Origin of the sequence: Streptomyces sp. NPDC102490 (assembly GCF_044765285.1) — a bacterium.
Taxonomy (GTDB): domain Bacteria; phylum Actinomycetota; class Actinomycetes; order Streptomycetales; family Streptomycetaceae; genus Streptomyces.
The window spans coordinates 1-115343 of record NZ_JBIWJU010000006.1; the positions used below are offsets into that span (position 1 = coordinate 1).

General features: G+C 72.5%; 95 protein-coding genes, 1 tRNA gene and 1 riboswitch (1 of these 97 running past the window's edge). Of the genes, 34 read left to right on the forward strand and 62 right to left on the reverse strand.

Features of this window, described 5'->3' with window-relative positions:
* Positions 1-366 precede the first annotated feature (366 nt).
* On the reverse strand, positions 367-1374 hold the full coding sequence (locus tag ACIRGB_RS14375; protein ID WP_403863505.1) for a stage II sporulation protein M: 1008 nt from the start codon (positions 1372-1374) through the stop codon (positions 367-369).
* A gap of 126 nt (positions 1375-1500) precedes the next feature.
* On the opposite strand from ACIRGB_RS14375, the gene ACIRGB_RS14380 reads away from it, so the two are divergent.
* Complete coding sequence (locus ACIRGB_RS14380; RefSeq protein WP_403863508.1) at positions 1501-2442, forward strand: RDD family protein; 942 nt, start codon at positions 1501-1503, stop codon at positions 2440-2442.
* A gap of 40 nt (positions 2443-2482) precedes the next feature.
* Here ACIRGB_RS14380 and ACIRGB_RS14385 read toward each other — a convergent pair whose 3' ends face one another.
* The 9 genes from ACIRGB_RS14385 to ACIRGB_RS14425 form a co-directional block, all read right to left on the reverse strand.
* Positions 2483-3097, reverse strand: coding sequence for a hypothetical protein (locus ACIRGB_RS14385; RefSeq protein ID WP_403863511.1), 615 nt, complete (start codon positions 3095-3097; stop codon positions 2483-2485).
* A 110-nt stretch (positions 3098-3207) separates the two neighbouring features.
* Entirely contained in the window at positions 3208-4665 is a 1458-nt protein-coding gene (gene ahcY / locus ACIRGB_RS14390; RefSeq protein ID WP_403863514.1) for an adenosylhomocysteinase, read from the reverse strand.
* A gap of 278 nt (positions 4666-4943) precedes the next feature.
* Entirely contained in the window at positions 4944-5924 is a 981-nt protein-coding gene (locus ACIRGB_RS14395; protein WP_403863517.1) for a cation diffusion facilitator family transporter, read from the reverse strand.
* A 187-nt stretch (positions 5925-6111) separates the two neighbouring features.
* On the reverse strand, positions 6112-7263 hold the full coding sequence (manA, locus tag ACIRGB_RS14400) for a mannose-6-phosphate isomerase, class I (protein WP_403863520.1): 1152 nt from the start codon (positions 7261-7263) through the stop codon (positions 6112-6114).
* A gap of 49 nt (positions 7264-7312) precedes the next feature.
* Positions 7313-8440 carry an SIS domain-containing protein gene (locus tag ACIRGB_RS14405; RefSeq protein ID WP_403863523.1) on the reverse strand — a complete coding sequence of 376 codons (1128 nt, stop codon included), beginning with the start codon at positions 8438-8440 and terminating at the stop codon, positions 7313-7315.
* Positions 8441-8521: 81 nt separating this feature from the next.
* Positions 8522-8692, reverse strand: a complete 171-nt coding sequence (locus ACIRGB_RS14410) for a Trm112 family protein (protein ID WP_007450268.1) — start codon at positions 8690-8692, stop codon at positions 8522-8524.
* Positions 8693-8914: 222 nt separating this feature from the next.
* On the reverse strand, positions 8915-10279 hold the full coding sequence (locus tag ACIRGB_RS14415; protein WP_403863527.1) for a phosphomannomutase/phosphoglucomutase: 1365 nt from the start codon (positions 10277-10279) through the stop codon (positions 8915-8917).
* Between the two features lie 81 nt (positions 10280-10360).
* A complete protein-coding gene (locus ACIRGB_RS14420; protein ID WP_403864843.1) occupies positions 10361-11977 on the reverse strand; it encodes an L-lactate permease in 1617 nt (538 codons plus the stop codon).
* Between the two features lie 149 nt (positions 11978-12126).
* On the reverse strand, positions 12127-12546 hold the full coding sequence (locus tag ACIRGB_RS14425; RefSeq protein WP_052843574.1) for a DUF3499 domain-containing protein: 420 nt from the start codon (positions 12544-12546) through the stop codon (positions 12127-12129).
* Between the two features lie 294 nt (positions 12547-12840).
* Between ACIRGB_RS14425 and ACIRGB_RS14430 the strand changes: the two genes are divergently transcribed.
* A complete protein-coding gene (locus tag ACIRGB_RS14430) occupies positions 12841-13293 on the forward strand; it encodes a metallopeptidase family protein (RefSeq protein ID WP_161377492.1) in 453 nt (150 codons plus the stop codon).
* Between the two features lie 28 nt (positions 13294-13321).
* Here ACIRGB_RS14430 and ACIRGB_RS14435 read toward each other — a convergent pair whose 3' ends face one another.
* The 3 genes from ACIRGB_RS14435 to ACIRGB_RS14445 form a co-directional block, all read right to left on the reverse strand.
* Positions 13322-14821 carry a DUF5719 family protein gene (locus tag ACIRGB_RS14435; RefSeq protein ID WP_403863530.1) on the reverse strand — a complete coding sequence of 500 codons (1500 nt, stop codon included), beginning with the start codon at positions 14819-14821 and terminating at the stop codon, positions 13322-13324.
* Positions 14818-18642, reverse strand: a complete 3825-nt coding sequence (locus tag ACIRGB_RS14440; protein ID WP_403863533.1) for a glycosyltransferase — start codon at positions 18640-18642, stop codon at positions 14818-14820. The genes ACIRGB_RS14435 and ACIRGB_RS14440 overlap by 4 nt, the downstream gene beginning before the upstream one ends.
* A gap of 189 nt (positions 18643-18831) precedes the next feature.
* Entirely contained in the window at positions 18832-19095 is a 264-nt protein-coding gene (locus ACIRGB_RS14445) for a WhiB family transcriptional regulator (RefSeq protein ID WP_030377564.1), read from the reverse strand.
* Positions 19096-19780: 685 nt separating this feature from the next.
* Between ACIRGB_RS14445 and ACIRGB_RS14450 the strand changes: the two genes are divergently transcribed.
* From ACIRGB_RS14450 to ACIRGB_RS14465, 4 genes are all read left to right on the forward strand, one after another.
* Complete coding sequence (locus ACIRGB_RS14450) at positions 19781-20296, forward strand: cysteine dioxygenase (protein WP_403863537.1); 516 nt, start codon at positions 19781-19783, stop codon at positions 20294-20296.
* A 44-nt stretch (positions 20297-20340) separates the two neighbouring features.
* Positions 20341-21300, forward strand: coding sequence for a 2-phospho-L-lactate transferase (cofD, locus tag ACIRGB_RS14455; RefSeq protein ID WP_403863540.1), 960 nt, complete (start codon positions 20341-20343; stop codon positions 21298-21300).
* Complete coding sequence (locus ACIRGB_RS14460) at positions 21297-22628, forward strand: coenzyme F420-0:L-glutamate ligase (RefSeq protein ID WP_403863543.1); 1332 nt, start codon at positions 21297-21299, stop codon at positions 22626-22628. The genes cofD and ACIRGB_RS14460 overlap by 4 nt, the downstream gene beginning before the upstream one ends.
* Before the next feature lie 76 nt (positions 22629-22704).
* A complete protein-coding gene (locus ACIRGB_RS14465) occupies positions 22705-23685 on the forward strand; it encodes a DNA-3-methyladenine glycosylase family protein (RefSeq protein ID WP_403863546.1) in 981 nt (326 codons plus the stop codon).
* Positions 23686-23804: 119 nt separating this feature from the next.
* Here the strand turns inward: ACIRGB_RS14465 and ACIRGB_RS14470 are convergent, their stop codons facing one another.
* Together ACIRGB_RS14470 and ACIRGB_RS14475 are read right to left on the reverse strand one after the other, a co-directional pair.
* Positions 23805-24887 (reverse strand): sugar phosphate nucleotidyltransferase, encoded by a 1083-nt coding sequence (locus tag ACIRGB_RS14470; protein WP_403863549.1) that lies wholly within the window; start codon positions 24885-24887, stop codon positions 23805-23807.
* A gap of 75 nt (positions 24888-24962) precedes the next feature.
* Positions 24963-26213: an N-acetylmuramoyl-L-alanine amidase gene (locus ACIRGB_RS14475; RefSeq protein ID WP_403864846.1), complete on the reverse strand. Its 1251-nt coding sequence runs from the start codon at positions 26211-26213 to the stop codon at positions 24963-24965.
* 139 nt (positions 26214-26352) lie between these two features.
* Between ACIRGB_RS14475 and ACIRGB_RS14480 the strand changes: the two genes are divergently transcribed.
* From ACIRGB_RS14480 to ACIRGB_RS14505, 6 genes are all read left to right on the forward strand, one after another.
* Positions 26353-27117 carry a TIGR03089 family protein gene (locus ACIRGB_RS14480; RefSeq protein WP_403863552.1) on the forward strand — a complete coding sequence of 255 codons (765 nt, stop codon included), beginning with the start codon at positions 26353-26355 and terminating at the stop codon, positions 27115-27117.
* Positions 27118-27629: 512 nt separating this feature from the next.
* Positions 27630-28820: an LCP family protein gene (locus ACIRGB_RS14485; RefSeq protein WP_403863555.1), complete on the forward strand. Its 1191-nt coding sequence runs from the start codon at positions 27630-27632 to the stop codon at positions 28818-28820.
* A gap of 266 nt (positions 28821-29086) precedes the next feature.
* Entirely contained in the window at positions 29087-30790 is a 1704-nt protein-coding gene (locus ACIRGB_RS14490) for an LCP family protein (RefSeq protein WP_403863558.1), read from the forward strand.
* Positions 30791-30957: 167 nt separating this feature from the next.
* A complete protein-coding gene (locus tag ACIRGB_RS14495; protein WP_403863561.1) occupies positions 30958-32679 on the forward strand; it encodes an LCP family protein in 1722 nt (573 codons plus the stop codon).
* Between the two features lie 217 nt (positions 32680-32896).
* A complete protein-coding gene (locus ACIRGB_RS14500) occupies positions 32897-34588 on the forward strand; it encodes an LCP family protein (RefSeq protein WP_403863564.1) in 1692 nt (563 codons plus the stop codon).
* 77 nt (positions 34589-34665) lie between these two features.
* On the forward strand, positions 34666-36309 hold the full coding sequence (locus ACIRGB_RS14505; RefSeq protein ID WP_403863567.1) for an LCP family protein: 1644 nt from the start codon (positions 34666-34668) through the stop codon (positions 36307-36309).
* A 9-nt stretch (positions 36310-36318) separates the two neighbouring features.
* Here the strand turns inward: ACIRGB_RS14505 and ACIRGB_RS14510 are convergent, their stop codons facing one another.
* The gene (locus tag ACIRGB_RS14510) at positions 36319-37374 is read right to left on the reverse strand and encodes a glycosyltransferase family 2 protein (RefSeq protein WP_403863570.1); all 1056 of its coding nucleotides are present in this window, start codon (positions 37372-37374) and stop codon (positions 36319-36321) included.
* Between the two features lie 284 nt (positions 37375-37658).
* Here ACIRGB_RS14510 and ACIRGB_RS14515 point away from each other — a divergent pair, with 284 nt between their 5' ends.
* Positions 37659-39035, forward strand: a complete 1377-nt coding sequence (locus ACIRGB_RS14515) for an LCP family protein (protein WP_403863573.1) — start codon at positions 37659-37661, stop codon at positions 39033-39035.
* A 26-nt stretch (positions 39036-39061) separates the two neighbouring features.
* On the opposite strand, the gene ACIRGB_RS14520 is transcribed toward ACIRGB_RS14515, so the two are convergent.
* Complete coding sequence (locus tag ACIRGB_RS14520; protein WP_403863576.1) at positions 39062-40333, reverse strand: LCP family protein; 1272 nt, start codon at positions 40331-40333, stop codon at positions 39062-39064.
* A gap of 120 nt (positions 40334-40453) precedes the next feature.
* On the opposite strand from ACIRGB_RS14520, the gene ACIRGB_RS14525 reads away from it, so the two are divergent.
* On the forward strand, positions 40454-41020 hold the full coding sequence (locus tag ACIRGB_RS14525) for an acyl-CoA thioesterase (protein ID WP_403863579.1): 567 nt from the start codon (positions 40454-40456) through the stop codon (positions 41018-41020).
* Between the two features lie 33 nt (positions 41021-41053).
* On the opposite strand, the gene ACIRGB_RS14530 is transcribed toward ACIRGB_RS14525, so the two are convergent.
* Positions 41054-42211 (reverse strand): acyl-CoA dehydrogenase, encoded by a 1158-nt coding sequence (locus ACIRGB_RS14530; RefSeq protein ID WP_403863581.1) that lies wholly within the window; start codon positions 42209-42211, stop codon positions 41054-41056.
* Between the two features lie 181 nt (positions 42212-42392).
* Between ACIRGB_RS14530 and ACIRGB_RS14535 the strand changes: the two genes are divergently transcribed.
* The gene (locus ACIRGB_RS14535; protein ID WP_403863584.1) at positions 42393-43736 is read left to right on the forward strand and encodes a UDP-glucose dehydrogenase family protein; all 1344 of its coding nucleotides are present in this window, start codon (positions 42393-42395) and stop codon (positions 43734-43736) included.
* Positions 43737-43854: 118 nt separating this feature from the next.
* Here ACIRGB_RS14535 and ACIRGB_RS14540 read toward each other — a convergent pair whose 3' ends face one another.
* On the reverse strand, positions 43855-44364 hold the full coding sequence (locus ACIRGB_RS14540) for a CGNR zinc finger domain-containing protein (RefSeq protein ID WP_403863587.1): 510 nt from the start codon (positions 44362-44364) through the stop codon (positions 43855-43857).
* 99 nt (positions 44365-44463) lie between these two features.
* On the opposite strand from ACIRGB_RS14540, the gene ACIRGB_RS14545 reads away from it, so the two are divergent.
* Positions 44464-44823 (forward strand): VOC family protein, encoded by a 360-nt coding sequence (locus ACIRGB_RS14545; RefSeq protein ID WP_403863590.1) that lies wholly within the window; start codon positions 44464-44466, stop codon positions 44821-44823.
* A gap of 31 nt (positions 44824-44854) precedes the next feature.
* Positions 44855-45247, forward strand: a complete 393-nt coding sequence (locus tag ACIRGB_RS14550) for a VOC family protein (RefSeq protein WP_403863593.1) — start codon at positions 44855-44857, stop codon at positions 45245-45247.
* 12 nt (positions 45248-45259) lie between these two features.
* Here the strand turns inward: ACIRGB_RS14550 and ACIRGB_RS14555 are convergent, their stop codons facing one another.
* The 4 genes from ACIRGB_RS14555 to ACIRGB_RS14570 all read right to left on the reverse strand — a co-directional run bounded on the left by ACIRGB_RS14555 (position 45260) and on the right by ACIRGB_RS14570 (position 49567).
* A complete protein-coding gene (locus ACIRGB_RS14555) occupies positions 45260-46390 on the reverse strand; it encodes a dipeptidase (protein WP_403863596.1) in 1131 nt (376 codons plus the stop codon).
* Between the two features lie 266 nt (positions 46391-46656).
* Positions 46657-47865, reverse strand: a complete 1209-nt coding sequence (locus ACIRGB_RS14560; RefSeq protein ID WP_403863598.1) for a dipeptidase — start codon at positions 47863-47865, stop codon at positions 46657-46659.
* A 23-nt stretch (positions 47866-47888) separates the two neighbouring features.
* Entirely contained in the window at positions 47889-48431 is a 543-nt protein-coding gene (gene purE / locus ACIRGB_RS14565) for a 5-(carboxyamino)imidazole ribonucleotide mutase (RefSeq protein ID WP_059302061.1), read from the reverse strand.
* A complete protein-coding gene (locus tag ACIRGB_RS14570) occupies positions 48428-49567 on the reverse strand; it encodes a 5-(carboxyamino)imidazole ribonucleotide synthase (RefSeq protein ID WP_403863601.1) in 1140 nt (379 codons plus the stop codon). Before ACIRGB_RS14570 ends, purE begins: the two co-directional genes overlap by 4 nt.
* Before the next feature lie 165 nt (positions 49568-49732).
* Here ACIRGB_RS14570 and ACIRGB_RS14575 point away from each other — a divergent pair, with 165 nt between their 5' ends.
* The gene (locus ACIRGB_RS14575; protein WP_403863604.1) at positions 49733-50305 is read left to right on the forward strand and encodes a GtrA family protein; all 573 of its coding nucleotides are present in this window, start codon (positions 49733-49735) and stop codon (positions 50303-50305) included.
* A gap of 24 nt (positions 50306-50329) precedes the next feature.
* Here the strand turns inward: ACIRGB_RS14575 and draK are convergent, their stop codons facing one another.
* Both draK and ACIRGB_RS14585 read right to left on the reverse strand, forming a co-directional pair.
* Positions 50330-51604, reverse strand: a complete 1275-nt coding sequence (gene draK, locus ACIRGB_RS14580; protein ID WP_403863607.1) for a two-component system sensor histidine kinase DraK — start codon at positions 51602-51604, stop codon at positions 50330-50332.
* Positions 51605-51638: 34 nt separating this feature from the next.
* Positions 51639-52316 carry a response regulator transcription factor gene (locus ACIRGB_RS14585; protein ID WP_030191398.1) on the reverse strand — a complete coding sequence of 226 codons (678 nt, stop codon included), beginning with the start codon at positions 52314-52316 and terminating at the stop codon, positions 51639-51641.
* Positions 52317-52866: 550 nt separating this feature from the next.
* Between ACIRGB_RS14585 and ACIRGB_RS14590 the strand changes: the two genes are divergently transcribed.
* Positions 52867-54363: an MFS transporter gene (locus tag ACIRGB_RS14590; RefSeq protein WP_403863610.1), complete on the forward strand. Its 1497-nt coding sequence runs from the start codon at positions 52867-52869 to the stop codon at positions 54361-54363.
* A 437-nt stretch (positions 54364-54800) separates the two neighbouring features.
* On the opposite strand, the gene ACIRGB_RS14595 is transcribed toward ACIRGB_RS14590, so the two are convergent.
* Positions 54801-55421, reverse strand: coding sequence for an ATP-binding protein (locus ACIRGB_RS14595; protein WP_403863613.1), 621 nt, complete (start codon positions 55419-55421; stop codon positions 54801-54803).
* 196 nt (positions 55422-55617) lie between these two features.
* Entirely contained in the window at positions 55618-56004 is a 387-nt protein-coding gene (locus ACIRGB_RS14600) for an STAS domain-containing protein (protein ID WP_403863616.1), read from the reverse strand.
* 240 nt (positions 56005-56244) lie between these two features.
* Here ACIRGB_RS14600 and ACIRGB_RS14605 point away from each other — a divergent pair, with 240 nt between their 5' ends.
* Positions 56245-57171, forward strand: coding sequence for an RNA polymerase sigma factor SigF (locus ACIRGB_RS14605; protein ID WP_403864849.1), 927 nt, complete (start codon positions 56245-56247; stop codon positions 57169-57171).
* Between the two features lie 76 nt (positions 57172-57247).
* Here ACIRGB_RS14605 and ACIRGB_RS14610 read toward each other — a convergent pair whose 3' ends face one another.
* The 8 genes from ACIRGB_RS14610 to ACIRGB_RS14645 form a co-directional block, all read right to left on the reverse strand.
* Complete coding sequence (locus ACIRGB_RS14610) at positions 57248-57571, reverse strand: hypothetical protein (RefSeq protein ID WP_403863619.1); 324 nt, start codon at positions 57569-57571, stop codon at positions 57248-57250.
* Positions 57572-57601: 30 nt separating this feature from the next.
* The gene (gene hutI, locus ACIRGB_RS14615) at positions 57602-58777 is read right to left on the reverse strand and encodes an imidazolonepropionase (RefSeq protein ID WP_403863621.1); all 1176 of its coding nucleotides are present in this window, start codon (positions 58775-58777) and stop codon (positions 57602-57604) included.
* A gap of 62 nt (positions 58778-58839) precedes the next feature.
* Positions 58840-60189, reverse strand: coding sequence for a formimidoylglutamate deiminase (locus ACIRGB_RS14620; RefSeq protein WP_403863623.1), 1350 nt, complete (start codon positions 60187-60189; stop codon positions 58840-58842).
* Positions 60186-61403 (reverse strand): allantoate amidohydrolase, encoded by a 1218-nt coding sequence (locus ACIRGB_RS14625; RefSeq protein ID WP_403863624.1) that lies wholly within the window; start codon positions 61401-61403, stop codon positions 60186-60188. The genes ACIRGB_RS14620 and ACIRGB_RS14625 overlap by 4 nt, the downstream gene beginning before the upstream one ends.
* Complete coding sequence (gene hutU / locus ACIRGB_RS14630; RefSeq protein WP_403863625.1) at positions 61400-63091, reverse strand: urocanate hydratase; 1692 nt, start codon at positions 63089-63091, stop codon at positions 61400-61402. The genes ACIRGB_RS14625 and hutU overlap by 4 nt, the downstream gene beginning before the upstream one ends.
* 239 nt (positions 63092-63330) lie before the next feature.
* A complete protein-coding gene (locus ACIRGB_RS14635; RefSeq protein WP_403863626.1) occupies positions 63331-63918 on the reverse strand; it encodes a hypothetical protein in 588 nt (195 codons plus the stop codon).
* Between the two features lie 126 nt (positions 63919-64044).
* Entirely contained in the window at positions 64045-64923 is an 879-nt protein-coding gene (locus ACIRGB_RS14640; protein WP_403863628.1) for a MurR/RpiR family transcriptional regulator, read from the reverse strand.
* A gap of 82 nt (positions 64924-65005) precedes the next feature.
* Positions 65006-65188 carry an alpha/beta fold hydrolase gene (locus ACIRGB_RS14645; RefSeq protein WP_403863630.1) on the reverse strand — a complete coding sequence of 61 codons (183 nt, stop codon included), beginning with the start codon at positions 65186-65188 and terminating at the stop codon, positions 65006-65008.
* Between the two features lie 247 nt (positions 65189-65435).
* On the opposite strand from ACIRGB_RS14645, the gene ACIRGB_RS14650 reads away from it, so the two are divergent.
* Positions 65436-65861, forward strand: a complete 426-nt coding sequence (locus ACIRGB_RS14650; RefSeq protein ID WP_403864851.1) for a hypothetical protein — start codon at positions 65436-65438, stop codon at positions 65859-65861.
* A gap of 342 nt (positions 65862-66203) precedes the next feature.
* On the opposite strand, the gene ACIRGB_RS14655 is transcribed toward ACIRGB_RS14650, so the two are convergent.
* Complete coding sequence (locus tag ACIRGB_RS14655) at positions 66204-67589, reverse strand: cystathionine beta-synthase (protein WP_403863632.1); 1386 nt, start codon at positions 67587-67589, stop codon at positions 66204-66206.
* Between the two features lie 159 nt (positions 67590-67748).
* Here ACIRGB_RS14655 and ACIRGB_RS14660 point away from each other — a divergent pair, with 159 nt between their 5' ends.
* The 3 genes from ACIRGB_RS14660 to ACIRGB_RS14670 all read left to right on the forward strand — a co-directional run bounded on the left by ACIRGB_RS14660 (position 67749) and on the right by ACIRGB_RS14670 (position 71518).
* Positions 67749-68771 (forward strand): SGNH/GDSL hydrolase family protein, encoded by a 1023-nt coding sequence (locus tag ACIRGB_RS14660; RefSeq protein ID WP_403863635.1) that lies wholly within the window; start codon positions 67749-67751, stop codon positions 68769-68771.
* Positions 68772-69192: 421 nt separating this feature from the next.
* A complete protein-coding gene (locus ACIRGB_RS14665) occupies positions 69193-70413 on the forward strand; it encodes an acetyl-CoA C-acetyltransferase (RefSeq protein WP_403863638.1) in 1221 nt (406 codons plus the stop codon).
* A 295-nt stretch (positions 70414-70708) separates the two neighbouring features.
* Positions 70709-71518 (forward strand): hypothetical protein, encoded by an 810-nt coding sequence (locus ACIRGB_RS14670; protein WP_403863640.1) that lies wholly within the window; start codon positions 70709-70711, stop codon positions 71516-71518.
* A 14-nt stretch (positions 71519-71532) separates the two neighbouring features.
* Here ACIRGB_RS14670 and ACIRGB_RS14675 read toward each other — a convergent pair whose 3' ends face one another.
* Entirely contained in the window at positions 71533-71844 is a 312-nt protein-coding gene (locus tag ACIRGB_RS14675; RefSeq protein WP_403863643.1) for a hypothetical protein, read from the reverse strand.
* 103 nt (positions 71845-71947) lie between these two features.
* On the opposite strand from ACIRGB_RS14675, the gene ACIRGB_RS14680 reads away from it, so the two are divergent.
* Positions 71948-72178: a DUF4287 domain-containing protein gene (locus ACIRGB_RS14680; protein ID WP_115742493.1), complete on the forward strand. Its 231-nt coding sequence runs from the start codon at positions 71948-71950 to the stop codon at positions 72176-72178.
* Between the two features lie 90 nt (positions 72179-72268).
* Here ACIRGB_RS14680 and ACIRGB_RS14685 read toward each other — a convergent pair whose 3' ends face one another.
* On the reverse strand, positions 72269-73192 hold the full coding sequence (locus ACIRGB_RS14685) for a Bax inhibitor-1/YccA family protein (protein WP_403863646.1): 924 nt from the start codon (positions 73190-73192) through the stop codon (positions 72269-72271).
* 169 nt (positions 73193-73361) lie between these two features.
* Positions 73362-74531, reverse strand: a complete 1170-nt coding sequence (locus ACIRGB_RS14690; protein ID WP_403863649.1) for a 4-hydroxybenzoate 3-monooxygenase — start codon at positions 74529-74531, stop codon at positions 73362-73364.
* A gap of 229 nt (positions 74532-74760) precedes the next feature.
* Here ACIRGB_RS14690 and ACIRGB_RS14695 point away from each other — a divergent pair, with 229 nt between their 5' ends.
* Positions 74761-75087 (forward strand): hypothetical protein, encoded by a 327-nt coding sequence (locus tag ACIRGB_RS14695; RefSeq protein WP_403863652.1) that lies wholly within the window; start codon positions 74761-74763, stop codon positions 75085-75087.
* A 6-nt stretch (positions 75088-75093) separates the two neighbouring features.
* Here ACIRGB_RS14695 and ACIRGB_RS14700 read toward each other — a convergent pair.
* Positions 75094-75177, reverse strand: a tRNA-Leu gene (locus tag ACIRGB_RS14700).
* A 469-nt stretch (positions 75178-75646) separates the two neighbouring features.
* Between ACIRGB_RS14700 and ACIRGB_RS14705 the strand changes: the two genes are divergently transcribed.
* Complete coding sequence (locus ACIRGB_RS14705) at positions 75647-76417, forward strand: ABC transporter ATP-binding protein (RefSeq protein ID WP_403863655.1); 771 nt, start codon at positions 75647-75649, stop codon at positions 76415-76417.
* 57 nt (positions 76418-76474) lie between these two features.
* Positions 76475-79006 carry an ABC transporter permease gene (locus ACIRGB_RS14710; RefSeq protein WP_403863658.1) on the forward strand — a complete coding sequence of 844 codons (2532 nt, stop codon included), beginning with the start codon at positions 76475-76477 and terminating at the stop codon, positions 79004-79006.
* A gap of 71 nt (positions 79007-79077) precedes the next feature.
* On the opposite strand, the gene ACIRGB_RS14715 is transcribed toward ACIRGB_RS14710, so the two are convergent.
* From ACIRGB_RS14715 to ACIRGB_RS14780, 14 genes are all read right to left on the reverse strand, one after another.
* Entirely contained in the window at positions 79078-80394 is a 1317-nt protein-coding gene (locus tag ACIRGB_RS14715; protein WP_403863661.1) for a class I SAM-dependent methyltransferase, read from the reverse strand.
* A gap of 237 nt (positions 80395-80631) precedes the next feature.
* Positions 80632-82047 (reverse strand): NAD(P)/FAD-dependent oxidoreductase, encoded by a 1416-nt coding sequence (locus ACIRGB_RS14720; protein WP_403863664.1) that lies wholly within the window; start codon positions 82045-82047, stop codon positions 80632-80634.
* 430 nt (positions 82048-82477) lie between these two features.
* Positions 82478-83419 carry an exopolyphosphatase gene (locus tag ACIRGB_RS14725; RefSeq protein WP_403863667.1) on the reverse strand — a complete coding sequence of 314 codons (942 nt, stop codon included), beginning with the start codon at positions 83417-83419 and terminating at the stop codon, positions 82478-82480.
* Positions 83416-83958: a DUF501 domain-containing protein gene (locus tag ACIRGB_RS14730; RefSeq protein WP_403863670.1), complete on the reverse strand. Its 543-nt coding sequence runs from the start codon at positions 83956-83958 to the stop codon at positions 83416-83418. Before ACIRGB_RS14730 ends, ACIRGB_RS14725 begins: the two co-directional genes overlap by 4 nt.
* A gap of 67 nt (positions 83959-84025) precedes the next feature.
* Complete coding sequence (gene divIC, locus ACIRGB_RS14735) at positions 84026-84508, reverse strand: cell division protein DivIC (RefSeq protein WP_403863673.1); 483 nt, start codon at positions 84506-84508, stop codon at positions 84026-84028.
* Positions 84509-84603: 95 nt separating this feature from the next.
* Positions 84604-85884: a phosphopyruvate hydratase gene (eno, locus tag ACIRGB_RS14740; protein WP_403863676.1), complete on the reverse strand. Its 1281-nt coding sequence runs from the start codon at positions 85882-85884 to the stop codon at positions 84604-84606.
* Positions 85885-86170: 286 nt separating this feature from the next.
* On the reverse strand, positions 86171-86908 hold the full coding sequence (locus ACIRGB_RS14745) for a transglycosylase family protein (RefSeq protein WP_403863679.1): 738 nt from the start codon (positions 86906-86908) through the stop codon (positions 86171-86173).
* A 3-nt stretch (positions 86909-86911) separates the two neighbouring features.
* Positions 86912-87078, reverse strand: a riboswitch (cyclic di-AMP (ydaO/yuaA leader).
* Positions 87079-87261: 183 nt separating this feature from the next.
* Positions 87262-88290, reverse strand: a complete 1029-nt coding sequence (locus tag ACIRGB_RS14750) for a transglycosylase family protein (RefSeq protein ID WP_403863682.1) — start codon at positions 88288-88290, stop codon at positions 87262-87264.
* A 144-nt stretch (positions 88291-88434) separates the two neighbouring features.
* Positions 88435-89754, reverse strand: coding sequence for a cytochrome P450 (locus ACIRGB_RS14755; protein WP_403863685.1), 1320 nt, complete (start codon positions 89752-89754; stop codon positions 88435-88437).
* On the reverse strand, positions 89751-90728 hold the full coding sequence (locus ACIRGB_RS14760; protein ID WP_403863688.1) for a nucleoside triphosphate pyrophosphohydrolase: 978 nt from the start codon (positions 90726-90728) through the stop codon (positions 89751-89753). The genes ACIRGB_RS14755 and ACIRGB_RS14760 overlap by 4 nt, the downstream gene beginning before the upstream one ends.
* A gap of 76 nt (positions 90729-90804) precedes the next feature.
* Positions 90805-91449 carry a SurA N-terminal domain-containing protein gene (locus ACIRGB_RS14765; protein WP_403863691.1) on the reverse strand — a complete coding sequence of 215 codons (645 nt, stop codon included), beginning with the start codon at positions 91447-91449 and terminating at the stop codon, positions 90805-90807.
* Positions 91450-91597: 148 nt separating this feature from the next.
* Entirely contained in the window at positions 91598-93088 is a 1491-nt protein-coding gene (pkaE, locus tag ACIRGB_RS14770; RefSeq protein WP_403864854.1) for a serine/threonine protein kinase PkaE, read from the reverse strand.
* 38 nt (positions 93089-93126) lie between these two features.
* Positions 93127-93726, reverse strand: a complete 600-nt coding sequence (locus ACIRGB_RS14775; RefSeq protein WP_403863694.1) for a hypothetical protein — start codon at positions 93724-93726, stop codon at positions 93127-93129.
* A 139-nt stretch (positions 93727-93865) separates the two neighbouring features.
* Positions 93866-95905 carry an N-6 DNA methylase gene (locus ACIRGB_RS14780; RefSeq protein ID WP_403863697.1) on the reverse strand — a complete coding sequence of 680 codons (2040 nt, stop codon included), beginning with the start codon at positions 95903-95905 and terminating at the stop codon, positions 93866-93868.
* Between the two features lie 206 nt (positions 95906-96111).
* Here ACIRGB_RS14780 and ACIRGB_RS14785 point away from each other — a divergent pair, with 206 nt between their 5' ends.
* Positions 96112-96597 (forward strand): hypothetical protein, encoded by a 486-nt coding sequence (locus ACIRGB_RS14785; protein ID WP_403863700.1) that lies wholly within the window; start codon positions 96112-96114, stop codon positions 96595-96597.
* Between the two features lie 76 nt (positions 96598-96673).
* On the opposite strand, the gene ACIRGB_RS14790 is transcribed toward ACIRGB_RS14785, so the two are convergent.
* Positions 96674-97447 carry an HNH endonuclease family protein gene (locus ACIRGB_RS14790; RefSeq protein ID WP_403863702.1) on the reverse strand — a complete coding sequence of 258 codons (774 nt, stop codon included), beginning with the start codon at positions 97445-97447 and terminating at the stop codon, positions 96674-96676.
* A 146-nt stretch (positions 97448-97593) separates the two neighbouring features.
* Here ACIRGB_RS14790 and ACIRGB_RS14795 point away from each other — a divergent pair, with 146 nt between their 5' ends.
* Positions 97594-97791, forward strand: a complete 198-nt coding sequence (locus ACIRGB_RS14795; RefSeq protein WP_403863705.1) for an antitoxin — start codon at positions 97594-97596, stop codon at positions 97789-97791.
* Positions 97792-97882: 91 nt separating this feature from the next.
* Here ACIRGB_RS14795 and mfd read toward each other — a convergent pair whose 3' ends face one another.
* The 3 genes from mfd to ACIRGB_RS14810 all read right to left on the reverse strand — a co-directional run bounded on the left by mfd (position 97883) and on the right by ACIRGB_RS14810 (position 105057).
* Entirely contained in the window at positions 97883-101416 is a 3534-nt protein-coding gene (gene mfd, locus ACIRGB_RS14800) for a transcription-repair coupling factor (protein ID WP_403863708.1), read from the reverse strand.
* 291 nt (positions 101417-101707) lie between these two features.
* Complete coding sequence (locus ACIRGB_RS14805; protein WP_403863711.1) at positions 101708-104272, reverse strand: ABC transporter permease; 2565 nt, start codon at positions 104270-104272, stop codon at positions 101708-101710.
* Positions 104269-105057 (reverse strand): ABC transporter ATP-binding protein, encoded by a 789-nt coding sequence (locus ACIRGB_RS14810; RefSeq protein ID WP_403863714.1) that lies wholly within the window; start codon positions 105055-105057, stop codon positions 104269-104271. Before ACIRGB_RS14810 ends, ACIRGB_RS14805 begins: the two co-directional genes overlap by 4 nt.
* Before the next feature lie 529 nt (positions 105058-105586).
* Between ACIRGB_RS14810 and ACIRGB_RS14815 the strand changes: the two genes are divergently transcribed.
* On the forward strand, positions 105587-106012 hold the full coding sequence (locus ACIRGB_RS14815) for a DUF485 domain-containing protein (protein ID WP_403863717.1): 426 nt from the start codon (positions 105587-105589) through the stop codon (positions 106010-106012).
* Between the two features lie 26 nt (positions 106013-106038).
* Positions 106039-107619, forward strand: a complete 1581-nt coding sequence (locus tag ACIRGB_RS14820; protein WP_403864857.1) for a cation acetate symporter — start codon at positions 106039-106041, stop codon at positions 107617-107619.
* Between the two features lie 254 nt (positions 107620-107873).
* On the opposite strand, the gene ACIRGB_RS14825 is transcribed toward ACIRGB_RS14820, so the two are convergent.
* The 3 genes from ACIRGB_RS14825 to ACIRGB_RS14835 form a co-directional block, all read right to left on the reverse strand.
* Positions 107874-108764 (reverse strand): cellulose-binding protein, encoded by an 891-nt coding sequence (locus tag ACIRGB_RS14825; RefSeq protein ID WP_403863720.1) that lies wholly within the window; start codon positions 108762-108764, stop codon positions 107874-107876.
* 190 nt (positions 108765-108954) lie between these two features.
* Positions 108955-111747 (reverse strand): SUKH-4 family immunity protein, encoded by a 2793-nt coding sequence (locus ACIRGB_RS14830; RefSeq protein WP_403863723.1) that lies wholly within the window; start codon positions 111745-111747, stop codon positions 108955-108957.
* 7 nt (positions 111748-111754) lie between these two features.
* Positions 111755-112747 carry an SMI1/KNR4 family protein gene (locus ACIRGB_RS14835; protein ID WP_403863726.1) on the reverse strand — a complete coding sequence of 331 codons (993 nt, stop codon included), beginning with the start codon at positions 112745-112747 and terminating at the stop codon, positions 111755-111757.
* Positions 112748-113040: 293 nt separating this feature from the next.
* Between ACIRGB_RS14835 and ACIRGB_RS14840 the strand changes: the two genes are divergently transcribed.
* A complete protein-coding gene (locus tag ACIRGB_RS14840) occupies positions 113041-113571 on the forward strand; it encodes a YwqJ-related putative deaminase (protein WP_403863729.1) in 531 nt (176 codons plus the stop codon).
* A gap of 47 nt (positions 113572-113618) precedes the next feature.
* On the forward strand, positions 113619-114116 hold the full coding sequence (locus tag ACIRGB_RS14845) for an SUKH-3 domain-containing protein (protein ID WP_403863732.1): 498 nt from the start codon (positions 113619-113621) through the stop codon (positions 114114-114116).
* A gap of 13 nt (positions 114117-114129) precedes the next feature.
* Here ACIRGB_RS14845 and ACIRGB_RS14850 read toward each other — a convergent pair whose 3' ends face one another.
* Positions 114130-115343 carry the 3' portion of a sensor histidine kinase gene (locus tag ACIRGB_RS14850; protein ID WP_403863735.1) on the reverse strand. Its footprint extends 106 nt past the window's final position, so only the last 1214 of its 1320 coding nucleotides appear in the window; its start codon lies off the right edge, out of view — the gene reads right to left on this strand; its stop codon occupies positions 114130-114132.

Consider the following 115343-nt stretch of genomic DNA (forward strand, 5'->3'; position numbering starts at 1 on the left):
TTTGTACTCACCCTCTCGGGCTTTCCTCCGGGCGCTTCCCTTCGGTCTTGCGTTTCCGACTCTATCAGATCTTTCCGACCCGATTTCCTCGGTGCCTTCCAGGTTCCCGCTTTCGCGTTTCCCTTTCCGGCGGTTCCGACTTTATCAGAAGTTCCGTGCCGTTCTTGCCGGCCGTTCTTTCCGATTCATCGGGAGAGCGCTTCGTCGAATTCAGTGATTCGGAGAAGCTGATAGATGTTCACTGTCGCCCTCTGGGGTGAACCCATCTCCAGGCAACTGTTCGAATCTACCTCCCCGCTCGCTCCGTGTCAACGGCTCGGGCGGGAACGAAGAGGACAGTAGCAGCTCGCCGGGGGTGGATGCACATCAGGCGGCCGTTGGCACGGTGGCGCTGCGTTCGGCCGCCTCGACATCGCCCGTGTCGCCGGCGCGCACGGCCCGGCCGCCCAGGACGTAGACGTAGGCGAGGAAGGCCAGCTCGGCGACGACTCCGATGGTGATCCGGGCCCAGGTGGGCAGGCCGGACGGGGTGACGAAGCCTTCGATGGCGCCGGATACGAACAGGACGAGGGCCAGGCCCACCGCCATGCCGATGGCGGCCCTGCCCTCTTCCGCGAGGGCGATGCGGCGGGTACGAGGCCCCGGGTCGATGAGGGTCCAGCCCAGGCGCAGCCCTGTGCCCGCGGCGACGAACACCGCTGTCAGTTCGAGCAGACCGTGCGGCAGGACCAGGCCGAGGAAGGTGTCGAGGCGGCCGGCCGACGACATCAGGCCGACGCCCACGCCGAGGTTGAGCATGTTCTGGAAGAGGATCCAGATGACGGGCAGCCCCAGGAAGACGCCCAGGATGAGGCAGAGCGCGGCGGCCCAGGCGTTGTTCGTCCACACCTGGGCGGCGAACGAGGCCGCCGGGTTGCTCGAGTAGTACGTCTCGTACTGGCCGCCCGGACGGGTGAGCTCGCGCAGCTCGCTCGGGGCGGCGATGGTGGACTGCACCTCCGGGTGGGTGCCGATCCACCAGCCCAGGAGCGCCGCGACAGCGGTCGACAGGAGGGCGGTGGGGACCCACCAGTGGCGGGCCCGGTAGACGGCCGCCGGGAACTGCCGGGTCAGGAATCGCGTGACGTCGCGCCAGGAGGCGCGTCGGGTGCCGGTCACGGCACTGCGCGCGCGGGCCACCAGTTGGCTGAGCCGTCCTGTCAGCTGGGGATCGGGGGCGCTCGACTGGATCAGGGACAGGTGGGTGGCCGCGCGCTGGTAGAGGGTGACGAGTTCGTCGGTCTCGGGACCGGTCAGCCGGCGCCTACGGCGGAGGAGGGCGTCGAGGCGGTCCCACTCCGCGCGGTGGGCGGAGACGAAGACGTCGAGGTCCATCGGTGTGCCTGCTCCTCGGCTATCGTCGGCGGCTCGTCGTGGATCAGCTTGTCGTACTGCGGCGCGGTGCGTCCTCAGCTTGGCAGACTGGCGGGGACGGGGGCAGTCAGGGGAAGGGCGGCGGGCGTGAGCGAGCTGGTGACGGGCGAGGCGGTGGCGCTGGAGCTGCGCCCCGCGAGGCTGCCCAGCAGGGCACTGGCCGTGCTGCTCGATCTGGCGGTGGCCGTGGCCGTCTATGTGGCGGTGACCATCGCGCTGGTGGCGTCCACCTCGTCCCTGGACGTGGCGGCGCAGACCGCGCTGTCGATCGCGACGTTCGTCCTCGTGCTGGTGGGCGGACCGATCGCCGTGGAGACGCTCAGTCACGGGCGGTCGCTCGGCAAGATGGCGTGCGGGCTGCGGGTGGTACGGGACGACGGCGGGCCGATCCGGTTCCGGCACTCGCTGGTGCGGGGCCTGATCGGGGTGATCGAGATCCTCATGACGCTCGGGGTCGTCGCCTGTGTCGCCTCACTGGTGTCGGCGCGGGGGCGGCGGCTCGGCGACGTGTTCGCGGGCACGCTCGTCGTGCGGGAGCGGGTGCCGTCCGCGTCGGCGGGCTTCATGCCGCCGCCTCCGCCCTGGCTGGAGGGGCGGTTCTCGGGGCTCGACCTGTCCGCGGTGCCCGACGATCTGTGGCTTGCCGTCCGTCAGTACCTGGCGCGGATGGGGCAGCTCGATCCGCGCGTCGGCTGGGCCATGGCCGACCGGCTCGCCGCCGATGTGGCGGCCCGTACGGGCGCTCCGGCGCCGCGGGAGGTTCCGCCGCCCGCGTATCTGGCGGCGGTGTTGCAGGAGCGGCAGGCGCGGGAGGCCTGGCGGGCGTTCGGGAGCGCTCAGACGGCTGCCGGGACCGCCGCGTCCGTGCCGGGGGTGCCGGTGGCCCCCTCGCCCGCTGCCCCGCCGCCCGCCCCGGTTGCCCCGCCGACTCCCCCGCCTCCGGCTGTGTCACCGGGTGGCCGTCCCGAGGTGGCGCGGGGAGTGCCGTCGGACGGCCGCTCGGGCACCGGGTTCGTGCCTCCGGCGTAGGCACGGGCAGCCCGCGCCCCGCACCTGGCTCCGGCTCCGCTCACGGGAACACGGACGGGGGTGTCTCCAGATCCTCCAGCTCGACGCCGGGGGCCGCGAGCACGACGTCGCCGGCGAGGTGCACGGAGTGCTGCTCGCCCGTGTCCAGGGCCGTGACCTTGTATTCGTCCACGGTGAGGGGCCCGTTGTCAGTGGCGTGTGCTTCGCTGTTCAGCAAGGCCCAGGACTGGTCCACGGTGCGGGGGGCGAGGACCGGGTCCGTGAGGGCGACGAGGCGTACGCGGGTGGCTGATGCGGAGGGGGTGAGGCGCAGGAGGCGGGTGATGGCGACGAGGAAGGCCGGGGACGAGCCGGTGAAGGCGTGGGCGCGCGCATTGCCTTCGGTGGCGTGGGCTCCGGTGGGGTCGGTACGGACCCAGGTGACGCCGTCGATGGCGGCGCCGCGGACCTGCCAGTCGGCGGCGTGGAGTTCGAGGCGGATGGGGCGGCCGAGGTCGTCGAGGGCGAGGTCGACGGAGCCGTGGTGGTCCCCGGTGGGCGTGGTCAGCCGGGAGACGTAGCGCCAGCCGGAGGGGCCGGGGGCGCACTGGAAGTGTTCTTCCGCGAGGGGGGTGTGATCGTGCGGATCGTGGAGCGAATAACGGCCGCGGGGCATGGGTGTCCTGGAGGGTGACGGGCTGGTCCGGTCGCTGATGCGGACGTGGCGCCAACGGGGCAGGCCCCCGGCACGGGGGTGCGGGGGCCTGCCTCGGAGGAACCGGTGACTCAGTAGCGGTAGTGGTCCGCCTTGTAGGGGCCCTCGACCTTGACGCCGATGTACTCGGCCTGCTCCGGGCGGAGCGTGGTCAGCTTGACGCCGAGGGCGTCCAGGTGGAGCCGGGCGACCTTCTCGTCCAGGTGCTTGGGCAGCACGTAGACGTCGGTCGGGTACTCGTCGGGCTTGGTGAACAGCTCGATCTGGGCCAGGGTCTGGTCCGCGAAGGAGTTGGACATCACGAACGACGGGTGGCCGGTCGCGTTGCCCAGGTTCAGCAGGCGGCCCTCGGAGAGGACGATGAGCACCTTGCCGTCGGGGTAGGTCCAGGTGTGGACCTGCGGCTTGACCTCGTCCTTGACGATGCCGGGGGTCTTGGCGAGGCCGGCCATGTCGATCTCGTTGTCGAAGTGGCCGATGTTGCCGACGATGGCCTGGTGCTTCATCTTGGCCATGTCCGAGGCCATGATGATGTCCTTGTTGCCGGTCGTGGTGACGAAGATGTCGGCCTTGTCGACGACCTCGTCCAGCGTCGTGACCTGGTAGCCGTCCATCGCCGCCTGGAGGGCGCAGATCGGGTCGATCTCGGTGATGATCACGCGGGCGCCCTGGCCGCGGAGGGACTCCGCGCAGCCCTTGCCGACGTCGCCGTAGCCGCAGACGACGGCGGTCTTGCCGCCGATCAGCACGTCGGTGGCGCGGTTGATGCCGTCGATCAGGGAGTGGCGGCAGCCGTACTTGTTGTCGAACTTCGACTTGGTGACCGCGTCGTTGACGTTGATCGCCGGGAACAGCAGGGTGCCGTCGCGGTGCATCTCGTACAGGCGGTGGACGCCGGTCGTGGTCTCCTCGGTCACGCCGCGGATCTCGGACGCCAGCTGGGTCCACTTCTGCGGGTTCTCGCTGACCGTGCGGGTGAGGAGTTCGAGGACGACGCGGTGCTCGTCGGACTCGGCGGTGTCGACCGAGGGGACCTTGCCGTCCTTCTCGTACTCGACGCCCTTGTGGACGAGGAGGGTGGCGTCACCGCCGTCGTCCAGGATCATGTTCGGGCCGCCGGTGGGGGTGTTCGGCCAGGTCAGCGCCTGCTCCGTGCACCACCAGTACTCCTCCAGGGTCTCGCCCTTCCAGGCGAAGACCGGGACACCCTGCGGGTTGTCGGGGGTGCCGTTCGGGCCGACGGCGATGGCGGCGGCCGCGTGGTCCTGGGTGGAGAAGATGTTGCAGGAGGCCCAGCGGACCTCGGCGCCGAGGGCGACCAGGGTCTCGATGAGCACGGCGGTCTGCACGGTCATGTGCAGGGAGCCGGTGACGCGGGCGCCGGCGAGCGGCTGGGCCTCGGCGTACTCCTTGCGGATCGCCATCAGGCCCGGCATCTCGTGCTCGGCGAGAGTGATCTCCTTGCGGCCGAACGCGGCCAGGGAGAGATCGGCGACCTTGAAGTCCTGTCGGTTGTCGACAGTCGTCATTACGGGCTGCTCCTCGGGTTGGGTCGAGGTGGGTACGGCTGACCTGCGCGGCGGCGGACACAGGGGTGCCCAGAAGAGGACACAGGCATGCCCGCGTACACGCAGCGCAGTCCGTCGGAGGCCCTCTCTCCCTCGGCCGGTCCGTCCTGGACCGCCCGACCGCCATCAGCAGCGACGTCTGGCTCCGTCCCAAGCTACACCGCGGGCGCCCCCGTCCCCAGTCCGCCTCCGCACACTTCCGGACGTTCACGCAGGGTGAGGACGGTGGGGCCCCTCGGTCAGTGGGCGGCGGGCGGGGTGCTCGGGCCGCCGGGGGACGCCTCGGGGTCGGGGCCCTTGGCGGCCTCGGACTCGCTGTAGATGTCCGGTTCCAGGTAGATGACGCGGGCGATCGGGACCGCCTCGCGGATGCGCGACTCGGCGGCGTCGATCGCGGAGGCGATTTCCGTGGCCGTGCCGTCGTGGCGGACGGCGATCTTGGCGGCGACGAGCAGTTCCTCGGGGCCCAGGTGGAGGGTGCGCATGTGGATGACGCCGGTGACCGTGTCGCCGGCGACGAGCGCGGACTCGATCTGCTGGACCGCCTCGACGCCCGCGGCCTCGCCGAGGAGCAGGGACTTGGTCTCGACGGCGAGGACGAGCGCGATCAGGATGAGCAGGATGCCGATGCACAGGGTGCCGACGCCGTCCCAGACGCCGTCGCCGGTGAGCAGGGCGAGGCCGACGCCGCCGAGGGCGAGGATCAGGCCGACCAGGGCGCCGAGGTCCTCCAGGAGGACGACGGGCAGCTCGGGCGCCTTGGCGTGGCGGACGAACTCCTTCCAGGACTTCTTGCCGCGCAGCGGGTTGGACTCCTTGATGGCGGTCCGGAAGGAGAAGCCCTCGGCGATGATCGCGAAAACCAGGACGCCCACCGGCCAGTACCAGTGCTCCAGTTCGTGCGGGTGCTTGATCTTCTCGTAGCCCTCGTAGAGGGCGAACATGCCGCCGACCGAGAAGAGCACGATGGAGACGAGGAAGGCGTAGATGTAGCGCTCGCGGCCGTAGCCGAAGGGGTGTTGCGGGGTGGCTTGGCGCTGGGCGCGCTTGCCGCCCAGGAGCAGCAGGCCCTGGTTGCCGGAGTCGGCGAGGGAGTGCACGGACTCGGCGAGCATCGATGACGATCCGCTGAAGAGGAACGCCACGAATTTCGCTGCCGCGATCGAGAGGTTGGCGAGCAGTGCCGCCACGATCGCCCTGGTGCCGCCTGACGCGCTCATGTGTCGCGTTGTCCCTTCGCCTGCATCTGTTTTCGACTGCGTCCGCTTCGTCTGCGTCTGCTTCGTCTGCGTCGGTGCGCCGGTGGGGCGCGGCCGTTGAGTGACCGGCCTTTGCCCCTCCTTTGCGATGCGCCATTGTTGCAGCCCGTGCGGGCCCCGACGTGCCGGATGCCCCGTCGGGCGCGGGTCAGACGCGCACGGTGGCCCGGAAGAGCGTGCCGGATCCGGACACTTCGGCCTTTTCGTGCGCGGGGACGAAGACGGAGCGGCCGGGGGCGAGTTCGTGTTCGCCGGCCCGTACGGTGCCCGCCGTGCAGAGCAGGATCTGCGGGGTGGGCAGGGTGAGGTCGTGGGCGCCGGACCCTTCCGGCAGGACGTAGCGGGACAGGCGGAACTCGTCGATCGGGGTGTCGTAGACCTCTTCGCCGTCGGGGGACGCCTCCGGGCGCAGGACGCCGGGGTCGCCCGCCTCGAAGCGGACGATGCGCAGGAGTTCGGGGACGTCGACGTGCTTGGGGGTGAGACCGCAGCGCAGGACGTTGTCGGAGTTGGCCATGATCTCGACGCCCAGGCCGTTGAGGTAGGCGTGCGGGATGCCGGCGCCGAGGTAGAGGGCCTCGCCGGGCTGGAGCCGGACGTGGTTGAGGAGCATCGCGGCGAGGACGCCGGGGTCGCCCGGGTAGTGGTGGGCGATGTCGGCGTACGGCCGGTAGGCGCCGCCGAGGCGGTCGCAGGCGGCCGCGGCCTCGGTGACCGTGTGGGACATCTCCTCGGGGTCGGCGGTGAGGACCGCGGTGAGGACCTCGCGCAGGGCGGCGTCCTCGGGGTGGGCGCGCAGCAGGTCGACGTACGGCTTGAGGGAGGCGACGCCGAGGCCGTCGAGCAGGTCGGCCGTGTCGGCCGGGGCACGGAAGCCGCACAGGCCGTCGAACTCGGTGAGGGCGCAGATCAGTTCGGGCTTGTGGTTGGCGTCCTTGTAGTTGCGGTGCGGGGCGTCCAGGAGGACGCCCCGGCGCTCCTCGTCCTGGTAACCGGCCCTGGCCTGGGCGAGGTCGGGGTGGACCTGGAGGGAGAGCGGGGCGCCGGCGGCGAGGAGCTTGAGGAGGAAGGGCAGCCGGGGGCCGAACCTGGCCACGGAGGCGGCGCCCAGTTCCTTCTCGGGGTCGGCCTCGACGACCTCGGCGAGCGTGCCCCGGCCCGTGCGGGAGGGGGCGCCGGGGTGGGCGCCCATCCACATCTCCGCCTGCGGTTCGCCGGTCGGCTCGGTCCCGAGGAGGGTCGGGATCGCGGTGGTGGAACCCCAGGCGTAGGGGCGGACGGTGTTGTCGAGGCGGTCCATGAGCTCTCTCTGCCGTGCGTGCGGGTGCGGGGGCGATGGTGCGCCGGGGTCAGGCTCCCGAGGCGAGCGCCAGGTAAACGGCGGCGAAATCCGTGATGGCGATCAGTTCGGCGAGGGTCTCCAGCTCGGCGCCCGCTTCCGGTTCCAGTTCGCTGATCGGCGTGTCGTGGCCGAGGGCCAGGTCACGGGCGTTGGGGGCGGCGGTGAGTCCGCCGCTGGGACGGTCGCGCAGCAGCACCACACGCGCGCGCAGGGCGGTCGGCTCCTCGACGCGGTCGCGGAAGAAGTCGTCGGGGTCGGCTCCGGCGGCGAGTCGGCCGGCGAGCAGGGCGCTGTGCGCGGCGAGCGCCTCGGGCAGTTCGGCGACGACCGCGGGGGTGCCGGACAGTTCGGCGAGGGCGGCGGCGAAGCGGCGGCCGGCGGGTCCGGCCGAGGTGCCCTCGGTCCAGACGACGGGGAGGGACTCGGCCAGTTCGGACGCCAGCGTCTTGGCGGGGTTGCTGTAGGTCACGATGGCGGGCCCGCAGCGTTCGGCGACGGCGTCGAGGCGGTCGGCGACCTTGTCGACGGCCTCGGGCGGCGCCTCGAGCAGGCCGGTGCGGTCCAGCAGCGCGAGGAGCGGGGTGAGCAGCGCCCACAGGACGCCGGGGGCGGCGCCGGCGAGGGGCTCGTCGTGGTCGTACGGCGCGGTCGCCATCGGGATGAACAGGCCGCGCGAGGTGCTCACCGCGTCGTTGAGCGGGGAGCCGGCGGGGGCGACGGCCACGACCGTGCAGCCCCGGCGGTAGGCCTGTTCGGCGAGCAGGGACAGGCCCGGCTCGGCGCCGTCGGGGGTGGCGATCAGCAGGAGGTCCACGGAACCGGCCCAGCCCGGCAGTTCCCAGCGCAGGGCGCCCGCGGCGGGGGCGACGCCGGTGGGGGCGAGGCGGGTGACGGGGCTGCCCGCGCCGGCGAGGGTGCCGAGGAGGTCGGCGGCGTGGGTGGCGGCGGCGCCGGGTCCCGCGATCAGTACGGCGCGGGGGCGGCCGTCCGGCTTGAGGTTGCCGACGCCGGCCTCGGCGGCGTTCCGGGCGGCGGTGCGGACGCGGGCACCGGCCTCGGCGGCGCCGCGGAGCAGGCCGCGGCGGTCGGCCTCGGTGAGGCGCTCCGGGGCGTCGAGGAGCGATTCGTCGAGCATGGCGGCAGGTCTCCGATCACCGGGGCGTTCGTTCGATTGCGCGGGGGCGTCGCCGGGTTGCCGTGGCCTGGCCGGCGGCGGTTACTCGGGGCGGCGGGCCTCGTCGACGAGGAGGACGGGGATGCCGTCGCGCACCGGGTACGCCAGGCCGCAGTCCTGGCCGGTGCAGATCAGCTCCGCGTCCTGCTCCTTGAGGGGGGCGTGACAGGCGGGGCAGGCGAGGATCTCCAGGAGGCCGGCTTCGAGCGGCATGAGGGGTTCCCTTCGGGGGCGGTGGGGCTTGTGTGGATGTGCTGGTCAGGGTACCGCCGGGACGCGACTCGTGCGGGTGGCCTGTGGTGAACCCGCCGTTGGTGCTGGGAGGGTCGCGCGGCCCGGCGCTCACGGGGTGCCGCTGCGCCCACCCGTGCCGCCCCAGCGGCACGACTGCCCGCAGCGGCGGCGAGGGGGAGCGGCACGGCTGCCCGGCGACGGCTACGCCCGGATGATCACCAGGGCCTCGTCCCGGACCTTCGTCATCGTGGCCTCGTCGCGGGCCTCCGCGTTGAGGCGGAGCAGTGGCTCGGTGTTGGAGGGGCGGACGTTGAACCACCAGTCGGCCGTCGTGACGGTAAGGCCGTCCAGGTCGTCCAGGGTGACGTCGTCGCGGCCCTCGTACGCGGCCCGGATGGCGGCGAGGCGGGCCTGCTGGTCGTCGACGGTGGAGTTGATCTCGCCGGAGCCGGTGTAGCGGTCGTACGCGGCGACCAGGGCGGACAGCGGGCCGTCCTGCTCGCCGAGGGCGGCGAGGACGTGGAGGGCGGCCAGCATGCCGGTGTCGGCGTTCCAGAAGTCGCGGAAGTAGTAGTGCGCGGAGTGCTCGCCGCCGAAGATGGCGCCGGTCCTGGCCATCTCGGCCTTGATGAAGGAGTGGCCCACGCGCGTGCGTGCCGGTGTGCCGCCGTGCTCCCGCACGACCTCCGGGACGGACCAGGAGGTGATCAGGTTGTGGATGACCGTGCCCTTGCCGCCGTTGCGGGCCAGTTCGCGGGCGGCCACGAGGGCGGTGACGGCGGACGGGGAGACCGGGTCGCCGTTCTGGTCGACGACGAAGCAGCGGTCGGCGTCGCCGTCGAAGGCGAGTCCGAGGTCGGCGCCCTCCTCGCGGACGCGCTGCTGGAGGTCGACGAGGTTGGCCGGGTCGAGCGGGTTGGCCTCGTGGTTGGGGAAGGTGCCGTCCAGTTCGAAGTACATCGGCACCAGGTCGAGGGGCAGGCCGACGAAGACCGTGGGGACGGTGTGGCCGCCCATGCCGTTGCCCGCGTCGACGACGACCTTGAGGGGCCGGATGGTGCCGAGGTCGACGAGGGAGCGCAGGTGGGCCGCGTAGTCGGCGAGCGTGTCGCGCCGGGTGACGGTGCCCGGGCGGGACGCGGGCTCCGGGGCGCCCGTCTCGCTCCAGCGCTCCACCAGGGCGCGGATCTCGGCGAGGCCGGTGTCCTGGCCGACCGGGGCGGCGCCCGCGCGGCACAGCTTGATGCCGTTGTACCGCGCGGGGTTGTGCGAGGCCGTGAACATCGCGCCCGGCAGGTCGAGCGCGCCGGAGGCGTAGTACAGCTGGTCGGTGGAGCACAGGCCGATCTCGGTCACGTCGGCACCGCGGGCCGCCGCCCCGCGCGCGAAGGCGCCGGACAGGCCCGGGGACGAGGGCCGCATGTCGTGGCCGACCACGACGGCGCCCGCGCCGGTCAGCTCGACGAAGGCCGCGCCGAACAGCTCGGCCAGCGACTCGTCCCACTGGTCCGGGACGACACCGCGCACGTCGTACGCCTTCACGATCTGCGACAGATCAGCAGCCACGGCCAACCTTCCTGAAAGTCCTGTCGGAGCCCACAAACTACCCCTTGAGGACCGGCGGGCCGCCCGGGCGGTTGCCCGAGGTCAGGGGAGCATCCAGCCCAGCACCGCCGTGGACTGCCCGACCACGATCAGGCACATGATCAGCAGCAGGCCCAGGCTCCAGGGCAGCACCTTGCGCAGCAGGTCGCCCTCGCGGCCGGCGAGTCCGACGGCGGCGCAGGCGATGGTGAGGTTCTGCGGGGAGATCATCTTGCCGAGGACGCCGCCGGAGCTGTTGGCGGCGGCCAGCAGTTCGGGCGAGAGGCCGGACTCCCGCGCGGCGGTCACCTGGAGGGCGCCGAAGAGCGCGTTGGCCGAGGTGTCGGAGCCGGAGACGGCGACGCCGAACCAGCCGAGCACCGGGGAGAGGAAGGCGAGTCCGGCACCGGCCGCGGCGACGAAGTGGCCGATGGTGGCGGCCTGCCCGGAGAGGTTCATGACGTAGGCGAGGGCGAGGACCGAGGTGACGGTGAGGATCGCGAAGCGCAGTTCGTGCACGGTCGCGAGCCACTCCCTGACCGCCACGCGCGCGTGCACGCCGAGGACGACGGCCGTGGCCAGTCCGGCGAAGAGCACGAGGGTGCCGCCGGTGGAGACGATCGGCCAGGAGAAGACGTTGCCGCCGACCGGTTCGCCCCCGGCGTCGACCACGTCGAGGAACGGCCAGTCGTAGGACTGCGTGGCCTGCGCCAGCCAGTCCTTGACCGCCGGGATCTGCGCCACGGAGAAGACGGCGACGATCAGCGCGTAGGGCGCGTAGGCGCGCACCACCTCCCGGGCGGGGTCCCGCTCGTCCAGTTCCTCGCTGCGTACGCCGGTCAGTACGGACGCCCGTACGGGCTCGGCGGCGGGCCTGCGGGAGTGCGGTACGGCGACCAGGGCGCCGGCGCCGATCAGGGCGGCGGCGATGTCGGCGAGTTGGGCGGAGACGTAGTTGGAGGCGGCGAACTGGGCGACGGCGAAGGCGATCCCGCAGGCCAGCGCGGGGACCCAGGTCTCGCGCAGTCCGCGCCGCCCGTCCACCAGGGCGACCAGGAGCAGCGGCACGACGAGGGCCAGCAGCGGCGTCTGGCGGCCCACCACGGAGGCGACGTCGTCCAGGGGCAGCCCGGTGACCTGGGCCAGCGTCACCACCGGGGTGCCCATCGCGCCGAAGGCGACCGGCGCGGTGTTGGCGACCAGCGAGACGACGGCGGCGCGCACGGGGTCGAAGCCGAGGGCGACGAGCATGACCGAGCAGATCGCGACGGGCGCCCCGAATCCGGCGAGGGCCTCCAGCAGGGCGCCGAAGCAGAAGGCGACGACGAGGGCCTGGATGCGGGGGTCGTCGGAGAGGCGGCCGAAGGAGCGGCGCAGGATGTCGAAGTGCCGGGTGCGGACGGTCATCCGGTAGACCCACAGGGCGTTCACGACGATCCACAGGATGGGGAAGAGGCCGAAAACCGCTCCCTGGACGGCGCTGGAGGCCGTCTGGTCCAGCGGCATGCCGTAGGCGAGCAGGGCGACCAGTACGGCGGCCAGGAGGCCGATGAGGCCCGCCAGGTGGGCCTTCATGCGGACGCCGCCCAGCAGGACCAGGACGATCACCAGGGGCAGGGCCGCCACCAGGGCCGACAGTCCGAGCGAACCGGCGACGGGTTCCAGTTCCTGCACGTACACGCACGCCTCCCCGGATTCCGCCATGTGAAAGCGATTTCTCGCGGCTTCCGGAATGGTCGTGTCCGCGACAACGAGGCGTCAATGGGTGTGCGGCAACGGATGTGACCGGGGAGACGGCGGGTGAAGGGCGCGAACCCGTCGAGCGGGGCTCAGTTGTCCGGCGAGCGGAGCACGCGCAGATGACCGCGGCGCGCGACCTCCATCGGGTCGGCCGTCCGCGCACCCCCCGCCTCGGCCGCCCGCTCCTGGGGCCGGGCCGCCTCGCGCACCGCGTTGGCGAGCGCTTCCAGGTCGTCGCCGCTGGGGCGGGCCGGGGCGGAACCGTCGAGCAGGCGGACGACCTCCCAGCCGCGGGGGGCGGTGAGGCGCTCGGAGTGCTCGGCGCACAGGTCGTAGCAGTGGGGTTCGGCGTAGGTGGCGAGCGGGCCGAGGACCGCGGTCGAGTCGGCGTAGACGTACGTCAGCGTCGCGACGGCGGGACGGCCGCAGGCGGTGCGCGAACAGCGACGTACAGGGCTCACGATGTTGGACGGTACCGCACTCTTGAGCGGGCCGCGACGACTCTCCACCAGCTCACACCCCCGTGTCGTGGCGTGAAACGACCTGCGGACTCTCCGGAGCAGCCCCCTTTGACCTGCGCGGACGCCCGCCTCGACGGGCCCGTGCGACGCGCCGGGCGGTCACGACCCGATACAAACAACGACATTTGCCTTGAGTTCCGCGGTCGCGGAGAGATACGGAATCGAGCCCAACCTTGGCTGGAATGGTCATCCGGCGACAAGCGGACCCGGCCGCCGCCACGCCGCCCGCGGTGCGCGCGCGGTCGGGCACGCCGCCTCGGCGGGGACTACCCTTCACCAGTGATGGACAACCCCGTGACGCCCCGTGATGCCGGCCGCCCAGGACCCCGCCGTCGTGATCGCCACGGTCGGGGCATGCGCGGCCCGGTCGCGCCCCCGCAGGTGCCGCTCGCCGCGAGCCGCGGCGAGGTGTTCGCGGACCTGGTGCAGGACTCCGTGGAGCGCCTGGAGCGGCGGTGGCCGCAGCTCGCCGACATCGACTTCCTCGTCCTCGACGTGCCACGCCCGCCGGCGGCCGGGGAGGCGTGGAACGACGAGGCGGTCCCGCTCGGGGGCACGGTGCCCTCGCGGGACGGGCGGCGGGGGCGGGTCGTGGTGTACCGGCGGCCGGTGGAGATCCGGACCAAGGGGCGGGACGAGCGCGCGCTGCTGGTGCACGAGGTCGTCGTCGAACAGGTCGCGGAGCTGCTGGGGCTGACGCCGGAGACGGTGGACCCGCGGTACGGGGAGGACTGAGCGGCGGGGGCCCGTCGGCCCCCGGCCGCTACTTCTGCACGACCGACAGGTCCTCGTCCGCGTTCGGTACCGAGACCGTCCCCCGGTCGTCGGGGAGGGTCTGGACGGTGAAGGCCGCCACGTCGTCGTCCGAACCCGTCAGGATGCGGGACGCGTGGACCGGGCCGCCCGAGACGGTCTCGACGGTGAGCGCGTAGGAGCCCTTGAGTCCGGCGGGGACCGGTGCATCGACGTTCTGGGTCGTGCCGGCCTTGATCGTGTACGTCTTGGTCGCCGGTGTGCCGCCCTCGGTGCCCGCCGACGCCGTGACCTTGACCTGCGCGGCCTCACCGGGCGCGGACAGGGCCAGGGTCGTGCGCTTGGCGCGGTTGTCCGCGACCGTCGCGCGCGCCCCGACCGGGTCGGAGGCCGGGATGAACGCCGACTCCCGCTCGTCCCCCTTGCCCCGCACCACCCGGACCGCGGCCACCACCGGCACGGACCGGTCCGTCGGGGTCAGCACCAGCGAACCCGCCTCGCCGCGGGTGACCTCGCCGAGGTCGACGCCGGTCGTCATACCGGCCTTGACGTGCACCGTCTCGTGACCGGCGGGCGTGATCAGTCCGGACGGCGAGGCGAGCCGCACCTTCAGGTCGGCGTCGGTGCCGCCGGGCGTGAACAGCACCAGGCGTACGGCGGTGGCGTCCTTCGGGATGCCCGGCAGCACGAGGTCGCTCGCCGGGTCGGCGGCCGCGGTCAGCCAGTCGCCGCCGGTCTTGTCGTCCAGGGCCTGCACCGCGGCGCCGACCCGTCCGCTGCGCACGCCGACGTGCACGGTCAGGTCGGTCTGCTTCACCTCGCTGAGCGTGGACAGCAGGATGGACTCGCTGCTGTGCGGCGGCACCGTGACCCCCTCCCCCACCGTGGTCTTCAGGGCACCGTCCTTGCCGTACAGCTCGATGTCCACGACGGCCGCCGAGTCGTCCGGGTTCGTCAGGTGCACGTAGTCGCTGCGGCCGGTCGCGGTGCCGGCGCCCGGGAACCAGAACTCGGTGTCCGGGGCGCCGCAGTTGACGCCCTGCACGCCCCGGCCCGTCCCGGCGGCGACCTCGGTGGTCTGCTGGACCGTCCAGCCCGGCGCGTGGCCGCCCTCGGCGGTGCCGATCAGCGCGGGGGTGTCGGCGCCGCTGGTCTTTCCGGCGACGGGCGTGCCGGGCGCCTTGGGCTGGAGGACCGGCTTCTCCCTCTTCTCGCCCTTGTCGCCGTCCTTGCCGTCCCCGGTGGCGTCGGCCTGCTCCGCCGCCGTGAGCGTCGCGCCGCCCTTCTCGTCCGCGCCCTTCGTGACGGGCGTGAAGGACGTGTACGCGGTCTCGGCGAGGTCGGAGCTGCTGGGCGCCGGGCACAGCAGGCTGGTGCGCTCCACGGGCAGCCGGGCGGCCGGTGCCGCAGTGTCCGCACCCGAGCCGTCCGGGGCGGACACCGCCGCGAAACCGGTGACCGCGGCGAGCGCCGTCGCACAGGCGATCAGGGACAGGGTCGTGCGCTTCACTGCTGGCTCCCGTCGGGACGCTCACTGCCGGTGCCGTGGGGCTGCTGGGGCTGCTGGGGCTGCTGGGGCTGGGAAGGGTCGTACGGCGTGTCGTATCCGCCCTGGCCGTACGCCTGGTCGAAGGCGGGGTCGTAGCCGCCCTCCTGAGCCTGCGTCGGATCGCCGTAGGCGTAGGGGTCGTACTGACCCGCCCCGTACTGGCCGCCCTGGCCCCCCTGGCCGCCGTGCCCGCCCTGGTAGGCGTCCGGCCGGTACGGGTCCGCCGCCTGGTACGGCTGCTGTCCGTACGCCCCCGGGTCGTACTGCTGGGCGCCCTGGTACTGCTCGCCGCCGTAACCCCCGTCGTAGGAGCCGTACTCGGCGCCGGTGTACCCCGTCGCGTCCCATTCTCCGTACGCCGGCTGCTGCGGGACCGGCACGGGTGCCGCCGCGGGCGGCTCGGGCACCCCGGCGGTGTCTCCCGCTGCCCGGGGGCCCGGTTCCGCCGGCGCGTCCGCACCGGGCGCCGCCTCCGCCTCGGCCTCGGCCTGGGCCCGCAGCCGCCGCGCCCGGCGCCCTTCGCCCTCGACGGGCTGGGCGGGGACGAGCGGCTCGTCCGGCAGGTCGTCGTCGACGTGGCGGCGCCTGCCGGGCAGGGCGAGGACGACCAGGACCACGCCGAGGAGTCCCTGGGCCCACAGCCAGGCCGTGTGCGTGAACGGGGCGTCGTAGGTGACGTCCAGCCGGCCGCCGGAAGCGGGGAGCCGGAAGCCCTGGGCCCAGCCGTCGACCGTGGTGCGGGTGAGCGGCTTGCCGTCCAGGGTGGCGGTCCAGCCCTCGGCGGCGGTGTCGGCGAGGCGCAGCACCCGGCCCTCGGCGCCCGCCTCGATGTCGGTGTGGATCTCCACCGGACCGGCCGCCACGGGCTCGGACTCGCCGCCGCCGGACGTCCCGGCACCGGACGTGGCACCGGACACGATGGTCGCGCGCGCGACCTCCTGGTCCACCCGCCACAGTCCGCTGCCGTCCTGCTGGCTGAGCCTGCTCAGTCCGGGCGTGGCGTCCAGGACGCGCATGACCTCGCGGGGCGCGCCCTGGTGCACGAGCACGTAGCGCACGGCGAACCCGCCGAGCTGGTCGGCCTGGTCGGCGCCGGAGCCGGCCACGAGGTTGGCGACGACCTTGTCGAGGGCGCTGTTCCCGCCGTCCCCGGAGGCCAGTTCGCCGTCGCCGAGGCGGGCGCCGGAGCCGCGGACCAGCAGGTAGCCCACGTGCGCGGCGGAGTCGCTGTCGAGGACGAGGGTGCGGGCCTGGTCGCGGGTGTGGCTCTCCTCGGCGACGAACGCGGGCACCTGGACGGGGTCGCGGCGCTCGACGGGGCCGTCGGCGCCGCCGATCATCCAGCCGGCGGCGGCGATCAGCGGGCCGAGGGCCGCGGCGAGGGCGATCAGGGCGGCGACGGGCTGGCGCCAGCCGAAGCTCTGCTCGGCCACCCGGAAGCGCGCCCCGTCGGCGCCGAGGGTCGCGGCGGTCAGCAGGGCGATGCCGTAGACGAGGGTGGCGGGTCCGGCCCAGGCGGAGCGGTTGGCCAGGACCGAGAAGACGAGGGCGACCAGGGCGACGACCCAGGCCGTCCGGATGCCCAACTGCCGCTCGGAGCGCAGCAGGGCGGCCAGCGCGGCCAGCACGATGCCGAGCAGGAGCAGCCCGCCCACCGTGCCGGGGCCGCCGGGGCTGGCGCCGAGCAGGTCGAGCGCGGAGGCGGCCGAGGCGCCGTAGTCGAGCCCGGCCTCGTCGAAGAAGCCGAACGGGAGCAGCGACAGCGACCAGGGCGCGAGCAGCAGCAGCGGAGTGCAGAGCTGGGCGAGGAAGCGCGGCCCGTACGCGGTGATCTCGCCGCGGCGCAGGGCGAGGACGCCGACGCCCAGGACCAGCGCGACGGGCCACACGACGGGCGTGAAGGCGGTGGTGATGGTCAGCAGCAGGGCGTACGCCCAGGTGGCGCGCCAGCTGCCGCGGGCGCCGGAGGGGCCCGTCAGGCCGGCCGCCGCGACGCCCGCGCGGGCGATGAGCGGCAGCAGCACGGCGAGGACGGCGGTGCCGATGCGTCCGCCGGCCAGCGCGCCGGTGGCGGCGGGCAGGAAGGCGTAGGCGACGGCGGCCCAGGCGCGCAGCAGCCGGGACGGGACCAGCGGGCGGGAGGCGAAGTACGCGGTGGCACCGGCCAGGGGCACCGAGCAGACCAGCAGCAGGGTGACGGCGAGTCCGGTGGAGCCGAGCAGTACGGAGGCGAGCGTGGCGACGAGCGCGAGGTAGGGCGGTGCGGAGGCGGTGCCGCCGGTGCCGACGGTGTGCCAGGCGTCCACGTACCGCGCCCACAGCTCGCCCGCGCCGGCCGGTGCGGGCAGCAGCGCGCCGCCGGACAGGGCGCCGCCGCCGAGGAGCGCGCGGCACGCGGCCAGGGAGACGAGCAGCAGCACCAGGAAGAGCACCGGTCCCGGCTTGCGGGCGATGCGCTTGAGGCGGGCGAACTGCTCGATCTCCAGGAAGTCGGCGTCGTCGCCGCCGGGTCCGGACTCGATGGCGCTGCCGTGCCGTCCGGCGCCCGCGGCGGCCTCGGCGTCGGCGCTGCCGAAGAGGTCGCCCGCGACCTGCTCGACGGTGGCGCGGACGGTCGCGCCGGGGGGCGGGAACAGGGGCCGCAGTTCGTCCTTCTCGACCTGCGGGCGCCCGCGTTCGCGCCGGCCCGCGATGATCCGCTCGGGGCGCAGCAGGACGCCCAGCAGGCCCCGGATCTCGTCGAGGGCCTGTCCGGGGACCTTGCCGACGAGGTAGGCGACGGTCCGCAGCAGCGTGCCGAGGACGACGCGCAGCAGCACCCAGGGCAGGGCGGCGGTGCGGACGTTGACGAGGAGGGTGTGGACGGCGCCGGCCTTGTCCACCTTGTGCGGTGAGGCGGTGGTGCGGCCCGCGCAGTCGACGGCGCGGCGTTCGCGCGAGGCCGCCTCGGCGTGGCGGACGACCGCCTCGGGGGCGACGAGGACCCGCAGTCCGGCGGCGTGGGCACGCCAGCACAGGTCGACGTCGTCGCGCATCAGGGGCAGCCGGCGGTCGAATCCGCCGAGCCGCTCGAAGACGTCGCGCCGGATCAGCATGCCGGCGGTGGACACCGACAGCACGGTCCTGACGTGGTCGTGCTGGCCCTGGTCCTGCTCGCGGCGGTCCAGGCCGGTCCAGCGGCGGCCGGAGTTGGCGATGGAGACGCCGACCTCGAGCAGCTGCCGGCGGTCGTACCAGCCGCGGAGTTTGGGACCGACGACGGCGACGTCGTCACGGCCGAGTTCGTACTCGGTGTCCACGACGCGCAGCAGCTGGGCGAGGGCCTCGGGTTCGGGCGCGCAGTCGTCGTGCAGCAGCCACAGCCAGTGCACCGGTTCTCCGTGGGGGAGCTCCGGCAGGTCGTAGGCGTCGTCGCGCCAGGTGCGGCTGACGGGGTCCCAGCCGCTGGGCCGCCTCAGGTACGGCAGGTCCTCGGGGGTGAGCACGGGGGCGGTGCGGGCGGCCTCCTCGACGGCCTGGCCGAAGCCGGTGCGCCGGGCGAGGTGGAGCACGCGGTCGTCGCCGAGGGCGTCGGCGATGAGCCGGGAGGACTCGTCGGCGCTGCCGGTGTCGGCGGCCACGGCGTACTGGACGGGGCGCTCCTGGCCGAGCAGCCCGGCGAGCGCGTCGGGCAGCCAGCGGGCTCCGTCGTGGGCGACGAGGACCGCGGTCACCACGTGACGCGGGAACTCAGGTGTGGCAGCGAGGTCGTGCTGGGCTGCCGTGTGACTCTGCGCGGACATCGAGGTACGGGCCCCGGTTCGGTGGACTGCGGTGGACGCACGCGCCGGTTGGGAACGGCGGGGCGTCTCGGACGAGCGCCCACACTATCGGCTGGACACAGGGGCGGCCCGCCGCCTGTGGACAACCCACCGGCGACGGGCCGTTCCCGCTGTTCGGGCCGTTTCTGTCGCTGCGTCAGGCCACGGCCGTCAGACCGCCGCCTTCTTCAGCCGGCGGCGCTCCCTCTCGGACAGGCCGCCCCAGATGCCGAAGCGCTCGTCGTTGGCCAGGGCGTACTCGAGGCATTCGGAGCGGACCTCACAGGCGAGGCAGACCTTCTTGGCCTCGCGGGTGGAGCCGCCCTTCTCGGGGAAGAAGGACTCGGGGTCGGTCTGGGCGCACAGAGCACGCTCCTGCCAGCCGAGTTCCTCGTCCGCGTCGTCGACCAGCAGTTGCTCCACCAGCTCGGTCATGTGCGCCCCTCGTCTGTCTTTCGCGTCCCCGTGATCTAGCCGTTACCGATTCCGGCTGAACGACACGAGTGAAATTACAAGTGTGCTGCTCCGGGCGAGTCAAGCCGAGATCTGCTATTGGGCCCCTTATTCACTCTGCGGAACCAAGGCCATGCAGTAAGTGTTCAAATCGCCATAAACCTTGACATACCAAAGAGGCCCGAAGGACGCCCGTCCCGATTCACACCTGCACCAGGAAGGACGACCCGGTGTTCGATCCCGTTCCGATACACGCGCCGAAGCGAACCTGATCACATTCCGATCACGGGATCGCAACGAGGGTTGTGCACCCGGCTTGTGCGCCATGTGTCCCGGAAGTCGTGTGAGCAAACCTTTCGCCAGCGCGATCAACCGGATGAGGTGAAACATGTCCCACATAACGGGCATCGAGTTGACAGTGCTGGTGTGAACCGCTGTCCTTGAGGGCATGCTCGCGAACTTGGCGCTCACCTCGACCCGCACCGCCGGGTCCCACGGTGCTGCCCGCGCTCGCTGTAGCTGTTGCCGCTGTTCCAGCTGTTGAGCCCACCGCGCTCCGGCTGTCCCCGAGTCCACGCGACTCGACCACTGCGTTCCCGCCCCACCAGGGCGTCTCTTCGTCCTTCGCTTGCTCCCCGCACTCTTCCGCCGAGGAACCACCGCACCCATGAACAGCGACAGCGACCTCCAGATCGCCGGCGACATCCTCGAAGTCCCCCACCTGCTCCAGGCCCCGCGCGAGCACCCGGCCACGGTCGCCGAGTTCGCCGGTCTCGTCCGCTCCCTCGCCACCGACCGCTCCGCGTGGGAGCACCTCGTCCGGTACGACGCGACGACCCGCTGGTACCACCGGCTGCGCACCGGGCCCGGGTACGAGGTCTGGCTGCTGTCCTGGCTGCCGGGACAGGGCAGCGGACGCCACGACCACGGCCCCTCCTCCGGCGTGTGGACGGTCCTGGAGGGCTCCCTCACCGAGCACACGGAGCGCGGCACGCACGCGTTGGGCGCCGGTACGCAGCGTGTGTTCGCGCCGGGGTACGTGCACGAGGTGGTCAACGACGCGCTGGAGCCGGCGGTCAGCCTGCACGTCTACTACCCGGGCCTGACCGAGATGCCCATGCACGCCCCGCAGTGCTCGGCCGCCGCCGCGCCCGAGGACGCCGACGCCGCACCGGCACGGTGACGACTGGCTGACGCGCTGTCGTACCGGCCTGCAAGACTGGGGTCATGCGCATTGTGGTTCTGGCAGGCGGCATCGGTGGTGCCCGGTTCCTGCGTGGTCTCCAGCAGGCCGCGCCCGACGCGGACATCACGGTCATCGGCAACACCGGGGACGACATCCACCTCTTCGGGCTGAAGGTCTGCCCGGACCTCGACACGGTGATGTACACGCTCGGCGGCGGCATCAACGAGGAGCAGGGCTGGGGACGGGCCGACGAGACCTTCCACCTCAAGGAGGAACTGGCGGCGTACGGCGTCGGCCCCGAGTGGTTCGGCCTCGGTGACCGCGACTTCGCCACGCACATCGTGCGGACGCAGATGATCACCGCGGGCTTTCCGCTCAGCGCGGTGACCGAGGCGCTGTGCGACCGCTGGAAGCCCGGCGTACGGCTGCTCCCGATGACCGACGACCGCGTGGAGACGCACGTGGCGGTCGAGCTGGACGGGGAGCGCAAGGCGGTCCACTTCCAGGAGTACTGGGTGCGCCTGCGCGCCTCCGTCCCCGCCGAGGCGGTCGTGCCGGTGGGCGCCGAGCAGTCCAAGCCCGCGCCGGGTGTCCTGGAGGCCATCGCCGAGGCGGACGTGATCCTCTTCCCGCCCTCCAACCCGGTCGTCTCCATCGGCACGATCCTCGCCGTGCCCGGCATCCGCGAGGCGATCGCCGACGCCGGGGTGCCAGTGGTGGGCCTGTCCCCCATCGTCGGGGACGCGCCCGTGCGCGGGATGGCCGACAAGGTGCTCGCCGCGGTCGGCGTGGAGTCCACGGCCGCCGCGGTCGCCGAGCACTACGGCTCGGGCCTGCTCGACGGCTGGCTGGTCGACACGGTCGACGCGGACGCCGTCACCCGGGTGAAGGCGGCCGGCATCCTCTGCCGCGCCGTACCGCTGATGATGACCGACCTCGACGCGACGGCGCAGATGGCCCGGGAGGCGCTGACGCTGGCCGAGGAGGTGCGGGAGGCATGAGCGGCGAGAGCCACGACGACGCCCCCGGCCACGGGGACGGCTACCGGGTGTGGGCCCTGCCCGGCCTGCCCGAGGTGCGCCCCGGCGACGACCTGGCCAAGCTGATCGCGGCCACCGAGCCCGCCCTGGCCGACGGGGACGTGCTGCTCGTCACGTCCAAGATCGTCTCCAAGGCCGAGGGCCGGGTCGTAGAGGCCGCCGACCGGGAGGCCGCGATCGACGCGGAGACCGTACGGGTGGTGGCCCGGCGCGGCCCGCTGCGCATCGTCGAGAACCGGCAGGGCCTGGTCATGGCGGCGGCCGGCGTCGACGCCTCCAACACTCCGCCCGGGACCGTACTGCTGCTCCCCGAGGACCCCGACGCCTCCGCGCGCGGCCTGCGCGAGGGGCTCCGCGACACGCTGGGCGTGGACGTCGGCGTCATCGTCACCGACACCTTCGGGCGCCCCTGGCGGGCCGGGCTCACGGACGTGGCGATCGGCGCCGCGGGCGTCCGCGTCCTCGACGACCTGCGCGGCGGCACGGACGCGCACGGCAATCCGCTCGGCGCGACCGTCGTCGCCACCGCCGACGAGCTGGCCGCCGCGGGCGACCTGGTCAAGGGCAAGGCCGCGGGCCTGCCCGTCGCCGTGGTGCGCGGGCTGCCGCAGGTGGTCGCCGAGGACGACGGCGAGGGCGCGCGGGCCATGGTGCGCGGCGCGCGCGACGACATGTTCCGCCTCGGCACCTCGGAGGCGGTACGGCAGGCGGTCACGCAGCGGCGTACGGTACGGGCCTTCACGGACGAGCCGGTCGACCCCGACGCCGTGCGCCGGGCGGTGGCCGCGGCGGTGACCGCGCCGGCGCCGCACCACACCACGCCGTGGCGGTTCGTGCTGCTGGAGTCCGCGGACTCCCGCACCCGGCTCCTGGACGCGATGCGGGACGCCTGGATCGCGGACCTGCGGCGCGACGGCAAGAGCGAGGAGTCCATCGCCAAGCGCGTGCGGCGCGGCGACGTGCTGCGCGACGCGCCCTACCTCGTCGTCCCCTGCCTGGTCATGGACGGCTCGCACACCTACGGGGACGCGCGGCGGGACGGGGCCGAGCGGGAGATGTTCGTGGTCGCCACCGGCGCGGGCGTGCAGAACCTGCTCGTCGCGCTCGCCGGGGAGCGGCTGGGTTCCGCGTGGGTGTCCTCGACGATGTTCTGCCGGGACGTCGTACGGGAGGTGCTGGGGCTGCCGGGCGACTGGGACCCGATGGGGGCGGTGGCGGTCGGGCATCCGGCCGAGGAGCCGAAGGCCCGGGCGGAGCGGGACGCGGAGGCGTTCATCGAGGTGCGGTGAGCCCTCTACTCTCGTAGGGGCTCTCTCGTCCCGTAAGGGCTCCCCTCCCCTCCCGCTTCGCCCAAGGACCTCACTCGTGGCAGGACGTTTCGCTCCCCGGACCCCGCGCGCCGCTGTGCGCGGCGGGATACCCCGGCAGGCGCTCGCGCCGGGCCGGGTGCGGGTGTGGGTGCCGGACGGGCCGCTGGACCTGGGGCTGGTACTCGGTCCGCTGCGGCGCGGGCCGGGCGATCCGACGTTCCGGACGATGCCGGACGGGTCCGTGTGGCGGGCCAGCCGGACACCCGCCGGGCCGGGCACGCTCCGGGTCACCGCGCGTGGCGGTGAGCTGCGCGGCGAGGCCTGGGGGCCGGGGGCCGAGTGGCTGCTGGAGCAGCTGCCGCGGATGCTGGGCGCCGAGGACGACCCGGCGGCGTTCGTGCCGCGGCACCGGCTGCTGGCGTTCACCGCGCATCGGCGTCCGGGACTGCGGCTGGCGCGGACCGGGCTGGTGCTGGAGTCGTTGATCCCGTCGGTCCTGGAGCAGAAGGTCACGACGCTGGAGGCGTACCAGGCGTGGCGGCTGCTGGTACGGAAGTTCGGGGAGCCGGCGCCGGGGCCCGCGCCCGGGCGGATGTGTGTGATGCCGTCGGCGCGCACCTGGGCGCTGATCCCGTCCTGGGAGTGGCATCTGGCCGGAGTGGACGACAAGCGGGCCTCGACGATCCTGCGGGCCGTGCGGGTCGCCGCGCGACTGGAGGAGGCGGCGGGGATGGAGCCGGCGGCCGCGCAGGAGCGGCTGGAGCTGGTCTCCGGGATCGGGCCGTGGACGTCGGCGGAGACCGTGCAGCGCAGTCATGGGGCGCCGGACGCGGTGACCGTGGGCGATCTGCATCTGCCGGGGATCGTGGGGTTCGCGCTGGGCGGGGACCGGTACGCGGATGACGCGGAGATGCTGCGGTTGCTGGAGCCGTACGCGGGGCAGCGGCATCGGGCGGCTCGGCTGGTGCTGTTGAGTGGGCGGGTGCCGGGGAGGCGGGCGCCGCGGATGGCTCCGCGGGGGATCGAGCGGCTGTAGGTGGTCCGGGGTTCACCTGGCACCCGGCGTGGGTGCGGGGCGGGGGCGGGTGCGCGGCCCGGCTTTGCGGGGTGCCGCTGCGCCCACCCGTGCCGCCCCAGCGGCACGACTGCCCGCAGCTAAGCGTCCGGGGAGAAGCGTAGGGATGCCGGGGGGATGTGGGCGTCGCACCAGATGCGGGCGCCGGAGCGGAGTTCGTTGTCGGCGCCGATGACCGCGCCGTCGCCGATGACCGTGTCGGCCAGGACCGAGCGGGTGCCGACGCGGGCGCGGGCGCCGATGAGGGAGTCGGTGATGACGGCCCCCGGCTCGATGACGGCGCCCGGCAGGATCGTGCTGCCGAAGACGCGCGCGCCCTCCGCCACGAAGGCGCCCTCGCCGACCACCGTGCCGCCGGCCAGCTTGGCGTCGGGGGCGACCTGGGCCGTGGGCAGGACGAGGCGGTCGCCGCAGCGGCCCGGCACCGCCGGGGACGGGGCGCGGCCCAGGACCAGGTCGGCCGAGCCGCGGACGAAGGCCGCCGGGGTGCCCAGGTCCAGCCAGTACGTGGAGTCGACCATGCCCTGGAGGTGCGCGCCGGTGGCGAGGAGCTCGGGGAAGGTCTCGCGTTCGACCGAGACCGGGCGCCCGGTCGGGATCGTGTCGATGACGGAGCGGCGGAAGACGTACGCCCCCGCGTTGATCTGGTCGGTGACGATCTCCTCGGGGGTCTGGGGCTTCTCCAGGAAGGCGAGCACCCTGCCCGTCCCGTCCGTGGGGACCAGGCCGTACGCCCTCGGGTCGGTCACCTGCGTCAGGTGCAGGGAGACGTCCGCGCCCGAAGTCTCGTGGGTGCGGACCAGCGCGCCGATGTCCAGGCCCGTCAGGATGTCGCCGTTGAAGATCAGCACCGGCTCCTCGGGGCCCGAGTGCAGCCGGGACGCCACGTTGCGGATGGCGCCGCCGGTGCCGAGCGGCTCCTCCTCCGTGACGTACTCGAGGTGCAGGCCCAGCGCCGAGCCGTCGCCGAAGTACGGCTCGAAGACCTCGGCCAGGTAGCTCGTCGCGAGCACGATGTGGTCGACGCCGGCCGCCTTGGCCCGCGCCAGCTGGTGCGTGAGGAACGGCACTCCGGCAGCCCGGACCATGGGCTTGGGCGTGTTCACCGTGAGCGGGCGCAGCCGCGTGCCCTTGCCGCCGACCAGGAGGATCGCTTCTGTCACCTGTCGTCTCTGCTTCCTGCCGGGACCGGCCGAACTGTCTTTCGGCGGGCCAGTGTATGCAGACCGCTCCCGCGCTCAGCGGCCCTGGTACTTCGCCGCCTTCGAACGGGCCGTGCCGAGCTTGGCGTAGAGCTTCTTGCCGGGGCAGTTGGTGGCGAAGCCGTCACGGTGACCGGAGATGACGTTCAGTCGTACTTTCTTGCCCTTTCGGTAGAGGTTGCCACCCCCGGACTTCAGGTATGTCTTCCCGCGCGGATTCATGCCGTAGAGCCCGACCTTCCACGCGGTGAGCCGGGCGATCGCCTTCAGCGCGGCCGAGGACGGCTTCTTCGCGCTGTAGGTGCCGAGCACGGCGATTCCCATGCTGTTGGAGTTGAACCCCAGGGTGTGGGCGCCCAGCACCGGCTTGGACACGCCTCCGGCCCGGCCCTCGTAGATGTGTCCGCACTTGTCGACGAGGAAGTTGTAGCCGAGATCACGCCAGCCCATGCTGTTGACGTGGTAGCGGTAAATGCCGCGGATGACGGACGGTGCCTGTGAGCAGCGGTAGTTGTTGCCGGTGGCCGAGTGGTGCACGAAGGCCGTCTTGACCTTCTTCGTGTACACGTACCCCTTCTCGCGCAGCGTCTCGTCGGCGCCCCAGCCGCGGCGGGTGGTGATGCTCGGGCGGGGGCCGACGTGCGGCTTGGCCTTCTGCCGCGCGGGAAGCGCGGGAAGTGCGGGGAGCACGGCGGGTTCCGCCCGGGTCCGCGCGCGGTTCGTCGGCGGCGGGGTGTCCGCGCCGGGGTCGACGAGTTCGAGGCGCAGGCCGGTGGGGAGCGGCGCGGCGGACCGGGTGGTGCCGGGCGTGCTCTCGGCCCGTACCCGCACCTCGACGCCGTCGGACTCGCCCACCCACAGCGGTGCGGTGGCGCCGCGGACACGGCCAGAGGTGCTCTCCGGGGTGCCCGGGTCGGCGGCGTGGTCGGCGTGGTGGGTCTCCAGTTCCCGCCAGCCGGACCAGGTGCCGGTGGCGGCGGTCCGGGTACGGACCTCGACGCGGCCGTGGAGTTCGGTGGCGGGGCTGTCCCAGACCACGCCGACGAGCGAGAAGTGCCGTACGTCCCTGCGGTGCAGGCCCTGTTCGGCCGCGCCGGGTGCACGGTCGCGGGCGAGGGGGGCGAGGGGCAGCGACTGGGTGCCGCCGGGGGTGTACGCCCCGGGCCGTGCGGCCGAACTCGTCGCGGGTGGGGCCGAGGAGGCGGCGGCTGCCGCGGGCGGGGCGAGCGGGAGGGCCAGGGCCGCCGCGCAGGTGACGCCGGTCGAGGAAGCTAGGAATCCGCGCATGCCCCTGATCCTGGACATGGTCTGACAGATATGTCTATTTGGGATCTGACGGGCCGTAGGGTGTTTTGGTCCGATCCGGTGGTGGTGCGGTACGCCGTCCGCTCGGTGCCCGTGGCCCGGCCCGCGTACGCTTGCGCGGGTGAACGCGACCGATCGCACCCCTGCCGACCTGCTGAGTTCCGCGCTCGCCGCGGACCCGGGACGCCCCCTGGTGACCTTCTACGACGACGCCACGGGCGAACGCGTCGAACTGTCCGTGGCCACCTTCGCCAATTGGGTGGCCAAGACCGCGAACCTGCTCCAGGACGAACTGTCCGTCGAACCCGGCGACCGGGTGGCGCTGCTGCTGCCCGCGCACTGGCAGACGGCGGTGTGGCTGCTGGCGTGCACGTCGGTGGGCGTCGTCGCCGACGTGGCGGGCGATCCGGGGGCGGCGGACGTGGTCGTGAGCGGGCCCGAACCGGAGTCGCTGGAGGCCGCGCGGGCGTGCTCGGGGGCGCGGATCGCGCTGGCGTTGCGGCCGCTGGGGGGCCGGTTCGCGCCGGCGCCGCCGGAGGGCTTCGCCGACTACGCGGTGGAGGTGCCGGGGCAGGGGGACCGGTTCGTGCGGTACGCGCCGGTGGACCCGGAGGCACCGGCGCTGATCGTGGCCGGGCGGGAGTTCAGCGGGGCGGAGGTCGTGGAGCGGGCGCGGGCGGAGGCGGCGGGGCTGGGGCTCACGGGGCCGGGGGCGCGGATCCTGTCGGGGCTGCCGTACGACACGTGGGAGGGGTTGAGCGCGGGGTTGTACGGGCCGCTGGCGAGTGGGGGGTCGGTGGTGTTGTGCCGGCATCTGGAGCTGGCGGGGGCGGGTGTGGTGGATCAGCGGATCGAGGCGGAGCGGGTGTCTGCGACGGCTCGGTGAGGTTCCGCCGGGTGGGTGGTGGATCGGCGTTGAGGTGACGCCGGTGAGTCGGTGAGCGGTGCCGGGTCTGTGCGCGGGGTCGGTTCCGGCGTGGGGCGGGGCCCGGCGCTGATCCGTGCTCGGGGTCGGTCTCGGCGTGGGGTGGGCGGCGCGACCCGGCGCTGACCCGTGCGCGGGGTCGGTCTCGGCGTGAGGTGGGGGGGGCGCGGCCCGGCGCTGATCCGTGCTCGGGGTCGGTGTGGGCGCGGGGTGGGGTGCGCGGCCCGGCGCTGGCGGGGTGCCGCCTGCGCCCACCCGTGCCGCCCTAGGCGGCACGAATGCCCGCAGCTTGGTGGGGGCGCGACTGCCCGCAGCCTGGGGGCGCGACTGCCCGCGGCTTGAGAGGGGCACGACGGCCCGCAGCCTGGCCGCAGGCCGGGGGGCGCGTCCACCGTTCGGGCTAGGTCCGTTCCGTCTTTTGTCTTCGCTCGGGGCATGGTCGTAGCAGCGTGCGGGTGTGGACGGAGGCAGGCGTGGGTGATGACGCGGGCACTGCGGCCTCCCGCGGGGACCCGGGGCACGGGGCGTCCGCGAGCGGGGCCGGGCTGAAGCGGCGGCGGCGCAGGCGGCGGCTGGGGATCGCCGGGATCGCGGTGGTCGTGCTGGCCGGGGGTGCGGTGGGCGTCGGATGGGCGGTGTACGCCAAGCTGAACGGCAACATCACCGCGGACGAGGCGGCCGCGGCCGAACTCGCCCGGTACGAGAAGGAGCGGCCCACCGCGCTGGTGCGCGGCGCGCAGAACGTGCTGCTGATCGGGTCGGACTCGCGGGCCGGGGACGGCAACGCGCGCTACGGGCGGGACTCCGGTACCGAGCGGTCGGACACCACGATCCTGCTGCACCTGGCCGCGGGCCGGGACAGCGTCACCGCCGTCTCCCTCCCCCGCGACCTGATGGTGGACGTCCCCGGCTGCCACCGCCCGGACGGGTCCCGCACCGAACCGGCGCTCCAGCAGTTCAACTACGCCTTCGCGACGGGCGGTTCGGCGTGCTCGATCCGTACGGTGGAGAAGCTGACCGGCATCCGCGTCGACCATCACGTGGTCGTCGACTTCGCGGGCTTCAAGGAGATGGTCGACGCGCTCGACGGCGTCGAGGTGTGCCTGCGCAAACCGGTCGACGACAAGGACGCCAAGCTGAAACTGCCCGCGGGCCGGGTGACGCTCGACGGGGAGCAGGCGCTCGGGTACGTCCGGGCCCGCAAGACGCTCGGCGACGGCAGCGACACCGACCGGATGGACCGGCAGCAGCGCTTTCTGGGCGCGCTCGTGAACAAGGTGCAGAGCAATGACGTGCTGCTGAATCCGGTGAAGCTGTATCCCGTACTGGACGCCGCCACGTCGTCGCTCACCACGGACCCGGACCTGGCGAATCTGCGCGGCCTGTACGACCTGGTGCGCGGGCTGCGCGGGATTCCCACCGAACGCGTGCAATTCCTGACCGTCCCGCGGGAGTCGTACGCGGGTGACGCCAATCGGGACCAGCTCGTGCAGCCGGACGCCGAGAACCTGTTCACCCGCCTGCGGACGGACGAGCCGGTGACGATCGCGGCCTCCCGGCAGGACTCGACGGGCGGTACGGCGCATTCCGGCGAACCCGGTGACGCCGATTCCCCGGCGCCGACGTTCAGCGGGAACACCGCCGACGAGGACATCTGCGAGTAAAGCGCGCTACAAGAAGGGGCAACCCGGGGTGCAAGAAGGTCTGCGCGAGCGGACAATTGTCCGATAAATGCGCCGGATTGCCCAGTTGTAAAGGCCGTGGAATGCGTCACTGCCGTCGCCCCGCGCCCGACGGGACGGTTAATGTGAGCGATCCGGTGTGCCCGGCCGTGGAGTTCTGCCCTGGCCACGCACTGAACTGACGTGAGCGAGACCGGGCGCCCGGAGGGGAGGGCGCCGCGTGGCCCCGACGGAGGATTCGGACAACCGTGGACGCGCAAGGCCGTGGGCGGGCGGAGGACATCGACCCCGCAGACCAGTGGGTACTCAATCCGGACACCGGCGACTACGAACTGCGACTGCCCCCTTCCGCACCGCAGTCACCGATCCCGGCCCCCCGCCGGGCCTCGCCCGCACCGGCCGCGCCCGAGGTCCCGGCGCCCCGCAGGCGCCGTTCGGCGCCGGAGGAGCCGCCGCCGGGACGGCGCGGTCGCCGGCGGCCGGCGAAGAAGAAGTCGCGGGGCAAGCGGGTCCTGCTGTGGACCGGCGGCACGATGGCGTTCGTCGTCCTCGCCGCCGGCACCGCCGGCTACCTCTACCTCCAGCACCTGAACGACAACATCGACTCCCTCCCCGACGACGGCGCGAGCACCGGTGGCTTCCAGAAGGACCAGGCCATCAACATCCTGCTGATCGGCACCGACAAGCGCACCGGCTCCGGCAACGACGGCTACGGTGACCGGGGCAGTGCCGGCCACGCCGACACCACGATCCTGCTGCACGTCGCCAAGGACCGCTCCAACGCCACCGCCCTGAGCATCCCCCGCGACCTGATCGTCGACGTCCCCGACTGCCCGACCACGCAGGAGGACGGGAGCACCAAGGTCATCCCGGGCTCCTCCGGCGTCCGCTTCAACACCAGCCTGGGCCAGAGCGGCCGTACGCCCAGCTGCACCATGCGGACCGTGACCGAGCTGACCGGGGTGAAGCCCGACAACTTCATGGTGGCCGACTTCAACGCGGTCAAGACGCTGACCTCGGCGGTCGGCGGCGTCGAGGTCTGTCTGGCGAAGGACATCAACGACCCCGACTCGCACCTGAACCTGTCGGCGGGCAAGCACACCGTCGAGGGCGAGCAGGCCCTCGCCTTCGTCCGCACCCGGCACTCGGTCGGCTTCGGCGGCGACCTGAGCCGCATCGAGATCCAGCAGCAGTTCCTCAGCTCGCTGATGCGCAAGCTGAAGTCCAACGACACGCTCACCAGCCCGACGAAGATGGTGAAGCTGGCCGAGGCGGGCACCAAGGCGCTGACCGTCGACGCCAAGCTGGACAGCATCGGCAAGCTGAAGGACCTCGGTCTGGAGCTGGGCAAGCTCAACACCAAGAACCTGACCTTCGCCACCGTGCCGGTGAAGGACAACCCGGCCGAGAAGACCCCGGTGACCGTCGTCCTCAAGGACGGGCCCGCCCAGCAGGTCTTCGACATGGTCAAGAACGACGTCTCCTTCACCGAGGTCAAGAAGAAGGAGAAGGAGAAGAAGAAAAAGGAGGACGCCGCGGTCGCCGCCCGCCTGGAGGGCGAGAAGTCCGAGCCCGGCGAGATCCGCGTCCGCCTCCTCAACGGCGGCGCCTCGTCCGGAAGCGCGGGACGCGAGCTGACCTACCTCCAGAACGAGGCCGGCGTCACCAAGTCGGAGAACGCGGGCAACGCCCCCGCCGAACTTGCCAAGACAACCCTGGAGTACGCCCCCGACCAGGCCGACCAGGCCCGCGCCCTCGCCGAGATCCTCGGCCTGTCCGGCGCCGCCATGAAGCCCGGCGAGAGCGTCACCAACTCCCAGGGCCTGCCCGCCATGACCCTCACCCTCGGCAAGGACTTCAAGGGCGCCGGGGTCAAGCTCGACGCCACCTCCGCGGCGGTACCGGAGGACCTCCAGAAGTCCACGGCGGACAAGGTCGAGTGCGCGAAGTGACCTGAGGGCCTCCACGACCGTCTGACAGTACGACAGTCCATCGGTCGACCGGTCCAACCGCGAACGAACCACCGGGCGCCGTACAGCCAACGCGCGGCGTCGTACGTCCAACTGTGCGAACAGGCCGCGTGCGGGAGCACGTTCGCGGGCCCGAGGGTGGGAGAGGCATGACGCAGAGCAGTGTGCGCGGGGAGGGAACGCGACCCGACACGGTCCGGCCCGCCCGCGGCAGGCGAGCCGGACGCGGCGGAGGGGAAGAGGGCGGCGCGGGCACGGGCGGGCGGGGCGGCGCGGGCGGCCACGGCGGACGCTCCGGGCGGCGGCGCGGCGGCGGACGGCGGCACCGGGCGCTGAGGTGGTCCGCGACCACCCTCGCGGTGCTGATACTCGGCACGGCCGGCGCCGGATACCTCTACTACCAGCACCTGAACGGCAACATCGACAAGGGCGAGCGCAGCAGCGGCGACTCCAAGGCGCACAAGGCCGAGCCGAACGCCGCCGGACAGACGCCCCTGAACATCCTGCTGCTCGGCTCCGACAGCCGCGCCTCCGACGCCAACGTGGCGCTGGGCGGCGGCAAGAACCACCGCGACAACCCGCCGCTGGCCGACGTGCAGATGCTGATCCACCTGGCCGCCGACCGCAAGAGCGCCGCGGTGGTGAGCATCCCCCGGGACACCCGGGTCGACATCCCGGCCTGCCAGGACCCCGGCACCGGGGAGAAGTTCCCGGCGACCAACGACATCATCAACACGTCGCTGGCCCGCGGCGGCGCCGGCTGCACCCTGGCCGCCTGGGAGAACCTCACCGGCGTCTACATCGACCACTGGATGACGATCGACTTCGCGGGCGTGGTCTCGATGGCCGACGCCATCGGCGGGGTCGAGGTCTGCGTGAACCAGAACGTGTGGGACCGCCCGCTGCCCGGCGTGCCCGGCGGCTCCGGCCTGAAGATGACCGCCGGCCGGAAGAAGGTCCAGGGCGAGCAGGCGCTTCAGTGGCTGCGCACCCGGCACGCCTGGGGCAGCGACCCGCTGCGGGCCCGGGCCCAGCACATGTACATGAACTCGATGATCCGCACGCTGAAGAGCCAGAACGTCTTCACGGACGCCGGCCGGCTGATGGACCTGGCCGAGGCCGCCACGAAGTCGCTGACGGTCTCCGAGGAGATCGGCACCGTCAAGAAGCTGTACGACCTGGGCACGCAGCTCAAGACGGTGCCCACGGACCGCATCACCATGACGACGATCCCCACCGTCGAGGACCCCGAGGACAGGAATCACCTGCTTCCGGCCCCCGACGCCGACAAGATGTGGGCGATGCTCCGCGACGACGTGTCCTTCGACGACAAGGGCACGAAGGACAAGAAGGGCACCGACGAGAAGGGCACCGGCAAGGGGCCCGGCGAGGACGCCGCCCGAGACGGCGCCACCGGGCAGGACGGCGCCGAGCAGCCCGCCGACGAGCCCGCCGCCGACGCCGAGATCGGCGTCCTCGTGCGGAACGCCACCCGCTCGGCCACCCTCGGCCCGGTCACCGGCCGGGCCGGTGCGATCGCCGGGGCGCTGGTGGAGAAGGGCTTCGCCAAGGCGACGAAGGACGGCTCGGCGGCGCTCTCCGAGGAGCGGACCGTGGTGCGTTACCCGAGCGACGCGTTGGCGGGCGACGCACGGCGCGTGGCCGAGGCGATGGGGATCCCGGCGAACGCGGTGCGCAAGTCCGCGGACGTGTCCGGGATCACTCTCGTCGTGGGAGCTGACTGGCGCGAGGGCACGTCCTATCCGAAGCAGAGGACGCCCGAGGCCGGCGACCTGCCGGAGACGAGCGACGCCCTCAACGGCTCGGACAGCAGCACGTGCATGGACGTCTACAAGCCGTATCGATGGTAGGAGGTCACGAAAATAGGAGGGAATGGGGCGGGAATGCCCTGTTGTAGGGGTGACGATCGTGACACCAGGGTCGTTCGACGCCGAACCGGGCGGATAGTGTGAGCGCTCCAGTGCTCCCTGCCGCGAGGTCCGCCCTGGCGTCGTGCACTTGTTGACTCTTTACCGTGCACCTTCAGGGGAAGGTGCCGCGTGGCCCCCGACGGAGGATTGGGAGACCGTGGACGCGCAAGGACGTGGGCGGGCAGACGACGTGGACCCCGCAGACCAGTGGGTGCTGAATCCGCAGACCGGTGAATACGAACTGCGGCTGTCCCCCTCCGCACCGGAGTCGTCCGTCCCCGGACCACGCACGGCGGGGCGCCGTACGGCCGCTCCCGGGCGCGAGGTGCCGCCCCAGCGGCGGCGCCGTCCGGAGCCCGGGGCGCCGGTGCCCGGGCGGCGCGGACGCCGGCCGGAGAAGAAGAAGTCCCGGGGCAAGAGGGCCCTGCTGTGGACCGGCGGCAGCATGGCCTTCGTCGTCCTGGTGGCGGGTGCGGGCGGCTACCTCTACCTCAAGCACCTGGAGGGCAACGTCTCGACGACGGACGTGGGCACCGCCGGAAGCAGCAGCTTCAAGAAGGACGAGGCCTTCAACATCCTCATCATCGGCACCGACAAGCGCACCGGTGAGGGCAACGAGGGCTACGGCGACAAGGGCAGCGTGGGGCACGCGGACACCAACATCCTGCTGCACGTCTCCGAGGACCGCTCCAACGCCACCGCGCTCAGCATCCCGCGCGACCTGATCGTCGACATCCCCGACTGCGAGACCACGCAGGAGGACGGGACGAAGAAGGTCATCCCGGGCTCCTCCGGCGTCCGCTTCAACCAGAGCCTCGGCGACCTCGGCCGGGACGCGGGCTGCACGATGCGCACGGTGACGGAGACGACCGGCGTCAAGCCCGACCACTTCGTGATGGCCGACTTCAACGCGGTCAAGACCCTGACCTCGGCGGTCGGCGGCGTCGACGTGTGCGTGGAGCACGCCGTGGACGACCCGAAGTCCCATCTCAAGCTGCCCGCGGGCGAGTCCAAGGTCCAGGGCGAGCAGGCCCTCGCCTTCGTCCGCACCCGGCACGCCTTCGGCAACGAGGGCGACCTGGACCGCATCAAGGTGCAGCAGCAGTTCCTCGGCTCGCTCATGCGGAAGATGTCCTCCAGCGACACCCTCACCAGCCCCACAAAGCTGGTGAAGCTCGCCGAGGCCGCCACCGAGGCCCTCACCGTGGACACCGCCATCAGCAAGGTGGGCACGCTCAAGGACATGGCCCTGGAGCTGAAGAAGGTGCCGCCGAAGAACATCACGTTCACCACGGTGCCGGTGATCGACAACCCGGCCGAGAAGGTCAAGGCGACGGTGGTCGTGAACGAGTCGAAGGGCCCCCAGGTCTTCGACATGATCAAGAACGACATCTCCTTCACCGAGGTCAAGAAGAAGGAGAAGAAGGAGAAGGCCGCCGTCGCCGCCCGCCTGGAGGGCGAGAAGTCCGAGCCCGGCGAGGTCCGCGTCCGGGTCATGAACGGCGGCGCCCCCACCGGCAGCGCCCAGGAGGAACTGGCCTACCTCCAGACCCAGGCCGGCGTCGCCAAGTCCGAGAACGCGGGCAACGCCCCCGCCGACCTCGCGAAGACGACCCTGGAGTACGCCCCCGACCAGGCCGACCAGGCCCGCGCCCTCGCCGAGATCCTCGGCCTGTCCGGCGCCGCCATGAAGCCCGGCGAGAGCGTCACCAACTCCCAGGGCCTGCCCACCATGACCCTCACCCTCGGCAAGGACTTCAAGGGCGCCGGGGTCAAGCTCGACGCCAAGTCCATCGAGACGCCGGACCTGGACAAGTCCACGGCCGACCAGAAGCAGTGCGCCAGTTGACCTGAGGGGCCTGTCGTACGTCTCACAGGACGGCGACGGGCCCACGCGGTGGCCCGGGGGCGGGAGGGGACGCGGACGTGACGCGGAGCAGTGTGCAGGGGGAGGACACGGACGAGGGCGCGACCGGCGCCCCCGAGCGTGACCAGGCCGTCCGGGGGGACGGCGACAACGGTGTCGAGGACACCGAAGGCAGTACCGAAGGCAGCACCGAAGGCAGACCCGAGGGCCCCCGCCCGCGGCGCCGCCGCCGGGTCCTGCGCTGGACCGCGGTGGTGCTCGCCGTGGTCCTGGCCGGCACGGCCGGGGCCGGTTACCTCTACTACGAGCACCTCAACGACAACATCAAGCAGGACGTCCTGAACCTGGGCGACAGCAAGGTCGCCGCGCCGACGCCGAACGCGGCCGGGCAGACCCCGCTGAACATCCTCGTCATCGGCTCGGACGCCCGGGACAGCGAGGAGAACCAGCAACTGGGCGGCGCACGCGAGACGTTCGGCTCCACACCGCTGGCGGACGTACAGATGCTGGTGCACCTGTCCGCCGACCGCAGCAACATGTCGGTGGTCAGCATGCCGCGCGACACGCTGCTGGAGATACCCAAGTGCACCGACCCGGACGACGGCACGGTCCACCCGGCGAGCGAGGGCCGGGTGATGACCAACCAGAGCCTCGGCCACGGCGGTCCCGGCTGCACGGTGGCCACCTGGCAGGAGCTGACCGGCATCCACATCGACCACTTCGTCATGGTCGACTTCGCGGGCGTGGTCTCGATGGCGGACGCCGTCGGCGGCGTCCCGGTCTGTGTGGACGCCAACATCCACTCGCGCGACGGCTCGGGCCACGGCTCGGGCCTGAAGCTGGCGAAGGGCACCCACCCGGTCAAGGGCGAGCAGGCCCTGCAATGGCTGCGCACCCGGTACGGCTTCGAGGACGGCAGCGACCTGGCACGGGCCAAGGCCCAGCACATGTACCTGAACTCAATGGTGCGGGTGCTGCGCGAGAACGCGACGCTGACCAGCCCGAACAGGCTGCGCAGGCTCGCCGAGGAGGCCACCGCGGCGCTCACCGTCGACCCGGGCCTGGACTCGGTCAAGAAGCTGTACGACCTCAGCAACGAGCTGCGCGAGGTGAAGCCCGAGCGCATCACCATGACCACGATGCCCAACCGGTACGTGGGCGCCCGCGTCGAGCCGACCGAGGACGCGGAGCGGCTGTTCCGGCTGGTGCGCGAGGACATCGCCCTCGACGGCAAGGACGCGAAGAAGAAGCCCGCCGCGGAGCCGGCGCCCCCGGCCGACCCGGCGGCGCCCGACGACGAGATCGCGGTGCAGGTCCGCAACGGCACCCGCACGGACGCGCGGGGCACCGCCCCCGGACGCGCGAACACCGTCGCCGGGCTCCTGGTGGACCGCGGCTTCACGAAGGCCGTCGCGGACCCGTCGGTGCTGCCCAGCGAGGACCGTACGGTGATCCGCTACCCGAGCGCCGACCTGGAGGGCGACGCCCGGCGCGTCGCCAAGTCCCTGGGCATCCCTGCGAGTTCGGTGAAGCGGTCGACGGACGTCTCCGGCGTGACGCTCGTGGTGGGCGCCGACTGGCGCGAGGGCACGGCGTACAAGGGGCCGGAGAGCGACGACAGCACCCCCGAGTCGGCCGAGGCCCTCAACGGCGCGGACGACAGCGCCTGCATGCACGTGAACCCGGCGTTCACCTGGTCCTGACGGACGGCGTCACCGAGCGGCGGCGGCGTCCGTGGTGTCCGTCTCCGCCTGGACCGCCGGGCGCCGCGAGGCGATGACCTTCCTGGCCAGCGACTTCGGACTGGTCAGGAAGCCCCAGCCCCAGGACATGTGCATGGTCGCCAGCGCCACCGGGATCTGCGCCCGCGCCCTCAGCCCGAGCCCCTTGCCGGCGGGCAGCGAGCCGGCCACGATCGCCGCGAGGTAGCCGCCGGGCACGACGAAGCCCCACGGGGTCAGCACGGCGCCCACCACGACCCCGGCCGCGAGGGCGCACACGGCGGTCGGCGGGGCGAGGTAGCGCAGGTTGATGGAGCCGGAGTGGTAGCGCGCGACGACGTGCCGCCAGCGGCCGTAGTCCTTGTACTGCTTGGCCAGCGCCCGCATGCTCGGCCGGGGACGGTAGGACACCTTCAGCTCGGGCGAGAACCAGATCAGGCCGCCGGCCTCGCGGATGCGGAAGTTCAGCTCCCAGTCCTGGGCGCGAATGAACTCCTCGTTGTACCCGCCCTGCCGCTCCAGCGCCTCGCGGCGGAACACCCCGAGGTAGACGGTCTCGGCGGGCGCGGCCTCGCCGCCCGTGTGGAACGCGGCGTTGCCCACGCCGATCTTCGACGTCATCGCGGCGGCGACGGCGTCCTCCCAGGCGTTCTCGCCCTCGGCGTGCATGATGCCGCCGACGTTCTGCGCGCCGGTCTCCTCCAGGAGCCGTACGGCGGTGGCGATGTAGTTCGGCGAGAGCATGCCGTGGCCGTCGACGCGGACGACGACCGGATGGCGGGAGGCCTTGATCGCGGCGTTCAGCGCGGCGGGCGTGCGGCCGGTGGGGTTCGGCACGGTGTGGACTCGGGGGTCCTCGGCGACGAGCTCGGCGGCGATCTCCTCCGTGCGGTCCGTGGACGGACCGACGGCGATCACGACCTCCATCTCACCGGCGTACTCCTGGGCGAGGATGGCGCGGACGGCGCCGCGCAGATGCCGCTCCTCGTTGAGGACGGGCATGATCACGGAAACGGCGGGCGGCCGCACGTCGGACTTGGCGTTCATCGGTGCTCACGTTACCGCGAACGGGGGACACGGGTGCGCGCCGCAGGGGTCGCAGCCCCGGGCAGCAGATCGTATGGGCCTACGGTGCTCACGACTCCCACGTCCGGCCTCGTGGTCCACGCCCAGGGCCCCGTCCCCGCGGAGGTGCCCCCTTGCCCACGCCGCCCCGCTCGTCCCGGGTCCCGGCCCCGACCACCCGGGGCGGACCTCCGCCGCAGCGCGGCGGCCCCCGGCCGCCCGGACGCCCGCCCAGGCCCCCACGGCGGAAGCGGCCGCGCTGGGCCATGCGGGCGGTGACCGCGCTGTCGGTGGTGGTGCTCGCCTCCGCCGGGATCGGGCACGCGGTGCTCTCCGGTCTGGACTCGGACATCGCGCGGTTCGACGCGTTCAAGGACATGAAGAACCGGCCGCGGGCGGGCGACGGCATGAACGTCCTGATGGTCGGCACCGACGGCCGGGACGAGATCACCGAGGAGGAGCGGCGCAAGTACAAGCTGGGCGGCGCCCCCTGCCACTGCACCGACACCATCATGATCGTGCACATCTCGGAGGACCGGGAGCGCGCGAGCGTGGTCAGCCTGCCGCGCGACTCGTACGCCGTCACGCCCGGCCACACCGACCGCACCACCGGCGAGCACCACCGGGGGCACCCGCTCAAGCTGAACGCGGCCTACGCCGAGGGCGGCCCGCAGCTGACGATCCGCACCGTGGAGAACATGACCCGCGTGAAGATCGACCACTATCTGGAGGTCGACTTCACCAGCTTCATGAAGACGGTGGACGTCCTCGGCGGGGTGCGGATCTGCACGGTCCAGCCGCTCAAGGACAGCTACACCGGGCTCGACCTGCCGCCCGGCACCCACACGCTGAGGGGCGGGCAGGCGCTCCAGTACGTGCGGGCCCGCCATCTCGACGGCGCCGCGGACCTGAGCCGGATGAAGCGCCAGCAGCGCTTCCTGGCCGCCCTGATCGACCGGGCCACCTCCTCGGGGATCCTGCTGAACCCGCTGAAGTTCCGTGACGTCACCCGGGCCGTGCTCGGCTCGGTCCGGGCCGACCAGGGCTTCGGCACCGACGAGCTGCTGACGCTCGGGCGGGCGATGCGGAACTTCTCGCCGTCGTCCTCCGAGTTCACCACCGTGCCGATCGGGCAGATGGGCTACGCCGTCAAGGGCGTCGGTTCGACCCTGCGGTGGGACCCGGCGAAGTCCGAGCGGCTCTTCGACGCCCTGCGCGAGGACAAGCCGCTGGCCGCGCCGAAACCGAAGCCGAAGGGCCCGCCGCCGGTGCGGGTCCCGGTGGACCCGAAGCAGATCCGCGTCCAGGTGGAGAACGGCACCCGCACCCCCGGGCTCGGCAAGCGGGTGGACGACGCGCTGGCCGCGACCGGGTTCCGCACCACCAAGGCCCCGAGGAACGCCGTGAACCGGGCGGTCGGGCGGACCGTGGTCGCCTACGACCCGCGCTGGGACCAGTCGGCGAAGTCGCTGGCCGCCGCCCTGCCCGGCAGCGAGCTGAAGCCGGTCAAGGGGCAGGGCGCGACGCTGAAGGTGATCGCGGGCGCCGACTTCGAGAAGGTGGCGAAGGTGCGGCCGGCCGACCCGCCGCAGGAGTCGGGCACGGTGGTGCGGGGCGACGAGGTGGTCTGCGGCGACCGGTGAGGGGCCGGGACCGGCCGGTCCCCGCCTCAGTTGCCGGAGACGGTGACCTTGTCGTCGTTCTTCAGCTCCTCGACGAGCTTCTTCACCTTGGCGTCGTCCCACTTCAGGTTGCCCCCGACGCTGCCCGAGATCGGCATGTTCATCGAGGTGCCGTCGCCGCCGCTGACGCTCTTCATCGCCCAGAACATGCTCGCCAGGTCGAACAGGCCCATGTCCTTGTCGACGATCAGGGACTCCAGACCGGCGCCCATGGTCGGGTAGAGCTTGAACGGGTTGAGGACGGTGGACGGGGTGGCCACCTGGCCCGCCAGCGTCGACAGGAACTTCTGCTGGTTCTTGGTGCGGTCCAGGTCGGAACCGGCCAGCGCGTACCGGGTGCGGACGAAGGCGAGGGCCTCCTCGCCGTTCAGGGTCTGCTTGCCCTTCTTGAGGTCGGCGCCTGACTTCTTGTCCTTGATGTCCTGCGGGATGTCCATCTCGACGCCGCCGACCGCGTCCACGATGTTCGCGAAGCCGGCGAAGCCGATCTCCACGTAGTGGTCCAGGCGCAGCCCGGTGTTGTGCTCGACGGTGCGCACCAGCAGCTCGGGGCCGTCCTCGGCGTACGCGGCGTTCAGCTTGGTGTGCCGGCCGGTGCCCGGGTACTTCTTGCCGGACTCGGAGCCGACGAAGCTCGGGATCTCCACGTCCGAGTCACGGGGCAGGGAGATCAGCGTGGCCCCGTTGTCCCCGGTGTGCAGGATCATCATCGAGTCGGTGCGCTTGCCCTCGGCGGAGCCGGTGTGCAGGTCCTTCTTCTGCTCGGCGGTCATGCCCTCGCGGCTGTCGGAGCCGACGATCAGGTAGTTGGTGCCCTCTCCCGCCCCGGGCCGCTCGATGACCTTGGACAGGTCGACCTCGCGGTTGAGTTTGGAGTCGGCCCAGAAGTAGGTGCCGACGGTGGTGGCGACCAGCACGGTCACCACCGTGATCGCGGTCCACTTGATCCGGCGGCGCCAGTCGGGCGCGGGCCGGTCGCGGACCTGGCGGCCGGGGCCCTGGCCGCCGCCGCCGTAGACCTGGCCTGTGTTGTAGCCGCTGTCGTATCCGTCGCCGCCGTACCCCTGGCCGTCGGTGTACGACGGCTGCTGGGGCACCCCGGCGCCGTACGGCGGGGCCGACGGGCCCGGGCCGGGCGGCGTCGCGCCGCGGCGGACCTGACGCATCACCCGTGCGCTCTCGGGCCGGGCGCTCGCGCTGCCGCGTCCGTATCCGCTGCCGCGGTCGTCACCGGACCATCCCTCGGGCCAATCATTCATGCGCACCAGTGTGCAGGCCCGCACGGTGGGGCTTACAAGGTATGTCGGAAAATCAGGGCAGTGCTGTTGCCAACCCGACACAAAAACCCGTCGGCGCGGCCCCGGCATAAGGTGGAGGGCATGACAGACCAGGCAGAACAGGCCTCGGCCGCGCCGTCGGCGGCCCCGGAGATCCCGGGCAAGCCGGTGTCGGCCTCCCGCACCACCCTCAGTCACATCATGACGCACGGCGACACCAACCTTCTGGGCACGGTGCACGGCGGTGTGATCATGAAGCTCGTGGACGACGCGGCGGGCGCCGTGGCCGGACGGCATTCCGGCGGGCCCGCCGTCACCGCGTCCATGGACGAGATGGCGTTCCTCGAACCGGTCCGCGTCGGCGACCTCGTCCATGTGAAGGCGCAGGTCAACTGGACCGGCCGGAGTTCCATGGAGGTGGGCGTCCGGGTCATGGCGGAGCGCTGGAACGAGTCCACGCCCGCCACCCAGGTCGGCTCGGCCTATCTGGTCTTCGCCGCCGTGGACGCCGACGGCAAGCCGCGCACGGTGCCGCCGGTGCTGCCCGAGACCGAGAAGGACAAGCGCCGCTACCAGGAGGCCCAGATCCGCCGCACCCACCGCCTGGCCCGCCGCCGCGCGATCATGGAACTGCGCGAGCGACGGGTGGCGGAGGGGTACGAGGACTGAGCCCGCCCGCACGCCTGGGCGCGCGGGCGCCGGTTACGGCAGGTTGCGCGCCATGACGATGCGCTGGACCTGGTTGGTGCCCTCGTAGATCTGGGTGATCTTGGCGTCGCGCATCATGCGCTCCACCGGGTAGTCACGGGTGTAGCCGTAGCCGCCGAGCAGCTGGACCGCGTCGGTGGTGACCTCCATGGCCACGTCGGAGGCGAAGCACTTGGCGGCGGCGCCCTGGAAGGTCAGGTCGCTGTCGCCCCGCTCCGACTTCGCGGCCGCGGCGTACGTCAGCTGGCGGGCGGCCTCGATCTTCATGGCCATGTCGGCGAGCATGAACTGGATGCCCTGGAAGTCGGCGATCGGCTTGCCGAACTGCTTGCGCTCCTTGACGTAGCCCTTGGCGTAGTCGAGGGCGCCCTGGGCGATGCCGAGGGCCTGGGCGGCGATGGTGATGCGGGTGTGGTCCAGCGTCTTCATCGCGGTGGCGAAGCCGGTGCCCTCCGCGCCGATCATGCGGTCGGCGGGGATGCGGACGTTGTCGAGGTATACCTCGCGGGTCGGGGAGCCCTTGATGCCGAGCTTCTTCTCCGGGGCGCCGAAGGACACGCCCTCGTCGGACTTCTCCACGACGAAGGCGGAGATGCCCTTGGAGCGCTTGCTCGGGTCGGTGACGGCCATCACCGTGTAGTACTCGCTGACGCCGGCGTTGGTGATCCAGCGCTTGACGCCGTTGAGCACCCAGAAGTCGCCGTCGCGGACGGCCCTGGTCTTCATGCCGGCCGCGTCGGAGCCCGCGTCGGGCTCGGAGAGGCAGTAGGAGAACATGCCGTCGCCCTTGGCGAGCGGGGTCATGTACTTCTTCTTCAGCTCCTCGGAGCCGGAGAGGATCACCGGGAGCGAGCCGAGCTTGTTCACGGCCGGGATGAGGGAGGAGGAGGCGCAGGCGCGGGCCACCTCCTCGATCACGATGACCGTGGCGAGCGCGTCGGCGCCCGCGCCGCCGTACGCCTCGGGGACGTGCACGGCGTGCAGGTCGTTCGCGGTCAGGGCGTCCAGGGCCTCCTGCGGGAAGCGGGCCTCCTCGTCCACCGCGGCGGCGTACGGCGCGATCTTCGCCTCGGCCAGCGAGCGGACGGCGTCCCGGAGCATGTCGTGCTCCTCGGACGGGCGGTACAGGTCGAAGTCAGCCGATCCGGCCAAGGTGTCTCACGCTCCAAAACGCTGTGCTGCTGGGCACGCTAACTACCGTTAAGTAACCCAAATTTTAGAGCCCCCGCCGTGCCGGTGGATAGGTGAGCTTGACGACAGCCGACCGAAAGGCTTTCCCCGCGTCCCGGATATGCTCGGGCGCGCACCTCAGCCGTACACCTCTGGAGCACCCATGGCCCTCAAGATCACCGTGATCGGCACCGGCTATCTCGGCGCGACCCATGCGGCGGCGATGGCCGAGCTGGGTTTCGAGGTGCTGGGTCTCGACGTGGTGCCCGAGAAGATCGAGCTGCTCCAGCGCGGCCAGGTCCCGATGTACGAGCCGGGTCTCGAGGAGCTGCTGCGCAAGCACGTCGCCGGCATCGAGGGCTCCAGCGGGCGGCTGCACTTCACCACCGACTTCGCCGAGGTCGCGGCCTTCGGCGACGTGCACTTCCTGTGCGTGAACACCCCGCAGAAGCACGGCGAGTACGCCTGCGACATGTCGTACGTCGACTCCGCGCTGGCCTCGCTGGCGCCGCACCTGACCGGCCCGGCGCTGGTCGTCGGCAAGTCGACCGTGCCGGTGGGCTCCGCCGACCGGCTGGCCGCCTACCTGGCCGAGCACGCGCCGGCGGGCGACGAGGCCGAGCTGGCCTGGAACCCGGAGTTCCTGCGCGAGGGCTTCGCCGTCGAGGACACCCTGCACCCCGACCGGCTCGTGGTCGGCGTGCGCAGCGAGCGGGCCGAGCGGCTGCTGCGCGAGGTGTACGCGACGCCGATCGCGGAGGGCTCGCCGTTCGTCGTCACGGACTTCCCGACGGCCGAGCTGGTGAAGACCGCCGCGAACTCCTTCCTCGCCACCAAGATCTCCTTCATCAACGCGATGGCGGAGGTCTGCGAGGCGGCCGGTGGCGACGTCGCCAAGCTGGCGGAGGCGATCGGGTACGACGACCGGATCGGCAAGAAGTTCCTGCGGGCCGGGATCGGCTTCGGCGGCGGCTGTCTGCCCAAGGACATCCGCGCCTTCATGGCCCGCGCCGGTGAGCTGGGCGCCGACCAGGCGCTGACCTTCCTGCGCGAGATCGACTCCATCAACATGCGCCAGCGCGGCCGGATGGTCGAGCTGACCCGGCAGGCGCTGGGCGGCGGCCCGTTCCTGGGCAAGCGGATCGCGGTGCTCGGCGCCACCTTCAAGCCCGACTCGGACGACGTGCGCGACTCCCCCGCGCTGAACGTCGCCGGGCAGGTCCACCTCCAGGGCGCCCAGGTGACGGTGTACGACCCCAAGGGCATGGAGAACGCCCGGCGGCTCTTCCCGACCCTCGGCTACGCCGACTCGGCGCTGGAGGCGGTGCGGGGCGCGGACGTGGTGCTGCACCTCACCGAGTGGCGGGAGTTCCGCGAGCTGGACCCGGAGGCGCTCGGCGAGGCCGCGGCGGCCCGGGTGATCCTGGACGGGCGCAACGCCCTGGACCCGACGCTCTGGCGGAAGGCCGGCTGGACGTACCGGGCGATGGGCCGCCCGACGGCCTGACGGCCGCCGGAGGTCCGGCAGGGCGACGCCGGTTCGGCCGAGGCTCAGTCGGCCGAACCGGCGTCGTCCGCATTCTGCCCCACGAAGCGGCGCGGCGACCGGTGAACCCCTCGCGGTTTTACGCCTCCTTGGCCCGGTACCGGCGCATCTTGGCGCGCGCCCCGCACACCTGCATCGAGCACCAGCGGCCTCGTCCGCCCGGGCTGCGGTCGTAGTACGCCCAGTGGCAGTCGGCGGCCTCGCACGCCTTGAAGCGGCTCCAGGTGCCGGCCACCAGCGCCTCGGCGACGGCGGCGGCGACGCGCGCGGTGAGGGAGCCGTCGCGGGCGGGGGCGAGGGCGGCGGAGCCGTCGGCCGGGTCGACGGCGACGACCAGCGGGGCGGCGGCCAGCAGCTCGCCCAGCGGGGTCACCGGGCGGTGCGGCGGATGGCCGGCGTGGGCGAGCAGGGTGGCGCGCAGCGACTCGCGCAGCTCGCGGGCCGCGGGCAGGTCGTCCTCGGTCAGCCCGAACCGCGCCCGCACCTCCGGGGTGTCCAGCGAGTCGGCGCCCGTCTCGACGTCCAGCAGCGTGTTCACCAGGGCCTCGACCAGGGCCAGGCCACCCGGTGCGGGCACTCGCTCACTCATGCTTGCGACGTTACCCCCAATAGGGGAGCATGCAGTAACCGTTACCGGTTACCCGGCCTTTGCAGGTAACCGTAGATCGCGTGCTTCAAGGAGGAAGTCATGGCTGTCGCCGAACTGGGTGTCGTCGTCCTGGACTGTCCCGACCCCCGCGCACTGGCCCGCTTCTACGCCGACGTGCTCGGCGGCACCGTCGAGGGCGAGGGCGACTGGGTCGACCTGAAGCTGCCGGGCGGGCAGGCGCTGGCGTTCCAGGCCGCCCCCGGGTTCGTGCCGCCGAAGTGGCCCGCGCCCGACGACTCGCAGCAGTTCCACCTCGACCTGACCGTCCCGGACCTGGACGCGGCCGAGAAGGCGGTGCTGGAGCTGGGCGCGAGGCCGCTGGACGCGCAGGACCGCACCCGCACCTTCCGTGTGTACGCCGACCCGGCCGGGCACCCGTTCTGCCTCTGCGCCTGCTGAACACCGGACCACGAACACTCGGAGGACCCGCATGGCACCCGTGGCACGTTTCCGTTCCGTCGTCGTCGACTGTCCCGAGCCCCGTGAGCTGGCCCGCTTCTACGCGGCGGTCGGGGGCGGCACGCCCGACGAGGACGACCCCGACTGGGTGGTCCTCCAGGTGCCCGGCGGACCCCGTCTGGCCTTCCAGCGGGCGCTGGGCCTCACCCCGCCCGAGTGGCCGCGCTCCGACCGCAACGCCCAGCAGTTCCACCTCGACTTCGAAGGCGGGGCGACCTGGGCGGAGATGGACGCGGCGCACGAGCGGGTGCTCGCGCTGGGCGCCCGGCCGCTGGACCTGGAGGACCGGGAGAAGAAGGACTTCATGGTGTACGCCGATCCGGCGGGACACCCCTTCTGCCTGTGCCGGATCGAGCACCCGTGACGCTCGCGCGGTCTATCCGTCCAGGTCGGCGATGGTCGCCGTGGACGGCTCGCGGCGCAGCTGGGCCGCCTTCGCGGTGAAGGCCGCGGCGCGCAGGACGCGCTGGACGTTGCCCCAGGTCAGCAGGGCCACGTCCGCCTCGTCCCAGCCGCGCCTGAGCAGTTCGGCGATGAGCCGGGGGTAGCAGGAGGCGTCGCCCAGCTCCAGGGGGTGGGCTGCGCCGGTGTCGTAGGTGCCGGACAGGCCGACGCTCTGCGGCCCGGCCACCGTGCGGACGTGGTCGAGGTGGTCGGCGACGTCCCGGACGGTCGGGCCGGTCTGCTCGGCGGTCAGCGGCACCATGCACAGGCCGCCGGCCGCGCCCAGCTCCACCAGCAGGTCGTCGGGGAGGTTGGCGGGGTGCGGGCGCAGGGCGCGGGCGGCGGAGCGGGTGCACAGCGCGGGCGCCTTGGACACCGCGAAGGTACGGCGGACGGTCTGCGCGGAGGCGCCGGAGAGGTCGGCGACGACACCGAGGCGGTTCATCTCCCGCACGACCTCCTCGCCGAACCGGGTCAGCCCCGCCTCGCTCGCCCAGCTCACCCCGGACAGCGTCAGGGCGCGCAGGCCGAGGGCGTGCAGCGAGCGCAGGATGCCGAGGCGGTCGCCGAGGGCGGCGGCGCCCGCGGGACCGGGCAGCACGGCGATCCGGCCGCAGTTGCGGGCGTCGATGGCCTGCCCCGCGTCGTAGGCCAGACGCAGCCCCTCCGGGTGGGCCCGCACGACCGTCTTGACCAGGTCGAGCTGCTCCAGCGTGGCGCCGACCGCGCGGTCCCCGTCGAGGGACTCGGGCAGGTGCAGCGACCACAGCAGCGCGCCCACGTGCCCCGCGCGCAGCCGCGGCACGTCGGTGTCGACGGCGCTCTCGCCCAGCTCCAGGTCGTACCAGGGCAGGTGCCTGAGCGCCCAGGGCAGGCCGTTGCAGCCGTCGGCGACGGGGTGGGCGGCCAGCACGGCCAGCGCCCGGGTCAGCGGCTCGTCGTCGGGGTCGGACACGGGCGCGTAGGGCTCCGGCGGAAAGGCCTCCGCGGCGAGCGGCACGGGCAGGTCGTCGAGCCCACCGGCCTCGGTACCGGTGTGCAGGTCGTCCTGGAGGTCTGCCATGACGGGCTCCGAACGGTCGTCGTGAGGTACGGCCACCGTCGCACGGAGCGGAAAGGGCTTCCTGGTGGATGGAGCGTTCGGGGGTACGCGGCCCAGCCCCCGGCCGGGTCGGTCACGGGCGCGCTCGGCCGGCCGTTCCTCGCCGGCCCGGACCCGGTGGCGCGGCCGCGGCTCGGCGCACCGCCACCCGGTGCGGGGCCGGCACCCGATGCACGGGGGCGGGGCGGCCGGACCACCGGCCGCCCCGCCCCCGCAGAGGTGACGGCTCAGCCGTCGAGTTCCTCCAGCGACGCGTTGGACGGCTCCCGCGTGGCCTGGAGCCCCCGGGCCACCTCCTCGGCGGCGTCGAGGACGCGGACCGCGTTCTTCCAGGTCAGCTTGGCCAGGTCGGCCTGGGACCAGCCGCGGTCGAGCAGCTCGGCGATCAGGTTCGGGTAGCCGGAGACGTCGCCGAGGCCGTCCGGGGTGAAGGGCGTGCCGTCGTAGTCGCCGCCGATGCCGAGGTGGTCGACGCCCGCGACCTCGCGCATGTGGTCGAGGTGATCGGCGACCGTGGAGACGGTGGCGACGGGACGAGGGACGCGCTCCTCGAAGGCGGCGTGCACCTTCATCGCCTCGGGGCTCGCGTCGAGGTGGTGGAAGCCGTGCGCGCGCATGTTCTCGTCGGCCTCGGCGGTCCAGTCCACGGCCGCCTGGAGCACGAACTTCGGCACGAACGTCACCATCGCCATGCCGCCGTTGGCGGGCAGCCGCTCCAGGACGTCGTCCGGGATGTTGCGCGGATGGTCGCAGACGGCGCGGGCGGAGGAGTGCGAGAAGATCACCGGCGCGGTGGAGGTGTCCAGCGCGTCCCGCATCGTCGTCGCGGCGACGTGCGAGAGGTCGACCAGCATGCCCTCGCGGTTCATCTCCCGCACGACCTCGCGGCCGAAGGCCGACAGGCCGCCGACACCGGGCTCGTCGGTCGCCGAGTCCGCCCACGCCACGTTGTCGTTGTGGGTGAGCGTCATGTAGCGCACGCCGAGCGCGTACAGGGCGCGCAGCGTGGCCAGCGAGTTGTCGATGGAGTGGCCGCCCTCGGCGCCCATCAGGGACGCGATCCGGCCCTCGGCCCGCGCGGCCTCCATGTCGGCGGCGGTCAGCGCGGCCCGCAGCTCCCCGGGGTGGCGGTCGATCAGCCGCCGGACGCAGTCGATCTGCTCCAGCGTCGCCGTCACCGCGCCGGGCAGGTCGGAGCGGACGTACACCGACCAGTACTGTGCGCCGACGCCGCCGGACCGCAGCCGGGCCAGGTCGGTGTGCAGGTGGGCGGACTGGTCGGCGGCGATGTCGCGGGCGTCGAGGTCGTAGCGGACCTGTTCGCGCAGCGCCCAGGGCAGGTCGTTGTGCCCGTCGACGACCGGGAACTCGCGCAGCAGCTCGCGGGCCCGGTCGAGGGAGGCCGTAGAGGTCGTGGGGGTCGTGGAGGTCGTCATGTGCGTCCCTTCCGTCCCGTGCGTCACTTGCCGAATCCGAAGCCGGCCGCGGAGCCCCCGACCTTGTTGCGCAGCCGCTTGCCCTTCTCGGTGGCCTGGTCGTTGAGCTCCTGCTGGAACTCGCGCATCCGGCCGAGCAGCTCCTCGTCGTGGGCGGCGAGGATGCGGGCGGCCAGCAGACCGGCGTTGCGGGCACCGCCCACGGAGACGGTGGCGACGGGGACACCGGCCGGCATCTGCACGATGGACAGCAGGCTGTCCATGCCGTCCAGGTACTTCAGCGGCACCGGCACGCCGATGACCGGCAGCGGGGTGACGGAGGCGAGCATGCCGGGCAGGTGGGCGGCGCCCCCGGCCCCGGCGACGATCGCCTTCAGGCCGCGTCCGGCCGCCTGCTCGCCGTAGGCGATCATCTCGTGCGGCATGCGGTGCGCGGAGACGACGTCGACCTCGTAGGGGATCTCGAACTCGTCGAGGGCCTTGGCGGCGGCCTCCATGACGGGCCAGTCGGAGTCCGACCCCATGACGATGCCTACGACCGGGCTCACCGGGCTGGCCTGGCTCATTCGGTGATCGTCCCTCTCAGGTAGCCGGCAGCGTGACGGGCGCGCTCCAGCACGTCGTCCAGGTCGTCGCCGTAGGTGTTCACGTGGCCGACCTTGCGGCCGGGCTTCACGTCCTTGCCGTACATGTGGATCTTGAGCTGCGGGTCGCGGGCCATGCAGTGCAGGTACGCGGAGTACATGTCCGGGTAGTCGCCGCCCAGGACGTTGACCATCACGGTCCACCGCGCGCGCGGGCGCGGGTCGCCGAGAGGGAGGTCGAGGACCGCGCGGACGTGGTTGGCGAACTGCGAGGTGATCGCGCCGTCCATCGTCCAGTGGCCGGAGTTGTGCGGGCGCATCGCCAGTTCGTTGACGAGGACGCGGCCGTCGCGGGTCTGGAACAGCTCGACGGCGAGGTGGCCGACGACGCCCAGCTCCTTGGCGATGCCGAGCGCCATCTCCTCGGCGCGCAGGGCCAGCGCCTCGTCGAGGTCGGGCGCCGGGGCGATCACCGTGTCGCAGACGCCGTTGACCTGCTGGGACTCGACGACGGGGTAGGCCACCGCCTGGCCGTGCGGGGAGCGGACCACGTTGGCGGCCAGCTCGCGGACGAAGTCGACCTTCTCCTCCGCCAGCACGGGCACCCCCGCGCGGAAGGGCTCGGCCGCCTCCTCGACGGAGTCCACGACCCACACGCCCTTGCCGTCGTACCCGCCGCGCACCGTCTTCAGGACGACGGGGAAACCGTCGCCCTCGTCCGCGAAGGCGGCCACGTCGGCCGGATCGCGCACGATCCGGTGCCGCGGGCAGGGCACGCCGATCGCGACGAGCTTCGCGCGCATCACGCCCTTGTCCTGGGCGTGCACGAGCGCCTCGGGGCCGGGACGGACGGGGATGCCGTCCGTCTCCAGGGCCTTGAGGTGCTCGGTCGGCACGTGCTCGTGATCGAAGGTGATCACGTCACAGCCGCGCGCGAACTCGCGCAACGTGTCCAGATCGCGATAGTCGCCGACGACGACTTCGTTCACGACCTGCGCCGCAGAGTCCTGAGGAGTGTCACTGAGAAGCTTGAACCTGATGCCCAACGGGATGCCCGCCTCGTGGGTCATACGAGCGAGCTGGCCACCGCCGACCATACCGACTACCGGGAACGTCACACCCCTAGCGTATCGGCCGCGCGGAGCCCACCTGTTTACCGGCCGTTTCCAGCCGGTCCAGACGCCCGTTCCGGCGCTCGTATGACCGTCCGCAGGAAGATCGCGCGTCCGGGTGGTTAGCATGAACGGATTGACGCCAACCGATGGACGGGGGCCTGCACGGCCATGGGACATGGTTCCTCGGGTGCTCACACGGCTCCCTCCGCACCCGCGGCGCAGCGCGCCGGGATGCGGGAGCGGGTCGACCGGTTCGTGCGTGAGGTCGTGAAGTTCGGCGCCGTGGGCGGCGCGGGAGTGCTGGTCAACCTCCTCGTCTTCAACTTCGTGCGGCAGGTCACCGACCTCCAGGTGGTGCGGGCCAGCATCGTCGCCACGATCGCCGCGATCGTCTTCAACTACGTGGGCTTCCGCTACTTCACCTACCGCGACCGCGACAAGAGCGGCCAGACCCGCGAGATGTCGCTGTTCCTGCTGTTCAGCGCGGTCGGGCTGGTCATCGAGAACGGCGTGCTCTACACCGCGACGTACGGGTTCGGCTGGGACAGCCCGTTGCAGAGCAACATCTTCAAGTTCCTCGGCATCGGCATCGGCACGCTGTTCCGCTTCTGGTCGTACCGCAGCTGGGTCTTCCGGGCGCTGCCCGCGCGTGAGCCGGTGACGCGGGCGGAGACCTTCCTGGAGCACGAGCACCCGACCGCGGTCCCCCGCGCGGACGGCGCCCCCGCCGGCCACCGCTGACCCGCCCGCCCGGGCCCGGAGCCCTCAGCGCACCGTTTCCCCGCCGTCCGCCGCGGACTTCTTCGAGGGCGGCGTACGGGACAGGAACAGCCCGAAGACCGGTGGGCGCCCCTGGAGCAGCTCCAGGCGGCCGCCGTCCGCCTCGGCCAGGTCGCGGGCGACGGCGAGGCCGATGCCGGTGGAGTTGCGTCCGCTGATCGCGCGCTCGAAGATCCGCGCCCCCAGGTCGGCCGGGACGCCGGGGCCCTCGTCGGTGACCTCGACCACGGCCTGGTTGCCGGTCACCCGGGTCCGCAGGGCGACGGTGCCGCCGCCGTGCATCAGGGAGTTCTCGATCAGCGCGGCCAGCACCTGCGCCACCGCGCCCGGGGTGCCCACGGCCGTCAGATGACGCTTGCCGGAGCTGACGATGGCCCGCCCCTCGCTGCGGTAGGCGGGACGCCACTCGGCGATCTGCTGCTGGATGACGTCGTCCAGCTCGAAGGTGACGGCGGAGCCGCTGCGCGGGTCGCGGGAGTTGGTGAGCAGCCGGTCCACGACGTCGGTCAGCCGCTCCACCTGCGACAGCGCGATCGTCGCCTCCTCCTTCACCGTCTCCGGCTCGTCGGTGAGGGTGATCTCCTCCAGCCGCATCGACAGCGCGGTCAGCGGCGTGCGCAGCTGGTGGGAGGCGTCGGCGGCCAGCCGGCGCTCGGCGGTGAGCATCCGGGCGATGCGCTCCGCGGAGGAGTCCAGGACGTCGGCGACCCGGTCCAGCTCGGGGACGCCGTACCGCTTGTGCCGCGGGCGCGGGTCGCCGGAGCCGAGGCGTTCGGCGGTCTCGGCGAGGTCGGTGAGCGGCGAGGCGAGGCGGTTGGCCTGCCGGATCGCCAGCAGTACGGCGGCGATCACCGCGAGCAGCGCCACCAGGCCGATGATCAGCAGGGTCCGCCCGACCTCCCGGGTGACCGAGGAGCTGGGCTCCTCGACGAGGACCGTCTCGCCCTCCTCACCGGTGGCCCGGCCCTGGAGCACGTCGCCGGACGGCTTGTCGCCCACCTCGATGACCGGCTCGCCGGGGATGCGGATCACGGCGTACCGGGCGTCGCGGATCTGCTCCCGCAGGAACTCCTCGTCGACGGAGCCGGTGCCGATGAGCCGGCTGTCGACGATGCTGGCCAGCCGCACCGCCTCCAGGTCGACCCGTTCCTGGGCGGTGCTGCTGATGGTCCGGGTCTCGACGATGACGAGGGAGACGCCGAAGACGGCGATCACGACGAGCACCACGGCGAGCGTGGACTGGATCAGTCGACGGCGCATGTCCTCTTACCCGAAGGGCCCCCTGGGGGCTCGCTCAGTTCTTCTCGAAACGGAAGCCCACACCGCGCACGGTGGCGATGTAGCGGGGGTTGGCCGCGTCGTCCCCCAGCTTCTTGCGCAGCCAGGAGATGTGCATGTCGAGGGTCTTGGTCGACGACCACCAGGTGGTGTCCCAGACCTCGCGCATCAGCTGGTCGCGGGTGACGACCCGGCCGGCGTCGCGCACCAGGACCCGCAGCAGGTCGAACTCCTTCGCGGTGAGCTGGAGCTCCTCCTCGCCCATCCACGCCCGGTGTGACTCGACGTCGATGCGCACGCCGTGGGTGGCGGGCGGCTGCGGGGGCTCGACGGCGCCGCGCCGCAGCAGGGCCCGGACCCGGGCGAGCAGCTCGGCCAGGCGGAAGGGCTTGGTGACGTAGTCGTCGGCGCCCGCGTCCAGGCCGACGACGGTGTCCACCTCGTCGGCGCGGGCGGTCAGGATCAGGATCGGCACGGCGTGGCCCTCGGACCGCAGCCGGCGGGCGACCTCCAGACCGTCCATGCCCGGCAGGCCCAGGTCCAGCACGACCAGGTCGATGCCGCCCTGCAACCCGGCGTCGAGTGCGGTGGGTCCGTCCTCACGCACCTCGACCTCGTACCCTTCCCTGCGCAGTGCGCGGGCCAGCGGCTCCGAGATGGACGCGTCGTCCTCGGCGAGCAGTACACGGGTCATGGCCTGATGGTAGACCGCTCGGAGCAACGCCCGGGGCAAGATCGCTGCCACGGCCGCCGCACAAGGGACAAGCCGGGCACCCGCCGCGCACCGCCCGGACGGGCGCCGCGGGACCGGCTCCGTCGACCCCGCGTCCACACCTGTGACTGTGGGGTGCCATCCTGTGATGGACCTTCGAAAGATCGTTCGCGGTTCCACTATTACCTGTGATCCGCGTCTCAAGTGCTTCCATACCGGGCGGTGTCCTGCCGTATGGTGAATCAGCGCCTGTAGCACCCCGCGGACCTTTGGCGACAGTTCGACGCTGAAGGTCACTTTTGTGTGCGGGCCGGCCCCCACGGCCGGCCTTGAAAGGAATGACCTGTGGCCGGGCCTCACCGCGTGCAGTGACGCGCGCCGAGGCGTGGATCCCGGTGGCCGCCGCCCACCGCTTCGCAATCCGGAGCGGAATCCCTCAGGCGTGGGACGGGCGGGGACGCCGCCGGTGCCGGCCGCCCCCCACCGGGCGCGCATCGCCTCATGAGCGCGTCCCGACCAGCAAGGATCGACCATGGCGTCCAGCCTGACGAAGGACTCGGTCACCCCGGGCACCCCCGGCTCCGAGAAGACCTTCTTCGGCCACCCCCGCGGACTGGCCACACTCTTCATGACCGAGATGTGGGAGAGGTTCTCCTACTACGGCATGAGGGCTCTGCTCCCGCTGTACCTCGTCGCCCCGGGTGGCCTCGGCCTCGGCGCCGGCACCGCGACCGCGATCTACTCGGTGTACCTCTCGCTGGTGTACCTGCTCACGATGCCGGGCGGTTGGTTCGGCGACCGGGTCTGGGGCCCCCGCAAGACCGTCGCCATCGCCGGCGGTGTGATCATGCTCGGTCACCTCACGCTGGCGCTGCCGTCCTCCGGGACGTTCTACGCGGGCCTGGGTCTGGTCGCCATCGGCTCGGGTCTGCTGAAGGCCAACATCTCCACGATGGTCGGCCAGCTCTACGACGGCCCCGACGACCCGCGCCGCGACGGTGGCTTCACCGTCTTCTACATGGGCATCAACCTGGGTGCCTTCGCGGCGCCGCTGACCATCGGCACCATCGGCGAGAACGTCAACTGGCACCTGGGCTTCGCGCTCGCCGCGGTCGGCATGGGCCTGGGCGTGCTCCAGTTCCTGATCGGCAGCCGCCACCTGGCCGCGCACTCCAGCGTGGTCCCGAAGCCGCTGTCCGTGGCGGAGAAGACCTCGACGCTGCGCAAGGCCGCCTTCTGGGCCGCGCTGGCCGTCGTCTTCTACGCGATCGTCGGCTTCTCCGGCCACTACACCCTGAACTGGATCCTGGTCCCGCTGACCCTGCTCGGCGTGATCATCCCGGTGCTGGTGCTGACCAACATCAAGCGCGACAAGTCCCTGGACCGCGCCGAGCAGTCCAAGATGTCGGCGTACATCTGGTTCTTCGTCGCCGCCGCCGTGTTCTGGATGATCTACGACCAGGGCGGCTCGACGCTGTCGCTGTTCGCCGACTCCTCGGCCGACAACAGCGTCTTCGGCTGGGACTTCCCGGTCTCCTGGTACCAGTCGGTCAACCCGGTCATCATCATGGCCCTGGCCCCGGTCTTCGCCACGCTGTGGCTGGCGCTCGCCCGCCGCGGCAAGGAGCCGAGCACCGTCGTCAAGTTCTGCGGCGGTCTGGTCCTGGTCGGCGCCTCCTTCTTCCTCTTCCTGGCCCCGCTGGGCATCGCGGAGGGCGGCCACAAGGCGGCGGCCCTGTGGCTGGTGGCGATCTACTTCGTCCAGACCTGCGGTGAGCTGATGCTCTCCCCGGTCGGCCTGTCGGTGACGACGAAGATGGCGCCGGTGAAGTACGCCTCGCAGATGATGGGCGTCTGGTTCCTGGCCGTCACCGCCGGCGACGCCACGACCGGCCTGCTCTCCATCGCCGGCGTCGACCTCAACAAGACGGGCATCGTCGCCGCGGAGGCGACCCTCGCGGTGGTCGCGGGCGTCGCGATCTGGATGTACCGCAAGCGCGTCAAGGCCCTCATGGGCGACGTGCGCTGACCCCTGCGAACGCCCGCCTTTCCCGGAGGGGCACCCCATCCAACGGACGGGGTGCCCCTCCCGGCGTTTCAGCGGGACCCGGACCCCACAAGCCCGAGCCCCGGCAAGCACGAGCGAGCAGCGCAGCACCGGCCTCCGGAGGCCGCAGACGCCAGGGCGGTGCCCGGGCGGGCAGCGGACGCCCTAGGAAGGGACCGAGCGAAGCCCTCCGAGGGAGCCCGGCACAGCCGGGGGCGGGGTGCAGCCCTGCTAGCGGGCGGGGTGGGAAGGGACCGGGTGAAGCTCAAGAGGAGAAGGCCGGGGTGCAGGGCGGCGATGGGGCGGCACGGACGTGGGCACCGTGAGGGGCTGGGGCGGAGCCCCGGGGCGTCGGCTTCTTCGCGTGCCGAGACGGGTGGGTGGGGGTGGGCACAAACCCCCGCGCGAGCGCCGCAGGCCTACGCCGGGGCGCCGAGCTCCGCCCACACCCGCTTGCCCGCGACCCCCGGCGTCCGCGTGACGCCCCAGTCCAGGCACAGCCGCATCACGATGAACATGCCGTGACCGCCCGGCCGCCCCGCACGGTGCGGGGTCCGCGGCGCGGGCTGCCCCGTGCCACGGTCGGAGACCTCCAGCCGGATCACCTTCTTCTCGCAGGTGATCCGCAGTTCGTCCGGCCCCTCGGCGTGCAGGCAGGCGTTGGTGACCAGCTCGGACACCACGAGCAGTACGTCCTCGGCGGCGGCACGCTGATCCGCGGTGGCGGAGGGCAGCCAGCCCCAGGCGTACAGCGCCTCGCGGGTGAAATCACGGGCCAGCGGAACGACCCCGGTCGTGTCCTCGAAGGTCAGCCTGCGGGTCTGCCGTCCGCCGCCCTCCCCGGACGCGGGCGGGGACGCGGACGTCGCTCCCGAGGCAGCCGCGGGCGCGGAAGCGGGAGCGGGGGCCCCCAGCATCGCAGCCTGCCCGGCGGGCACGTCCGCCTCGGACTCCCCGGTCGCGCCCCCCTCGGACGCCCCGGAAGCGCCGCTGGGCTCCGGACCGCGGTCGCCCGGCGAGTAGGGCCGGGTGGTGCTCATCAGCGCTTCACCTCACCGATTCACCAGTTCATGTTTCAAAGTCGTAGACAGCAAAGTCGTACACAGCCGGTACAGGGTCTCTCCTGCCCGAGGGGACCGTACGAACACCCCTGTATTGCGCACGAAACTCGGCGAGGCTCGAAAACACCCGCCCCGGGATGCGCACGCGCCCCTCCGCCGGCCGGACAAGGACGGCTCAGTCGGACGGGTCGGACGCGTCGGCCAGGGCGGCCTCGAGCGTGTCGTGGAGGGTGAAGACCGCTTCGGCCCCCGTGATCTCGAACACGCGGGCCACCACCGGCTGCATGGCCACCAGATGCACTCCGCCTCCCGCGGCCTCCGCCTTCAGCCGGGCGCCGAGCAGGACGTTGAGTCCCGTGGAGTCGCAGAACTCCAGCCGTGAGCAGTCCACGACGAGCCGGTTGAATCCCTTGGCGAGGCACTCCTCCAGCGGCTCGCGCAACAGATCGGCGGTGTGGTGATCCAGCTCACCCGCCGGTGTCACGACGGCACTGGGGCCCTCTTCCCGTACCTCGACCAGAAGCCGGCCCGACTGGGCACTGCCGACCGTCCCGCGGTCCATGCCGTTTCTCTCTCCCGAGGTCGTGACTGCTTGCTGACGCCCTCGAACACTACGCCAACCCACCGCACTCCGACACCCGAACAACCGCACACAAACGGACATACCCGCACATAACACACTTGCGGTCGGCTCGGTAAACCCGGTAGGGCTAGTAGGACACGTAAACCGACACGGCCGGCTTTGGAGGCGCCGCACACCGCAGTGCACGTATTTGGCTTCGGCAGCCGCATGCCGAGAACGATGGAGGACATCATGTCACCCCGGCTCGACGGATCGCGTACCCGCCAAGCGACGTCGACACTCCCTCCGGAACATCTGAATCCCATCGAGCATCACGACGCCGTCGTCGACCACGACGGCGCACTCGCCGGGCTTCCGGACATCCCCGCGTACGACGAGGTCGCTCCGGCGGACGCCAGGGCCCTGTCCAAGACCCTCTTCGAGCGGCTGGAGTCGCTGGAGGAAGGCACCCACGAACACGCGTACGTACGCAACACGCTCGTCGAGCTGAACCTCGCGCTGGTCAAGTTCGCCGCCTCCCGCTTCCGCTCGCGCAGCGAGCCGATGGAGGACATCATCCAGGTCGGCACCATCGGCCTGATCAAGGCGATCGACCGCTTCGAGCTGTCGCGCGGTGTGGAGTTCCCCACGTTCGCGATGCCGACCATCATCGGCGAGATCAAGCGCTTCTTCCGCGACACCTCGTGGTCCGTGCGGGTCCCGCGGCGCCTCCAGGAGCTGCGGCTCGACCTGGCGAAGGCCGGCGACGAGCTGGCCCAGCGCCTCGACCGCGCCCCCACGGTGACCGAGCTGGCCGAGCACCTGGGCCTGTCCAAGGACGAGGTCGTCGAGGGCATGGCGGCGTCCAACGCCTACACCGCCTCCTCGCTGGACGCCCAGCCGGAGGAGGACGACGCGGAGGGCGCGCTCGCCGACCGGATCGGCTACGAGGACCACGGGCTCGAGGGCATCGAGTACGTCGAGTCGCTGAAGCCGCTGATCGCCGAACTGCCCTCGCGGGACCGGAAGATCCTCTCGCTCCGTTTCGTCGCCGGCATGACCCAGTCGGAGATCGGCGAGGAGCTGGGCATCTCCCAGATGCACGTCTCCCGTCTGCTGTCGCGGACCCTCGTACGGCTGCGCAAGGGGCTCACGGTCGAGGAGTAGTCCTCACCGGGTGACGCTTGCCCTCCAGGGGGGGGTGGTCCGGAGCCGGGCCGCCCCCCTTCGGGCTGCCCGGCTCTCACACGGAGTTGGCGATCAGCGCCGTCATCGGCAGCAGCGGGGCCAGAGCGCACAGGAGCCAGAAGGTGCGCGGCGCGAGCGACGTCCGGCGTCGCAACGGCGCGTTGACCAGCCACCAGATCATCCCGAAGAGCGCCACCACCGGGACGACGATCACCAGCCAGAGCGCCATGCCGTCGTTCTCCGTCGGCTCGCGCACGGTCCAGCCCAGTTCCGCCAGCGGCCAGTTGACCATCAGGTACCACACGAGCCAGAACGGCACGACGCCCGGAATCCCGAGCAGCACGTTCACCAGGAACGGCGTCCACCAGTACTTGGCCATCCGTCCCCCGCTCCCCGGTTCACCCGCCGGTCACACCCTACGCACGCCCCGCCGCCACACGCCCGCGACCAGTGGCACGCCGGGCCGGTAGGCCAGGTGCACATGGCTCGGGGCGTCCAGCAGCGTCAGGTCGGCGTACGCGCCCGGGGTGAGGCGGCCGACGTCGTCCCGGCGCAGGGCCGCGGCACCGCCCGCGGTGGCCGACCAGACCGCCTCGTCGGGCGTCATCCCCATGTCCCGTACGGCGAGCGCGATGCAGAAGGGCACGGAGGACGTGAAGGACGACCCGGGGTTGCAGTCGGTGGACAGCGCGACCGTGGCACCGGCGTCGAGGAGCCGCCGGGCGTCCGGCCACTGCGCGCGGGTGGAGAACTCGGCGCCGGGCAGCAGGGTCGCGACCGTACGGCTGCCCGCGAGGGCGTCCACGTCCGCGTCGGTGAGGTGGGTGCAGTGGTCGGCGCTGGCGGCGTCGAGTTCGACGGCGAGCCGGACGCCGGGGCCGTAGGAGAGCTGGTTGGCGTGGATGCGGGGGTGCAGTCCCTTCGCCTTGCCCGCGGTGAGGATGGCGCGGGCCTGGTCGCCGTCGAAGGCGCCCTTCTCGCAGAACACGTCGATCCAGCGGGCGTGCGGGGCGCAGGCGTCGAGCATCTCGCCGGTGACCAGGTCGACGTAGGCGGCGGGGTCGTCGGCGAGTTCGGGGGCGACGATGTGGGCGCCGAGGAAGGTGACCTCGTCGGTGTGGCGGGCGGCGACGCGCAGGGCGCGGGACTCGTCGGCGGTGGTCAGGCCGTAGCCGGACTTGGTCTCGAAGGTGGTGGTGCCCTGGCGCAGGGCCTCCGCGAGGTAGCGGGTGAGCCCGGCCTCCAGTTCGTCGTCGCTCGCGGCGCGGGTGGCGGCGACGGTGGTGCGGATGCCGCCCGCGCTGTAGGGACGGCCGGACATGCGGGCGTTGAACTCCTCGGTGCGGTCGCCCGCGAAGAGGAGGTGGGAGTGGGAGTCCACGAAGCCGGGGAGGACCGCCCGGCCACCGGCGTCGACCCGATTGTCAGTGGCGGGTGCTTTGCTTGATTCACCGGTCCACACGACGCGGTCGCCCTCGATGACGAGGGCCGCGTCCCGGACCAGACCGAGCGGGGAGTGGTCGCCGAGGGAGGGGTCGTTGGTGACGAGTGCGGCGATGTTGGTGATGACGGTGCTGCTGCTCATGGGGTCCCTGGTGTCCTCGTGGGGGCTGGGGCGGGGGCCGGTCCGCGGGCGGGGGCCGGTCGTCAGGCGCGCAGGGCTTCGACGGCCCGCGCCAGGGCCTGCGGCACATCCGGTACGAGGGCGTGCGCCCCGTCGCGTACGACGTGCCGCCCGCCCACGACCGTGTGCCGTACGTCCGCTGCCGTCGCGGCGAATACGGCCGTCTCGGCGCCGAGCCTGGGCAGCGGCCCCGCTGTTCTGACCGAGTCCAGCGCGATCGTCGTGAGGTCGGCGCGGGCTCCGGTCTCGATGCGGCCGGTGTCGTCCCAGCCGAGGGCGGCGTGACCGTCGGCGGTGGCGGCGCTCAGCAGTGCGGCGGCGGTCCAGTGGCCGCGGGTGCGGGTGCGCAGGCGTTCGTTCAGCTCCATGGCACGCGCCTCTTCCAGCAGGTCGACGACGGCGTGGCTGTCGGAGCCGAGGGACAGCGGTGAGCCGGCCCGCTGGAGCGCGGCGGCCGGACCGATGCCGTCGGCGAGGTCCCGTTCCGTGGTGGGGCACATGCAGGTGCCGGTGCGGCTGCCGCCGAGCAGGGCGATGTCCTCGTCGGTGAGGTGAGTGTTGTGGACGCCGGTGGTGCGGGCGCCCAGCACCCCGTGGTCGGCGAGGAGCCGGGTGGGCGTGCGGCCGTGGGCCTGTCGGCAGGCGTCGTTCTCGGCGGTCTGCTCGGACAGGTGCACATGCAGCGGGGCCCGCCGCGCCTCCGCCCACTGCGCCACGGTCGCCAACTGGTCCGCGGGCACGGCCCGTACGGAGTGGATCGCGGCCCCGATCCGTGCGTGATCCCGTTCCTTGAGAACTGAACAGCGTTCGGCCCAGGCCTGAGCCGTGCCGTCGGAGAAGCGGAGCTGGTGGGTGCTCGGGGGCTCGCCGAAGCCGGAGGACAGGTAACAGGTGTCGAGGAGGGTGATGCGGACACCGGCTTCGGCGGCGGCCTCGATCAGGGCGTCGCCCATCGCGTTGGGGTCGGCGTAGGGGGTGCCTCCGGGCGCGTGGTGGAGGTAGTGGAACTCGCCGACGGTGGTGATGCCGGCCAGTGCCATCTCGGCGTACACGGCGCGGGCGAGGGCGTGGTAGGTGTCCGGGGTCAGCCGGTCGGCGACGGAGTACATCACCTCGCGCCAGGTCCAGAAGGTGCCGGAGCCGACCTGCACGGTGCCGCGCAGGGCCCGGTGGAAGGCGTGCGAGTGGGCGTTGGCCAGTCCCGGCAGGGTCAGTCCGCGCAGGATCTCGGCGCCCGGAGGCGGCGTGGGGACGTCCGTACGGACGGCGGTGATGCGGCCCTCGCTCACCTCCACGGCGACGTCCGGCTCGACGTGGGTGCCGAGCCAGGCGTGCTCCAGCCAGTACGTGCGGGTCCGCGAGGAGGAGGTCACGTGCAGGCCAGCCCTTCCAGTACGTCGGCGAGTGCACTCACCCCGGCCACGCAGTCGTCCTCGGCGGCGTGCTCGGCCGGGGAGTGCGAGACGCCGGTGGGGTTGCGTACGAACAGCATGGCGGTCGGGATGCGGTCGGAGAGGATTCCGGCGTCGTGTCCGGCGCCGGTGCCGAGGACGGGGACCTTCAGCTCCGTCTCCGTGCCCAGGATGCGGGCGAGTTCGTCGCGCAGGGCGTGGTCGAAGTCGACGACGGGGGTGAAGGACTCGCGGACGACGTCGAGGTCCACGCCGTGGGCGGCGGCGTGCTCGCGGGCGGCCTTCTCGATTCCGGTGACCACGGTGTCCAGGCTCGCCTGGTCGGCGGCGCGGGAGTCGAGCCAGCCGCGCACCAGGGAGGGGATGGCGTTGACGCCGTTGGGTTCGACGCCGATCTTGCCGAAGGTGGCGACGGCACCGGCGAGTTCGGCCTCGCGGCGGGCGGCGAGGACGGTCTCGGCGTAGGGCAGCATCGGGTCGTGCCGGTCGGCGAGGCGGGTGGTGCCGGCGTGGTTGGCCTCGCCGCGGAAGTCGAACCGCCAGCGTCCGTGCGGCCAGATGGCGGAGGCGATGCCGATCCGGTCGCCGGACAGGTCGAGGGCGCGGCCCTGTTCGACGTGGAGTTCGACGAAGGCGCCGATGCGGGCGAGCCGTTCGGGGTCGGGGCCGAGGGTGCCGGGGTCGTACCCGGCGGACTCCATGGCCCGCGGGAGGGTGATGCCGTCGCCGTCGGTGAGGCGGTGCGCCTGCTCGACGGTGAGCGCGCCGGAGGTGAGCCGGGAGCCGACGCAGGCGAGGCCGAAGCGGGCGCCCTCCTCGTCGCCGAAGTTGACGATGCCCAGCGGCCGGGTGAACCGCGCTCCCCGCCCGCGCAGTTCGTCCAGGGCGGCGAAGGCGGAGACGACGCCGAGGGGGCCGTCGAAGGCGCCGCCGTCGGGCACGGAGTCCAGGTGGGACCCGGTGACGACGGCGTTCCCGGCGGCCGGGTCGCCGAGCCAGGCCCACTGGTTGCCGTTGCGGTCGGTCTCGTAGGTGAGCCCGCGCGCCTCGGCCTGCTCCTGGAACCAGGTCCGGCAGTCGGCGTCGGCGCCGGTCCAGGCGTAACGGCGGTAGCCGCCGGAGGCGGAGCTGCGGCCGATCGGCAGCAGCTCCGCCCACATGCTGTGGAAGCTCACGCGCCGTCACCTTCGCGCGCGTCGTCGCCCTCGCGGCCTTCGCGCATCGGCACCCGCACGCCCCGCTCCGCGGCGACCGACTCGGCGATGTCGTACCCGGCGTCGACGTGCCGGATGACGCCCATGCCGGGGTCGTTGGTGAGCACCCGGCGGATCTTCTCCCCGGCGAGCGGGGTGCCGTCGGCGACGGTGACCTGCCCGGCGTGCAGGGAGCGGCCCATGCCGACGCCGCCGCCGTGGTGGAGGGAGACCCAGGAGGCCCCGGAGGCCACGTTGACCATGGCGTTGAGCAGCGGCCAGTCCGCGATGGCGTCGGAGCCGTCGAGCATGGCCTCGGTCTCGCGGTACGGGGAGGCGACGGAGCCGCAGTCGAGGTGGTCGCGGCCGATGACGATCGGGGCGGCCAGCTCGCCGCTCGCGACCATGTCGTTGAACCGCTCACCGGCCTTGTCGCGCTCGCCGTAGCCGAGCCAGCAGATACGGGCGGGCAGGCCCTGGAAGTGGACCCGCTCCCCCGCCATCTTGATCCAGCGGGCCAAGGACTCGTTCTCCGGAAAGAGGTCGAGGATCGCCTTGTCGGTCTTGGCGATGTCGGCGGGGTCGCCGGACAGGGCGGCCCACCGGAAGGGGCCCTTGCCCTCGCAGAACAGGGGGCGGATGTACGCCGGTACGAAGCCCGGGAAGGCGAAGGCCCGGTCGTACCCGGCGAGCCGGGCCTCGCCGCGGATGGAGTTGCCGTAGTCGAAGACCTCGGCACCGGCGTCCTGGAAGCCGACCATGGCCTCGACGTGCCGGGCCATGGACTCGCGGGCCCGGGTGGTGAAGCCGGCCGGGTCCTTGGCGGCGGCGTCGGCCATGTCCTCGAAGGCGATGCCGGTGGGCAGGTAGGCCAGCGGGTCGTGGGCCGAGGTCTGGTCGGTGACGATGTCGATCGGGGCGCCCATGGCGAGGAGCTGCGGGACCAGCTCGGCGGCGTTGCCGAGGACGCCGATGGACAGCGGCTCGCGCCGGTCGCGGGCCTCGGTGGCCAGCTGGAGGGCGTGGTCGAGGGAGTCGGCCTTGACGTCGAGGTAGCGGTGCTCGATGCGGCGGTCGATGGCGCGCGGGTCGCAGTCGACGCAGATCACGACGCCGTCGTTCATGGTGACGGCCAGCGGCTGGGCGCCGCCCATGCCGCCGAGACCGGCGGTGAGGGTGATCGTCCCGGCCAGGGTGCCGCCGAACTTCTTCGCGGCGACGGCGGCGAAGGTCTCGTAGGTGCCCTGGAGGATGCCCTGGGTGCCGATGTAGATCCAGGAGCCGGCCGTCATCTGCCCGTACATGGTCAGGCCGAGGGCCTCCAGGCGGCGGAACTCCTCCCAGTTGGCCCAGTCGCCGACCAGGTTGGAGTTGGCGATGAGGACCCGCGGGGCCCACTCGTGGGTCTGCATGACGCCGACCGGGCGGCCGGACTGGACGAGCATCGTCTCGTCCTGCTTGAGGGTGCGCAGCGTCCGCACCATCGCGTCGAAGGAGCGCCAGTCGCGGGCCGCCTTCCCCGTGCCGCCGTAGACGACGAGCTTGTCGGGGTGCTCGGCGACCTCCGGGTCGAGGTTGTTCTGCAGCATCCGCAGGGCGGCCTCCTGCTGCCAGCCCAGGGCGCTCGGCTCGGTACCGCGTGGCGCTCGGACAGGACGAGGTCCGGACATGGTCTGCCTCCTGGTGGCTTGCTCCCGGCGGATTGTTGCTACGGATATTCATATCCTCGCCTCCTGAATAGAGCTAGTCAACAGGGCCGTGTCCAGCGCGGTGCGCGTGCGCGTGCGCGGGTGCGTGTGTGCGTGCGCGTGCGGGATGGGGGCGCCAGGGCAGGCGGCGGCGTCATGAAGATCCGCGCTGCCCGCCTTCACCGCGAAGGCGGGCAGCGCGGGACGAGCCGGCTCCCCCGTCAGACGGAGACCGGCGTCTTGCGCCTCGCCCCGCCGGGTGCCGCGTCGCCCGCCGCGATGCCCGTGCTGCGGTAGGCCTTGACCCTCTTGCCCGCGGGGCGGCCGGCGTTGTCGGCGAGCCAGTCCACGCGGACCCACAGCAGGGCGTCCCCGGCCTGCTCGCGGCGGCCGATCCAGGCGGACTTGAGCCACAGCCCGGCGCCGCAGCCGGCCAGCAGCAGCCCGCCCGCCGCGGGCACGGCGAAGGCGCTGCCGAGGGCGGCGAGGAAGGCGAGAAGCAGCCACCAGCGGTGGCCCCGGCGCCAGTTGCGCACGGTGACCCGGCGGTCCTGGAGCACGTCGTGCTTGCCCGCGCGGGCGGCCGAACCGGCCAGGGCGGTGTAGCGCCGCCGGCGCACCCACGCCACGGCGGCCGTGGCGACGATGAAGAGCGCGGCACCGGCCAGCACCCCGATCCGGCGTCCGGTGAGCCCCGGCACCAGCACGCCGATGCCCGCCGCGAAAACGCCCAGCCACCACAGTGGTGCGGCGCCCGCCCGTACGACGACGGCGACCCGAGCCAGCCCCACCTGTCCTCCGCGCGCCACGTCCTGCCTCCTGTCCCGTTCCTGCCTGTGCGTTGCGTCTGAAGGGTGTGTCAGGCGCCGCACTGTAACGGGGCAAGCTGAGACGAATCTGAGAACCCGTCCGCCGTCCGGGGCACTCGCGCCAGGTCAGTCCACGAAGAGTCCCCGCGCCGCGGCCTTGGCGTCGAACTCCTCCAGCCGGGCCTGCGCGTCCGGCAGGTCGTCGCACATCGCCTCGAGCAGCACCCGGCCGAGCAGCATCGGCGCGCAGGCGGTGTCGAAGGCGAGGCCGGTGCCGACGGCGGCGGGCAGCAGCAGGTCGGACACCTTGGCGACCGGCGCGAAGGCGGAGTCGGCGACGGTCACCACCGTGAGCCCCGCCTCCTTGGCGTGGGCGAGCGCCTCGACGACCTCGCGCGGGTGCCGGGGCAGGGCGAAGCAGAGCAGCGTGGCCGCCCCGGCCCGGACGGCGGCGTCGATGCGGTCGTGGAGCATCGTGCCGCCCTCGCCGAGCAGCCGGACGTCCGGGTGGACCTTGGCGGCGAAGTAGGCGAAGCCGTGTGCCTGGGCGGCGGCGGCCCGCAGCCCGAGCACCGGCAGCGGCCGGCTTGCGGCGAGCAGGCGGCCCGCTTCCCGCACCGGGCCCGGGTCGGCCAGCACCTCCGCGAGGTGCCGCAGGTTCTCGATCTCGGCCGCCACCGCCTGCTGGTACTCGTTGCCGGACCCGGTGTCCGCGACCGGTTCCGCGGGGGCGACCTCGCGCAGATGGCGCCGCAGCGCCGGATAGCCGTCGAAACCGAGGGCGACGGCGAAGCGGGTCACGGACGGCTGGCTGACCCCCGCCAGCTCGGCCAGCTCCACGCTGGAAAGAAACGGCACGTCGGACGCGCGGCGCACCATGCTGTGCGCGATGCGCCGCTGGGTCGGCGTCAGCCGGTGCCCCTCGAACAGGGCCTGCAACCGTGCGGCCGGGCTGTCCGTGCCGCTCGTCCCGTCCGCCCCGCTGGTGCCGCCAGTCCCGTTCATGACGTGGCCCCCTCGACCTATTCACGCGCCCCGGCATCTGCATACCGTTATACAGGCCGCGGGCGGGCCGCGCCGGGCCGAGTCAGCCGGTGCCGGAGAAGAGGCGCTCGGCAGCCCGTGCGACCAGGTCCGGGCGCTCCTCGTGGAGGTAGTGCCCGCAGCCCGGGACCACCTCGACACTGAGGTCGTCGGCGTGCCCGGGGGCCGGCGTCTGGCCGCGGTCGCGGAGGGGTCGGGGACCCGCTTCGCGGTCCTCGGCGGTCATCGCGGGCCCTGGTCGGCGCCATTGCAGAGGGCGTTGCGTCCGGTCGGCCGCGCCCGGGGGCTGCGGATGATCGACAGGGCGTCGCGGCGTGCCCTGGCCCGGCGGGAGGGACGGGGAGCGGGCTGAACGGGCCGGGAGGCCGCCCGGGTGCCGAGTCCGCCCCCTACCGGACGGCCCCCGCCGAAAACGGGGGTTGTCCCCAGTGCCGACGGCGCCCCGGGTCCCTACCTTGGGTCGCATGACGGGAATGGACGCACGCGACACCGACCTGAAGAAGGAACTCGACGCCACCTTGCAGACCCGCAGGGAACTCGGCGAGGAGTACGAGTCGGCGCTGGTCGACTCGTTCCTGGAGAAGGTCGACCAGCGCATCGACGGAGCGGTGGAGCGCCGGGTGCGCCGGCAGCTCGCCGAGCAGCAGCTGACGGCCGCCCGGGACAGCCGCTCGCCGAGGCCCACGGACTCCTTCGGCGAGCGCTTCGGCTTCGGCATCGTCTCGCTGGTGCTCGCGGTCCCGCTGTCCGCGATCGGCGGCGGCGTGGCGCACCTGCCGGGGATGCTGGTCGCCTGGGCCGGCATCGTCGGGGTCAACGTGGTCCAGGTCGCCCGCACCAATCCCGACCTGTTCGGACGCCGCCGCCGCGGGGACAGGGACGACGCCTGGGAGGACTGAGGGCCGCGGTGGGGCCGGAGGGGGAAAGACTGCGCGGGGACCGCCGCACCCCCATCACTGGGGGGCGGGACGACGGCGGTCCCCGCGGGGGACGCGGTGCCGGGCCTCACGACCGGGCGGCGCGTCCGTGGCGTCCTTGGAGGTCCGGGAGCCGCTCCGGAAAGTCCGTGACGCCGTTCGGCGTCGGCGGGTCCGGGGAGCCGCTCCCTTCCCTGCCGACACCCCGTACTCTGCCGGTCCCGTGTTAAGCGACTGCTGCGCGCACATGACGTGCGCGTACCACTTCCGCGAAGTCCACGAAGATCACGAAGCTCCCGGACCGGGTCGCGGACCCCGCCTGCCCTACTTGCCCTTGGCGAGGAAGGACAGCAGGTCCTGCCGGCTCACCACACCGGTCGGCTTGCCCTCGACGAGGACGATCGCCGCGTCGGCGCCGCCGAGCACCGACATCAGGTCCGCGACGGGCTCACCGGAGCCGACCTGGGGCAGCGGGGCGGACATGTGCTTCTCCAGCGGGTCCTCCAGCGAGGCGCGCTTGGTGAACAGCGCGTCCAGCAGCTCGCGTTCCACGACCGAGCCGACGACCTCCGCGGCCATCACGTCCGGGTGGCCGGCGCCGGGCTTGACGATCGGCATCTGCGAGACGCCGTACTCGCGCAGCACCTCGATGGCCTCGCCGACGGTCTCGTCCGGGTGCATGTGGACGAGGGAGGGGATGTGGCCGCCCTCCTTGTGGTTCAGCACCTCGGCGACGCGGGCGCTGGGGCCGGCGTCCTCCAGGAAGCCGTAGTCGGCCATCCACTCGTCGTTGAAGATCTTGCTGAGGTAGCCGCGTCCGCTGTCCGGCAGCAGCACGACCACCACGTCGTCCTCGCCGAGCCGCGCCGCCACCTCCAGGGCGGCGACGACCGCCATGCCGCAGGAGCCGCCCACCAGCAGGCCCTCCTCCTTGGCGAGGCGGCGGGTCATCTGGAAGGAGTCCTTGTCGGAGACGGCGACGATCTCGTCCGCGACCTCGCGGTCGTACGCCGTCGGCCAGAAGTCCTCGCCGACCCCCTCGACCAGGTACGGGCGTCCGGAGCCGCCGGAGTAGACGGAGCCCTCGGGGTCGGCGCCGATCACCTTCACCGCGCCGTCACTGGCGTCCTTCAGGTACCGGCCGGTGCCGGAGATGGTGCCGCCGGTGCCGACGCCGGTCACGAAGTGGGTGATCTTCCCCTCGGTCTGCTCCCACAGCTCGGGACCCGTGGAGTGGTAGTGCGAGAGCGGGTTGTTCGGGTTGGAGTACTGGTCCGGCTTCCAGGCGCCCGGCGTCTCGCGGACCAGCCGGTCGGAGACGTTGTAGTACGAGTCGGGGTGCTCGGGGTCGACCGCGGTCGGGCAGACGACGACCTCGGCGCCGTACGCGCGCAGCACGTTGATCTTGTCGGTGGACACCTTGTCGGGGCAGACGAAGATGCACTTGTAGCCCTTCTGCTGGGCCACGATGGCGAGTCCCACGCCCGTGTTGCCGCTGGTCGGCTCGACGATCGTGCCGCCCGGCCGCAGCTCTCCGCTCTTCTCCGCGGCCTCGATCATGCGCAGGGCGATGCGGTCCTTCACCGAGCCGCCCGGGTTGAAGTACTCCACCTTGGCCAGGACGGTGGCCCTGATCCCCTTGGTCACGTTGTTGAGCCGCACCAGCGGGGTGTTGCCGACGAGGCTGATCATCGAGTCGTGGAATTGCACCGTGGTCTCCGGATGCCGCAAAGGAAGGGTCGATATCGGTGCGGCCAGCCTATGGCCTGCGGATGCCCCGTGACGGTCGTTCACCCTGCGTTGAGATTGGGCGACCGTCCGTACGGGGCAAGGAGTGGGTGTACGGCTTGGAGGAGGTGGCGGCGACGCATGACGAGCATGTCGAGGGCGCGGGTGGCCCGGCGGATCGCGGCCGGCGCGGCGTACGGCGGCGGCGGTATCGGGCTGGCGGGGGCGGCGGCGGTCGGATTGGTGGTGGCGGAGGTGCAGCTGGCCAGGCGACGGGTGGGCGTGGGCACGCCGACCCGGGTGCCGAACGCGCAGGGGCTGTACGGCGGCACCCTGCCCACGGCCGGTGATCCGCCGCTGCGGCTGATGATGCTGGGCGACTCCACGGCCGCCGGGCAGGGCGTCCACCGGGCCGGGCAGACGCCGGGTGCGCTGCTGGCGTCGGGGCTCGCGGCGGTGGCGGAGCGGCCGGTGCGGCTGGGGTCGGTCGCGCAGCCGGGGGCGTGCTCGGACGACCTGGACCGGCAGGTGGCGCTGGTGCTCGCGGACCCCGACCGGGTGCCGGACATCTGCGTGATCATGGTCGGCGCCAATGACGTCACCCATCGGATGCCGCCCACCCGCTCGGTGCGGCACCTGTCCGGGGCGGTACGGCGGCTGCGCACGGCCGGCGCGGAGGTGGTGGTCGGCACCTGTCCGGACCTGGGCACGATCGAGCGGGTGCGGCAACCGCTGCGCTGGCTGGCCCGGCGGGCCTCGCGGCAGCTCGCGGCGGCGCAGACCATCGGCGTCGTCGAGCAGGGCGGGCGCACGGTGTCGCTGGGCGATCTGCTGGGCCCGGAGTTCGCGCAGAACCCGCGTGAGCTGTTCGGCCCCGACAACTACCACCCGTCCGCCGAGGGGTACGCCACCGCCGCGATGGCCGTCCTGCCGTCGGTGTGCGCCGCGCTCGGCCTGTGGCCGGCCGAGGAGGAGCACCCGGACGCACTGCGCCGCGAGGGTTTCCTGCCGGTGGCCAGGGCGGCCGCGGAGGCGGCGTCCGAGGCCGGCACGGAGGTCGCCGCCGCGATGCCCACGGGCCCGCGCGGCCCCTGGGCCCTCCTGAAACGCCGCAGGCGACGCCGGGTGACCGAGGCGGAACCCACCAGCCCATCCGGCGTCTGAAACCGAGCCCGCTCAACCGCCGGCCGCAGGCCGCCCCCACCAGCCCGTCCGGCGCTTGAGGACGAGGCCGTCCGACGGCCGAACGCGGCGCCGCCGGCCGCAGGCGGGTTCAACCAGCCCGTCCGGCGCTTGAGGACGAGCCCGTCCGACGACCGAACCCGGCACCACCTGACGCAGGCGGGTTCAACCAGCCCGTCCGGCGTTTGAGGACGAGGCCGTCCAGGCCGAAAGGGGGGTCTGGGGGCGCAGCCCCCAGCGACGCCCGCCGCAACCCCCCGCAGAACAAGCCCCGCCCACCGCCGGAGGCAAAAGCAAGCGCTTAGAAAGTTGCGGCCCATCTCACACGCCCATACCCGTGACCCAGGCCATACGGCCGGGTAACTTCCCCAGCAGCCGCCAACCCCTCATCACTGGAGCCGTGATGCCCGAAGCCGTGATCGTCTCTGCCGCCCGTTCCCCCATCGGCCGGGCCTTCAAGGGCTCCCTGAAGGACCTGCGCCCCGACGACCTGGCCGCCACGATCATCCAGGCGGCGCTCGCGAAGGTCCCCGAGCTGGACCCGAGGGACATCGACGACCTGATGCTCGGCTGCGGCCTGCCCGGCGGCGAGCAGGGCAACAACCTCGGCCGGATCGTCGCCGTCGAGATGGGCATGGACCACCTGCCCGGCTGCACCGTCACCCGGTACTGCTCCTCCTCCCTGCAGACCTCCCGCATGGCCCTGCACGCCATCAAGGCCGGTGAGGGCGACGTCTTCATCTCGGCCGGTGTCGAGATGGTCTCCCGGTTCGCCAAGGGCAACTCCGACAGCCTGCCGGACACGCACAACCCGTTCTTCGCCGAGGCCGAGGCGCGCACCGCCGAGGTCGCCCAGCAGGAGGGCACCACCTGGCACGACCCGCGCGAGGACGGCCTGGTCCCCGACCCGTACATCGCGATGGGCCAGACCGCGGAGAACCTCGCCCGCGCCAAGGGCATCACCCGGCAGGACATGGACGAGTTCGGCGTCCGGTCCCAGAACCTCGCCGAGGAAGCCATCAAGAACGGCTTCTGGGAGCGCGAGATCACCCCGGTCACGCTCCCCGACGGCACGGTCGTCGCCAAGGACGACGGCCCCCGCGCCGGCGTCACCCTGGAGGGCGTCCAGGGCCTCAAGCCCGTCTTCCGCCCCGACGGCCTGGTCACCGCGGGCAACTGCTGCCCGCTCAACGACGGCGCCGCCGCCCTGGTGATCATGAGCGACACCAAGGCCCGCGAGCTGGGCCTGACCCCGCTCGCCCGCATCGTCTCCACCGGCGTCTCCGGCCTGTCCCCCGAGATCATGGGCCTGGGCCCGGTCGAGGCCAGCAAGCAGGCACTGTCCCGCGCCGGGCTGACCATCGGCGACATCGACCTGGTCGAGATCAACGAGGCGTTCGCCGCGCAGGTCATCCCCTCCTACCGCGACCTCGGCATCCCGCTGGAGAAGCTGAACGTCAACGGCGGCGCCATCGCCGTCGGCCACCCCTTCGGCATGACCGGCGCCCGCATCACCGGCACGCTGATCAACTCCCTCCAGTGGCACGACAAGCAGTTCGGCCTGGAGACCATGTGCGTCGGCGGCGGCCAGGGCATGGCCATGGTCATCGAGCGCCTGAGCTGACCCCCCGCCGACGGGCGCTGAGGAACCGTCAGTAGCGCCTGGTGGGCCCTGCGTGACGACACGGCCCGGGACCCCGTTCACCCCGGGGTTCTGGGCCGTTTTGTGACCCAAACTCCCCCAGGATGTGACCTACCTCTCCCGTGCCCTGGATTTACGCAGGTCAGACCATCCCCGCCCCTTCCCTCCGGGCCCAAAGTCCTGTCCGTTTCGTGACGTTACGCACTGACAGACGGTTAGTCCTCCCTTCAAGCTGATGTAGGAAGTCGGGGGTCGACTTTGAACCGGGAGTACGTCAGTGAGCGCCATGCCGATCGCCCTGCTGCTCACCACGGCCGCCACCGGCGCCGTGGGCGTCGCCGTCCTGCGCAGCATCCTGGTGCTGCGCCGGCAGGTGAGCGCCCTGCGCGCCGAGCTGGCCGAGAGCCGGGCCACCGCCGCGCGGGGCCGGGTGCCCGCCGCCCGCACCACCGCCGATGCCGAGGAGATACGCGCCGCCGTCGCGGAGGCGCTCGCCGAGGAGCGCGAGCGGGAACTCGCCGAGGCGCGGGCCTTCTGGGCCGCCCAGGAGTCCCGGGACGCCTCCGACGCGCCCCTGCTGCTCGGTCTGTCCGACAGTGAGCTGTTCCTGCCCCGCCAGACGGACCTGGTGGGCCTGGAGCCCGTGATCGAGCCGGTCGCGGACACCGACGAGCCGTCCTCGCAGGACGCGGGCCACGCCGGTCCCAGGGAGTCCGCCGAGCTGGCCGCCGCCCGCCGCCGGCACCCCTCCCACCCGGACTTCGTGCCGAACCCGTCCCCGGCCGTGAACGACCACGACCGCACCGTGGCGACCCTGGAGGAGCTGGCCGAGTCGAGCGTCGCGCTGGCCGACGTCCGTCCGGGCCCGCTGGGCACCCTCGACGTGTACGTCTTCGCCGACGGCACCACCCTGTGCATGACCCCGGGGCACCGCGAGACCGCGGAGCGCCTGGCCGCCGCGCTGGGCGCGGGGCAGACGCCGTACCTGCTGGGCGGCTCGGGGATCTCCGGTGCCTACACGCTGACCTTCGCCTGCGGCGAGGAGAACGTCTACATCCTGGCGGACCGCGTCATCGCGTCCCTGTAGTCACGTCGGCCGCGTCAGACCCCGGCCCGTTTGCGGGCCTCCTCCACCAGCGCCGCCGCCTCTTCCACCTGGCCCTCGTCCTCCAGTACGAGGGCCAGGTCGTGTGCGGCGACGGCGATCTGGTCGGCGGCGGCGAACATGCCGGCGTCCGGCATCTCGCGGGGCTCGGCCCCGGGTTCCTCCACCCGCTGGGCGCGCCGGGCCAACTCCCTGGCCAGCTCCAGCGCCTCGGCGGCGGCGCCGCGTTGCAGCCTGCTCTGCGGGGCGGCGCGCAGCCGGTCGGCGAAGTCGTCCACGGCACGGGTCAAAGGCGTCGTATCAACCACGGCGCGAGCGTACGCGGCCGTCCGGGACTGTTGCCAACGGGCGAACCCTCAGGCACGGTGACCTGAAGGACCGGCTTACATCCCCTTTCGCCCGGAGGCGCCGATGTCCCAAGTCTTCTCCGAGGAGACCCATCGCAATCTGCTCGCCCGTATCCCCCAGTGCACCGGCCGTGAGATCTCCGACTGGCTGCGCGCCGTCGAGGACGGCCCCGCCCTCTTCCGCTTCGAGGAGAAGGTCAGCTGGCTCCGCCACGAACACAACCTCGCGTACGGCCACGCGAAGGCGATCGTCCACGAGTACGACCTGAGAAGGGCCGCACGCAGGCTGCTGTGAGCGGGCGTCGGCCCACCCGACGACGAAGGGCCCCGGGCACGAAGCCCGGGGCCCTTCACTGGTCGTCCTGCTCGGACCGGTCGTCGCCGACTAGTCGTTGCTGTTCAAGATCGCGATCAAGCGCAGGAACTCCAGGTAGATCCAGACCAGCGTCAGCGTGAGGCCGAACGCGGCGAACCAGGCCTCCTCGCGTGGCGCGCCGTAGGCGAGCCCGTCCTCGACCTGCTTGAAGTCGAGGGCGAGGAAGCAGGCGCCGAGGATGATGCCGACGATGCCGAAGACGACGCCGAGCGCGCCGCTGCGGAAGCCGAGGCCGTCGCCGCCGCCGAAGACGGCGAACAGCAGGTTCACCATCATCAGGATGACGAAGCCGAGCGCGGCGGCCATCACGAAGCCGTAGAAGCGCCGGTTGACGCGGATCCAGCCCGCCTTGTAGGCGATCAGCACACCGGCGAAGACCGCCATCGTGCCGATCACGGCCTGCATGGCCGCACCGTCCGCGATGCGGTTGTCGACGACGCTGGAGACGACGCCGAGGAAGACACCCTCGAACGCCGCGTAGAGCAGGATCAGCGCCGGGGTGGGCTTGCGCTTGAAGGACTGGACGAGCGCCAGGACCATGCCGATCAGCGCGGCACCGATACCGATGCCGTACGAGCGGTTGATGTTGGCGTCGTCCACCGGCAGCAGCGCCCACGCGAGCGCGGCCGTCACCACGAGCACGCCGAGCGTGCTCGCCGTACGGATGACGACGTCGTCCATCGTCATCCGGCCGGTGGTGGCGGGCGCCTGCGGCGGCGTGCCGTACTGAAGGTCCTGCTGGGCGTACGGGTTCTGCGCGTACGGGTTGTCGGCGGGCGGCTGGGCGTACGGGTTGCCCTGGGTGCCCTGCGCGTACGGGTTGGCCTGCGTGGCGACGGCGGGTCCCCCGGCCTGCGGCGCGGCGTTGAAGCCCGCGTAGCCGTTGTCGCGGCTGAACCCCCGTCGCGAGAAGACCGGGTTTCTGCTCCTCATTTCACTCCTCCATGGCCACACGACGCAGCCTTGGCTCAAGAGTAATAGAACGGCAAAGGAATGACCCTACTGCTTGGGGAGGATCTTTCCCTCGCCCTGCGCATCAACACGCTACGCCGATCAGTGATTCCCCTCACGGCCGGGCCCCGGCGCGGCAACCGGGGGGCGCTCACCCGATCGGGAACCCGGTGTACGCCTCGGCCAGGTCGGTCTCGGCGGCGCGGGAGGAGGCGATCCGGTCGAGGCGGGCCAGCTGCAGCCGGTCGTCGAAGGGGGTGGCGTCCGGGGCGGTGTGCAGCAGCGTCGTCATGTCGTACGAGAACCGCTCGGCCTGCCAGACGCGGCGCAGGCAGGTCGCGGAATAGGCGTCGAGCAGCGCGTCGGAGCCGGTCGCGGTGCGGTGGGCCAGCGCCCGCGCGAAGGTGACCACGTCGCCGACGGCGAGGTTGAGGCCCTTGGCGCCGGTGGGCGGCACGATGTGCGCGGCGTCCCCGGCCAGGAAGAGGCGGCCGTGCCGCATGGGCTCGTGGACGTGGGAGCGCATCGGCGTGACCGACTTCTGGGTGACGGGGCCCCGCCGCAGGCTCCAGTCGTCGTCGGTCTCGAAGCGGCGCTCCAGCTCGTCCCAGATCCGCTCGTCGCTCCAGCGGTCGGCGTCCGTGTCCGCGGGGACCTGGAGGTAGAGGCGGGAGACGGAGGGGGAGCGCATGGACAGCAGGGCGAAGCCCCGCTCGTGGCGGGCGTAGACCAGCTCGTCGTGCGAGGGGGCGACGTCGGCGAGGATGCCGAGCCAGCCGAAGGGGTACGTCCGTTCGAAGGTCCGCCCGTCCGGGACGGCCGCCCGGGCGACCCCCCAGGAGCCGTCGCAGCCGACGACGTAGTCGCACTCCAGGACGTCCTCGGCGCCCTGGTGGCGGAAGCGGACGCGCGGCCGGTCCGTCTCGGCGCCCTCCACCGCCAGCGCCTCCGCCTCGAACAGCAGCGGGCCGCCCTGCGCGAGCTGGAGGGCGATGAGGTCCTTGCAGACCTCGGTCTGGGCGTAGACCATGACGGACCTGCCGCCGGTGAGCGCGGGGAAGTCGACGCGGTGACGGCGCCGGGCGAACCGCAGCTCGATGCCGTCGTGGCGCAGCCCCTCGCGGTCCATCCGCTCCCCGGCCCCCGCATCGCGCAGCACGTCCACCGTGCCCTGCTCCAGGATCCCGGCGCGCTGCCTGCGCTCGACGTAGGCACGGTCGCGGCTCTCCAGGACGACCGAGTCGATCCCGGCGTTGTGGAGCAGCCGGGCGAGCAGCAGCCCGGCGGGGCCTGCCCCGATGATGCCGACGGTGGTGCGCATCGGTCGTTCCCTTCGATCGGCGTCGTTGCCTTGCTCGAACACGGCGGATGTTCGCGTGGTGAAATTTCCTTCACTGATTGCTGCGCTGAGTTTCGACCCCCCGGGCTCCGCTGTCAACGGTCGCTCCGGCCTGAGAGGGGCGGACGCCGAACGGGGATCAATTGCCCGCACCCTCAAGGCACAGCTGCGCATCGCTCAGCGCATCGGCGCCGCCCTCGGGTTCTCCGACGTGTCCGATCCCCTGGAGCCGGCCGAGGGCATGCCCCTGCTCGCCGACGCGGAGTCCCACCGCGCGACGGAGTGGGAATCGGTCCTGCTCGTCGGGGACGCGGCGACGATCACGGCGGCCCGGCGCTGGCACGAGACGATCTGGACCATCGAGCTGCTCATACGGGATGGGCCGGTCGACGAGGAGATGTGGACCAGGGCCCATCGGCTGGCGAGTGAGGCCCGGGACTCCTTCTACGCGAGCGCGCGCGACGACCTCGGCATCAACGGCGCTCCGCCACCACCGGGACAGTGGCCGCGGGAGTGGCGGGCCGAGCTGACCGGATGAGCGTTGTGCCCGGAGCCGGACTTGAACCGGCACGCCCTCGAAGGGGCAGCGAGGTTTAAGCTCGCCGTGTCTGCATTCCACCATCCGGGCAGGCCATGGGCTCCGCGTAGCGCGCCATGAGCCTATCGGGACGCACCTCCCGGGCCTTGGGCGGGACGACCGATGTTGTCTTATTTTATTGATGCCTGAGGGTCCATCAGATGCCGGGTCAGGCCATCAGCACATGCCAACAGCCTTGCGTGCGACGGTCCGCGCCGCATGCGGAATGACGGGATTTCACCGTCACGACAAGGGCGCCCGCCCTGTTCTCGCGCCGCCCCGCACCACCCCGCTCCCCGGGCTCGACGGCGGCGCGACGGCGCGTTCCCTCGGGGCCGGCCCTCATCCGCAGGTATGACACCGGGCCGCCCCGTCCGACCGAAGTCGCCCCCCGGAACCGGAACAGCGGCTGACTACACGGCGCCGTACGGCCGGGACGATGGAGGAAGTCCCCGAGCACACCGTGCCGACCGCACGCCGTGCCGACCGCACACGCCGTACCGACAGGAGCACCCTTCCCGTGACCACCGCACCCATCGCCGACCGGTCCACCGCCGTGGCCGCACGCGCCACGGAGCTTTCCAAGATCTACGGCCAGGGCGAGACCCAGGTGGTCGCCCTGGACCGCGTCTCCATCGACTTCCGGCAGGCCGAGCTCACCGCGATCATGGGCCCCTCCGGCTCCGGCAAGTCCACGCTGATGCACTGCGTCGCGGGCCTGGACACCTTCTCGTCCGGCTCGGTGTGCATCGGCGAGACCGAGCTGGGGTCGCTCAAGGACAAGCAGCTGACCAAGCTGCGCCGGGACAAGATCGGCTTCATCTTCCAGGCGTTCAACCTGCTGCCGACGCTCACCGCGCTGGAGAACATCACCCTTCCGATGGACATCGCGGGCCGCAAGCCCGACAAGCAGTGGCTGGACTCCGTGATCCAGATGATCGGGCTGTCCGGACGCCTCGGGCACCGCCCCGCCCAGCTCTCCGGCGGGCAGCAGCAGCGCGTCGCGGTGGCGCGGGCGCTGGCCTCCCGGCCGGAGATCATCTTCGGTGACGAGCCGACCGGCAACCTCGACTCCCGGTCCGGCGCCGAGGTGCTGGGCTTCCTGCGCAACTCGGTGCGGGAGCTGGGCCAGACCGTGGTGATGGTGACGCACGACCCGGTGGCCGCCTCCTACGCGGACCGGGTGGTCTTCCTCGCGGACGGACGCATCGTCGACGAGGTGTACGGACCGACGGCCGACTCGGTGCTGGACCGCATGAAGCGGTTCGACGCCAAGGGCCGCACCAGCTGACGTCCCCCGTCCGCTCCCCCCACCCCGTACCCCCGTACGTCTGGACAGAGAAGACCCATGTTCCGTACCGCCTTGCGCAATGTCTTCGCGCACAAGGCCAGGCTGTTGATGACCGTGCTCGCCGTGATGCTCGGCGTGGCGTTCGTGTCGGGCACCCTGGTCTTCGCCGACACCCTCTCCAACGCCTTCCGCAACCAGTCGGCGAAGAGCTACGACGACGTCGCCGTCGCCGTCAGCTCGCACGCCGACCCGGACAACCCCAAGGAGGAGCCCGGCCTCTCCGGCAAGGTCCTCGACCGGATCTCCGCCGTGGACGGCGTCGCCGGGGTGTACGGCCGCGTGGAGGGCTTCGCCGGCGTCGCCGACCCCGACGGGAAGCTGATCGGCGTCGGCTGGTCCAACAAGGGCTCCAACTTCGCCCCCGGCAAGGACGGCAAGGACACCGCCTACACGTTCACCGACGGCTCGGGCCCGGTGAAGGACGACCAGATCGCCCTGGACAAGGAGTCCGCCGCCAAGGGCGAGTACCAGGTCGGCGACCGGGTGCGCGTGGCGACCAACGGCCCGGTGAAGGAGTACACCCTCAGCGGTGTGTTCACCACCGAGGACGGCGCCGTCAACGCCGGCGGCAGCCTCGTCCTCTTCGACACCGCCGTCGCCCAGAAGCAGTACCTCGCACCGGGCTACTTCGAGGACGCCACCGTCACCGCGGCCCCCGGCGCCGACGACGCCAAGATTTTGGCCGCGGTCGAGCCGCTGCTGCCGGACACCGCCGAGGCCCAGACCGGCCAGGCGCTCGCCGACGAGCAAGCCGACCAGATCGAACAGGGCCTGGGCAACCTCAAGCAGGTCCTGCTCGGCTTCGCCGGCATCGCGCTGTTCGTCGGCATCTTCCTGATCTCCAACACGTTCACGATGCTGGTCGCCCAGCGCACCAAGGAGATCGCCCTGATGCGCGCCGTCGGCGCGTCCCGCAGGCAGGTCACCCGCTCGGTGCTCGCCGAGGCCGCGCTGGTGGGCCTGGTGGCCTCCGCGGTCGGCTTCGCCCTCGGCGTCGCCCTGGCCGTCGGACTGCGCTCCGGCATGGCCGCGGCCGACATGAAGATGCCGGACGGCCCGCTGGTGCTGTCGGCCACGCCGGTGGTCGCGGCGTTCGCGGTGGGCGTGCTGATCACGGTGTTCGCCGCCTGGCTGCCCGGCCGCCGGGCCGCGAAGATCCCGCCGGTGGCGGCCATGAACAGCGTCCACGCGGTGGCCACCACCAAGTCGCTGGTGCTGCGCAACTCCATCGGCGCGGCCGTCACCGCCCTCGGTGCGGCAGGCATCGTGGCGGGCGCCTCGACCGGCGGCGACGACGGCCGGATCTACATCGGCGCGGGCGCGTTCCTCGCCCTGATCGGCGTGATCATCCTGATCCCGCTGCTGTCCCGGCCCGTGATCGCGCTCGTCCGCCCGCTGCTCGTCGGGCCTTTCGGGGTGGCGGGCAAGCTGGCCGGCCAGAACGCGGTCCGCAACCCGCGCCGCACCGGCGCCACCGCTTCGGCGCTGGCGATCGGGCTGACGCTGGTGACCGGCCTGTCGGTGCTCGGCGTCACGGTCGGCACCGCCATCGACAAGATGACCACGGACAACATCAAGGCCGACTACATGGTCTCGATGGCCAATGGAGGCGACCTCGACGCGTCCGCGTTGACGGCCCTGGAGAAGGCCGAGGGCGTGTCCGCCGTGTCACCGCAGCAGGACGCCTACTTCCGGGCCGACGGCGACTTCGTGTCCGTCTCGGCGGTCACGCCGGGCGACATCGAGAAGGTCCTGACCGTCGACGTCGTCAGCGGCGACGCCGGCTCGCTCGCCCAGGGCCGGATCGCGGTCGCCGAGAAGACCGCCGAGAGCCGGGGCTGGAAGACGGGCGACACCGTCCCCGTCACCTTCGACGACGACCGGAAGGCCACGCTGACGGTCGGCGCCGTCTACAAGGACAGCGAGTTCCTCTCCCCCGTCCTCGTCGACCGGAAGATCATGGACGGGCACGAGGCGAAGCCGTCCATCCAGCAGATCTTCGTGAAGGTCGACGGCGGCCAGTCCGCGGCGAACGAGAAGGTCCTCGTCGACGCGCTCGGCGACAACCCCGCGATCACCGTCATGGACCGGCAGGACATCCGCGACGAGTTCGGCGGCGCCATCAACACCCTGCTGAACATCATGTACGGACTGCTGGCGATGGCCCTGATCATCGCGGTGCTCGGCGTCGTCAACACCCTCGCGATGTCCGTCTTCGAACGGCAGCAGGAGATCGGCATGCTGCGCGCGATCGGTCTGGACCGGCGCCGGGTGAAGCGGATGGTCCGGCTGGAGGCCGTCGTCATCTCGGTGTTCGGCGCGGTGGTCGGCATCGGGCTCGGCACCTTCCTCGGCTGGGCGATCGGCGAGACCGTCGCCGAGGAGATCCCGGGCTACGCGCTGGTCCTGCCCTGGGACCGGATCGGGATCTTCGTGGTGCTGGCCGGTCTGGTGGGCGTCCTGGCCGCCATGTGGCCGGCCCGCAACGCCGCCCGGCTGAACATGCTGAACGCGATCAAGGCCGAGTGACCTCGTCCCCCGCACGACCCGAAGGGCCGGGCTCCCCGCACGGGGGCCCGGCCCTTCGGGTCGTGCGCGGATCAGGCCCGGCCGGGCGCGCCCCACACCCGGGCCCGCAACGGCATCCCGGAGGCGCCCGAGTCGGGCGTCTTCACGGCGAGGACCTGGTTGACGCCGATGCGGTTGCGCTCGAAAGCGAGCGCGGAGGCGGCCATGTACAGCTGCCAGACCCGGGCGCGCCCCGGACTGACGAGCCGGGTGGCCGTCGCCCACTCGGACTCCAGGTTGGTGACCCAGCGGCGCAGCGTGAGCGCGTAGTGCTCGCGGATCGACTCCACGTCGCGCACCTCGAACCCGGCGCGCTCCAGCTGGGTGACGGTGGTGCCGACGGGGGCCAGTTCGCCGTCGGGGAAGACGTAGGCGTCGATGAACGCGTCGACGCTGTAGGCGGACTCGTCCCGCTGGGGGCGGCGGGCGATCTGGTGGTTCAGCAGCCGGCCGCCGGGCTTGAGCAGCCTGTGCAGGTCGGTGGCGTACTCCAGGTAGCGCTCGGCGCCGACGTGCTCGGCCATGCCGATGGAGGAGATGGCGTCGTACGGCCCGTCCGCGACGTCCCGGTAGTCCTGGACGCGGATCTCCACCCGGTCGGTGAGCCCCTCGTCGGCGACGCGCTTGCGGGCGTAGGCGGCCTGCTCCTGGGACAGGGTCACGCCGACCACGCTCACCCCGTGCTCGCGGGCCGCGTGGATCGCCATGGAGCCCCAGCCGCAGCCGACGTCGAGGAGCCGCTGGCCGGGGCTCAGGTCCAGCTTGCGGCTGACCAGTTCGAGCTTGTCGCGCTGGGCGTCCTCCAGGGTGCCGCCCTCGGCGGGCGGGGCGGGCCAGTAGGCGCAGGAGTACACCATGGAGGGGCCGAGGACGAGTTCGTAGAAGTCGTTGCCGACGTCGTAGTGGTGGCTGATGGCCCGTCTGTCGGTGCGCTTGGTGTGCAGGTGGCCGCGGGCCCGGCGGACCTCCTCCGGCGGCGGGGCGGGCGGCAGCGGCGGCCCGGCGAGCCGCACCAGGCCGCGCACGGCGGCCCGGACCTCGGGGTCGCGCAGCGCCTCGGCCAGGCCGCGGGCGTCCTCGCCGCGCTCCCAGATGAGGCCGGACATCAGGCCGAGGGCGGTGTAGAGGTCGCCGTCGATGTCGATGTCACCGGCCACCCAGGCGCGGGCCAGGCCCAGTTCACCCGGTTTGAACAGCAGACGGCGCAGCGCCCTGCGGTTGCGGACGACGAGGGTCGGCGCGCCCGGCGGACCCGCCTGCGAACCGTCCCAGGCGCGGATGCGCACCGGGAGAGGTGCTCCCAGCAACTGTTCGAAGAGGTTCTGCAGCCGCAGCGCGGCGTCAGCCATGGCGTCCTCCGTGACGAGCGATCCCGGAATGTCCAACACCACGTAAACACCTGCGAGGCCGCCGTACAGTCCCCGGCGCGCGTTACGACTCGGCAAAATAGCTGTACACACCAACGGCTTTGTCGCCCGGGTGGCGCAGCCCGCGCACAGCACGAAGGGGCCGCCCGCACCACGGATGGCGGACGGCCCCTTCGAGGGGTACTGCTGAGGACTGCTACGGCCGGGAGCGACCGGGGGTCAGGAGGCCTTGGCCTCGGTCTTCTCCTGCTGCGCGGCCTTCTCGCCCTGGTCGGCGGCCTTCGCCGCGACGGGCTTGGGGGCCGGCTTGGCGGCCTCGTAGAACTCCTCGCGCGGGGTCTCCATCGCGCCGAGGGAGACGACCTCGCGCTTGAGGAACATGCCGAGCGTCCAGTCCGCGAAGACGCGGATCTTGCGGTTGAAGGTCGGCATCGCCATGCCGTGGTAGCCGCGGTGCATGTACCAGGCGAGACGGCCCTTGAGCTTGATCTTCATCTTGCCCATGACGATCATCGCGACGCCCTTGTGCAGGCCGAGGCCCGCCACCGCGCCCTTGTTGGCGTGGCTGTAGTCCTTCTGCGGGAAGCCCCGCATACCGGAGATCACGTTGTCGCCGAGGACCTTGGCCTGGCGCAGCGCGTGCTGGGCGTTCGGCGGGCACCAGGCGTTCTCGTTGCCCGCCTTGCGGCCGACGAGGTCCGGCACCTGGGCGTTGTCGCCCGCGGCCCAGATGTAGTCGGTGCCCTTGACCTGGAGGGTCGGCTCGCAGTCGACGTGACCGCGGGGACCAAGCGGCAGACTGAAGCGGGCCAGCGCCGGGTTGGGCTTGACGCCGGCCGTCCACACGATGGTGCTGGAGTCGACCTCCAGCCCGTTCTTGAGCACCACGTGGCCGTCGACGCAGGAGTCCATGGAGGTGGACAGGTAGACCTCGACGCCGCGGCCCTCGAGGTGCTCCTTGCCGTACTGGCCGAGCTTGGGACCGACCTCGGGGAGGATCTTGTCGGCGGCGTCCACGAGGATGAAGCGCATGTCCTCGCGGGAGACGTTCTTGTAGTACTTGGCCGCGTCGCGGGCCATGTCCTCGACCTCACCGATGGTCTCCGCGCCGGCGAAGCCGCCGCCGACGAAGACGAAGGTGAGCGCCTTGCGGCGGATCTCCTCGTCGGTGGTGGAGTCGGCCTTGTCGAGCTGCTCCAGGACGTGGTTGCGCAGGCCGATGGACTCCTCGATGCCCTTCATGCCGATGCCCTGCTCGGCGAGGCCGGGGATCGGGAAGGTGCGGGAGACCGCGCCCATGGCGACGACCAGGTAGTCGAACGGCAGCTCGTACGCCTCGCCCACCAGGGGGGCGATCGTGGCGACCTTGCGGTCCTGGTCGATGGTGGTGACCCGGCCGGTGAGGACCTCCGCCTTCGGAAGCACGCGCCGCAGGGGGACGACGACGTGCCGCGGGGAGATGCTGCCGGCGGCGGCTTCGGGGAGGAAGGGCTGGTAGGTCATGTACGACCGCGGGTCGACGACGGTGACGGTCGCCTCGCCGTAACGCATCTTCTTCTGGATGCGTCGAGCTGCGTACAGGCCTACGTACCCACCGCCTACTACGAGGATCCTGGGACGCTCCGTGGTGCTCATGCCATCGAGTATCCACCCGACTGAGGGGGGTGGATCGTGCGCCCCTTCACAAGGTTCGGTGGAGGCTGTGCTACCATCCGCCACCCACGTGACGGAGATCATGGCGGACGACGGAACCAGCGTGTATGGCGCCCCGTTGTCAATGCCGCGTGAGCTGCGCCTCCGCGCCTCCAGGACGGTGGACCACGCTTCCGCGAGGACGCCGCACGACCCCTTCGCGGCACCGACCTGAACACGTTCAAAGGGCAGTTGAAACCCCAAAAGGGTCAACGCGCGCGCTTTCGTCGTCCGACGGGGCCCAATTCCTTGTGAAGAACTTCACGAACTTTCCCGACGGCGCGTCACCGAGGGGCCCCGGGAGACCCCCGGGACCCGCTCAATCGTCGTCCGAGCTGCTCAGACAGCTACCGCGCCGACCCCCGCGCACGCCCTACGCGATCGACCACGCGATGCCGTCGAGGATGTCGTGCTCGCTCACGACGACCTCCTCCGCGCCCGTCCGCTCCATGATCGCCAGCAGGACCAGGGACCCGGCCGCGATCACGTCGACCCGGCCCGGATGCATGGAGGGGACCGCCGCGCGTTCGGCGTGGGTGGAGCGCAGCAGCCAGTCGGTGATCTCCCGGACCCGGTCGCGGGAGACGCGGGAGTGGTGGATGGCGGCCGAGTCGTACTCCGGCAGCTCCTGCGCGATCGCGGACACCGTCGTCACGGAGCCGGCCAGACCGACCAGGGTGCGCGCCTCGCGCAGCGGAACGGACCGCTCGGCGAGGTCCAGGGCCGCCTCGACGTCGGCCCGTATGGCCGCGATCTGGTCCTCGGTCGGCGGGTCGGTCACCGCGCCGTCGCGCACCAGGTGCCGCTCGGTCATCCGGACGCAGCCGACGTCCACGGAGCGGGCGGCGCGCACGTGGTCGTCGCCGACCACGAACTCGGTCGAGCCGCCGCCGATGTCCACGACCAGGTAGGGCCGGTCGAGGTCCGCGCGTCCGGTCAGCTCCCTGGTCGCCCCGGTGAAGGAGAACTCGGCCTCCTGGCCGCCCGAGATGACCTCCGGCTCGACGCCCAGGATGTCGAGCACCCCGCGCACGAAGTCGTCCCGGTTCTCCGCGTCGCGGGAGGCGGAGGTCGCGACGAAGCGCAGCCGCTCGACGCCGTGCGCCTCGACGACCTCGGCGTACTCCCGGCAGGCGGCGAAGGTCCGCTCCAGCGCCTCGGGCGCCAGCCGCCCGGTGCGGTCGACGTCCTGGCCGAGCCGCACGATGGTCATACGGCGGTCCAGGTCGGTCAGCTCGCCCGTCTCGGGGTCCGCGTCGGCCACCAGGAGCCGGATGGAGTTCGTACCGCAGTCGACGGCGGCGACCCGGGTCACTGGGCGTCCTCCTGACACGTCTGGCCGGCGAGGGTCACGCAGGGTCCCTTGCGCCACCACTCGGGCAGCATCGCGATCGCCTCGTCGCCCAGCGGGTTGACGCCGGGACCGGCGGCCAGCGAGTGGGCGACCAGCACGTGCAGGCACTTCACCCGGTCCGGCATGCCGCCCGCGCTCGGGAAGCCGGTCAGCTCCTCGATCTCGTCGCGGCGCCGGACGTAGTCCTCGTGCGCGGCGCGGTAGGCGGCGGCCAGCTCCGGGTCGGCGCCCAGGCGCTCGGTCATCTCCTTCATCACGCCGTTCGCCTCCAGCGTGCCGATGGCGGAGGCCGCCTTCGGGCACGTCAGGTAGTACAGCGTGGGGAAGGGCGTGCCGTCGGGCAGCCGCGGCGCCGTCTCCACGACGTCCGGCTGACCGCACGGGCAGCGGTGCGCGATGGCGCGCAGGCCGCGCGGGGGGCGTCCGAGCTGCTGCTTGAAGGCCGCCACGTCCGCGTCGGTCGGCTCGGTGCGCGGGGTGGTCGGCGGGGGAGTCTGCATGACTGTCTTCTGCTGGTCTTCCTGTTGAGTCAGTGCCGGAGCGGCCGGCGGGGTCGGCGTGGTGGGTTCACTGCCGGCGGGCGGCGGCGTCGGCCTTGTCGACCCCGTCCCACACGTTCCGGTACCAGGGGCGGTCGGCGGCGCCGGCCTCGGCACGGGACTGCTCGGCCGCCTCCGGGTCGACGACGACGAACCCCGTCTCCCCCGGCATCACGTAGTGCAGCCGCAGCCGGACCTGCTGCTCGGCGTAGGCGTCGTCCTGCCAGCGTGCCTTGAGGTCGCGCAGGTCCTCGACCCGCTGCCGGGTCTCCCGCTGCTCCCGCTGGAGATCGGCGATCTCGGCGCGCTGGGCGACGTACTGCCGTATCGGGTAGGCGAGCGCCACGACGAGCGAGCAGAGCACCATCGCGAGCAGCGCGGCCCGGCCGGTCAGCCGGGAGCGCCGGGCCTGGCGCCTGGTCTGCGAGCGGTAGACCCGGGCCGCGGTCTGCTCCCCGATGATCCGGATCCTGGTCGCGGTGGAGAAACGGTCCCGGTCCTTCACGGCCATCTGGTCTCCGCCTCCCGTGCACGCGCGTACGTCCCCGCACACGGTACGGGACCGGATACGGGGACGTACGTACGACGCTGTCCTTCTACGGGCTGTCAGCCCTTGAAGCGGGGGAACGCGCTGCGGCCGGCGTACACCGCGGCGTCGTCGAGGATCTCCTCGATGCGCAGCAGCTGGTTGTACTTGGCCACCCGCTCGGAGCGGGCCGGGGCGCCGGTCTTGATCTGGCCGCAGTTGGTGGCGACGGCCAGGTCGGCGATGGTGACGTCCTCGGTCTCGCCGGAGCGGTGGGACATCATGCACTTGAAGCCGTTGCGCTGGGCCAGCTCCACGGCGTCCAGGGTCTCGGTCAGCGAACCGATCTGGTTGACCTTGACCAGCAGGGCGTTGGCCGAGTTCTCCTCGATGCCGCGGGCCAGGCGCTCCGGGTTGGTGACGAACAGGTCGTCGCCGACCAGCTGGACCTTGTCGCCGAGCTGGGCGGTGATGGTCTTCCAGCCGTCCCAGTCGTCCTCGAACAGCGGGTCCTCGATGGAGACCAGCGGGTACGCGTCCACCAGTTCGGCGTAGTACTCGGTCATCTCGGCGGCCGTGCGGGTCTTGCCCTCGAAGGAGTAGGAGCCGTCCTTGTAGAACTCGGACGCGGCGACGTCGAGCGCGAGGGCGATCTGCTCGCCGGGGGTGTAGCCGGCCTCCTTGATCGCCTCCAGGATGAGGTCGAGGGCCTCGCGGTTGGAGCCGAGGTTCGGGGCGAAGCCGCCCTCGTCGCCCAGGCCGGTGGCCAGGCCCTTGTTCTTCAGGACCTTCTTGAGCGTGTGGTAGACCTCGGCGCCCCAGCGCAGCGCCTCGGAGAAGGACTCCGCGCCGATCGGGGCGATCATGAACTCCTGGATGTCCACGTTGGAGTCGGCGTGCGAGCCGCCGTTCAGGATGTTCATCATCGGCACCGGCAGCAGGTGCGCGTTCGGACCGCCCAGGTAGCGGAAGAGCGGCAGGTCGCTGGCCTCGGAGGCGGCGTGGGCGACGGCGAGGGAGACGCCGAGGATGGCGTTGGCGCCGAGCGAGCCCTTGTTGTCGGTGGCGTCCAGGTCGAACATGGCCTGGTCGATCAGGCGCTGCTCGGTGGCGTCGTAGCCGACCAGCTCCGGGCCGATCTGCTCGATGACGGCCAGCACGGCCTTCTCGACGCCCTTGCCGAGGTAACGGCTCTGGTCGCCGTCACGGAGTTCGATGGCCTCGAAGGCACCGGTGGAGGCGCCGGAGGGAACGGCGGCACGACCCGTGCTGCCGTCGTCGAGGCCGACCTCGACCTCGACCGTGGGGTTGCCTCGGGAGTCCAGGATTTCCCGGGCTACGACGACGTCGATGGACGGCACGAGCATCTCCTTCTTCAATGTGACGCTTCGGTGTGACGCGCGGGTCCCGCAGGACCGCGGCGGCTCTGCGGGACCGAGCCTAACCGGCTCCGGGCGATCGGCCAGCCGATCGCCCACCCGCTGGACAGAACCGAGAGTAAATTGTTTCCGAACGGAACAAAGACGTTTCCGGAAACCGGGACGGAACCGGGGGCGGGCCCCGGCGGGGGCGCGACGCGAAAAACCCGCCCCGGTGCGTACGGGGGGAACACGCACCGGGGCGGGAAGTCGCGGGAGCCGCCGCCGCTTACTTGAGGTGCAGCTGCTGGCCCGGGTAGATCAGGTCGGCCTGGTCGACGATGTCGTCGTTCAGCTTGAACAGCTTGGCCCAGCCGCCCTTGACGTCGTGCTCCGCGGCGATCGAGCTGAGGGTGTCACCCTTGACGACCTTGTACTCGCCGTCGCCCTTCTTGACCTTCTTGCCGGTCGGGGTGGTGACGGTCTTCTTCTCGGCCTTGTCGGTCTTCTGCTCCGCGGCCGGACGCTCGGAGGAGCGGGAGGCCTTCTGCTCGGTGGAGCGCTCGGCGGTGGAGCCGCTGCTCTGGCTCTGGGAGCTCTGCGAGCTCTGGGAGCTGCCGGAACCGCTGTCCTGCGAGCCGCCACCGGTGTTCGCGGCGCCCGACAGGCCGGTGCCGCAGACCGGCCAGGCACCCTTGCCCTGGCCCGCGAGCACCTTCTCGGCGATCTGGATCTGCTGGGACTTGCTCGCCTGGTCGGCGGTGGAGGCGTACTGCGTACCGCCGTAGGCGGCCCAGGTGGAGGCGGAGAACTGCAGACCGCCGTAGTAACCGTTGCCGGTGTTGATGGACCAGTTGCCGCCGGACTCGCACTGGGCGACGGCGTCCCACTCGGACGTGGTGGCGGCGGAGGCGTTGCCGGCCGCCATCAGCGGGGCGGCGACGGCGGCACCGGTGACGCCGGCGACGGCGATGACACGGGTGGCCTTGGACGGACGACGGTGCTTGCCCTTGCCGGAAAACAGCATGGTTGATCCCCTCACCGACGCCTGCGAGGTGAGCTGTCGGGTTCGGGCCGGTTGAGTTGCCCGGCCGGGTTCCTCGCGGAACTCGGCTCCACCCCTAGCCGCTCCGGCTCAACTGCCCGGTGTGGCGCTTACCTTGGGTCCCCCGCTCCTGCCTTCGGCGCTTGACGCGACGACTGTTCCCGTACGGCCGCTGGCAGGATTCGGCGTTGCGACTGTCGGGGCCCGCGGTGGCGAGCGGTCATGACCGTAGACACGCACTCCGCGGTTTTTCAAAGACGATCACGGCTTCTGAGACCTATCTCTCACGAGATCCAAAAGGGACATACAGTCTCTAACCGTGACGTGAACTCCCCCTACTTTTCGCCCGATTCGCCCGTGACCGTGAGCGTCTGACCGGGCAGGATGTGGTCGGGGTCGGCACCGACGACCGCCTCGTTGCCGGCGTAGAGCGCATGCCATCCGCCGTCGACGTCAAGGGAGTCGGCGATGGCCCACAGACTGTCGCCGGTGCGGACGACGTAACGGTCGCCTCCGGCGTCCCGCGCGCCACCGTCGCGCGAGGCGTGCCGCCCCGTCGCCGTGTCCGTGCGGCCCTCCTTCGCGGCGCCCTCGTCCGCGCTGTCGCCGCGGTGCCGCCCGTCGCCGGACGAGCCTTCGGTCTCCCGCGGTTCGGCACGGGCGGAGGAGTCGGATTCGGGGGAAGTGTCCGACTTGGTGGAGGGGTCGGCGTGACCGGACGCGCCGCCGGAACCGTCGGACGACGTGTCAGACGAGGACGAAGAAGAGGGCGAAGGGGACGAAGAGGACGCCTCGGGCGTCGACTCCGCCGTCCCGGTCGAGCCGGACGTTTCGGTCGAGCCGGATGACTCGGACGACGGGGACGACTCGGGCGATCCGGTGGTCGTGGGCGAGCCGGACGACTTGGTGGTGTCCGCCTCCCCCGAGGTGTCCGAACCCTCCGACGCCCCGTCACCGGCCGCGTCCGAGCCGCCGCCCGTGACCCCGGAGTCGTTGCCCAGGCCGGCGAGCAGACCGCAGGTCGGCCAGGCGGCGATGCCCTGGGCCGCGTGTATCTTCTCGGCGATTCTTATCTGCTGGGAGCGACTGGCCCGGTCGGCACTGGGGGCGTAGTCCAGGCCGCCGTACTGCTCCCAGGCGTCCTGGGACAGTTGCAGGCCGCCGTAGTAGCCGTTGCCGCTGTTCTGGCTCCAGGCGCCGCCGGTCTCGCACTCGGCCACCTGGTCCCAGGCCGCCGAGTCGGCCGCGTGGGCGCCGGTGGCGCCGAGCAGCGGGATCGCGATGGCGGAGCCGGTCACTCCGGCGGCGACGACCAGGGCGGGTGCCTGGCGGGGGCGGCGGTGACGACCGTTCCCGGAGAGCATGCGACGACCTTTCACGAGACGACGGGGGGTCACGTGGCGGATGACGCTCGACACCACGTTGATCCGTGAACGTATAGGGAGATCATCGGTTGTCACAAGTTCATGCCGCGCAGATCACGTGAAGATCACAGAGTTGAGCGCGTGTCACTTTTGCGTCGTCGACGGACCGTTGCCGGCCGATGACGCGAACGGCGTGAACGCCACCGGCAAGGTGCGCAGACCTCGCATGATGAGGCCGCCGCGCCAGCGCAGTTCGGCCGGGTCCGCGGCGAGGCGGAGGTCCGGCAGCCGGGTGAGGAGCGTGGCCAGCGCCGTCTGCCCCTCCAGCCGGGCGAGCGGGGCGCCGAGGCAGTAGTGGATGCCGTGGCCGTACCCGAGGTGCTGGCTGTCGCGGCGGGCGAGGTCGAGGGTGTCCGGGTCGGAGAACCGCTCCGGGTCCCGGTCGGCGGCGGCGAGGACGACGAGGACGGGGTCGCCGGCCGCGACGTCCTGGCCGCCGATGGTCAGCGGCCGGGTGGCGAAGCGCCAGGTGGCCAGCTCCACCGGGCCGTCGTAGCGCAGCAGTTCCTCGACGCCGGTCTCCAGCAGGCCGCGCTCCCCGGCGGCGAGGGAGGTCTGGAGCCGCGCCCGCTGCTCGGGGTGGGTGAGCAGGGCGTAGGTGCCGTTGCCGATGAGGTTGACGGTGGTCTCGAACCCCGCGAAGAGCAGGATGAAGGCCATGGCCGCGGCCTCGTTCTCGGTGAGGTGCTCGCCGTGGTCCGAGGCGCGGATCAGACCGGAGATGAGGTCCTCGCCGGGAGCCGGCTCGGGCGGCAGCGCGGCGCGCTTGCGGTGGATGAGCTCGGCGAGGTAGCCGCGCATCTTCTTCACCGACCGGGCGACACCGCCCCGCGGGCCGCCGCCGTGACGGATCATCATGCCCGCCCAGTCCCGGAAGTCGTCCTGGTCCTCGCGGGGGACGCCGAGCAGGTCGCAGATGGCGTAGATGGGCAGGGGGAAGGCGAAGTCGTGGATCAGGTCGGCGGAGCCGGTGGCGGCGAACCGGTCGATGAGGCCGTCGGCCAGCTCCTGCACCCGGGGCGCGAACTCGGCCACCCGGCGGGGCGTGAACGCCTTGCTGACCAGTCGGCGCAGCCGGGTGTGGTCCGGCGGGTCGATGTTCAGCAGGTGGGTCATCAGCTCGGCCTTCCGCTCTCCCGGAATGCCGGTCTTGCCCTTGGCGTGCGCGGGCTCGGCGTGGTGCGCCGGGTTCTTGGACAGCCGCGGGTCGGCGAGGGCCTGCTTGGCGTCGGCGTATCGGGTGACCAGCCATGCCTCCACCCCGCTGGGCAGCCGCGTGCGGTGCACGGGGGCGTGCTCGCGCAGCCAGGCGTAGGCCGGGTAGGGGTCGCTCGCGAACTCCCAGGTGAACAGCTCGGGGGCGGGACCGGCGGCGGGGCCGGGGACGGGCGGGCGGCCGGTCATCCCTCGACCGCCCTGATCGCGTCCCGGTAGGCGCGGGCCGCCGCTCTCAGGGCCGCCTCGGGGTCGGTGCCCTCGGACTCGGCGCGGGCGGCGAGGGCGAGCAGTTCGTAGCCGATGCCGTCGCCGGAGGGCAGCGGGACGTCGAGGCCCGCGGTGCGGACGCGGGAGGCGAGCTTGGCGGCGAGGGCGAGGCCGGGCTGGCCGAGGGGGACGCCCTCGGTGACCGAGGTGCGCTGCTTCTCGGCGGCCTTGGTGCGCAGCCAGTGCTCCCGGACCTCCTCGGGGGTGTCGGCCGTCGCGTCGCCGAAGACGTGCGGGTGGCGGTGGATGAGCTTGTCGACGATGGTGCCGGCCACGTCGTCCACGGAGAACGGGGCGTCGGGGTCCTCCTCGGCGATGCGGGCGTGGAAGACGACCTGGAGCAGTACGTCGCCCAGCTCCTCCCGCAGCTCGTCGCGGTCGCCGTCCTCGATGGCCTCGACGAGTTCGTACGCCTCCTCGATGGCGTACTTGGCCAGGCCCTGGTGGGTGCGCCGGGAGGACCAGGGGCATTCGACGCGGATGCGGTCCATGACCTGGACGAGGTCGAGGAGGCGGGCGCCCGGGAGGTCGTAGGAGGCGGGGAGCAGTTCGAGGTCGGGCATCGGGACGCGGCCGGAGCCGGCGAGTCGGGCCAGGCCGTCGGTGAGCGCGGGGTCGCCCTCGCCGGTCGCGACGACCACCGCGGTGCGGCCGCCGGCGCAGGCGTCCACCAGCTCCTCGGCGGTCGGGGCCGCCTCGTCGACCCGGATGCCCGCCTCGCGCAGGTACGGCAGCTGGGGGTGGGCTCCGTCGGCGCACAGGACGCGGTCGGCGGTGCGCAGGGCCTGCCAGGCGGGCCAGGACAGCAGGCCGGGGGCGACGCGGTGGCTGGTGGTGAGCAGCACGATGCGGCCCTGGTCGGGGGCGGTCGCGCCGGCGGTGGTTGCGTTCACTCTCCGAACCTAACGCACGCCGCCGACGGCCCCCCGAGTTGTCCACAGGGGGCCGTATCGCCGCAGGTCGGTGCGGTTACGCCGGCTGCTGGGAGCCCGCCGCCGTGATCTCCCGCACCCATGGCGTCCGGGTGTCAACGCGGCTGCTCTTCTGGACGTCCCAGGTGCCGTAGCGCGGGTTGAGGTCGACGTCGAGCTTCTTGGAGGCCGCGGACAGGGCCTGCCAGAACTCGGGGCGGCTGGTGTCGGTGCCGAGGCCCTGGGCGAGCTTCTGGGCCTCGAGCTGGACGAGGAGGTTGTCGTCGAGGCGGTCGGGGGCGACGCCGTACTGCTGGAGCCACGCCGTCTCCAGCTGCTCGGGCCCGCCGGCCTGCTTCTCCAGCTCGCCGCGCATGTCCTGCACTTCCTTGCGGCTGACGGTCACTCCGGCGTCCTGGGCGGCGCGGTGCAGGACCCGGTCGAGGACCATGCCGTGCAGGGTGTCGCGGGTGAGGGTGCCGGTCCGGGCGACGACCTGCTGGTACTGGGTGTCGTCCGGGACGGCGGCGCGCTGTGCCGCGCGCACCTCGTCGACGCGGTTCTCCAGCTGGGCGACGGTGATCCGCTGGTCGCCGACGACGGCGGCCGCGCCCGGATGCGCGTCGCTGCCGCAGGCGGTGAGCAGGGGTGCCGCTGCGGCGATCACGGCGGTGAGGAGAAGCGCGGGGCGGCGGCGGTGCAAGGGAACCTCCCGTTTGGAGATTGTGCGACGGTGCACAAAGTCTTGCGGTGATCGATGGTAGGCAGTGGCCCGGCTCTGGCCAACCCATTGGACCAACGATTCATCAGGACTTCGGGCACCTCCTCGCGCCCGCGCGCACCGGTGGCCGTCAGCCGCGCATCTGACCCAGCCACTGGAGGGTGCGCCGGATGTCGCCCGCGAGCGGGTGGCCGGGGCCGTGGACGCGTTCCACGTCGTGCAGCAGCCGGGCCAGCGTGTCGTGGGCGGCCGCGCGGTCGCCGAGGGCGAGCAGGAGGTGGCCGATGCGGCGGCGGACGTCGTGGGCGAGGTCGGGGTCGCCGGCGACGTACTGGTTCTCGTAGTACGGCAGCAGCGCCCGGTACTCGGCGAGGGCGGCGGCGGGTTCGCCGAGCTGTTCCAGGCACTGGGCGGCGTCGTAGCGGTGGCGCAGGGACTGCGGGTCGGCCTGGCCGGCCTCGGCGGCGCGTTCGTCGGCGAGGCGGCGCAGTTCGGGCAGGGCGCGCCGGTACTGGCCGTCGTCCAGGAGGGTCGCCGCGTACTGCTTGCGCAGGGTGCGCACGACCGGGGAGCGTTCGCCGTGCTGTTCGGCGGCGGCGGGCAGGATCGCGCCGAGGATGTCGACGGCCTGGGTGATGCGGCCCTCGCCGAGGAGGCGCTTGACGTCGTCGACGGCGCGGGCGACGTCCGGCTTCCCGGCGTCGGGTGCGGCCGGTACGGGCGCCGGCTGCGGCGCGGGGGTGCGGGCGCGGTCGGGCCAGGGGGCGTGCGGGCGCACGAAGGGGCGGGTGGGGTCGAGGGGGCCGCCGGTGGGCATGCCGCGCGCGGGCAGCAGCAGCGCGAGGTGCTCGTAGACCTCCTGGGCGGAGTCGGGGCGGTGCTGCGGGTCCTTGGCGAGCAGGCGCAGGACGAGCGCTTCGAGGGCTTCGGGGATCTCGGGGCGGATGCGGCGCACCGGCAGCGGTGGCTCGTACAGGTGCCGGTGGAGTACGCCGAGGGCGGTCGAGCCCGCGAACGGGACGTCGCCGCTGAGCAGTTCGTGCAGGAGGACGCCGAGTGCGTAGAGGTCGGTGTACGGGCCGACGGCGCCGCCCATGGCCTGCTCGGGCGCCATGTAGGCGGGCGAGCCGATGGGGGTGCCGGTGTGGGTGAGGCGGGTGGTGTCGGCGTCCATGACGGAGGCGACGCCGAGGTCGAGGACGGTGACGGTGCCGTCCTGCTTGACCATGACGTTGCGCGGCTTGAGGTCGCGGTGGACGATCGGCACGGCGTGCACGGCGCTCAGGACGGCGCACAGCTGGGCGGCGACCGCGACGGCCCACGGCCACGGGTAGGGCTCGTGCTCGGCGAGGTGGTCGGAGAGGTCGGCGCCGTCGACGTACTGCATGACGAGGAACAGCTCCTCGCCCTCGCTGCCCGCGTCGTGCACGGTGACCAGGCCGGGGTGGTCGACCTGTGCGGTGACCCGGCACTCGCGCACGAACCGGCGGCGCAGTTCGTCGGCCTCCTGGCCGGCCACCTTGTCGGGGCGCAGCAGCTTGACCGCCACGCGCCGGTCCAGGCGCCGGTCGTAGGCCGTCCAGACCTGCCCCATGCCGCCCTGGCCGATGAGTGTGGACAGCTCGTACCGGCCGGCGACGACGCGTCCGGTCGCCACGGTCACCTTCCGCCCCCGTGGCCGCCGTCGCGGCCGTCGTGGTGGCGCAGGTAGTCGCTGAGCTCGTCGAGTTCGGCGCGGACCTGGTCGATGCGGGCGGGGGCGGGGTGGTGCGGGGGCGGGGCCTGGTACGGCGGAACGGGCGCCTGCACGGGGGCGGGAACGGGGCCGGCGACCGGCGCGTAGGGATACGGGGGCTGCGGGTGGCCGTACCCGGCCGCCGGGAGCGGCGGCAGCGCGGGGAGGTGACCGGGGTGGGACGGCTGCCGGTGGTGGCGGATGTCCGCGTAGAGGAAGTACCCGGCGCAGACGCAGGCGTTGAGCAGCAGGACGATCATGCCGGTGGTGCCGGCCGGCGTGCTGAAGTCGTCGGTGTCGTCGGTCGCCAGGAAGCAGAAGCTGACCACCAGGACGGCGGCCGTCGCCGCGAACGCCCACCAGTCGCGCGGCCGGCGGGTCACGATGGCCGCGTACAGGGGCGAGATCCAGGCGAGGAAGCCGAGGCTCAGCAGGGGCAGGGCCACGAAGAAGACGCGCAGCAGGACCAGCACCGCGGTTCTGGGGCGGCGCGGCGGCGGTGGCGCGTAACCGTGGCCGTGCATGACTTCTCCTGGAGACCTGATGGGACGGGTGTGCGCCGGGCGACCGGTGCGGAGACGAGCGTATAGGCCGACACCGACGACCGGCCCCGGGTTGTACCGAACCGTTGTCGTCCTGGTCACTCCGCCCGCGCGGGGCCGCTCAGTCGGGGGCGACCGTGCCGTCCGCGAGCCCGTCGTACATGCCCCGCACCAGCTGCTCCCCGAGGCGGCCCGCGCGCCGCAGCGCACGCTCGAACTCATCCAGGGCGCGGAAGCGGTCGCCGTAGCCGCGCTGGGCGTCCAGGGGCAGCCGGGGCAGTTGCAGGCGCCGTACGTCGAGGCGGGTGGCGGTGGAGGCGTGGCTGCTGGCCCGCCGGTGGTTGGCGGTGCCGCGCAGGAACCCGGCGAGGAACCAGGGGTCGAGCGCTGCGGGGTCGGGGCGCAGCAGCACGAGGTTGCGCCCGAGGGCGGCACCGGCCGTGGCGTCGTCGATGACGCGCGCGACGGAGCCGCCGCCGAGCACGGGCACGACGACGTCGCCGGGTTCGGTCAGGACGGGTTCCTCGTCGCCCTCCGGGAGGGTGCCCGAGGGGCCGGTGCCGGTGAGGACGTCGTGGTCGGTGAGCAGGGGTACGCGCGCGGGGCCGGCGTTCGTCCCGGTGTGCAGGGTGAGGGCGCCGCCGCGGGCGAGTTCGCCGACGGTGGTGAGCGGCCGGTGGGGCGCGGGGCGTGCGGTGCCGGGGGGTGCGGGGGTGAGTTCCGCGGTCAGCCGCAGCGTCTCGTCCAGGCGCGCGCGCACGTCCGCGAGCCGTCCGGTGCCGCCGGTGGCGCCGGGGGGCGGCAGATGGCGGGCGGGGGCCAGGTCGACGTCGTCGTCGAGGAGTTCGATGACGGGCACGCAGCGGGCCAGGCCCGGCCGTTCGTCGAGCCGTCCGGTGCGGCCGAAGTCGCCCCAGGCGTCGAGCACGGCCTCCCGCACGGACCGCCAGTCCGGTCCGCCGCGCCCCTCCCCGGCGAACTGCCCCGCGTCGGCGAGCAGCAGCCCGGGCTGCGCGGGCGCCCGCTCGGGCCGGCGCAGCACCCACAGGTGGAGGGGGAGGTGGTACGGGGGTGCCGCACCGGCCGGCAGGGCGATCACGGCGCGCAGGGCCCCCCGGCGCAGCAGGTCGGCGCGGACCCGGCGGCCGGAGCGGCGGGAGGCCGCGGCGGGCGGCATGAGGACGACGACGGTGCCGCCGTCCCTGACCCGGGCCAGGGTGTGCTGCACCCAGGCCAGTTCGGACTCGGTGCGGGCCGGGAAGCCGTACTCCCAGCGGGGGTCGTAGGCGAGTTCGTCGTGGCCCCAGTTGCGCTCGTTGAACGGCGGGTGGCACAGCGCGGTGTCGGCGCGCAGGCCGCTGCGAGCGTCCGCGCGCAGGCTGTCCCCGGCGGCGATCCGCACGGCGGCGTCCGTGCTCAGGGCGAGCCGCAGCGCGGTGAGGGCGGCCAGGGCGGGGTCGCTGTCCTGGCCGTACAGCTCCTGCCCGGGCCGGGCGGTGGCAGCGGCGGCGCGGAGCAGGGAGCCGGTGCCGCAGGCGGGGTCGAGGACCGTGCGGGCGGGGCCGGCGAGTTCGGCCATCAGCTCGGCGAGGGGGTCCGGGGTGAGCGTGTACTGCCGCGGGTTGGCGTCGAGGTGCCGGCCGAGCAGGAACTCGTACGCCTTGCGGGCGCCCGGTCCGGCGGCGAGTTCGGCGGCGCCGCGCAGGAGCGGGGCGGAGGGGAGCAGCCGGGGGCCGGCCGGGGTGGGGACGGCGCGCTCGGGGCCGGGGCCGAAGCGGGCGTCGAGCACCTGGTCGAGGGCGGCGGGCAGCAGGGCGGCGAGGCGTTCGTCGGAGCCGGCGCTCGCCTCCAGCCAGAGGGTCGGGCGGTCGTGGACGAGCAGGAGGGCGCAGCCCGCGTGCACCAGGGCGGCGGCCGGTCCCTCGGGGTGGCCGAGGAGTTGCTGCCAGACGCGTTCGCGTGGGGGGACCTCGGCGAGTTTGCCCTGGGCGCGCAGCCACGCCTCGACGTCGGCGAGGGCGAAGGAGGGGCTGGTCTCGGTGCCGCCGACCGGTTGGGGGAAGTCCGCGTGGCGGCGGCGCCAGTTGCTGACGGCGGCGCGGCCGACGCCGGCGAGCCGGGCGATACCGGCGGCGGTCACCTCTGTCCCGTTGTCCTGCACGGTCGGGCCCCCTCGTCCTGGTGTGTGACGCCAATCCTACCGAGGAACGCCGCCCGACTTCGATTCACACCGTGAATCACCCCTTCACCTGTGAACCGTGTTGACTCGGTTCACAGGCTCTGCTGTTATTGACGCATCGAACCGGCCGAGGCGAGGGGCTTCGGTGCACGGTCGATGGATCTGTCTCTGGGGAGAGGACCGACGTCATGGGCATGAAGACCAAGATCGCGCTGGGTGCCGTGGTGGGGATCGCCGTCATCGGCGCGATGTCGGCGAACTCGGGCGACGGGGACGGCGACGCCAGGAGCGACAGCCGGGCCTCCGCGAGCGCGGGCGAGAAGGCGGGCGGGGACGAGAAGGCGGACGGCGCGTCCGGCGCGAAGCCCGCCGAGGACAAGGCCGTCGAGAAGGCGTCCCAGGCCGAGCAGTTCAAGGCGTTCGTGCGGAAGAACGGCACGCCCAAGGAGAAGGACGCCGTCTCGCACGTCACCAAGGTGCAGGGCGCCGACGAGCAGAACGACATCCTCGACGCCGCCGACGTCTACACCGACTTCACCGGCGGCATCATGGGCGAGGGCACGGGCCCGGCCAAGCTCATCGCCTCCGCGTTCGCCGACTGGAAGGACAGCGAGAACGGCCTCGTCACGATCTACGACGCCGACGGCGAACTGCTCGGCAACGGCCAGTTCTGAGCGCCGGACCGCGCCCACCGTTCACCGGCTCCGCCCGGCCCCCGGGGGCGCTGAGGTCACCGGCGCGGCAGAGGCGTCAGCCCCGGCACTGCTTCGCCATCATCGACCGGTCCGCCTCGGTCACCGCCAGCTCGTACTTGACGGCGACCTGAGCGAAGCGGACGGCGTACGCGCACCGGATCGACTTGGTGGGCGGCAGCCACGAGGCCGGCCCGGAGTCGCGCTTGGCGGAGTTGGCGCGGCCCTCGACGGGCAGCAGGTTGAGCGGGTCGTTGGCCAGCTGCTCACGCTTGTTCTCGGGCCAGCGCGAGGAGCCCATCTGCCAGCTGTAGGACAGCGGCACGACGTGGTCGATCTGGACCTCGCTCGCCTTCCGCTTGCGCCACTCGATACTCGTCCCGGTGTACGGGTCGTCCAGGGTCATCGCGATGACCACGCAGTCCGAGCCGGACTTGAAGCGCACCTGCTGACCGTCGCGTTTCAGCAGGTCGTTGCGGGTGTCGCAGCCGTTGCGGGCGAGCGGAACCCCGTCGGCGGTGTCCATCCAGGCGTAGCCGAACTCGTCGCGGTCGTACCCCGTCTTCGGGCCGCGCCCCTTGGTCTTCAGACCGTCGATCAGCTTGCGGGCCGCCGCCTGCGAGCCGTCGCCCGTGACCGGGGCGAGGCCCGGCTCGGTGCCGTCCGGGTTGTCCAGCGGGCTGACGGCGCGGCCGGAGGCGGGGGCCTCGGCGCCGCCGCCGGAGGCCGGGGCGTCGTCGCCCGCGTCCAGTCCTTCGCAGCCGGTCACCAGGGCCAGGGCGAGGGCCGCCCCGGCGGCCCATCCGGTACGGACCCTGCTGTGCCGCCTCATGCGCGCCCCTCCCCTTGCCGTTCGCAGCCACCACCGTAGCGAGGGAGAGGTCCGGGCCATAGGGGGCCTTAGACGGGCGTTAGTGGGCACACGGGACATATCTGTCGTACCGTCGACAGTGAGTCACGTCTCGGAAGGAGCTCTGCATGGGCATCCTCGACAAGATGAAGAGCATGGCCGGCAAGGACAAGGACAGGTCACGGAAGATGTCCGACGCCGCCGAACGCCAGGTCAACCAGAGGACCGGCGGCAAGCACGAGAAGCAGGTCGACGCCGCGCAGCAGCAGGCCGAGGGCAAGCTCGGCTTCGGGCGCGAGCAGGGCGGCGGCCGGGAGCAGCAGTAACCGCTCCCCGTACCTCCGGACACGTCGAAGCCGTCCACGGAACTGTCCCCGTGGACGGCTTCGACGCGTGCGGGCTGGGAACCTGTGCGGGCTAGGAACCCGGGATCGAGGTGAGGAACTCGCCCACCCAGCCGAGCAGTTCCCGCCCGACCAGCGGCTTGCCGCCCACCTTCGCGGTCTTCGGGCGCGGCACGAGCACCTGGTGGGCGCCCGGCTTGATGACGCTGCCCGGGTAGAGCCGCTTGAGCCTCAGCTCCTGGGACTCGCGCAACTCCACCGGCGCGAAACGGATGTTGTTGCCCTGGAGCACGACCTCGCCGACGGCGCACGCCCGCGCGAGCATGCGCAGGCCCGCGACCAGCAGCAGATTCTCCACCGGCTCGGGCAACTTGCCGTACCGGTCGACGAGTTCCTCGCGTACGGCCTTGATGTCCGCCTCGCTGTTCGCGGAGGCGATGGACCGGTACGCCTGGAGGCGCAGCCGCTCGCCGGGGGCGTAGTCGTGCGGGACGTGCGCGTCGACCGGCAGCTCGATCTTGACCTCGAGCGGCGGCTCCTCCTCCACACCGCCCTCCAGGGAGGCCCGGTAGTCGGCGACGGCCTCGCCGACCATCCGTACGTACAGGTCGAAGCCGACGCCGGCGATGTGGCCGGACTGCTCGCCGCCGAGCAGGTTGCCCGCGCCGCGGATCTCCAGGTCCTTCATCGCCACGTACATGCCCGCGCCCATCTCGGTGTGCTGGGCGATGGTGGCGAGCCGCTCGTGCGCGGTCTCCGTCAGCGGCTTCTCCGGCGGGTAGAGGAAGTAGGCGTAACCGCGCTCCCGGCCTCGGCCGACGCGGCCGCGCAACTGGTGGAGCTGGCTGAGGCCGAAGTTGTCGCCGCGCTCGACGATGAGGGTGTTGGCGTTGGAGATGTCGATGCCGGACTCGACGATGGTCGTGGAGACCAGCACGTCGAACTTCTTCTCCCAGAAGTCGACGACGACCTGCTCCAGTGCCTGCTCCGACATCTGGCCGTGGGCGGTGGCGATGCGCGCCTCGGGGACGATCTCGCGGAGCTTGGCCGCCGCGCGGTCGATGGACTCGACGCGGTTGTGGATGTAGAAGACCTGGCCCTCGCGCAGCAGCTCGCGGCGGATGGCGGCGCCGATCTGCTTGTGCTCGTAGGGGCCGACGAAGGTCAGCACCGGGTGGCGCTCCTCCGGCGGGGTGGTGATCGTGGACATCTCGCGGATGCCGGTGACGGCCATCTCCAGGGTGCGCGGGATGGGCGTCGCGGACATGGTCAGGACGTCCACGTTGGCGCGGAGCTTCTTCAGCTGCTCCTTGTGCTCGACGCCGAAGCGCTGCTCCTCGTCGACGATGACCAGGCCCAGGTCCTTGAACCGGGTGTCGGAGGAGAACAGGCGGTGGGTGCCGATGACGATGTCCACCGAGCCGTCGCGCAGGCCCTCCAGGACCGCCTTGGACTCGGTGTCGGTCTGGAAGCGGGACAGCGCCTTCACCTTCACCGGGAACTGCGCGTACCGCTCGCTGAAGGTCCCGAAGTGCTGCTGCACCAGCAGGGTGGTGGGGACGAGCACGGCGACCTGCTTGCCGTCCTGGACGGCCTTGAAGGCGGCGCGGACCGCGATCTCCGTCTTGCCGTAGCCGACGTCGCCGCAGATCAGGCGGTCCATCGGGACCGTCTTCTCCATGTCGTCCTTGACCTCGGCGATGGTGGTGAGCTGGTCCGGGGTCTCCACGTAGGGGAAGGCGTCCTCCAGCTCGCGCTGCCAGGGGGTGTCCGCGCCGAACGCGTGGCCCGGCGCCGCCATCCGCGCGCTGTAGAGCTTGATCAGGTCGGCGGCGATCTCCTTGACGGCCTTCTTGGCGCGGGCCTTGGTCTTGGTCCAGTCGGCGCCGCCCAGGCGGTGCAGGGTGGGGGACTCGCCGCCGACGTACTTGGTGATCTGCTCCAGCTGGTCGGTGGGGATGTAGAGGCGGTCGCCGGGCTGGCCGCGCTTGGCGGGGGCGTACTCCACGACCAGGTACTCGCGGGTGGCGCCCTGGACGGTGCGCTGCACCATCTCGATGTAGCGGCCGACGCCGTGCTGCTCGTGGACGATGTAGTCGCCCGCCTCCAGGGTGAGCGGGTCGATGGTCTTGCGGCGCCGGGCGGGCATCCGGGCGCCCTCGCGTCCGGCGGCCTTCTGGCCGGTCAGGTCGGTCTCGGTGAGCACGGCGAGCTTGAGGGCCGGGTCGACGAAGCCGTGGTCGATCGAGCCGCAGGAGACGTGCACGACCGAGGGGCTGAGCGCGTCCAGGTCGCTGTCGAGGCGGGCGGCGATCCCCTCGCCGCCGAGGACCTCGACGGTGCGGGCGGCCGGGCCGTGGCCCTCGGTGAGGTAGACGGCGCGCCAGCCGTCGGACAGCCAGCCCTTGGTGTCGGCCAGCGCCTTGGCGGTGTCGCCCCGGTAGGTCTCGGGGGCGCGCATGCCGAGCTTGAGGGTGTCGGCGTCGTCCAGCGCGTCGTCGGCGGCGAACGGCGACACCGACCACCACATCATGTCCAGCTCGCGGGCCCGCTCCCGGACGTCCGCGAGGGACCACAGGGACGCCGCGTCGACGTCGATCGGCGCCTCGCCGCCGCCCGCGGTGGCCGCCCAGGACGCCTGGAGGAACTCCTGCGACGTCGCCACCAGGTCGGCGGCCCGGGTGCGCACCCGCTCCGGGTCGCAGACCAGGGACATCGAGCCCTTGGGCAGCACGTCCAGGAGCAGCTCCATGTCGTCCACGAGGACCGGGGCCAGGGACTCCATGCCCTCCACCGCGATGCCCTCGGCGATCTTCCCGAGCAGTTCGCCCAGCTCCGGGTGGTCCTCGGCCAGGGCGGCGGCCCGCTCGCGCACGTCCTGGGTCAGCAGCAGCTCACGGCAGGGCGGGGCCCACAGGCCGTGTGCGGCGACCTCCAGGGAACGCTGGTCGGCGACCTTGAAGTAGCGGATCTCCTCGACGTCGTCGCCCCAGAACTCGACCCGGAGCGGATGCTCCTCGGTCGGCGGGAACACGTCCAGGATGCCGCCGCGCACGGCGAACTCGCCGCGCTTCTCCACCAGCTCGACCCGCGCGTACGCCGCTGCCGCCAGCGCCTGGACGACCTCCTCCAGGTCGGCGCTCTGCCCGGTGCGCAGGGCCACCGGCTCCAGGTCACCCAGGCCCTTGACCTGCGGCTGGAGCACGGAGCGTACGGGTGCGACGACGACCGAGACCGGGCCGGTCTCGGGGTCGTCGGGGCGGGGGTGGGCCAGGCGCCGCAGGACGGCGAGGCGGCGGCCGACGGTGTCGCTGCGGGGGCTGAGCCGCTCGTGCGGGAGGGTCTCCCAGGACGGGTACTCCACGACGCCCTCGGGCGGCAGCAGGGAGCGCAGCGCCGCCGCCAGATCCTCCGCCTCACGTCCCGTCGCCGTCACCGCCAGCACCGGGCGGCCCGTCTCGCGGGCCAGGGCGGCGATCGCGAAGGGCCGGGCGGCGGGCGGGCCGACCAGGTCGACGTGCATGCGGTTGCCGTCTGCGGCCGCCGAGATCGCTTCCGCGAGGGCGGTGTCCTTGACGACGGCGTCTAGCAGACCGTGCAGGCTCATGGAGGGGGCGCTTCCGTCCTGGGGTGGGACAACACGAATAACCCGACTCGGTGAGGGCCGGGGGTGTCCAGGTTACGTCGGTCTGCTCGACGGCGCCGGAGCTGTGGATGACGCCGGGTAAGTGGCGGGCCGGCACCGCCGTGGACGTACCAGGGGGCTCCGCCCCCTGGACCCCCGGGCCTGTGCCCACCCACCACCCGACTCGGCGGGATGAAAAGTCCCCACCAAAAGAGGCCCGGCGCCTCCGTCCCCCTGGGACGTCGGCGCCGGGCCCTCCCGCGCACCCCCGTGCTACTCCGTCGCGATGGCGTTCAGGACGTTCATGCGGCCCGCGCGGAAGGCCGGGACCAGGGCGGCGAACAGGCCCACGAAGGCCGAGCCGATGAAGACGCCGATGATCGTCGGCCAGGGGATGTCGAGGACGTTCAGGCCCTCCAGGGCGAGCAGCTTCTGGGCCGTGGCGCCCCAGCCCATGCCCAGGCCGAGGCCGAGCAGGGCACCGAAGAGGGCGATGACCACGGACTCCATGCGGATCATGCGGCGCAGCTGGCGGCGGGAGAGGCCGATGGCCCGCATCAGGCCGATCTCCCGGGTCCGCTCCACCACCGACAGCGCCAGGGTGTTCACCACACCGAGGACGGCGACGATGATCGCGAGGGCGAGCAGGCCGTAGACCAGGTTCAGCAGCTGGCCGATCTGGTCCTTCAGCTCCTGCTTGTAGTCGGTCTGGTCGGCCACCTGGTACTGCGGGTAGGCGTCCAGCGACTTCTTCAGCGCGGCGTACGCCTGCTCGGCCTGGCCGTCCTTCGCCTTGGCGAACATGATCGTGCTCGGCGGGACGTTCTCGGCCGGCAGGTACTTCCGCATCGTCTCGATGCCGATGTACCGGGCGCCCTGGTCGATGGCCACGTCGTCGCTGGTGATCGCGGCGACCCTGAGCTTCGCCCTCTCGCCGCCCTCGAAGGCGACGGTGAGGGTGTCGCCGACGTGCACGCCGTGCTTCGCGGCGTAGTCCGAGCCGACCGACATGGCGTCGGTGCCGTAGGCCGCGGAGAGCTTGCCCTCCGTGGTCACCCGGCGCACGTCCTCGGCGTAGGTCGGGTCGGCGGCCGTGACGCCGTCGTCGTCCGTCTTGCCGTCGGGCGTGGTCAGCGTGGCGTCGAGCATCTTGTAGCGGGTGACGTGCTCCAGGCCGGGCGTGTCGGTCATGGCCTTCTCGGCCTGCGGCACGATCCGCTGGTTGCCCTGGACGATGAAGTCCGCGCCGACCGTCTTGTCCAGCTCGCTGGTGGCCGAGGCGACCATGGAGGAGCCGACGACGGACAGGCAGGCCACCAGTGCGAGGCCGATCATCAGCGCGGCGCCGGTGGCGCCGGTGCGGCGCGGGTTGCGCAGGGCGTTGCGCTCGGCCAGGCGGCCGACGGGTCCGAAGGCCCGCAGCAGCACCGCGCTGATCACCCGGACCACGAAGCCGGCCAGCAGCGGGCCGATGACGACGAAGCCGATGAGGGAGAGCACGATGCCCGCGCCGAGCATCACGGAACCATCGCTCGCCTTGTCGGCGGAGGCGGCCGTGAGCAGGGCGGCGACACCGGCGCCGGTGAGCACCAGGCCGATCAGGCCGCGTATCCAGCCGGCCTTGCCGTCGGCCGGGGTGCCGGCGTCGCGCAGGGCGGCCATCGGGGAGACCTTGCCGGCCCGGCGGGCGGGCAGGTAGGCGGCGAGGACGGTGACCACGACGCCCAGGACCAGGCCGATCACGGGAGTCGCCGTCTTGACGGTCAGGTCGTCGGTGGACAGGTTCATGCCCGCCGCGGACATCAGCTTCATCAGGCCGACGGCGATGCCGACACCGGCCGCGACACCGAGGACCGAACCGACGACGCCGAGGAGGAACGCCTCGACCAGCACCGAGCGGTTGACCTGCCGGCGGGAGGAGCCGATGGCCCGCATCAGTCCGATCTCGCGGGTGCGCTGGGCGACCAGCATGGAGAAGGTGTTGATGATGAGGAAGATGCCGACCAGGAACGCGATCCCGGCGAAGCCGAGCATGGCGTACTTGATGACGTTCATGAACTCGCCGACGTCCTCGCGGCCTTCGTCCGACGCCTCCTTGGCCGTCTGGATCTTGAACGTGTCGCCCAGCGCGCCGGAGACGTTCCGCTTGAGCTGCGCGTCGGTGACACCGGCGGCGGCGGTGACGTTGAACTGGCTGAACCGGTCCGCGCCGCCGAGCAGTTCACGCTGGGCGGTGGGGGTGTCGAAGTAGACGACCGCGGCACCCGGGTTGGTGACGGTGAAGGAGGCGATGCCGACGATCTCGGCCTTGAAGTCGCCGGTCTGCGAAATGGTGCGCAGCTCGTCGCCGATCTTCAGGTCGTGCTTGTCGGCGGTGTCGGAGTCGACCATCGTCTCGGTCGGGCCGCGCGGGGCGTGGCCCGAGGTGATCTCCATGGACCGCAGGTCGTTCCTGGTCCAGTTCCCGGCGATGGTCGGGGCGCCGTTGGTGGCCCCCACGTTGTCGTTGTCGGCGTTGACGACGGTCACGTTCATCGAGGCGACCGCGCCCTCGACGGACTTCACGCCGTCGACCGAGCGGATCTTCTCCACGGTGGACGCCGGCAGCGACTCGGGCACCCCGTTCTGCGGGGCGTCCTCGGCCTCGGCGTCCTTCGGGGCGACCGTCACGTCGGACGAGGTGACCGCGAAGAGCTTGTCGAAGGTGGTGTTCATCGTGTCGGTGAACACCAGGGTGCCGCACACGAACGCCACCGACAGCAGCACCGCCACCGCCGAGAGCGCCATGCGGCCCTTGTGCGCGAAGAAGTTGCGCATCGAGGTCTTCACGACGGTCATGACGTGCGCCCCCGGGCGTCGAAGTCCTTCATGCGGTCGAGGACGGCTTCGGCGGTGGGCTGGTACATCTCGTCCACGATCCGGCCGTCGGCGAGGTACAGCACCCGGTCCGCGTAGCTGGCGGCCACCGGATCGTGGGTGACCATCACGATGGTCTGGCCCAGTTCGGTGACCGACCGGCGCAGGAAGCCGAGCACCTCGGCGCCCGCGCGCGAGTCCAGGTTTCCGGTCGGCTCGTCACCGAAGATGATCTCCGGCCGGGCGGCGAGGGCCCGCGCCACCGCGACCCGCTGCTGCTGGCCCCCGGAGAGCTGGGTGGGCCGGTGCTTGAGCCGCCCGGCGAGCCCCACGGTCTCCACGACCCGGTCCAGCCACGCGCGGTCGTACGCACGGCCGGCGATGTCCATGGGCAGCGTGATGTTCTCGATCGCGTTGAGCGTCGGGAGCAGGTTGAACGCCTGGAAGATGAAACCGATCCGGTCCCGGCGCAACCGCGTGAGCTTCTTGTCCTTCAGACCGGTTATCTCGGTCTCGTCGAGGTAGATCTGCCCGCTGGTCACGGTGTCCAGGCCGGCCAGGCAGTGCATCAGCGTGGACTTGCCGGACCCCGAGGGGCCCATGATCGCGGTGAACTGGCCGCGCGCGATGTCCACGTCCACGTGGTCGAGGGCGACCACCCGGGTCTCGCCCGATCCGTAGGCCTTCACGACCTGCCGCGCTCGCGCGGCAACGGCCGTACGCCCTCCAGTGCTCCCGTGCGCGGGAATACTTACGGCCGATGTCATGTCAAGTCTCCTATGTCGGTCATCGAGTGAGCCGCCGGTGCCGCGACCGTCGTGGTGTGTGCTGTGTTGCGGCAGCCGCGCTGCCGTCTCGAAGAGTCTGTCCGGAGCCGGGGGTCGACCGCGCTGGTGTTCAGCGCAGTCTTCTACTGAGGAAAACCCCACCCCCGAGGGTCCGGTTCACCGCCCCCCAGCGGCGTAAGGCCAGATTAACGACGCCGCCGGGCCCCTCTCGTCCTCCGTCGGTACGAACCCTCCCCGACCCGTAGTACGGAGGTACCCCTAGGGGCAGCCCACCCTCCGGTGGAGCGGGCCTCGGGGTCGTCCTCCACCCCGGGACGCATCGAGCGTCCACCCTCACGCGACGTCAGGAGCAAGCGGAGGCGGCGCGAGCACCGGCCCGGGTACATACCGACCGACCAGTTCGGCCAAAACGCCGCGTGCCGCCGAACCCGCGAGTAACGTGCGTGGCCCCCACCCCCCACCTCCTGCGGTCCACCGCTCGGACCCAAGCCGCGCAAGGAGAACCGGGATGACCTACGACCCGTCCCCGTCGTACCCGCACCGCCCACCACCACCCCCGCCCCCGTACGCCCCGCACGCCCGCCCCACCACCCACCGAGCCCCCCACCGCGCACCCCGCCGCGACCCGCTGGGGCACCACAGCGACCTGCGGATCCTGCGCAGCGCCTACCGCCGGCAGCGGCGCACCGCGACGCTCACCGCGCTCGGCTACTTCACGCTGTTCCTGCTCCTGTCCGCGTACGCGCCCGGGCTGATGACCGGCACCGCCGTCGCCGGGCTGCCCACCGGGCTGCTGCTCGCCCTGGTGCAACTCCCCGTCACCTGGCTGGCGATCGCGCTGTACGAGTACACCGCCCGGCGCCGCGTCGACCCGCTCGCGGACCGCATCCGCACGGAGGCCGCGCTGGACGCCCGGCGGGGGGCGGGACGGTGACGGAGTTCAGCGGCAACGCCCAGACGATGTCCCTGGTCGGCTTCACCGCCGTCGCCACCGTCACGCTGCTGCTGTGCGTGATGACCGGCCCCGACCGGGACGACCTCGACGAGTTCTACACCGGCTACGGCTCCCTGTCCCCCATGCGCAACGGCCTCGCGATCGCCGGCGACTACATCTCGGCGGCCTCCGTGCTCGGCACGGGCGGTGTCATCGCCCTCTTCGGCCACGACGGCGTCGTGCTGGCGCTGAGCACCGCGCTGTCCCTGATGCTGCTGATGTTCCTGCTGGCCGAACCACTGCGCAACGCGGGCCGGTTCACGATGGGCGACGCGCTCGCCCGCCGGATGCCGGGGCGCGGCGTGCGCATGACGGCCTGCGCCGTGACCCTCGCGGCGCTGCTGCCGCTGATGCTGGTGCAGCTCGCGGGCACCGGCCAACTGCTCGCGTTCGTCCTCGGTTTCTCCGGTGAGACATTGCAGACCGGCTGCATCATCGGCCTGGGGGTGCTGATGATCGGGTACGCGGCGATCGGCGGCATGAAGGGCACCGCCCTCATCCAGATCCTCAAGATCGTGATGCTGCTGGGCTCGGGCCTCGTGGTCGCCGCGCTGATCCTGCACTGCTTCGACTGGGACCCGGGCGCGCTGTTCGACGCGGCGGCGGACAACAGCGGCGCGGGTCCGGCGTTCCTGAACTCCGGGCTCCAGTTCGCGGGCGGGCCGCACCCGGACGCGGACATGATCTCCGCGCAGCTCACCGTCGTCCTCGGCGGCGCCTGCCTCCCGCACGTCACCATGCGCATGTACACCGCCTCCTCCGCCCGCCAGGTGCGCCGCTCGATGTCCTGGGCGGTGTCCGGCGTGGCGCTGTTCGTGCTGGTCGTCACGGTGATCGGGTTCGGCGCGACGGCGCTGGTGGGGCGGTCGGTCATCGCCGGGATCGACCCGCAGGGCAACACCGCCTACCTGCTGGGCTCCCAGGCGGCCTTCGGCGCGCGGGTCTCCACCGCGGAAACGTTCCTGTTCACGACCGTCACCACGGCCGTCTTCCTCACCCTGCTCGCCTCCGTCGGCGGCATGATCCTCGCCTGCGCCAACTCCCTGGCCCACGACCTCTTCGCCGCCCGCGTCCAGGAGATGTCCCCGCGCCGCGAGATGACCCTCGCCCGCGTCTGCGCCCTGGCCGTCGGCGTGCCCGCGATCGTGCTGGCGACCCTCGTCCAGCACCGCAGCCTCCAGCCGCTGGTGACCCTGTCCTTCTGCCTGGGCGCCTCGGCCATCGCCCCCGCCCTGGTCTACGGCCTCTTCTGGCGCCGCTACACCCGCGCCGGGCTGCTGAGCACCCTCATCGGGGGCTCCCTGGCCGTGCTGCTGCTGATGCCGGGCACCAACCTCGTCTCCGGCTCACCGGTCTCCGCCTTCCCCGAGGCCGACTTCAACTGGTTCCCGTTCACCACGACGGGCCTGGTCTCCATCCCGCTGGGCTTCGCCTGCGGCTGGCTCGGCACGATGCTCTCCGGCCGGCGCACGGCGCAGGAACAGCGCCGGCACTACGAGGCGGTGGAGGGCTGGATCCTGGCGGGCGCGGTCCGCAGGGGCGACTGACCGCGGCACGGGCGCGGGGACGGGCTGGGCGCGGGGACGGGCTGGGCGCGGGCTCGGGCACGGGCGCAGGCTGGGCGCGGGCTCGGGCACGGGCGCGGGCTGGGCACGGGCTCGGGCTCGGGTACGGCTGGGCCGGACAGCCGACCGGCCCGTCGGCCCACCCGACCCGGCCCGGCCCACCGACCCGGCCCGGCCTACCGGTCCTGGTCCACCGGCTGGTCCACCGGTTCCGGTCCCGGCCCGGCCTCTGGGTGTCACTCCACCGCGCGCCCCGTCAGCGTGCTGAGATTGCTCCGTACGGAGGCCATGTGGGCCTGGAGTTCGTCCCACCGCTCGCCGTGCTCGCGCAGCACCCGTTCCGTGTCGCGGGCGATGCGCTCGCTACGCGCCCGGGCCTCGGCGACCACCTCGGCCGCCCGGGCCCGGGCCTCCTCCTGCCGCCGCCCGGCCGCCTCCCGGGCGTCGGCCAGCTCCCGCTCGGCGTCACGCAGTCCCTGCTCCGCGCGCGCCACCAACTCCTCGTGCCGCGCGTCCAGGGCCCGCGCGCGCTCCTCCTCGGCACGCTCGGCGTCGGCCCACCGCTCGGCCAGTTCCTTGCTCTGCTCGGCGGCCGCCCCGGCGCTGCGCCTGCGCATCTCACGCAACACGGACAACGCCTCCGCGCGCCCCGCCTTCACCTCGCGCCGCGCCTCGATCCGCGCCTCGTCGGCCTCCGCGCGCGCCGCCAGCAGCCGCTGCCTGGCCCGTTCGTCCGCCTCGGCGCGTACGGCGTCGGCATGCGCCCGGGCCGCCTCCCGCACACCGGCCGCGTACGCCCGCGCGTCCTCCATCAGCTCCGCCGCGGCACCGCGCGCCCGCTCCCGTACCGCCTCGGCCTCCTCCTCGCCGAGCCGGAACAGGTCTCGCGCGCGCTCCCCGAGCACCTCGTAGTCCTGCGGGGCGAGCCGCGCGACCACCTCCTCCAGGTCCCCCAGGTCCTCCTCCATCTCCCTGGCCAGCACGGTGAGCCGGGCGGCCCGTTCCCAGGCCGCGTCGCGCTCCTCGGAGAGGGCCGCGGCGTACGCCTCCACCTGCTCGGGACGGTAACCGCGCTCGCGCCCGCGTACGGTCACGAAACCGTGGGGAGAAGCCGATGCACCGCTCACGCTCATCACCCCTGCATCACCCTTCGCGTCACGCTGGTGGTGAACCTGCCGCATCACCCGGACCTGACCGACTTTATGGACCAGACGTAAGCCCACATAATCCGACACACCGCACACAAAGGGGCGGGGCCCGGTCGACTCGCAGGTCGACCGGGCCCCGCCCGTCGGGTACGTCAGCGGCGCGAACGCCTCACAGCAGCCCGTCCCACATCTGCTCCAGCAGCACGGACCACCAGCTCTCCGGCGACCCGAGCGCCGCCGGGTCCAGCGCGGCCAACTGCGCCTGGAAGTCCACCGTCCAGCGGCCCGCCTGCTCCTGGTTCAGACCGAACCTGAGCCGCCACATCCGGCCCAGCAGGGCCAGGCAGCGCGCGAACTCCGGCAGCCCCGTGTTCACGAACTGCGGCGGCACGGGCGCACCGCCCGGACCCGCCTCCACCGGGACCGCCACGATGGCCGCCGTCCCGTACTGCACACAGATCGCCCGGCCGAAGTCGCTGCCCACGACGAGATACGACCCCGCGTCCGAGGCCGACCGCACCCCGCGCTCGGCCGCCAGCTCCGCCAGCGTCGGCACCGGGCGCCCCGGCTGGGCCTGCGCCCAGAAGAACGGACCCATGTCCATCGGCAGCCCGGCGGCCACCAGCGTGTGCGCCACGACCGGCGGCACCCCTTGCCGGGACACCGCGGCCTGCTCGAACCGGAAGACCCCCGGACCGAACGCGCCCGCCAGCTCCTGCCCGATGGCCTCCGGCGGAACCGGCGGCACCGGCTGCACCCGGGGCAGCGGAGCACGCACCGGCGCCGGCCGCGCGGGCCCGTCGGCCACCTGGTGCAGCTCGCCCTGGTGCGCCAGCAACTGCTGCATGCCCTGCTGCCGGCTCGCGTGGTCCAGCCCGTACGGCGCGATCGAGGCGATCCGTGCCTGCGGCCACTGCTCCCGGATCATCCGCGCGCAGTACGCGCCCGGCAGTTCGCAGGACTCCAGCTCGGTGTGCAGCTCCAGCACCTGGTCCGGCGGCACGTTCATGGACCGCAGCTCGTGGAAGATCTGCCACTCCGGGTGCGGCGTACCCGGCGCGGAACGCCGGATCAGCTGCTGCTCGGACCCGTCCTGGGCGCGGTAGCGCAGTACGGCCTGGTAGCCGGGGCCGACGGTCGGCTGACCGGTGGGCTGCGGCGGATAGCCGTACGCCTGCGGCGGACCGGGGACGGGCTGCCCGGGCGGCGGCGGCACGGCACCGGGCGGGGGCGGCGGGGGCGGCGGCGCACCGACACCGCCGGGACCGCCCACCGAGGGCGAGGCCAGCACGGTCTGCGCGTGGTGCACGGCACCGCCCGCGCCTCCCGCGGAACCCTGCGCACCCGGAGCACCGGGAGGGGCCGGCGGAGGCGGCGGCGTACCGGGACCGGAAGGCGCGCCGGGCGCACCCGGAGCACCGGGGACACCGGGAGGAGGTCCGGGCGGACCCGGGGGGTTGGGCGGACCGGGGGGACCGGGGGGCTGCGGGGCACCGCCGCCCGTCCGGCCCGGGTCGGCCAGCATCGTGGCGGCGTGATGCATCCCGCCCGGCGGCGTCCCACCCGGCGCACCCGGCGCACCCGGCGCACCGGGCGCACTCGGCGGAGGCGGCGTACCCGGCGCGCCCGCACCGGCCGGAGGCTGCGGCGCGTGGGGCGGCGGGGTGCCCGGGGCGCTGGGCGGAGGCGGCGTGCCCGGGCCGCCCGGGCCCTCGGGACCGAGCGACGACACCAACTGCGTCGGCACGTAGCCTCCCGCCGGCGTACCCGGCGCGGGAGTCCCCGACGGCGGCGGGGGCGTACCCGCCGGACGCGCACCCGGCATACCCGGGGCGCTCGGCGGGGGCGGCGTGGGCGAACCGCCGCCACGGCGGGGCGGCGGCGTCGCCTTGCTGGTCGCGGCGTCGGCGATGTCCCCGGCGTTCGACGCGAGCGGCCGGGGCGGCGTGCCGGACGCAGCGGGACCGGCGGACGGCCCGGCCGCGGGCGGCACCGGAGCCGCGGGCGGCGGCGTGCCCGTACCACCGGGCGCACCGGGCGCACCGGGCGCACCAGACGCACCGGGCCCACCGGGAGCCCCGGGAGCGTTCGGACCGCCGATCGCCGGCGCGAGCGCCGTCGGCGGGAGCTGGCTGCCGCCCGACATCAGCGCCGTCTTGGCGTCCGGCGTCGTGGACGGCGGCGGCGTGTCGTCGTCGGCACCGCTCAACGGCGGCGCGAACACGGTCTGAGGCAGCGGTACGGAACGGTCCTCACCGGCGTCCGCGTTGGTGTCCGTCCCCGCCCAGGGCGTCGCCCCGGCAGGCGCGCTCGGCGCACTCGGGACACCCGGCGCACTCGGCGCACCCGCGCCGGACGTACCCGCGCCGGAGCCACCGGCGCCCGACCCGGCATCTGACCCGGCACCCGCGGCCGGCCACCCCGCACCGCTCCCGGACGAGCCGCCCGCCGACGCCGACGCCGATTCCGACGCGGCGGGAGCCGAAGGCACCCCGGCCTGCGTCTCGGGCAGCGCGCCCCCGGCGCCCCCGGCACTCCCGGCGCCCCCCGTGTCACCGCGCTCCTGGTCGCCCCGCCGGCGATCCGGAATGCCGATCCGGTCCGCCGCCTCCTGCAACCACTCCGGCGGACTCAACAGGAACGACGTCTGGTTCAGGTCCACCCGCGCCGCAGGCGCCGGAGCCGCCGCCTCCGCCTCGTCGGGACGGCCGTACTCCTCCTCGTACCGGCGGATCACCTCGCCCACCGGCAGCGCGGGCCACAGCGTCGCCTCGCCACTGTCCCGGGCGATCACCAGCCGCTGCGCTCCCCCGTCCGAACGCGGGCCGTCCGCCCGGTCCTCGGCCCACACCACGAACCCGAGGTCGAACTCCCGCACCCGCACCTCACGGTGCTGGTACGCCGGCAGCTCGCCGTTGACCCACTCCTCGGCGCGCTCCTGCGCCTGCGCGAACGTCACCATCGTCAGCTCACTCCCCTACCGACGCCGACGCGGGCACCGCACGCGCGAAACCGCCGTCCACCATCAGGTTCGCCACCGTCTCCAGCTCCGGCGGGGAACCCGCCAGCCGCGACAGGAACGCGTCGAAGTCCTCACCGCACGGCAGCAGCAGCCGCTCCACCCGGTCCGCCGGCGGCCACGACGGGTCCACGTCCCGCACGTCGTCATAAGCGCAGAACCACACCGAACCGATCCGCTCACCCTTCACCTTCACGGCGAGCAGACCGCCCTGGACGAACGCGACGCCCAGGTAGTCCTTCGTCAGATGGTCCCGCAGACACTTGTTCACATAGACCAGGTCGTTGACCGCCGCCTCCTCACGCACCGTGAAGAACGGCTGGTCCACCAGCAGCCCCAGCTCCGCGTCGAGCGCCGTGCCCACCGGCGCACAGCCGCCCGCAGCCTTCAGGAACGACCGGTAGGCGCCCGGCAGCCGGTACCCGAGGTCCTCCTCGACCCCCTGCACCTGCTGCTCCGTGACGGCCACCCCCGACTTCGGCAGACCGAAGTGCGCCGGACGCGTCTCCTGCAACGGCCGCGTGCCCCGCTTGCCCTGGTCCACCGCCGCCGTCGAGATCCCGCCGTGGTGCCGCAGCAGCGCCTTCACCTCGACCGGGACCAGCTCCATCCGCCGCGAACCCGCCACGTGATGCCAGGTCCAGCCGTGCGGCGTCGCCACCGCGGGCACCGTGTCCCACAGCTCGTGCCCCGACGCCGACAGAGCCGCGTTCGCCGACACGTAGTCCGTCAGCCGCAACTCGTCGACCCCGAACCCCTCCGGCGGGTCCGCGATCTCCGCGACCGCCCGCGCGTACGGCGAGAAGTCGGGGTAACCACCCGCGTCCACCCGTACCCCTCTCGGGTGACGGGCCGCCCGCACCGGATCCGGGAAATGCACGACCTGCCCGGCATAGGCCGCGTTCGGCGGCGCGGCTGCTTGCCCGAGCCGACCTGTCGTCATGGCGGTTGCCCCCTGCGGCGTCTGTCTGCTGCCAGATCCGTCTGATCTGCCTGCACTGTCTGGGTCCACCGCGTACGAGAGCGCGGTGCCGACAGCCTATGCGGTACGGCAAGAGGGGTCACCGGCACCGGACCCCGCACCCGCCACCGGCACCTCCGCTTCCGTGACCAGCCGTCACCCTCCCGTGACCCACCGCCCATACCCGGGCGTGTCACCCCGCCCCAGCTTCCCCAGCAGCCACCGGATTTGGCACTCTGTGACCTTCGGGGGATGTGCAGGAGGGGAAGACGATCATGAGTGCGACACAGACGGGACCCGACACCGGGCGGTCCGACGACCCCCGCGACGGCGACCCCCGCATCGGCTGGAGCAGCGCCGACGGCCACCGGACCCCCATCCTCCGGCACCGCCGCGACGGCATACTCCCGACCGTCGCCGCCGCCCTCTCCGTACGCGGCACCACTCTCACCGGCACCGCCACCCGCGCCGACACACCCCCCGCCCTGCACCACCTCGTACAGGACTTCCTCGACACCCTCACCAGCGGCCAACGAGACCGCTACACCGGCCGCTGCGCCGAGACGATCCTCATCTCACGCCACCTGGCCACCGCCGACGCCACCCGCAGCAAACGCGCCGCGCGCAGACCCATGACCAACGGCGAAGCCCGCAAAGCACTCAAACACGCGAAACTCACCACCCGCCGCATCCGCGAGGACGGCGACCCCCTCCACGGCGCCTTCGCCGCACCCTGCCGCGCCTGCACCGCCCTCAGCGCCCACTTCGGCGTCCGCATCGTCGATCCCACGGCGGAGAGGGACTGACCGCGCCGATCGACCCGAACCAGCCGACCGAGACGAACCAAGGGCCGATGCAAGCCGACCGCACCTTCACCACCCGCTTCCCCGTCCCCGTCGACGCCGCCCTGCGCGACGCCGGCTGGCAACCGGGACGCTGGGACATCAAGCAGGCCGAGATCTGGGCCGACACCCTGCGCGAACACACCTCACCCGCGGGACACCGCCACACCGTCTTCCCCGCCGCCGTCGAGGCCTGGGCCGAATTCGGCGGCCTGCACCTCGCGCCCACCGGCCCCGGCCGCCAGGTCGCCCCCGCCACCCTGCACCTCGACCCCCTCCACGGCCTCCACATGGCCCGCACCCTCGGCGACCTCGGCCGCGCCCTCGGCACCCAGACCTGCCCCCTCGGCACCGAAACCGACAGCCAGGCCCTCATCGCCATCGACGCCGAAGGCCGCGTCTACGCCCTCGACCACACCGGCGACTGGTACCTCGGCGCCACCATCGACGCCGCCCTCGCCACCCTCGTCGTCGGCACCCAGCCGCCCCGCCTCACCATCACCGGCTGACCCGCGGGCGCGGCTACGACGCCGGGATCACCGCCGACACCCGGAAACCTCCCGCGTCGGTCGGCCCCGACACGAACACACCCCCCAGAGCGGCCACCCGCTCCTTCATCCCCACCAGCCCGTTGCCCCCCGACGGCAACCGCGCCGACGACGCCGCCGAGGCCACCGGCGGCGGCTCGTTCTCCACCTGCATCGCGATCTCCGACGCGCGGTGCGCCAGCCGCACGTACGTCTTCGCACCCGCCGCGTGCTTGTGCACGTTCGTCAGCGCCTCCTGCACCACCCGGAACGCCGTCGACTCCACCTCCGCCGCGTACAGCCGCTCCTCCCCCTCCACCGACAGATCCACGACCATCCCGGCCGCCTCCGACTGCCCGATCAACTCGTCCAGCTCCGACAGGCACGGCCCCTCCGAAGGCGACTCCCCGTCCGCCACCGCCCGTGACGCCGCCACCGCGGCAGCCACCCCCACCGCCGCCAACGGCACCGACGCCCGCTCGGCCCGCGCCCCCGCCCCGCCACTGCGCAGCACCCCGAGCATCTCCCGCAGCTCCGTCAGCGCCTGCCGCCCCATGTCCCCCACCAGGGCCGCGTTCTTCACCGCCTTCTCCGGGTCCTTCCGGGCCACCGCCTGGAGCGCGGCGGCATGCACCACCATCAGACTCACCCGGTGCGCGACCACGTCGTGCATCTCCCGCGCGATCCGCGTCCGCTCCTCGTTGCGCGCCCACTGGGCACGCTCCTCCGCCCGCTCCGCGAGCAACTGCAACTCACGCTCCAGGCTGTCCGCCCGCTCCCGCAGACTCTCCATCAACCGGCGCCGCTGCCCCACGTACAGGCCCAGCAGCAAGGGCGGCGCGGTCAGCCCCAGCGACGACCCGACCGACGCGAACGGGATGAACCAGTCCCCCAGGTCCACACCGTCCCGGCCCATGTCCTGCCGCAGCCGCACGAACGTCACGATCAACGTCCCCAGGAACGACATCCCCGCCAGGGCCCCGATGATCCGCCGCGGCAGCTCCGAGGCCGCCAGCGTGTACAGGCCGACGACCCCCATCAGGAAACCCATCTCGGCCGGCGTGATGGCGATCGCCACCAGCACCACCGCGATCGGCCACTTCCGCCGCACCAGCAGCACCGAACCGGCCAGCAGCCCGAACACCACCCCCATCGCCACCGGAATCCCGGCATCCCATGCGAACGGAACCCCCTCCGCCGCGCACTCCA

Coding starts and splice junctions, on each gene's coding strand:
- ACIRGB_RS14375 (WP_403863505.1), bottom strand. CDS start 1,374: ATGGACCTCGACGTCTTCGTCTCCGCCCACCGCGCGGAGTGGGACCGC.
- ACIRGB_RS14385 (WP_403863511.1), bottom strand. CDS start 3,097: ATGCCCCGCGGCCGTTATTCGCTCCACGATCCGCACGATCACACCCCC.
- ahcY (WP_403863514.1), bottom strand. CDS start 4,665: ATGACGACTGTCGACAACCGACAGGACTTCAAGGTCGCCGATCTCTCC.
- ACIRGB_RS14395 (WP_403863517.1), bottom strand. CDS start 5,924: ATGAGCGCGTCAGGCGGCACCAGGGCGATCGTGGCGGCACTGCTCGCC.
- manA (WP_403863520.1), bottom strand. CDS start 7,263: ATGGACCGCCTCGACAACACCGTCCGCCCCTACGCCTGGGGTTCCACC.
- ACIRGB_RS14405 (WP_403863523.1), bottom strand. CDS start 8,440: ATGCTCGACGAATCGCTCCTCGACGCCCCGGAGCGCCTCACCGAGGCC.
- ACIRGB_RS14410 (WP_007450268.1), bottom strand. CDS start 8,692: ATGCCGCTCGAAGCCGGCCTCCTGGAGATCCTCGCCTGCCCCGCCTGT.
- ACIRGB_RS14430 (WP_161377492.1), top strand. CDS start 12,841: ATGGACAACCCCGTGACGCCCCGTGATGCCGGCCGCCCAGGACCCCGC.
- ACIRGB_RS14440 (WP_403863533.1), bottom strand. CDS start 18,642: ATGTCCGCGCAGAGTCACACGGCAGCCCAGCACGACCTCGCTGCCACA.
- ACIRGB_RS14445 (WP_030377564.1), bottom strand. CDS start 19,095: ATGACCGAGCTGGTGGAGCAACTGCTGGTCGACGACGCGGACGAGGAA.
- ACIRGB_RS14450 (WP_403863537.1), top strand. CDS start 19,781: ATGAACAGCGACAGCGACCTCCAGATCGCCGGCGACATCCTCGAAGTC.
- cofD (WP_403863540.1), top strand. CDS start 20,341: ATGCGCATTGTGGTTCTGGCAGGCGGCATCGGTGGTGCCCGGTTCCTG.
- ACIRGB_RS14460 (WP_403863543.1), top strand. CDS start 21,297: ATGAGCGGCGAGAGCCACGACGACGCCCCCGGCCACGGGGACGGCTAC.
- ACIRGB_RS14475 (WP_403864846.1), bottom strand. CDS start 26,213: ATGCGCGGATTCCTAGCTTCCTCGACCGGCGTCACCTGCGCGGCGGCC.
- ACIRGB_RS14495 (WP_403863561.1), top strand. CDS start 30,958: ATGACGCAGAGCAGTGTGCGCGGGGAGGGAACGCGACCCGACACGGTC.
- ACIRGB_RS14510 (WP_403863570.1), bottom strand. CDS start 37,374: ATGAACGCCAAGTCCGACGTGCGGCCGCCCGCCGTTTCCGTGATCATG.
- ACIRGB_RS14515 (WP_403863573.1), top strand. CDS start 37,659: ATGCGGGCGGTGACCGCGCTGTCGGTGGTGGTGCTCGCCTCCGCCGGG.
- ACIRGB_RS14520 (WP_403863576.1), bottom strand. CDS start 40,333: ATGAATGATTGGCCCGAGGGATGGTCCGGTGACGACCGCGGCAGCGGA.
- ACIRGB_RS14525 (WP_403863579.1), top strand. CDS start 40,454: ATGACAGACCAGGCAGAACAGGCCTCGGCCGCGCCGTCGGCGGCCCCG.
- ACIRGB_RS14535 (WP_403863584.1), top strand. CDS start 42,393: ATGGCCCTCAAGATCACCGTGATCGGCACCGGCTATCTCGGCGCGACC.
- ACIRGB_RS14540 (WP_403863587.1), bottom strand. CDS start 44,364: ATGAGTGAGCGAGTGCCCGCACCGGGTGGCCTGGCCCTGGTCGAGGCC.
- ACIRGB_RS14545 (WP_403863590.1), top strand. CDS start 44,464: ATGGCTGTCGCCGAACTGGGTGTCGTCGTCCTGGACTGTCCCGACCCC.
- ACIRGB_RS14550 (WP_403863593.1), top strand. CDS start 44,855: ATGGCACCCGTGGCACGTTTCCGTTCCGTCGTCGTCGACTGTCCCGAG.
- ACIRGB_RS14555 (WP_403863596.1), bottom strand. CDS start 46,390: ATGGCAGACCTCCAGGACGACCTGCACACCGGTACCGAGGCCGGTGGG.
- ACIRGB_RS14560 (WP_403863598.1), bottom strand. CDS start 47,865: ATGACGACCTCCACGACCCCCACGACCTCTACGGCCTCCCTCGACCGG.
- purE (WP_059302061.1), bottom strand. CDS start 48,431: ATGAGCCAGGCCAGCCCGGTGAGCCCGGTCGTAGGCATCGTCATGGGG.
- ACIRGB_RS14575 (WP_403863604.1), top strand. CDS start 49,733: ATGGGACATGGTTCCTCGGGTGCTCACACGGCTCCCTCCGCACCCGCG.
- draK (WP_403863607.1), bottom strand. CDS start 51,604: ATGCGCCGTCGACTGATCCAGTCCACGCTCGCCGTGGTGCTCGTCGTG.
- ACIRGB_RS14585 (WP_030191398.1), bottom strand. CDS start 52,316: ATGACCCGTGTACTGCTCGCCGAGGACGACGCGTCCATCTCGGAGCCG.
- ACIRGB_RS14590 (WP_403863610.1), top strand. CDS start 52,867: ATGGCGTCCAGCCTGACGAAGGACTCGGTCACCCCGGGCACCCCCGGC.
- ACIRGB_RS14595 (WP_403863613.1), bottom strand. CDS start 55,421: ATGAGCACCACCCGGCCCTACTCGCCGGGCGACCGCGGTCCGGAGCCC.
- ACIRGB_RS14600 (WP_403863616.1), bottom strand. CDS start 56,004: ATGGACCGCGGGACGGTCGGCAGTGCCCAGTCGGGCCGGCTTCTGGTC.
- ACIRGB_RS14605 (WP_403864849.1), top strand. CDS start 56,245: ATGGAGGACATCATGTCACCCCGGCTCGACGGATCGCGTACCCGCCAA.
- ACIRGB_RS14610 (WP_403863619.1), bottom strand. CDS start 57,571: ATGGCCAAGTACTGGTGGACGCCGTTCCTGGTGAACGTGCTGCTCGGG.
- hutI (WP_403863621.1), bottom strand. CDS start 58,777: ATGAGCAGCAGCACCGTCATCACCAACATCGCCGCACTCGTCACCAAC.
- hutU (WP_403863625.1), bottom strand. CDS start 63,091: ATGTCCGGACCTCGTCCTGTCCGAGCGCCACGCGGTACCGAGCCGAGC.
- ACIRGB_RS14640 (WP_403863628.1), bottom strand. CDS start 64,923: ATGAACGGGACTGGCGGCACCAGCGGGGCGGACGGGACGAGCGGCACG.
- ACIRGB_RS14645 (WP_403863630.1), bottom strand. CDS start 65,188: ATGACCGCCGAGGACCGCGAAGCGGGTCCCCGACCCCTCCGCGACCGC.
- ACIRGB_RS14650 (WP_403864851.1), top strand. CDS start 65,436: ATGGACGCACGCGACACCGACCTGAAGAAGGAACTCGACGCCACCTTG.
- ACIRGB_RS14660 (WP_403863635.1), top strand. CDS start 67,749: ATGACGAGCATGTCGAGGGCGCGGGTGGCCCGGCGGATCGCGGCCGGC.
- ACIRGB_RS14665 (WP_403863638.1), top strand. CDS start 69,193: ATGCCCGAAGCCGTGATCGTCTCTGCCGCCCGTTCCCCCATCGGCCGG.
- ACIRGB_RS14680 (WP_115742493.1), top strand. CDS start 71,948: ATGTCCCAAGTCTTCTCCGAGGAGACCCATCGCAATCTGCTCGCCCGT.
- ACIRGB_RS14685 (WP_403863646.1), bottom strand. CDS start 73,192: ATGAGGAGCAGAAACCCGGTCTTCTCGCGACGGGGGTTCAGCCGCGAC.
- ACIRGB_RS14690 (WP_403863649.1), bottom strand. CDS start 74,531: ATGCGCACCACCGTCGGCATCATCGGGGCAGGCCCCGCCGGGCTGCTG.
- ACIRGB_RS14710 (WP_403863658.1), top strand. CDS start 76,475: ATGTTCCGTACCGCCTTGCGCAATGTCTTCGCGCACAAGGCCAGGCTG.
- ACIRGB_RS14715 (WP_403863661.1), bottom strand. CDS start 80,394: ATGGCTGACGCCGCGCTGCGGCTGCAGAACCTCTTCGAACAGTTGCTG.
- ACIRGB_RS14720 (WP_403863664.1), bottom strand. CDS start 82,047: ATGAGCACCACGGAGCGTCCCAGGATCCTCGTAGTAGGCGGTGGGTAC.
- ACIRGB_RS14730 (WP_403863670.1), bottom strand. CDS start 83,958: ATGCAGACTCCCCCGCCGACCACCCCGCGCACCGAGCCGACCGACGCG.
- divIC (WP_403863673.1), bottom strand. CDS start 84,508: ATGGCCGTGAAGGACCGGGACCGTTTCTCCACCGCGACCAGGATCCGG.
- ACIRGB_RS14745 (WP_403863679.1), bottom strand. CDS start 86,908: ATGCTGTTTTCCGGCAAGGGCAAGCACCGTCGTCCGTCCAAGGCCACC.
- ACIRGB_RS14750 (WP_403863682.1), bottom strand. CDS start 88,290: ATGCTCTCCGGGAACGGTCGTCACCGCCGCCCCCGCCAGGCACCCGCC.
- ACIRGB_RS14755 (WP_403863685.1), bottom strand. CDS start 89,754: ATGACCGGCCGCCCGCCCGTCCCCGGCCCCGCCGCCGGTCCCGCCCCC.
- ACIRGB_RS14775 (WP_403863694.1), bottom strand. CDS start 93,726: ATGCACGGCCACGGTTACGCGCCACCGCCGCCGCGCCGCCCCAGAACC.
- ACIRGB_RS14785 (WP_403863700.1), top strand. CDS start 96,112: ATGGGCATGAAGACCAAGATCGCGCTGGGTGCCGTGGTGGGGATCGCC.
- ACIRGB_RS14790 (WP_403863702.1), bottom strand. CDS start 97,447: ATGAGGCGGCACAGCAGGGTCCGTACCGGATGGGCCGCCGGGGCGGCC.
- ACIRGB_RS14795 (WP_403863705.1), top strand. CDS start 97,594: ATGGGCATCCTCGACAAGATGAAGAGCATGGCCGGCAAGGACAAGGAC.
- mfd (WP_403863708.1), bottom strand. CDS start 101,416: ATGAGCCTGCACGGTCTGCTAGACGCCGTCGTCAAGGACACCGCCCTC.
- ACIRGB_RS14805 (WP_403863711.1), bottom strand. CDS start 104,272: ATGACCGTCGTGAAGACCTCGATGCGCAACTTCTTCGCGCACAAGGGC.
- ACIRGB_RS14810 (WP_403863714.1), bottom strand. CDS start 105,057: ATGACATCGGCCGTAAGTATTCCCGCGCACGGGAGCACTGGAGGGCGT.
- ACIRGB_RS14815 (WP_403863717.1), top strand. CDS start 105,587: ATGACCTACGACCCGTCCCCGTCGTACCCGCACCGCCCACCACCACCC.
- ACIRGB_RS14820 (WP_403864857.1), top strand. CDS start 106,039: ATGTCCCTGGTCGGCTTCACCGCCGTCGCCACCGTCACGCTGCTGCTG.
- ACIRGB_RS14830 (WP_403863723.1), bottom strand. CDS start 111,747: ATGGTGACGTTCGCGCAGGCGCAGGAGCGCGCCGAGGAGTGGGTCAAC.
- ACIRGB_RS14835 (WP_403863726.1), bottom strand. CDS start 112,747: ATGACGACAGGTCGGCTCGGGCAAGCAGCCGCGCCGCCGAACGCGGCC.
- ACIRGB_RS14840 (WP_403863729.1), top strand. CDS start 113,041: ATGAGTGCGACACAGACGGGACCCGACACCGGGCGGTCCGACGACCCC.
- ACIRGB_RS14845 (WP_403863732.1), top strand. CDS start 113,619: ATGCAAGCCGACCGCACCTTCACCACCCGCTTCCCCGTCCCCGTCGAC.